Genomic DNA, 111,720 nt, shown 5'->3' on the forward strand with positions numbered 1-111,720 from the left:
GTGGTATGGGGGGCGATGTCGTTGATGTCGGCGCAGAGCCATACCCCCCTCTGTCCTGCCGGACATCTCCCCCACAAGGGGGGAGATCGACTCGTGGCGTGCTCCCCATCCAAACATTGAGGTAGGAGCGAGCGGGCGCGCCCAGCCAATCTCCCCACCTGTGGGGGAGATGCCCGGCAGGGCAGAGGGGGGTATCACACGGTAAAACGCTCGCCGGCAGGTCAGCGCGAGCGTCAGACGGCGTTCATCGAGACGGCCCGCCCCGCCAATCACAACCCCGAAGCCGGCGTCCCCTGCAGCTTGCCGCGTGCCTTTATCACAGGGATCGCCTCCGAATAGCTCACACAGGCCACATCTTGCCGATGGCAGACATCGCTCACCAGCCGGTCGAGCGCGCGCCAATAGGCGCCGCCGTTCATCTCGACGAAGTGGAAGCCGAGCTGCAGCGGGATGCGGTCGCCGGCATATTGCTTGTCGAAGGCGCTTTTGAACGCTCTGTAGGCGCGGTCTTCGAATTCCTTGCTGTCGGCCTTGTCTTCCTCGCCCTTGGAGTGGCGGACGAAGAGGTTGTAGTCCATGCCGACGATCGGGCGGTCGCGCGGGCCCTCGGGGATAAGCGGAAGACCGAAGCGGATGATGCCGCCTTCCTCGACCGGCATTGTCGGACCCTTGGTGACGAGGCTGGCGTCATAGGTGAAGCCGGCCTTCTTTTCGGCGGCGATCATGTCCGAGCCTGCGGTCGCCGACAGATAAGGGGCGCGAAAACCGTGGATGCCGTGGTCGACCAGATCCTGCCAGCCCTTCGGCTCTTCCAGATCGACGCCCTTCCAGGCGTTCTTCAGAGTCCGGTGGAAGGTGGCGTATTCGTCCGACCAGTCGGCCTCGCTCCACTGGCGACCGTCGAAATGGCCGCAGGCGTGGCTGGAGATGTCGTGGCCCTCGAGATGGGCGTGCCAGATGTTGCCGAGGCGCTCGCGGATCTCGTCGTCGCTCTGGGCGAAGCCGATGTTGGAGCGGCCGGGCTTCTGGTGCGGCGCCTGATAGGCCTTCTTCATCTCCTTGTTCATCAGGAAGGTGCAGGAGAGGAAATAGGTGAAATGCGCGCCGTTCCTGGCGGCCATCTCGCGGCTCTTCTGCCACAGCGCGTTGTCGTGCGCGCCGTCGAAGGAGATCATTACCAGCTGCTTCGGCTTGGTCGCCGGGTTGGCGTTTGCGGCGCCGTCGGCCGTCTGGGCGAGCGCCGGGGCAATTGCCAGCGCAAGCAGCGAGAGGGCAAGCGAAAGGGAAAGACAGGAACGAGAGACTAAACGAGACATCAAAGTAGACATGGACACCGCGACAATTTGTTTCGGGCTTTTCTGTTACAGAATTGAGGCGAAGCTGCGGTGCCGCTGGCATTTTCATGCTCACGACGATAAGCCTGTCTGATAGTCAAAACAGGAATTTAGCGATGCAGCTTCTCATCTTGAGCCTCATCCTCTTTATCGGCCTTCACCTGATCCGCGTCATCGTGCCGGATTTCCGCCGCTCGATGATCGACAAGCTCGGCAAGCCGGTCTGGGGCGCCGTCCACGGCATCCTCAGCATCGTGACGCTGCTGTTTCTCGCCTATGCCTTCGATCAGGCGCGCGGCATGTACGGCACGCTCTACAATCCGCCGATCTGGATGGCGCATATCACGCTGACCCTGATGCTGATCGCGATGATCTGTCTGGTGGCGGGCTTCCTGCCCGCCGGGCATATCCGCGCCAAGCTGAAGTTTCCGCTTCTGGTGGCGATCAAGATCTGGGCGCTGTCGCATCTTCTGGCCAATGGCGAGCCGGAGGCGATCGTGCTGTTCGTGGCGTTTCTTGCCTGGGCGGTGCTGCTCAGGATCTCGATGAAGCAACGGCTGCGCAATGGGGAAATCAAGCTGCCGGTGTTCGTCTCGGCCAAGTATGACCTCTATGCCGTCGTCATCGGCGCGGTGCTTTGGGCGGTCATCCTGTTCAAGCTGCACGAACTGGTGATCGGCGTTTCTCCGCTTGTGATGTAACGATTCTTTCACATCCCCCTTACAACGGATGCAAAATGGGGTAGAAGGCCCGACAATGTGCGTGCAACCCGCATGATTTTGCATATCCGCTGCCGGAGACGAGAATGGCATTCAACGACGATAGCTTCATTCGTGAGGTCAATGAGGAACTGCGTTCGGACCAGATGAAGGGTGCGTGGCAGCGTTTCGGCCGCTACCTGATCGTTCTGGCCGTCCTCATCGTTCTCGGCACGGTCGGCTACAAGGTGTTCCAGTATTGGGATAACAACCAGTCGTCCGGCACCGGCGACCAGTTCATCGCCGCCATGAAGCTTGCCGACGAGAACAAGAGCGACGAGGCGCTGACAGCACTCGAGAAGCTCGAGAAGGAAGGTCACGGCGACTATCCGATCCTGGCCCGCCTGCGCGCCGCCTCCGTGCTTGCCCAGAAGGGTGACGCCACGGGCGCCATCGCCGCCTTCGACGTGATCGGCAAGGACGCCAAGGCGCCGGCACCGATCCGCGATGCCGCCAAGATGCGCGCCGCATGGCTCCTGATCGAAAACGGCACCTACGAGCAGGTCTCGGCTCAGGTCGAGGAAATGGCCGTTCCGACCAATGCATTCCGCCACTCCGCTCGCGAAGCGCTCGGCCTTGCCGCCTACAAGGCCGGCAACATGGCTCAGGCCCGCCAGTGGTACCAGGCGATCGCCGACGATGCGCAGTCACCGCGCAATGTTGCCAATCGCGCCCAGATGATGCTTGATAACATCACCGCATCCGGCAAGGCGCCCGCCGCACAGGGCTGAGTTTAGGGTATTTCAATGAGCTTTACGGTCGCGATCGTCGGTCGCCCGAATGTCGGCAAGTCGACGCTTTTCAACCGGCTGGTCGGAAAGAAGCTGGCGCTTGTCGACGACACGCCCGGCGTCACCCGCGACCGCCGGCCAGGCGACGCGCGCCTGATGGGGCTGACCTTCACCATCATCGACACCGCCGGTCTCGAAAAGGCCGAGGCCGAGAGCCTGCAGGGCCGCATGCGCGCCCAGACGGAAGCGGCGATCGACGAGGCCGATATCTCGCTCTTTGTGGTCGACGCCAAGTTTGGCCTCACGCCTGTCGACAAGGAACTGGCCGAGATGCTGCGCCGTCGCGGCAAGCCGGTCGTTCTCGTCGCCAACAAGTCGGAAGCCAAGGGCTCCGACGGTGGGTTCTACGATGCCTATACGCTCGGCCTCGGCGAGCCGGTGCCGATTTCTGCCGAACACGGGCAGGGCATGCTGGACCTGCGCGACGCGATCGTGGAAGCGGTCGGCGAGGATCGCGCCTATCCGCCGAAGGAAGACATCGCCGAGACCAACGTCAATCTTCCCCACGAGATGGAAGAGGACGAGGACTACGAGCCCGAGTACGACGACACCAAGCCGCTGCGCGTGGCGATCATCGGCCGCCCGAATGCCGGCAAGTCGACACTGATCAACCGCTTCCTCGGCGAGGACCGCTTGCTCACCGGCCCCGAGGCCGGCATTACCCGCGACAGCATTTCCGTCGAATGGGACTGGCAGGGTCGCACCATCAAGATGTTCGACACGGCAGGCATGCGCCGCAAGGCGCGCGTCACCGAGAAGCTCGAGAAGCTGTCGGTCGCCGATTCCTTGCGCTCCATCCGTTTCGCGGAAACCGTGGTCATCGTCTTCGACGCGACCATTCCCTTCGAGAAGCAGGACCTGCAGCTGGTCGACCTCGTGGTTCGCGAGGGACGCGCCGCCGTTCTCGCTTTCAACAAGTGGGACCTGATCGACGAGCCGCAGGCGCTTCTGGCGGACCTGCGCGAAAAGACCGAGCGGCTGCTGCCGCAGGCGCGGGGCATCCGCGCCGTGCCGATCTCCGGCCAGACCGGCCGCGGCCTCGACAAGCTGATGCAGTCGATCATCGATACGGACATGACGTGGAACCGCCGCATCTCGACCGCCAAGCTAAACCGCTGGCTGGATTCGATCACGACGCAGCATCCGCCACCGGCCGTCTCCGGCCGCCGCCTGAAGCTGAAGTACATGACGCAGGTCAAGGCCCGCCCGCCGGCCTTCATGATCTCCTGCACCCGCGCCGACGCGCTGCCGGAATCCTACACGCGCTATCTGGTGAACAGCCTACGCACGGATTTCAACATGCCCGGCGTGCCGATCCGGATCATGTATCGCGAGAAGGACAATCCGTACGAATCCAAGAGCGGCGGGCGCCGCAAGCCGCAGCCTGCCAAGTAGCAGCTTGGCCTGGTAGCTGGCAAAGTGGCATGTCGGGTGCAGCCAAAGCTGCGCCCGCACTCCGCTTCTTTAGCGATGATGATGGGCTGTTTCAGCCGTCGAAGTAATAAACCGGCTCGCGGGTCAGTTCACCGTTGCCGACGTGGCCGTAGACGTCGTTTCCAAGAATCCAGAAGCTTATCGCCTGGGTCTCCATGGAAAAAATATAGTCTCCCGATATCCAGTGCTCGGCTTTACTTCCGGATAGCGAAAACAGGTGTTCGCCGGCCTGGTACATGACCGCCTTGTGCGACTTCGAATCATATAGATAACGTTCGTCAGCCATGTTGCGCCCTGATTCTACATGGAAAGAATCTCACGCCGACCTGTGTTTGTCTAATAATCCTGATTTAATATGTATGACCATTTTTGGTATAAAGGCCGCCGGGGCTGCGCGCCGGACGGGCAATTCTTGAAAATTATGTGACAGGCTGTCGGATGCGGCTGATGTCGGACGTCTTGATGGGGAGAGCACGGATCGTCTTTTATAGGGCATCCGCGCCGGATCGGTTCGCACAGGGAGGTGCACGATGATGAGCCAATCGCATCAGGGGTCCTATCGGTGGGTGATCGTGGCGGCGGGGGCGCTGATGACCTGCGTCGCGCTCGGGGCGATGTTTTCGCTGGCGATCTTCCAGGAGCCGATCGCGCTCGATACCGGCTGGTCGCATATCGGCATCGCCAGCGCGATGACGCTCAACTTCATCGTCATGGGCATCGGCGGCTTCGTCTGGGGCGCTGCGAGCGATCGCTTCGGGCCGCGCGCCGTGGTGCTTGTGGGCGCCGCTCTGCTTGGGCTGGCGCTGGTGCTTTCCAGCCAGGCGGTCACGCTCCTGCAATTCCAGCTGACCTACGGCATTCTCGTCGGTATCGCCGCCAGCACCTTCTTCGCGCCGATGATCGCGGCGACCACGGCATGGTTCGACGAGCATCGAGGGCTTGCCGTCTCGCTGGTCTCGGCCGGCATGGGCGTGGCGCCGATGACCATCTCGCCCTTCGCCCGCTTCCTGATCTCTGCCTATGACTGGCGCACCGCGATGCTGATCATCGGCATCGGCGCCTGGGTCTTGTTGCTTCCGGCAGCGCTCTTGGTGCGGCGCGCGCCAGAGAGCGCCGACGATGGGGCTGGCGCGGCATCGCCGAATGGCGCGACGGCCACTGGCTCATTGCCGACGGAGCGGGGTGGTGCGCGGCTCTCCGACGTGTTCCGCTCGCCGCAGTTCATCGTGCTCGGGCTCACATTCTTCGCCTGCTGTGCGGCGCATTCGGGGCCGATCTTCCATATGGTGAGCTACGCGACGATCTGCGGAGTGGCGCCGATGGCGGCTGTCAGCATCTACAGCGTCGAGGGGCTGGCGGGGCTGGGCGGCCGGTTGATCTACGGTTCGCTTGCCGATCGCGTCGGCGTCAAGCCCGTGATCGTCGGCGGGCTGCTGATCCAGGCGATTGCGCTGATGGGCTATCTCTTCGTCAGCCGGCTCGGCGAATTCTACGCGCTGGCGGTGATCTTCGGCAGCGCCTATGGCGGCGTCATGCCGCTCTATGCGGTGCTGGCGCGCGAATATTTCGGGCAGAAGATCATCGGCACCGTCTTCGGCGCCGCCACCATGCTCTCCAGCCTCGGCATGGCCTTCGGCCCGCTGATCGGCGGCTGGATCTTCGATCACTTCGCCAATTACTCCTGGCTGTTCATCGGCTCGGCGTTGGTGGGGCTGGGTGCTGCCGCGATCGCGCTGGCGTTTCCGCCGCTGCCGGGTGAACGGAGGGGTCAGGTCGTGGGGGCTGCGGAGTAGGGCGCCCTACACCATCGTCGCCGCATCGCCATCGCCGAGGCGCTTGTTGCGCGGCAGGGACTTGGCGGCGTATTGCCAGGCTTTCTTCCACTTCGGGGTGATCACCCCGTTGGCGGCGCGGATGTTGGTGATGAACTGCAGCGTCGCCGCTTCCCAGGAATATTGGACGGCGAGTTCGCGGGCCTTTTGCCGCGAGGCGGAGAGCGCCGCGAGGCAGGCGATACGCAGGTCGTCGTCGAGCGCGCCGACCTCGCTATCCTCGCCGATGATATCGAGCGGGCCGGTGACCGGGTAGGCGGCGACGGGGACGCCCGAGGCAAGCGCCTCGAGAATGGTGTTGCCGAAGGTATCGGTCAGCGACGGGAAGACGAAGACATCGGCCTGGGCGTAGATCGCCGCCAGTTCCGGGCCGACCTTGAGGCCAGTGAAATGCACATCCGGATAGCGCTTCTCGAGCTCGGCGCGCGCCGGGCCGTCGCCGACGACCACCTTGGAGCCGGGAAGATCAAGATCGAGAAAGGCCGGCAGGTTCTTTTCCAGCGCCACGCGACCGACCGTCATGAAGATCGGGCGGGAAAGGCCGAAGGGCTTTTCCTCGAGCTCGGCCGGGTGGAACTGGTTGGCGTCGATGCCGCGCGTCCAGGGCATCAGGTTGCGGATGCCCTTTTCGGAAAGCTCGCGCGCCAAAGAGGGCGTCGCCACCATGCAGCCGGCGCCGGAATTGTGGAACCACTTGACGAAGGCGTAGAGCCAGCTCTTCGGGATGGGGAGCCGGGCTGCCACATATTCGGGAAAACGGGTGTGGTAGCTGGTGGAGAACGGCATGCGGTTCTTCAGGCACCAGCGCCGCGCCGTCAGCCCCAGTGGGCCCTCGGTGGCGATATGGACATAGGACGGTTTGTGCTTGGCGATTTCGCGGGCGACGCTGCGGTAGCGGGCGATCGACAGGCGGATTTCGGGATAGGTCGGGCAGGGGATGTTGCGAAACCCCTGCGGCGTCACCATCGCCACCTCGACGCCGATCTTGGCGAGCTCGCGGTTGGTGTTTTCGATCGAGCGCACGACGCCGTTCACCTGCGGATGCCAGGCATCCGTGACGATGACCAGCCGCTCCGGCTTGCCCATCGGCAAGGCGGCGACGTTTTCGCCATCGCTGGCATTTTGCAGGCGTTGCAACATGATCCAACTTCCATCCGCGCCATCGGCGCACAGCTCCGGGCGGGCGCCGGATAATCGATTCCCGCGCTCTTATTCTCGCTGCTGTCGATGATGGAAATATTACAGACGGGCGGTACAGCCTGATGCAACTTGGGCCGTGATCTTGGGTTGTGTGTGGTTTGTTGTCTGCAATCGGCAATGTGCTATCCCTAGCCGAGGTTAGGGGAACAATCCATGTTGAAACGATTGCGGGTGCTGGCGTTGCTGGCGGCGTCGATGCTTGTCGCCTGCGCGAGTGTCGATGCCAAGAAGATTGCGAAATTTGGAGAGGCGACAACCGCAGTTGCGCAAATCGTTGCCGACGTCCCCGAGGTGGCTGACAAGGTCGCTGCTCAGGCTGAATTCGAAGATCAGGCGATGGCGTTTGAAAGCCGTGCACGTGCAACATCGTTCCCTCCCAATGTTCCAACGTCTGACCTCAAATTCAGGAAGGTGTGGGCGGTACGCACCGATCTACTGAATGCAATCGCGGGTTACGGCGCGGCGCTTGCAGCGGCCGCAAGCGGCAAAAACGGCGAGAGTTTGGAAACCGCGCTTGGAAGTTTGAAGAAGGCGTTGAATACCGTTCCAGCGCTAGCGGCGAATACCCGGTTTCAAGGCGCAGCCTCGATTGCGGAAGGCGCTGCGACGAAACTGTTCCTTCACGTTTCGGATGCCCGACTGCGGCAGTACATAAGTGAGGCGCACCCACTGATCGTGCAGAGCGCTGCTCTTCTATCCGATAGCTTCGCACAGACTAGCGGCTACATCGACGCTGATTATCAGAACTGGTTGAACGATAAAGAGACAATGCTGGATGATGTCAGGAGAGACGCCAAGGGCAGTAACGCCGATCGCTACGCGATATATGCACAGTTCTCCAGAGACTCGCAGGCCATGGAGGAGACTCTTGCGCTGTTTCGACCTCGAAAGGCTCCGCGTTACGAGGAGCTCCTATCCCAAATGGTTGCTGCGCATGCCGCGCTTCGACGACCGAATGCCGACCCCGCAATTGTCGAAGAATTTGTCGCGTCGGTTAAAGAAATAGCTCAGGCACTCAAACAGCTTACTGGCAAATAGGAGACAATGATGGTGATGACCCCATTGGATAACTGCCTTGAAGCGGTGCGCAAGCGAATCAAGCAGACAAAAGATCCCGATGCCAGGTCCGAACTGGTCGCGATCAGGAATGAGCTGACTGCACTGAAGAAGAATCGAATCCTTGCTGAGCTTGATAAAGACTCAGAGAAATATCGAGCGCTTATCGGGAAACTCGGTGCCATCAGAAAAGCGATTAAGGAGACCGCCGACGCGATCGAGGCGGCAAGGAAAGCGGCGGCGCTGCTGGCGCAAATTGCTGCACTGCTGGCAGGCATCTAACCCCATTCAAACCCCAAGCTTATCCTTCGCCACCAGCGCCCCATGCTCGCTCACAACGCGCGCCGCGACCTTGGCGGCGAAGCGGGCGGCTTCAGGGGCGTCCTGGGTTTCCAGGTAGTGGGCGATGAAGGCGCCGTTGAAGCTGTCGCCGGCGCTTGTCGTGTCGACGACCTGCTCGACCCGCTCGGAGGGGATGAAGGTCTCTTCGCCGTCGAAATCGAGCGTTATGCCGTCGGCGCCGTTCTTGACGACGACGTCGCGGACGCCAAGCGCGCGGTAGCGGTGGATGGTCGCCTCGATCGAGACGTCGCCGAAATGCAGGGCCTCGTCCTCGAAGCTCGGCAGCACCATCGATGCGGCGCGCGCGCCTTCGCTGATGGTCGCGTGCATCTCGTCATAGCCCGACCACAGGCGCGGTCGGATGTTGGGGTCGAAGGCGACGAGCTTGCCGGAGGCCTTGGCGCGGCGCGCTTCGGAGAGCAACGTGTCGGCGTCGTCGCGCGAGAGGATGGCGAGCGTGATGCCGGAGAAATAGACGACGTCGGCGCCTTCGATCGCCTGGCGCAGGAAGTCGGCATCGGCGGCAAGCTGGCGGGCGGCGGAGTTGTCGCGCCAGTAGCTGAAGGAGCGTTCGCCATCCTTCAGGCTGATCATGTAGAGGCCGGGCGCCTTGCCCTTGATGCGGCGGATGCTTTCCGTGCCGATGCCGGCGTCAGCGAAGAAGGCGACCATCTCGTCGGACATGGCGTCGTCGCCGAGCGCGGTGCAGTAGTCGACCGACCAGTCTTGAGGAAGGCAGGCGCGGGCATACCATGCGGTGTTCAGCGTATCTCCGGCAAAGCCCTTGCGCAGCAGCCCGGCGCCGGCCTGCGACAGCTCCACCATGCACTCACCGATCGATAGAAAACGTCCGCCCACTGCCTGCCTCCCAGATGTTGCGTGTTCGCTGATACGCGCCGCGCGCGACGCTGACAAGCGCGGATTGGCCGGATATCGCGATGTGCGGCTCGCCGGCTGGCCGGCGGGCTAACTGATGTTCCGGCAACTGCGCGCAAAAAGACGTGAGCGCGGTTGTCTTTTGCTTTCTGCGCTTTAGTCTCGGCGTGGACAGGAACATGGCGAGGATTTGCGACAGATGGTGGTTCGGACAGGCGGGAATGCGGACTGGTGGCGGGGTGCTGTTGTCTATCAGGTCTATCCGAGATCGTTTCAGGATACGAATGGCGACGGGCTCGGCGATCTCAAGGGGATCACGAGGCGTCTACCCTATATCGCCAGCCTCGGCGTCGACGCGATCTGGCTCTCGCCCTTCTTCAAGTCGCCGATGGCCGATATGGGCTATGACGTTTCCGACTACTGCGACGTCGACCCGATCTTCGGCACGATCGCCGATTTCGACGAGATGATGGTGGCTGCGCATGCGCTGGGTCTGAAGGTGATCATCGACCAGGTGATCTCACACACGGCGGATGTGCACCCCTGGTTCGTCGAAAGCCGCTCCAGCCGCACCAACGACAAGGCCGACTGGTATGTCTGGGCGGACCCGAAGCCGGATGGAACGGCGCCGAACAACTGGCTGTCGATCTTCGGCGGACCTGGTTGGGAATGGGACGGCGTGCGCCGGCAGTATTACCAGCACAATTTCCTGACCTCGCAGCCGGATCTCAACTTCCACAACGCGGATGTGCAGGACGCGCTGCTGAAGACGGTGAAATTCTGGCTCGACCGCGGGGTCGATGGCTTCCGGCTGGATACCGTCAACTATTATTTCTGCGACAAGCTTCTGCGCGACAATCCTCCGCACGAGCCTGACGTCAGCGATGGCGGGCTGGATGCGCCGGATACCAACCCCTACGGCATGCAGAACCACCTCTACGACAAGACGCAGCCCGAAAACATCGGCTTCCTGCAGCGTTTCCGCGCGTTGCTCGACCGCTATGAGGGGCGCACGACTGTCGGCGAGGTGGGCGACGGCGCGCGCTCGCTTAAGACGGTGGCGGCCTATACGACGGGCGGCGACAAGCTGCACATGTGCTACACTTTCGATCTGCTTGGCCCGGAATTCACCGCGGCCCATATCCGCAACTGCGTCGATGCCTTCCAGAAATCCGTGGCCGATGGGTGGGTCTGCTGGGCCTTCTCCAACCACGACGTCAACCGCCATCTCAGCCGTTTCGCCAAGACGGTTGAGGAGCGGCCGGTGGTTGCCAAGCTGGCGATCTCGGTGCTTGCGGCGCTGCGCGGTTCGATCTGCCTCTACCAGGGCGAGGAACTCGGCCTGCCCGAAGCCGATCTCGCCTTCGAGGACCTGCGCGACCCCTACGGCATCCGCTTCTGGCCGGCCTTCAAGGGCCGCGACGGATGCCGCACGCCGATGCCCTGGGAAGCAGCCAAGGCGCATGCCGGCTTCACCACGGCCGAAAAATCCTGGCTGCCGGTGCCCTATGAGCAGGCGGCGCTCTCGGTCGATGTGCAGGAAGGCGACGCGCATTCGGTGCTCAGCCACTACCGCGACACGCTGGCCTTCCGCAAAAAGCATCCGGCGCTGATCGACGGCGCGATGACCTTCCTCGATACCAACCAGGATTTGCTGGTGTTTACCCGGAGGAAAGACAGCGAGGCGCTGCTGTTTGTGTTCAACCTGACGCGGGAGCCGGTGTCGTTCGGCGTGCCTGCGGGCATGGTGCTTGGCGAGCGGCTGGAGATGCCGGGGGCGGGTGGAACGGTTGACGGCGGCAAGGTGGTGCTCGGGGCGCTGGATGGGTTCTGCGCGCGGGTTGGCTAGTCTAATCGCCGTCCACCGTCGTTTCCTCGACGAAGACAGGCTGTCCGTCGAAGGCCAGCGAGAACTGTCCGCGCCCGGTCGGCACCAGCTGGATGGGCGAGGTCTTGTCGGCGAGGCGGCGGCGCAGGAGGAGAAGCCGGGTCTCGAGGTTGTCCTTGAATTCGGGAAGCCTAAGCGATGTGGAGAGGCGCAGTTCGCGGTTGGTGAAACCGGTACGGCCGCTCTCCACATGGGCGCGCAGCATGTGGTTCAGCAGCCGGCCGGCAATGCCCTTGATGATGTATTCGTCGGCAATGAAGATGCTGTCGTCGAAGGCGTAGTAGCGAATTTCGATCCGGTGGGTGTTCTTGCCCGGCGGCTGCGCTGATGGCGCTGGCTTCTGGTCTTCCGGCAATGCCTGCGACAGGGCGATGATACCGGCCAGATGCTGGGCCGCAAGCGTCAGCGCTGCTTCCCGCACGGCCGTAAAGGCAAGCCTTCGGCGGCTTTCGGCGCCGAGAACGCCGATGAGGTGACCGCCTGAGATCATCGGCACGGCAATTTGGCTCATGGTCTCGGCATCCATCGGCGGGGCGATGGTGCGGGTCAGATTTTCATTCTCGGCCGATGCCTTGACCGCGGCGCTGTAGCGTCGCGCCCGGCTGAGATCGCTGATCTTGACGATATCCCGCTCACGGGCCGCACTGCCGAAGACGCCGTCGCCAAAGGCGATCTCCGAGCCGACGCCCGACCGCTCGTAGCCCAGGCTGCCCGCCGTCGCGAGCTGGCCGCTGTTTTCGTCGGCGAGAAACACGACGGTCTGGTCGCATTCAAGCGTGTCGCGCATCCATTCCAGCGTCGCGTCAAGGGCGGTGTCGATATGGGCGGGAAGGTGGGCGAGTGTCATGGCGAGGGTGGCGGTCGCCTCAAGCAGCGGTTCGCGCGCGACCGGCTCGATCGGGGCCGCCACGGGTGAGGGGTAGATCGTGATATCGACCACCCGGAAGATATCGACGCCGCGAAGCCGCATGATGCCGGCCATGCCGACCTGCGCGCTCGTCGCATCGAGTTGGGTCGAAACGCGGCTGAACAGTGGACCGTCGAAGACGGTCTTTTCATAAACCGCGCGCAACCGGCACTGGCCGCCACGGGCGCCATCGACCAGCAATATGGCTGCCTTCGGGTTTTCCGCGAGATTTGCCATTGTCGTGTTGAAAAACTGGTTGGAGAGGCCGACGCGCTCGTCGTCCACCAGCACGACATGCGAGAGGTAGGAGACATTGGGAATGCCGTCGGCCGAGGACGTGGCGATGATCGAGGGGACGATGCCCTCGAAGAAGGTCTCCATATCGCGTAGCCGCAGCGATCTCCTTCATGCGGGCGCTCCGATCAGCGCGCCGGCGCTGCTGCCGGGTGTCTTGATGGAGATGGTGCGGACATCGAGTATGGCGGTGGCGAGATCGCGGGATGTCAGCCAGACCTCGATCATCGACGAGGGAACGCCCTGCTCGGCGAGCGCTGCGGTGACGCCGGCGATATAGTGCTCGCAGAGCGCTCGGTCGTCGTCGGTGGCGGTGCGCAGGCTGGCGCTGCCCTTCAGCTGCAGCGAGCGATAATCGGACGGGCGCACGAAGGTGAAGGCGGCTTGCCCGGTTTTGATTAAGTTGGCGAGCGTATCCGGCCACTGCCAACGGGAGATCAAGACTTCGATGGTTTCGCCACTCGGCAGGACGCGGCAGCCGACGCCGCGGCCGACATCGGGCTGGTTGGCACTATCGCTGGTGCCGACGATCATCATGACAGGGCCGGCAATGAAACCGGCGATTTCCTCATCGAAACGCACCCGACCGATCCCCCAGATTTCCCCGCCGCCAGCATAAGCGAGGGGCTGGGCCGTTAGCAAACTTTTAGGGAGCGGCGGCAAATGGGCGACGGTACAAGCTTGGTGTCACACCAGATGAGGGATCAGGACATGTTTGACTTCGACCAATATGCGAGGCGGATCGGCCTCAAGGACATCGACATCACGCCGGCCGGGCTCACCGCCCTGCAGCGGGCGCAGCTTGCCGCCATTGCATTCGAAAGCATCGACCCGTTTCTCGGCCGGGTTCCGAGCCTGCAGCCCGCCGATATCTGGAACCAACTCGTCGAGAAGAAGCGCGGGGGATATTGCTTCCAGCTCAACTGGCTGTTCGGCGAGGCGCTGAGGCATCTCGGGTTCGAGGCGCGGCCGATCCTCGGGCGGGTGCGCATGGGCGCGCCGGTCGGCGGCATCAGGGCGCATCTCGCCTGGATCGTGACCATCGGCGGGGAGGAGTGGCTGGCGGATGCAGGCTTCGGCGGGCCGGGACCGCGCGATCCGGTTGCCATCCGGCCCGGCGAACAGCTGATCGGCGGCATGACCTTTCGCCTGCGGGACGACATGGCAACCGCCGAGCTGGTGCTGGAATGGCAGGGGCCGGACGGCTGGTTCCCGCTCTTCGGCTTCGATGAAAGCCCGTTTACGCAGGCCGATCTCGAAGGCGCCAACCAGCTTTGCACCGTCTGGGCGGCGCTGCCGTTCCGCGACAACCTGATGATGAGCATCCGCCTGCCGGATGCCGATGTGGCCTTGATGAACCGTGGCCTCCGGCGCTCGGGCGCGCAGGGAACGAAGAGCCTGCAGATCGGATCGGCCGACGAGTTGGCGACCTCCCTGCGTGATCTCTTCGGTCTCGATTGCGAGCCGGAAACCGTGGCGCGGATCTGGTCAAGGCTCGACACGCCGGTGCGGGCTGCCGCCTGAACCGGAATCTGGGTCTTCTTTCCGCGTGGATGTCAGATCAGCTTGAACTGATCGACATCCACCATCCCTCTGTCCGATATCTTCAGATGCGGGATTACCGGCAGCGGCAGGAAGGCGACCTGGAGGAAGGGTTCTTCTAAGGTCGTGCCGAGGGCGTAGGCGGCTTTTCTGAGGTCGTGCAGCGTGTCGCGAACGGTCTCGTAGGGTTCGAGGCTCATCAGGCCGGCGAGCGGCAGGGGGATCTCGCCGGTGACCTTGCCATCCTCGACGACGACGAAGCCGCCCTTGATTTCGCCGAGCCGGTTGGCGGCCATGGCCATGTCGTCTTCCGAGACGCCGACGACGCAGATGTTGTGGCTGTCATGGCCGACGGTGGAGGCGATCGCGCCTTTCTTCAGGCCAAAGCCCTGGACGAAGCCGTTGGCGTGGTTGCCGTTCTTGCCGTGGCGCTCGATGACGGCGACCTTGATGATGTCGTTATCCAGATCGACGGCCGTCTGGTTGCCCTTGACGGGGAGCCGGTAGCGGCGGTGCTCGGTGATGATCTTGCCCGGCATGACGCCGATGACGGGTGTTTCGCCATCGGCAACCGGCACGCCGAAGTGGGCGGCATTGACCGTTCGCGCCTTGACGCTGTCGAGGCCGACGGGGGCGATGGGCTTGCGGGTTTCGAAGAGCGCCGCGGTGACCTTGCGGCCGGCGGAGAAGACCATCTCGGCCTTGCAGTTTTCCAGGCTGTCGAGGATGGCGAGGTCGGCGCGCCAACCGGGGGCGACGAGGCCGCGGTCGCGCAGGCCGAAGGCGCGGGCGGCGGAGATCGAGGCGGCGCGGTAGATGGCGAGCGGCTCGACGCCGTTCTTGATCGCGGTGCGGATCATGTAGTCGAGATGGCCCTGCTCGGCGATATCGAGCGGGTTGCGGTCGTCGGTGCAGAGCGCCAGATGCGGCGACAGGCGCTCCGTTATGATCGGCATCAGCGCCATCAGATCCTTGGAGACGGAGCCTTCGCGGACCAGGATGTGCATGCCCTTGCGGATCTTCTCCAGCGCCTCTTCGGCGCTCGTGCATTCATGCTCGGTGCGGATGCCGGCGGCGAGGTAACCGTTCAGATCATTGCCGGAGAGAAGCGGGGCGTGGCCGTCGATATGCGCTCCTTGAAATGCCGCGAGCTTGGCCATGCAGACGGGATCCTTGTGGATCACGCCGGGGAAATTCATGAATTCGGCGAGCCCGATGACCTTTTCGTGGTCGCGGAAGGGCAGGAGCTTTTCGATCGGCAGATCGGCGCCTGAGGTTTCCAGATGCGTGGCGGGGACGCAGGAGGAGAGCTGGACTCGGATGTCCATGATGGTTTGTTCGGCAGAGTCCAGGAAATAGCGGATGCCTTCGGCGCCGAGCACGTTGGCGATCTCGTGCGGGTCGCAGATCACTGTCGTGACGCCATAAGGGAGCACGCAGCGGTCGAACTCGTGGGGGGTGACGAGCGAGCTTTCGATGTGGAGATGCGTGTCGATGAAGCCGGGCACGACGATGCGGCCGGATATGTCGATCTCGGTCTTGCCGTTGTAATCGCCGCAGGTGCCGACGATGGTGTCGCCCGAGATGGCGATGTCGGACTGAACCAGTTCGCCCGTCACCAGATCGAAGAACCGCCCGCCCTTGAGCACGATATCGGCCGGTTCGCGGCCGGTTCCCTGGTCGATGAGGCGTTCTAGTCTTTCGGTCATGGTACTCTCTGGTTCGATTTTGTGTTGGCGGCCACTCTAGAGAGGCGGGCGCTGCATGGGAAGGCGCGGATCGGTCTTGTCCTCGTCCATGCCGTCGCAGGGTCTCATCGCGTTCCGGGGTCGGTCAGGGTTGCGTCTATTCGGTCTTGCCGAGGGCGCCGATCAGCGTGTGGATCTGCTCATTCAAGGCTTCGATCTCGGTCAAGGTCATGCCGGAGCGGCTGAGCAGCGTGTCGCCCAGGCATTTGCTGCGGGCGAGCATGTCGCAGCCCGCTGATGTCAGGAAGACGTTCACCTGGCGTTCGTCCTGGGTCGAGCGGCGACGTTCGAGGAGGCCTGCCTGCTCCAGCCGCTTCACCGGCGGGGTGATGGTGCTCGATTCCAGCGACAGGCGGTCGGCGATGGCGCCGATCGTGGCGCCATCTTGCTCGCCCAGCACATTCAGCACCAGATATTGCGGATAGGTGATGCCCATCTCGTCCAGCATCGGCTTGTAGGTGCGGTTGATGGCGAGGCTTGCCGCATAGAGCGAGAAGCACAGCTGGTCGTCCAGCGGCGGAGTGGCGGTGCCGGGCGCGGGCTTATGGGAGGCGTGTATCTGGTCGGTCATGCCGAGGCTCCATCTGTCTGTGAAGGTATCACTACCATGAAAATGATATCGCGATAATCTTTTTCGTAGACAGGAAAATCTGAAGTGCTATGAGTATGTTTATCGCGATATCGATTATCGCGAAAATGACTGACGACATCCAAAATGCCTCAAGACGGCATGTTATGGTCGCAGGGCTCGGCCTCGTCGCGACGGCCGCTGCCGCCTCCTTCACCAATTCGGCTGAAGCCGCGAGCCACAAGCATTCCGCAGCCGCCAACCAGAAAAACGCTCATTCGACAGGTAAGGACAAGAACGCCATGACCAGCAGCTACATCACCACCAAGGACGGCACGCAGATCTTCTACAAGGATTGGGGCACCGGTCAGCCGATCGTGTTCCATCACGGCTGGCCGCTCAGCGCCGACGACTGGGATGCGCAGATGCTCTACTTCCTCCGCAAGGGCTACCGGGTGATCGCCCATGACCGTCGCGGCCATGGCCGCTCCAGCCAGCCGGGCCACGGTAACGACATGGACACCTATGCGGCCGATGTCGCCGAGCTTGCCGAACATCTGGATCTCAAGAATGCCATCCATGTCGGCCATTCGACCGGCGGCGGCGAAGTCACGCGTTATGTCGGCAATTATGAAAGCCGCGGCCGGATTGCCAAGGCGGTGCTGATCGGAGCGATCCCGCCTGTCATGCTGAAGTCCGACAAGAACCCGGGCGGCCTGCCGCTTGAAGTGTTCGATGGCTTCCGCACGTCAATTGCCGCCAACCGCGCGCAGTTCTATCGCGACATCCCCGAAGGCCCGTTCTACGGCTTCAACCGGCCGGGCGCCAAGGTCTCGCAGGGCGTGATCGACAATTGGTGGCGGCAGGGGATGATGGGCAGCGCCAAGGATCAGTATGATTGCGTCGCTGTGTTTTCCGAGACTGACTTCACCGACGATCTCAAGAAGATCAAGGTCCCGGTTCTGGTCATGCATGGCACGGACGACCAGATCGTGCCGATCGCCGATTCGGCGTTGCTTGCCGCCAAGCTTTTGAAGAACGGCACGCTGAAGACCTATGACGGCCTGCCGCACGGGATGGCGACCACGCATGCCGACATCATCAACGCCGACCTTCTGAAATTCTTCCAGGCCTGATCGAGGCCGGCTGCGGCGAAGGCCATTTCGAAAGATCCGCAAACGAAAACCGGGCGCCCGCGAGGGCCCCCGGTCTGTATTTGATCGCAAAGGCGAGCCGAATTACTCGGCGGAGACGATCTTGCCGTCTTCCCACTTGTAGAGGGAGAAGCTCTGCGAGGTCAGGTCGCCGGTTTCGCCGTAGGTGAGCTTGCCGATGGCGGTTGCGATCGGCTCGCCGGCCTTCAGTGCCGTTGCTACGGCTTCGGAATCTTCGGCGCTTTTCGCCTTTTCAATGCCGGCCTTGATGACTTCGACGGCGGCGTAGGCGTTCAGCGTGAAGGCTTCGGCCGGGATGCCCTTGGCCTTCAGCGCGTCGGCGGCGGCCTTGGAGTCGGGGCTCTTGGTGGCGTCGACGGCGTTGGTGAAGATGGTGCCGGCGGCAGCATCCGTGCCGATGTTCCAGAACTCGGTGTTCGACAGGCCGTCGCCGCCGATGATGACGGCATTGACCTGCAGGTCATGCAGCTGGCGGGCCAGCAGGCCGCCTTCCGGGTGATAGCCGCCGAAATAGACGACGTCGACCTTCTCGGCCTTGAGACGCGTGGTCAGCGCGCTGAAATCCTTGTCGCCGGGCGAGAGCGCGTCGTCGAGGACTTCCTTGATGCCGCCGGCGTTGATCGTCGCCTTGAAGTTGTCGGCGAGACCCTTACCGTAAGCGCCCTTGTCGTTGATGATGGCGATGCGCTTGTCCTTGAAGTTCTTCAGGACGTAGTTGGCGGCGACTTCGGCCTGCTGGTCGTCGCGGCCGCAGGTGCGCAGAACGTTGGCGAGGCCACGCTTCGTCAGGTCAGGGGCGGTCGCGGTCGGGGTGACCATCAGCACGCCGTTTTCAGCGAAGACGTCGGAGGCCGGGATGGCGACGCCCGAGGTGACCGGGCCGACGACGAAGCGGATGCCGTCGCCGACGAGCTGGTTGGCGGCCGAAACGCCCTGCTTGGGTTCGCCGGCGTCGTCGGCGGTCTTCAGCACGACCTTCTCGCCGAGGATGCCGCCGGCCTTGTTGATCTCGTCAACGGCGGTCTGGGCGCCGTTCTTCACCTGGTCGCCGTAAGCGGCAACCGGGCCGGTCAGCGGTGCGATCAGGCCGATGGTGATGTCGGCATGCGCCAGCGGCGCGAAAGAGATGGAGGCAACCAGCGCCGCCGTCAGGGTCTTCAGGGTCATTTTGTCTCTCCTTGGATGGGTCTTCGACCCGTGACTGTCCTGCCGCTGCGATCAATCCAGGCCGTACAAACATCCATTCCGGATGCGCCAAAGACGACGGACTGCGCGCGGCAAACGCGCCAATCGGCCATGTTTGGCTCGAAGGACGCATGGCAAGTTTATTAGGAATTTCGCGTCGATTTAGCAAGAAGATAGAATAGCGATGGCGAATTGTGACGGATTCGATATCCGAGAGGTCGAAAATCACGACTTTTTGGGTGAAAAGCCGTGATTTTCCGCAACGTGGCTCGGCGTCATCGCTCGGTCAGCACACTCCCGAGAAAGGCTATTATCCTGTCACCCACGTCGCGATGGATTGCTTCTCGATCGACGCCAGGCGCATCCCGGCAGACAATGCTTTCTCCGGGCGCCTCCTCCTCGATGAGCGCTGCCGCGCCCGACTTGCAAAGCTGCATGAAACTGAAATGCAAGGCGCCCGGCACGAGGGCGAATTGCGTCGTGGCTGGCGGCAGGTGCTCGGCGAGGTAGAGGGAGTCCTTGTTTGTCGCGGCGATGCTGGCTTTCTCCGCAGTCTCGGGATCGACGTTCTCGCCCGCGCCGAGGACAAGGACCGGAACCTTTACCGCAGCGAGGCTTTCCGACGTCAGGCCACGTCCGAGGCCGAGGTCCAGCGTGACGATCGCCTTGATCCTGGAGTCGCCAAGATCCGCGCCAAGGGCTGCCATGGAGGCCGCGTCGCGGCCGACGCCCAATGCGGTGAACGTCCTGCAGTAGACGGGGCCGAACAGGTGAGGGCAGTCTTTGATGACCGCCTCTGCGTCAAACCGGCCGCCGCCGAGCTCCATCACGGTCCATCCGCCAAGGGAGTGGCCGATGGCACCGATGCGGTCTGGCGATATCGAACCTGCAAGGGCAGGGTCTGCAAGAAGCGTATCGATCACCCGGCTGATGTCGCGAGGGCGCTGCCAGAGCGCCACGATGTCTGGTGATTGCATGTCGAAGGTGGTCGTGCCCGGATGATCGGGGGCCGCCACGACATAGCCCTTGCCGGCGAGCTCTCCTGCAAGCCATGCGAGGTTGCGCCAGCTGCCGCCATAGCCATGCGAGAGCACAATGAGCGGGTGCGGTGCAGACGTGGGTTGCGCATCACGGATGACGGTGAGGCCGACGAAGGCCGGTGTCTCGCCAAGGCTTATCGGCTTGGCCGTGGACGCCGTGGGATACCAAAGGCTGATGGAGAGGGGCGGGCTTTCGTCTTTCGCCGCGATGGCGGCTTGGCGGAAGCCTGATGCCGCGAAGGCCGGGTAGGTGGATAGGCTGGCGAGCAGGGTCAGCGCGATCAGTCGTGTCAACATTCAATGATCTCCGGTTGGAAGGGCAGCCCCTTCGTTCTCAGAGAATTCGGCACGCGGAGACCGATAACGCGTTTCAGGTCCTAATTTTCTTGTTCACGCCGGTCTGTGTTGAGGTTTTGCGGCCTTGAGCGGCGGCTTGCGACGCCGCAGTCGCGTGAGCGCACAAAAAAGGATCGGCAAACCAGAGGTCGCCGATCCATCAATATCAAATGGTGCTAAAAATAGTCAGTCGCTCCATTACTGAAGCGGCCGGAAACGATGTGATGTGGGATATCAGGCCGCGGACTTGGCGCGGACGGGTTCGGCGTAGATCTGCGTCAGGGTTTCGAGGATGCGAATGACCTGATCGGAGGTGCTGGAATAGTAGATCGTCTGTGCGTCGCGGCGGGTCTTGACCAGCTTCTGGGCGCGCAGCTTGGAGAGGTGCTGCGACAGTGCCGACTGGCTGAGGCCGACTTCGGTGGCCAGCGCGCCAACGGGGATCTCACCCTTGACCAGATTACAGAGGATCAGAAGTCTCTTGGGATTTGCCATTGCGGACAACAGTGCGGCGGCAACATTCGCGTGAGCGGTCAAATCAATTGTGTCCATAATCATCTTCCCATGGAAACGGAATTCAAAAAAACGTCTGCCTGAAATTGCCGACGGTGAAAACTAGCAAGAGGGGTTCAAGATTGTATATAGCTAAATTTCAGGTATTGAGTATTTCATGTTAGATATATGTGAATAAAGTTCAACGCGGCTCCTGATCGGTGTGTCAAACTCGTGCCGCAGCAGCAAATCGCCCGAAATCACATCAAAACCGGCGCAATCGACTCCACAAATAGCCCATCTGGTGCCCGTACGGGCTTTATGCGCGATCGCTGTTTTCCTTGCCAAATCCGGCTCCAGGGCTAGCAAATCTTGCACTACCTCGGCGGCGTTTTCCGCAAGCTCTTCGTTGGCTGGGGAGCGGATGATCAGCTCCTCTCCATCAAGAATATAGGCGCGGCCGAAGCCGCCATTGAGGCTGGCGCTCTCGGGAATCAGGCGGAAAAACCTGAAATCAGGGAAATCGACGTAGAGTTTGGCCTTGGAATGGCGGGCCAGAAAACGGTCACGAATGCGTGTGTGGGCCGCGCTGTCGCGCTCGACGGCTGCCGCGCGGCACTGAGTCGTCAGCCGCGCATGGGCCAGCGGATCGCCCTTGCCGGGCTCGCCGGTCAGAAGCGAGGCGCGCGGATCGGCATCGAGCGCGCGGGTGTGCGCCGAAAGACCGGAGACGAGGATGACGGGAACGCCATCGAAATCGGTGCCGAGAAGCACGCGGCTGGCGAAGGGGAAGCCGGTGTTCGGGTCGAGGACCGCAATGGCGGCGTAGCGCGCGGAGCGGAGAAGAGTGCGCGCCAGCTTGCGCGCCTCTTCGTCCGTTTCCCTGATAACAGAAGCCTGATCTTTCATGTCCACTTTTTGGCGGAAGCGGACAGTGGGATCAAGCCTGTTCTTTCTTCCTGTGCTGCGTCAGGCCGGCGACGACGTCCTGGGCGGAAATCGTGCCGATGATGGCGCCGTTTTCGACCACGCCGATGCTGCCCGGCTGGCGGGAGAGCGCGTCGAGAATATCGATCAGCGGGGTCTCGGCCTTGGCCGTGCCGCTGACGCTGGCACTGCTTGCTGCATCGCCGAGGCCCGCATGCATGACATCGCGGGCGGTCAACATGCTGATCGGGTTCATGTGCTGGACGAAATCGGCGACATACTGGTCGGCCGGGTTCTTGACGATATCCTGCGGCGTGCCGCACTGGATGATGCGCCCGCCTTCCATGATGGCGATGCGGTTGCCGATGCGGAAGGCCTCGTCGAGATCGTGGCTGACGAAGAGGATGGTCTTCTTCAGGCGGCGCTGGAACTCGAGCAGTTCATCCTGCAGGCGGGTGCGGATGAGCGGATCGAGCGCGGAGAACGGCTCGTCCATCAGCAGGATCGGCGCGCCGGTCGCAAAAGCGCGGGCAAGGCCGACGCGCTGCTGCATGCCGCCGGAGAGCTCGTTGACCTTGCGATCGGCCCATTTGGTCAGGTTGACCAGTTCGAGCTGTTCGGCGACGCGCTTCTTGCGCTCGCCCTCGGCCATGCCGGCGAGTTCGAGGCCGAAGCCGACATTGTCGGCCACCGTGCGCCACGGGAGCAGCGCGAACTGCTGGAACACCATGGAGACGGTGTGCATGCGCAGATCCCGCAGGCCCTTGGCGGAGGTCTTGTAGGGATTGACCGGGCCTGATGCGGTGTTGACGGTGACCTCGCCGCGCACGACCGGGGCAAGCCCGTTGACGGCGCGCAGCAGGGTCGACTTGCCGGAGCCGGAAAGACCCATGAGCACGAGGATCTCGCCCTCCTGGATTTCCAGCGAGGCGTCGGCGACACCGAGCACGAGGCCGGTTTCGGCGCCGATCTCGTCGCGGGTCTTGCCCTTGTCGGCAAGGGTGAGGGCGGCCTCCGGCTTGTCGCCGAAGACGATGCTGACATTATCGAAGCGAACCGCGGTCATGCGCCGTCTCCTTCACCCGCCGCGCGGAACATTCGGTCGAGAATGATCGCCAGGATGACGATGCAGAGACCTGCCTCGAAGCCCTTGGCGACGTTGACGGTGTTGAGCGCGCGCACAACGGGAACGCCGAGGCCGTCGGCGCCGACGAGTGCCGCGATGACGACCATCGACAGCGAGAGCATGATCGTCTGGGTCAGGCCGGCCATGATCTGCGGCGTGGCATAGGGAAGCTCGACCTTGCGCAGCACCTGCATCGGGGTCGCGCCGAAGGATTCGGCGGCTTCCACCAGCGAGGGCGGCGTCGAGATGATGCCGAGGCGCGTGAGGCGGATGGGGGCGGGGATGGCGAAGATCACGGTGGCGATCAGGCCGGGCACCATGCCGAGGCCGAAAAGGATAAGCGCTGGAATCAGATAGACGAATGTCGGAATGGTCTGCATGAGGTCGAGGATCGGCCGCAGCAGCGAGTTCACCCAGGGGCGGCGGGCAGCCGCGATGCCAAGGGGAATGCCGACGACCATGCTGACGAAGGTGGAGGCGAGCACCAGCGCCAGCGTCGCGGTCGTTTCCTTCCAGTAGCCCTGGTTCATGATGAACAGCAGCCCAAGACAGGTGAAGACGGCGACGACGACCGAGCGCCTCAGCCAGTAGGCGATCGCGGTGATGGCCAGCACGACGATCAGCGGGTGCGGCTTCTGCAGGACGAACAGGATCCCGTCGATGACGTGGGACAGCACGAAGGCAAGCTGGTTGAAGAACCAGTCGGCATTGGAGGTGAGCCAATCCACGAAGGCTTTCGCCCAGGGACCAATGGGAATTTTAAAGTCGGTGATCCAGTTCAAGGGCGTGCCTATCCAGAAAGAACAACGAGAGGGGCGAGGATAGCGAAAACGGGGTGGTCAGAGCCACCCCGTACTCGATATCAGAGGCCGAGGCTTTTCTTGACGGCGGCAACGCCGTCGCCGCTGCCGTCAAGCGTCTTGACGCCTGCGAGCCACGGCTCGATTGCCGTCGGATTGGCCTTCAGCCATTCCGTCGCGGCCTTTTCCGGCTCGTCGCCGTCGTTCAGGATCTTGCCCATGATCTGGTTCTCCATCGGGAGAGAGAAGACCATGTTCTTGAGCATGGTGCCGACGTTCGGGCATTCGGTCAGGTAATTGGCGCGAACGTTGGTGAACACCTTGGCGCCACCGAAGTCAGGACCGAAAACGTCGTCGCCACCCGTGAGATAGGTGAGCTTAAAGTTTTCGTTCATCGGATGCGGCGCCCAGCCGAGGAAGACGACCGGCTTGCCGGCCTTCTCGGCGCGGGCAACCTGCGCCAGCATGCCCTGCTCGGAGGATTCGACGACCTCCATGCCCTTCATGCCGAAGGTATCCTTCTCGATCATGCCCATGACCAGACGGTTGCCGTCATTGCCCGGCTCGATGCCGTAGATCTTGCCTTCGAGATCTTCCTTGTGGGCAGCGATGTCCTTGAAGTCCTTGATGCCGAGCTCGGCGCCCTTGGCGTTGGTCGCCAATGTGTATTTCGCGCCGGTCAGGTTCGGGCCGAAGGATTCGACCGACTTGTCGTCGATGAAGGGACGAACATCCTTTTCCTGCGTCGGCATCCAGTTGCCGAGGAAGATGTCGATGTCCTTGTTCTTCAGCGACTGGTAGGTGACCGGTACGGAAAGAACCTTCACGTCGGGGGTGTATCCGAGACCCTTGAGGATCACGGATGCGGTTGCTGTTGTCGCGGTGATATCGGTCCAGCCCACATCCGAAAGATGAACGGTGGAGCAGCTGGCGGGATCAGCGGAATATGCGGCGGTTGCGACAGAGAGTGCAGCAACGGCTGTGGCAGTGATCAGTTTGAATGCGCTTGTCGTTTTCATTTATAGACTCCCAGTCTTACGTTCCCAAGCCAATCACCAATAGCCGAGTTTTACAAGCGACCTCAGTGCGTTTGCGCCGCATTGCGGTATCCGATTGCGACGTGTCGTATTTAATGGATCGCTTGAATTTTGTCAGTTTTGAAGGGGTTTTCGGGCAATTTTCTGTGATTAACGATAGCCGGGGGTTTTCTTGATCGTATCCAGCTTTCAAGAAGCGGAGAGACGGAGAATGCAATGGCGAAGCTCTACTTCAACTACTCGACGATGAATGCCGGCAAATCGACGATGCTGCTGCAGGCCGCGTATAATTACGAGGAGCGCGGCATGCGCGTTCTCCTGCTGATCGCGGCGTTCGACGAGCGGGCGGGCAGGGGCATCATCGGCTCGCGGATCGGGCTTCAGGCCAATGCGGTCGCCTTCGAGCAGGATGCCGATCTCCTGGCGCTGATCGCCGAGCAGGGGGCTGCGGGCGAACCGATCGCCTGCGTCTTCGTCGACGAGGCGCATTTCATGACGCGCGAGCATATCTGGCAGCTGGCGCGCGTCGTCGACCGGCTCAATATCCCCGTCATGGTCTACGGGCTGCGCACGGATTTCCAGGGCAAGCTGTTTCCCGCCTCGCAGGAGCTGATGGCGATCTCCGACGAGATGCGCGAAGTGCGCACCATCTGCCATTGCGGCCGCAAGGCAACAATGGTCGTGCGCCTCGACGGCAACGGCGCGGTGGCCCGGGAAGGGGCGCAGATCGAGGTCGGCGGCAACGAGAAATACGTGTCGCTCTGCCGCCGCCACTGGGACGACGCCATGAACGGCGAGTGGGTCGCCGAAGCGGTCGAGTAAGCTCCTTCCATTTGAGAATGAACAGCTCTAGTTTGGCGGCATTCGATTCCCCGGGGATATCAGGTGCGCAAGCCTGTCTCGTTTGACACCACATTTGATGCTGCCAGTGCGATCGCCGACGAACTGCCGGTGAAGGTTAAGACCTGCGCCGATTTCGTCGGCGAGTTCGCGCGCCATCCTGCCGAGATCGACGACGAGCGCTTTCTTTTCGAAAACGAGCGCTTCCAGGGTTTCGCCGCTGATGCCAGGAACCTTGCGGAGCTGCTTGCCGAGCTGGTGGCGACGCTGGATGCGATGACCGTCAGGGTGTCGTCCGATCTCGACAGTTTCCGCGGGCTGACGGCGACCGAGCGGTTCATCGGGCATTTCTCGCGCCAGCGCATGTGGCGGCGCCACAGCAGCCGGGTTCGGGCGGCTCCCGTGGTCGAGCGGCTTCGCGACCTGATGGTGAAGTCCGACAGTGTCGCCGGGCTGATCACCCGTCATCGTACGGTCGTCCTCACCGCCCACAAGGAGGCCGAGCGCATGCTGGTCGATATCGTCGAGCGCCGGCGCCGACTGGTGGACGAGATCGACATCGCCCGCATCCGCATCAAGGAGCTCAATGCCAAGGCGCTGACGACGCAGGGTCGTATCGGTGTCTACGGCAGCAAGGCCGAGTGGGATCGGATGGAAGAGGAGCGCAAGGCGCTGAAGGCGCAGGCCGATGAGGTCTCCACCCGCGAGCACGAGCTGCGAGACGAGAGCCAGCGGCGCGAGCGCTTCATCGGGATATTCCAGCTTCTGGTGGATGGGCTGAACACCGAGATCGGCCAGTGCAACACGCTGATGCGCAAGCTGATGATCGATACGGAAGAGCGGTTGCTGATCTATCAGGCGCAGGTGGATACCGATATTCCGGGTTCGAAGGTGCAGATTTCGTCGGAACTGTTTCCCAGCATTGCCGATGCCATCGTTCTATTCGAGCGCGACATGCTGCTGCCGCAGGAGATCGAGCATCGCAAGCGCACCGCCGACGCGCAGTTCGGCAAGAAGTTTCCGGCCTATGCGCATCAAAACGAGGATGTTCCGGGCGCGCCTTTGATCGACACGATGAAGATCTCCTCGCGGCTGCGTTTCCGGATGCCGCGCCTTTAGGCCAATAGTCTTCAAGGCGACCAAGCCTCGGGATTGAGCCGAAGAAACAATAATATCAGCACGATGTTGCCGTTTCGGATGCGGATGCATATTTGAGAGCGGGTGAAACACGCGCTTTTGGATGCAGAGGGGAATGGGCGATGCTTGACGGAATCTCCGGTTTTTTCAGATCGATCGGCCGGGCGATTGCTCGTTGGGCGCGGCTTTTCGTGGCCTGGGCCTTCTGGCCGTTCATGGCCGCGCGCGGATGGTATGGTCGCCGCAGCTGGCTGGTCAGGCTTCCTGTCATCGGCGTGCTTTTGCTGCTCATCCTGATGTACGGCTATTTCTTCGTTCAGACGCAGATGTGGACCGGCTTCAACCCGTCCTTCGTCGACCAGTACAAGCTTGCCGAACGCAAGGTTCAGGTTGGCCAGGAAGTTCCGCCCGCCGAAGGTGCGACCACGCCTGCGGCCAAGACCTGCCAGCGCTCGGCGATTGTCGACGTCACGGCCGATCTCACGGATTTCAACGTCAACCAGAACGCATGGATATCCTCCATGCTGCTCTATCGGCTCGGTTTCTTCGGGATCGACTGGGACCACACCCCGTTTCTTGACAACAAGGCCTCGTTCCAGCGCGGCGTGAACCAGGCCCTGCGCCGTACCTCGGCGGAGCTCGTCGATACGCTGGGCCGCGTGCGCGGCACCTCCGGCATCAACAACGACCTGCAGAGCGCGCGCGGCAACCTGCAGTTCGACGAGTACAGCTGGTATTTCGGTCTCAATCCGTTTGGCCCGAAGACGCCGACGCCGAGCTATTATCGCTCGGCGATCGACAGCCTGCGCAAGTTCAATACGGATCTATCCAACTGCAACGCGGTCTTCGATACGCGCGCCGACAACCTCATCCAGTTCATCGACCGTATCGCCAACGATCTCGGCGGCACTGCCGACATGCTGGCGGAGCGCTCGGCCAACCATGCGAGCGGCTGGTTCGACACGCGCGCCGACGATCGCTTCTGGTTCGCCTATGGCCAGCTCTACGGCTACTACGCCATCCTGGCGGCTGCCCAATCGGACTTTTCGCGGGTGATCGCCGAGCGCAATCTTGGCGCGCTCTACGGCGCGACCAACGCACAGTTCCAGGCGGCGCTGCGCATCCAGCCGGCGATCATCTCAAACGGCCGCGAGGATGGCTGGATCATGCCGAGCCATCTGGCGACCATGGGCTTTTATATTCTGAGAGTGCGCTCCAACCTTGTGGAGATGCGCGCGGTGCTTGGCCGATAAGGGCGAGGCCGGTGGCGCTGCTCTGGCGGCGCTACATACGGCGTGGCGTCAGGTGATCAGCTTGTAGCGGATCGCCTTGGCGACCAGTTGGGTGCGGTTGACGCAATCGAGCTTCCTGATGGCGCTGGTCATGTAGGCGTTGACCGTGTGGTCCGATAGCGACAGGATCTGGCCGATCTCGATCGAGGTCTTGCCCTGCGATGTCCAGCGCACCACTTCGCGCTCGCGGGCAGACAAGGGCGGATGCTCGCTGCTCTTGGCGGATTTCACCAGATTGAAGGCGTCGAGCGCATGCAGCAGGATCATGGTCAGTTCGTTGACCTCGGTCTGGCCAAGCGGCGCGCGGGTTCCGGAGAACCAGAAAAGCAGGCGATTGCCATCGACAGAACAGACAGGAAAAGCAACGCCGACCTGCATGCCGAATTCGTTCTTGAGATCCTGTAGTTCGGGCGGGAAAATGTCGGACTGATCACGAAGGTTCCAGTAACGCGGGAGGACGGAACTGGACATGCCGGAGGAAAACAACGGCAGTTGCATGAAGCGCGCGCGATCGAAACGGCTGACATAGCTATCGGGCAGGTTTGTTTCGATCAGGAGGGACTTGAGGAGAAAACTCTCGGCGGTCGGGGCATCCATCAGCGTGGCATATTTGAAGCCGAAAGCTTCGGCCGTTCGAACCAGAATTTGGACGAATGCCGGCCGCGTCTTCACGCCTGTGATTTCAGCCGTGAGTAACGACTGTCTTTCCGAGGTAGTTACGTAAGACATCAACTAGTCCATTCGTGCGCACAACTCGACTAATAAGATCTACTATCTGATATATTTGCTAGTCAGAATTTGTGCGGTGCACCGTGATTAAATTAAGGTGTTATAATTTAATCACGAAATATCCGCCTGCGGTTGTTTTTAGTTTTTCTTAAATCAACTAGGTGGAGTTTTTCGTATTCTGGCGCACGAAATACGCGCAAAGGCAAACGGAAATGAAACGATTTGCCTTGCGCGATATGTCGCAGGCGGCCGGGCCGCCCGCGAATCGCTTGGCTCTAGATCTTCGAGGTGTCCTTGGCCTTTTTCATCAGCTGCTCGAGGAAACCGAGCATGACGGCGGAGACCACGAAGGCCAGATGCATGGCGGTCAGCCACATGATCTTGCTGTCGGTGAACTGGTTCGAATTCAGGAAGACCTGCAGCAGGTGGATCGACGAGATGGCGACGATCGACGAGGCGACCTTGATCTTCAGGCTGCCGGAATCGAGCTTGCCGATGAAGGAGACATCGGTTTCGTTGTCGTCGAAGCGGCTGACGAAATTCTCGTAGCCGGAGATCATCACCATGACGATCAGGCTGGCAACCAGCGCCGCGTCGATGAGGCCGAGCATGGCTAGGATCATCTCGCCTTCGTCATAGGTGAAGACGTTCATCGCCACCTTGGAGAACTTGTAGGCGAAGGAGATCGCGTAGACGGCCAGCGACAGCGCCAGGCCGAGATAGAAGGCGACAAGGATCCACCGGCTGGACAGAATGATGCGCTCGACGATGAGCTCGAGTGATTTCATGGTTTACCCCCGTAAATGCTGAATCAATGCGTTGGTGATAGAGGCTGTGGGCTGCTGTGCGCAACCGCCGACGCCTTCAAACTTTCGGTATATTTCACCATGCCATTGGCATAAACGTGACCTCTACGAGACGAAATAGATCTGAGGGCGGCATGGCTGAGTATAAAACCGACATCGAGATCGCGCGCGCCGCGGTGAAAAAGCCGATCTACGATATCGGCGACAGGCTCGGGATTCCGGCGGCTCAGCTCTCGCCCTATGGCCACGACAAGGCGAAGATCAGCGCCGAATTCACGGCCGCGCAGGCGGGCAAGCCTGACGGAAAGCTCATTCTCGTCACCGCCATCAACCCGACGCCGGCGGGCGAGGGCAAGACGACCACGACGGTGGGGCTCGGCGACGGGCTGAACCGGATCGGCAAGAAGGCCGTGATCTGCGTGCGCGAGCCATCGCTCGGCCCCTGCTTCGGGGTGAAGGGCGGGGCGGCCGGCGGCGGCTATGCGCAGGTCGTGCCGATGGAGGATATCAACCTCCACTTCACCGGCGATTTCCACGCGATCACGGCGGCGCACAATCTTTTGTCGGCGATGATCGACAATCACATCTACTGGGGCAACGCGCTCGATATCGACGTGCGCCGCGTTACCTGGCGGCGGGTGATGGACATGAACGACCGGGCGCTGCGCGAGATCGTCGCCTCGCTGGGCGGCGTCTCCAACGGGTTTCCGCGCGAGAGCGGCTTCGACATCACGGTCGCCTCTGAGGTGATGGCGATCCTGTGCCTGGCGTCGGATCTTACGGATCTCGAAGAGCGCCTCGGCAACATCATCATCGGCTATCGCTTCGACAAGACGCCGGTTTTCGCGCGCGATCTCAAGGCCGATGGCGCCATGGCCGTGCTTCTCAAGGATGCGATGCAGCCGAACCTGGTGCAGACGCTGGAAAACAATCCGGCGCTGGTGCATGGCGGCCCATTCGCCAATATCGCGCACGGCTGCAACTCCGTCATCGCCACCAAGACGGCGCTGAAGCTTGCCGACTACGTCGTGACCGAGGCGGGCTTTGGGGCGGATCTCGGCGCGGAGAAATTCTTCGACATCAAATGCCGCAAGGCCGGGCTGAACCCGGATGCGGCGGTGATCGTGGCAACCGTGCGGGCGCTGAAGATGAACGGCGGCGTCGGCAAGGGCGATCTCGGGCGCGAGGACGTCGGCGCTGTGACGCGCGGCTGCTCCAACCTTGGCCGTCACGTGGCCAATGTCCGCAAGTTCGGCGTGCCCGTCGTGGTCGCCATCAACCACTTCGTTTCCGACACGGATGCCGAGGTGCAGGCGGTGAAGGCCTATGTTGCGCATCTCGGCGCGGAAGCCATCGTCTGCCGGCACTGGGCGGAAGGCTCGGCCGGGATCGAGGAGTTGGCCTGGAAGGTCGTCGAGATGGCCGAATCCGGCGCTGCCAAGTTCGCGCCGATCTATCCCGACGCCATGCCGCTCATCGAGAAGATCGAGGAAGTGGCCGCCCAGATTTATCATGCCGGCGAAGTCAGCGTGCCGAAGACGGTGCGCGACCAGCTGAAGATCTGGGAAGAGCAGGGCTATGGCGATCTGCCCGTCTGCATCGCCAAGACCCAATATTCCTTCTCGACCGATCCCAACCTGCGCGGCGCGCCGGAGGGGCATGTGGTTTCGGTGCGCGAAGTGCGACTATCGGCCGGCGCCGGCTTCGTCGTCGTCATCACCGGCGAGATCATGACCATGCCCGGCCTGCCGAAATCGCCCGCCGCCGAGCGCATCCATCTCAATGAAGAAGGCGCGATCGAGGGGTTGTTTTAGAGGGGTTTGGGGTAGACTAGCGGCATCGTGGAGGGACTTCGGCGTCCCTCTGCTTGGTTGAAACGAAAAGATCGCCGCGTTCCCTGGAGCGCGGCGATCTTTTTCATGTACTGATCCGTGGAGTGGATCAGAATTTCTTGGTGAGCGCAACGCGGAACGCGCGGCCGGTTTCGCTGTAGAAGTCGGCGGCGGCCATCGAAGTGCCGTTCGGGACGTTGAGCGCGTTAAAGTACTTCTTGTCGAAGACGTTGAAGACGCCAGCCTGAACCCTCAGGCCTTCGACCTGCTCGGGCTCCCACCAGATGGTCGCATCAACAAAGCCGTAACCGGGGGCCTTGAAGCCGGTGCCGCTGACCTTGTTACGGGCGGCGGCCATGGTGAGCGAAACGTCCGAACCCCAGGTCTCGGTCGAATAGCCGAGGCCGGCGATGGCGCGCAATGGCGCGACAGAGTTCAGATATTCATCCGTTTCGGTGTTCTTGCCGTGCGAGTAGGCGAGCGAACCCCATGTGCGCCAATTGTCTGTGAAGCGCCACTCGCCAGCGATCTCGATGCCGTAGATGCGGACGCGATCAACATTGTCGTAGCCGGTGATGCCGCCAATCGGATATTCGCCGCCCGGAGGAGCGAGTGTGACGGTGTCGATGAAGTTCTTATAGTAATTGTTGAAGACTGTCGCCGACACCGTGTAGTCGTCGGAGTGGTACTTGGTGCCGATCTCGAAGCCGTTGCTGGTCTCGGTCTTCAGATCGGGGTTGCCGACGCTAGCGTAGGAACCCGGAGCGCCGTAATTCTGATACAGTTCCGTGGCGCTTGGCGCGCGGAAGCCCTGCGCCCATTGCGCATAGAATTCCAACTCGTTGGTCGCCTGCCAGGCGGCGCGCAGCTTCGGCGAGAAGCGGGAATCGCTGGTTGATTCCAGGTAGGCCGGATCGAAGTTCGGGCTGCCGGCATAGGCATCCGTGTTCTTGGGAGAGTGGTCGTACCAATCGAAGCGCAGGCCGGGCGTCAGCGTCAGACGGTTGTCCATCAGCTTGATGTCGTCCTCGACATACATGCCGAACATCACGCTGTTGACGTCGGGCATGTCGGAAGAGTTGCTGTGCAGCATGCGGCAAGCCTGCGGACCGATGCTGGTACCGCCTGGAACGGTGTACTGTGGTACGGTCGACCAATCGACATCAGGGCAATTGTCCTGACCCCAAGAGTACTGGTGGGTCTTCTGCGCGTAGAGTTCGCCGCCGAACCGGAAGTTGTTCTCAACGCCGCCGATCTTGACCTCCTTTGAAGCATTTCCGCTTACGCCGTAGGTCGTCTGCTCCAGCATGTTGTCGCGCTTATAGACGCCGGTTGGGAGGCCGTAGTACAGCGCCTCGCCGCTTGCCGTGCCGGGATAGCCGATGAACGGAATGGCGGGAATGGCGGGAGCGTTGGCGCGGGCATCGCGAAGGCGGAAGCCATCCGTCGTGTTGTTCAGCTGCTGTTTCTGCCAGTAGGTGACGATATGTGCTTCATCGATCCAGTCTGTATTGTCGGGGGAGATGAAGTCGTAGGAGCCGGAAATGCGCTTGCGATCGACTTCCTCGCCGGAGAGCAGCGAGCCCTGCTGATAGCTGCTGGTCGTGCCGCGCATGTTCTGCGAGTCTTCGTCGCGGTTGAAGAGTTCGCCGGTCAGGCCGAAGCGGTGGCCGCCATCAACGTCCTGATAAATCTTGACGAGGCCGTTCTTCTGATCGAAATCGGCTGGGTTGGCTTCCGTGCGCGTCGTGCCGTAACCGCCGACCGTGCCTTCATTCTGCGTTTCGTGGCCCTTCTTGTAGCCGCCCTGGAAAAGCAGCCACGTATCGTTGAAGTGACCGGCAATCGCGGCGTTGCCGCTGATGCTCTTGTCGCCGCTCTGATAGGTGGTCTTTGCCAGGGCGCCGAAATTCTTGCCTTCATCGATGATGTCTTCGGGGTTCAGCGTACGGAGTTCGACGACGCCGCCCAGTGCGCCCGATCCGTAGCGGCTGGAATCTGCTCCCTTGGTGACGTCGACAGAGGACAATCCGTCGAAGTCGAACGAGTTCAGGCCGCCTTGCGCGGAACCGCGTGGATCGACCAGCCACGGCACGCGAATGCCATCGAGCGTTGTCAGCACGCGGTCGGCCTGAAGGCCGCGGATGTTGATGCTGTTGTTCTGGTCGTTGAAGTTAACGCCCGCATCGATACGGCGGGAGAAATCCTTGAAGTCGGTGACCATCTTCTCCTGGATTTCGGTACGATCAACCGTTTCGGTTAGCGGAGAGGTCGCGACGCGCGCGCCCTTGCCCTTGACGGTGATCGGCTTCAGAGCCGTAGCGTTATCCTCCGTTTGTGCTTGCTGCCCCGTTGACGTCGCCTGCTGCGCCACCGCGGGAAGCGCCACGGCGATCGCCAGCGCTGCTGCCGTGCCGGTCAGGAGGTGCCGATTCAATCGCGAATTCCAATGCATAATTAAACCCCTCTAAAAATACGCACAGAAAGCCCTCACGCGTCGCGGCTGCGGCGCGCTGGAAATTTCCGACCTTTGTAGATTCCACTTTGGTAGAAGCCCTGTGGCGACAGTTAGAAATATAGAGAATTGGAGTCAAGTTTAAAAATGAGTGTGTTAGTCATGTTTTATCGAGTGTTGCAAAGCTGTCGAAAAAACAGGTGGCTAGCTGCCTGAAAGGCCGCTTTTCGAACCGCCGGCTGATGCCGTCAGCGGCAATATCGGTAGCCGTTCTTCCGCTTCAGTACGTCCAGATGAAGATGGGTCTCATGGGCCGCGTCGCTGCCCGGCGACAACACCGTGCTGAAATAGAGGCAGGCAGATGCTGTTGCGGCGCGCTGAAAGGCGCCTTCCATCGTCGAATCCTCCTCTCGCGGCTGCATCGGGATGGACTGGCCGTCATCGAGCTTGAAATCGGCGATGTCGATGGCGTTTCCGCGGGCGTGTTCCGAAATCTTGCCTGTCGAGGCGTTGTTGCGAAGGCGGCAGACATAGGTCGAGGCGTGATTGACGGCGACGATCTTGCGCCCCGGCATGGCAACGGCAAGCGCCGGCTGCACCATGTTCTTGACCCATCGCGTCAGAGCGAGCGCCGTCTCGCAACGCATCGTCGCGCCTTCCGAAACCGTCACGCCATCGGCAATCGATCGCACTGCGATCGGGTGTTCCATGCCGCACCCTTGGTCTTCAGCAATCGGCGGGCTGTCTTCGAACTTGGCGCCCAACGCGGTAAGATCGGCGAGGCAAGCCTTCAGCGCTTCCGGATCCTCTTTCTCGATCGGCGGTGGCGGCGGCGAAGCGTCCGCTGTCGGGGCAGGGGGCTGCGCGGCGCCATCTTCGGCGGGCGGCGTGGTGTTTGGCTTCGGCTCGGGTGTCGGAGCTTCACTTGGGACCGGAGCTTCGCTTGGGACCGGAGCTTGGGTGGAGCCGGGAACAGGTGCCGGCGGTCCCTGGTGCTCGGGCGCGGCTTTCTCGCTCTCGGCCGGCTTTTCCGCGGGCCTCTCGACTGGCGTAGGCTCGGGTTTTGCGGTCGGACGAGGACCGCTTTCGGGCAGTGTAGGGCTGATCAGGAGAGCGGCGCCAATGAGGGTGGCCATCCAGTTTCGTTGCATATTCTTTTGCTCCGTCACGCTGCGTGCCAATGTGGAACGCGCGGGAAGGCGGTTCGGACGCATCGAGCCGAAGAAATTCGCTTGCGCGGAAAAAGGCTTCACGCTAACAATTCCGCCCATGAACATGTCCTTGAACATCGCAATCTGGTGGTGGGCTCGCTAAGGCGGCCTCGACCAATCGTGTCCAAAGACGACGATGAGCCGCCCGGAAAACACCAGGCGGCTTTTTTTGTTTTTAAGGCCGCCTGTCATCCGGGCCGATAACGGAGTGAAGCAATGGTAACGATCATCAGGGATGACGGAGCGGAGATTTACGAGACCAAGGGTGGCATCACGGTCACGCGGCAGCGCCGGGCGATCCCTTATGCCGACGCGGTCTCCTCCTATATCGACAAGCTCGACGAGCGCCGCGGGGCGGTATTCTCGTCGAACTACGAATATCCGGGCCGCTATACGCGCTGGGATACGGCCGTGGTCGATCCGCCGCTCGGCATCTCCTGCAACGGCCGCAAGGTCTGGATCGACGCCTATAACGAGCGCGGCGAGGTCATCCTCGGCTTCGTCACCGAGCGGCTGAAGACCATCTCCGAGCTGGAGCTCGTCGCCTCGACCAAGCGGCGGCTCGACCTCACCGTCAAGGCGCCGGACCGGGCGTTTACGGAAGAAGAGCGCTCGAAGATCCCGACCGTCTTCACCGTGCTGCGCGCCGTTACCGATCTCTTCTATTCGCAGGCCGATGCCAGCCTCGGGCTCTATGGTGCCTTCGGCTACGATCTCGCTTTCCAGTTCGACGCCATCAATCTGAAGCTGACGCGCCCCTCCGACCAGCGCGACATGGTGCTCTATCTCCCTGATGAAATCCTCGTCGTCGACAATTATTCGGCCAAGGCCTGGATCGACCGTTACGATTTCGAAAAGGGCGGGCTGACCACCGAGGGGAAGGCCGGCGATATCCCGGCCGAGCCGTTCCAGCGCACCAACACGATCCCGCCGAAGAGCGATCACCGCCCCGGCGAATATTCCGAGCTGGTGGTCAAGGCGAAAGAAAGCTTCCGCAAGGGCGACCTGTTCGAGGTCGTGCCCGGGCAGAAGTTCATGGAGCGCTGCGACAGCAAGCCTTCGGATATTTCCAAGCGCCTGAAGGCGATCAATCCGTCGCCCTATTCCTTCTTCATCAATCTCGGAAACCAGGAATATCTGGTCGGCGCATCGCCGGAGATGTTCGTGCGCGTCTCCGGCCGCCGCATCGAGACCTGCCCGATCTCGGGCACGATCAAGCGTGGCGACGATCCGATCGCCGACAGCGAGCAGATCCTGAAGCTCTTGAACTCCAAGAAGGATGAGTCCGAGCTCACCATGTGCTCCGACGTCGACCGCAACGACAAGAGCCGCGTCTGCGAGCCGGGTTCGGTCAAGGTCATCGGCCGCCGGCAGATCGAGATGTATTCGCGCCTCATCCACACGGTCGATCATATCGAAGGTCGCCTGCGCGACGACATGGATGCGTTCGACGGCTTCCTCAGCCACGCCTGGGCGGTTACCGTCACCGGCGCGCCGAAGCTCTGGGCCATGCGCTTCATCGAGAGCCATGAGAAGAGCCCGCGCGCCTGGTATGGCGGCGCGATCGGCATGGTCGGCTTCAATGGCGACATGAACACGGGGTTGACGCTGCGCACCGTGCGCATCAAGGACGGGATCGCCGAAGTCCGGGCAGGGGCGACGCTTCTGAACGACTCTATTCCCGAGGAAGAAGAAGCCGAAACCGAACTGAAGGCGTCCGCCATGCTCTCCGCCATCCGCGATGCCAAGGCCGGCAATACGGCCAAGGCCAGCCGCGACGTCGCCACTGTGGGCAAGGGTGTCAAGATCCTGCTCGTCGACCACGAAGACAGCTTCGTGCATACGCTGGCCAATTACTTCCGCCAGACCGGCGCCGAGGTTTCGACCGTGCGCTCGCCGGTGCCGGAAGAGATCTTCGATCGGCTCGATCCCGATCTCGTCGTGCTCTCGCCCGGTCCTGGCAACCCCAAGGATTTCGACTGCAAGGCAACGATCAAGAAGGCGCGTGCCCGCAACCTGCCGATCTTCGGCGTCTGCCTCGGCCTGCAGGCGATCGCCGAGGCTTATGGCGGCGAGCTGCGGCATCTGGCATTGCCGATGCACGGCAAGCCGTCGCGCATCCGCGTGCTGGAGCCGGGCTTGGTATTCTCCGGTCTCGGCAAGGAAGTCACCGTCGGTCGCTACCACTCGATCTTCGCCGACCCCTCGACCCTGCCGCGCGATTTCATCATCACGGCGGAGAGCGAGGATGGCACGATCATGGGCATCGAGCACGCCAAGGAACCGATCGCGGCCGTGCAGTTCCATCCGGAATCGATCATGACGCTCGGCGGCGATGCCGGCATGCGGATGATCGAGAACGTGGTGGCGCATCTGTCGCGGAAGGCGAAGACGAAGGCGGCTTGAGGGCTCAAGCTCTCGAGGTTTTCCGACATGGCGGGCGGGTTGAAAACAGATATCAACCCGTCGCCCGATGGCAAAATCATGCTCGGCTGCGCTGCCGCTCCACCTCTTTCAGCACATCGATGAAGGCGCGCAGCGGGGATGGAACGTGGCGATAGCCGGGGTAATAAAGCACGTTGCCCGCTATGGCCGGGCACCAGTCTTCGAGAAGCGTCACCAGGGCGCCGCGCTCCAGTTCCTCATGGGCGAAGAGGTCCGGCACATAGGCTATGCCCAGACCGCCGGCCGCGCTCTTGACCATCAGGGCGTTGTCATCAAGCGTGAGATGGCCCGGAACATCGATCGACAAATCCTCGCCGTTGCGGCTGAATTCCCAGCGATAGCGCCTGCCACCCGGCAGACGCTGGCGGATGCATATATGCTTCGTTAGGTCGTCTGGCACCGACGGTTGCCCATGCGCCTGCACATAGCCGGGGGAGGCGACGGCGATGAAGCGAATGCTGCCGCCGAAGGGCACCGCGATCATGTCCTGGGGCACGGATTCGGCCAGGCGGACACCGGCATCGAAACCCTGCTCGACGATATCGACAAGGCGCCCCTCCGAAACGAGGTCGAGTTCGACAGTGGGATAGCGCGCGAGGAATGTCGGCACCACGTTGCCCAGAAGCCATTGGCCGGCGCCCCTGTTGGTGTTGATCCGCAGGATACCCGCCGGCTCGCCGCGTTCGTCGGCGATGCCGTCGATCGCCTCTTCGAGATCGCGCAGGACCGGATCCAGCCTTTCCAGCAGCCGCCGGCCAGCATCGGTGGTGGCGACACTGCGCGTTGTCCGGTTGAGAAGCCGAATACCCATGTTTTTCTCGAGATTGATCAGCGTGTGGCTCAGCGACGAGCGCGACACACCCAACGCATCCGCCGCCTTGCGGAAGCTGCGGTGACTGGCGACGGCGCGGAAGGCTTCGAGTTCACTCAGTGTCGGTCTGGTCATTGGTGAAAATATCACACGATCTCATGCGGGATTGGGTGGCTTATATCACCAAAGGAAAAAGACGATATGGGGTCTGCTTGAAAAAGGAGATAGCCATGAGCAAGACCTGGTTCATTACCGGCACATCGTCCGGCCTCGGTCGCGAAATGACCGAGCAGTTGCTGTCACGTGGTGACAGCGTCGTGGCGACCGTGCGGCGCGCCGATCAATTGGACGCGCTGCAGGCGCAGTATGGCGAGCGGCTTGTCGTACTGACGCTCGACATCCTGGATACAGCCGGCATCCGCTCCGCTGTTGCGGATGCATTCCAGCGCATGGGGCGCATCGATGTCGTCGTCAGCAATGCCGGATATGGTCTCTTCGGCGCGGCCGAAGAACTCGACGATGCGCAGATCGACCAGCAGATCGCCACCAACCTGACGGGGTCGATACAGCTCATCCGCGCGGTCTTGCCACATCTGCGCCAGCAGGGCGGGGGAAGGATCATGCAGGTCTCGTCGGAGGGCGGGCAGATTACCTACCCCAACTTCAGCCTCTATCATGCAACGAAGTGGGGCATCGAAGGCTTCGTCGAGGCCGCGGCCAAGGAGGTCGCTCCCTTCGGCATCGACTTCATCATCGCGGAACCGGGGCCGACCGTGACGAGCTTTGGAGCAGGTCTGGTGCACGGCAAGCCGATGGATGTCTATGAGGCGACACCGGCGGGCGATGTCCGCCGCGCCGTCGCAAGCGGCAGCTTCGACATCAAGGGTGATGCCGCACGCACCGTGGCTGCGATGATCGCCGCTGCCGACATGGAGCGGCCGGCGCTCCGTTTGGCGCTCGGAAGCATCGCCTACCGCTCGATCTCCACTGCGCTCGCGGAACGGCTTGCGGCGATCGAGGCGCAGCGTGACGTTGCCTTCTCGGCGGATCGCGACGGCTAAGAGGTCATGGGAGGGGCGTGACCGGTCTCGCGCTCCTCACCCCCGCCGCTGCACGATCTTCACATTCATCCGGCTGCGCAGCCTGAAACCCAGCTGTTCGTAGAGCGCGATGGCCGAGGTGTTGCTGGCATAGGCGTGCAGAAATACCTCTTCACCGCGCGCCGTGATCTCGCCGGCGACGAAGCGGAAGAGGAGGGTGCCGAGGCCGCGTTTCTGGAAATCGGGGTGGGTGCAAAGGCCGCTCAACTCGGAAAGGCCGGGATGGCGCATGCGCTGGCCGGCCATGGCCGCCAGGCGGCCGTCGATCCTGACGCCCCAGAAGGTGCCGAGGCGCTGGGCGCCGAGCGTGAAGGGGCCGGGCTTCGTCAGTAGCGCCAGCGCCAACATCTCTTCGGCATCGTCGGGTGTCAGCGGCTCGATACTCATGTCGTCGATGCGCTCGTAGGGACGGTCGCCGATCATCTGCACGAGCGTGCTTTCGATGAGTACGTCGTGGCCATCAGGGACGGTGATCGGGCCGGCCTCGACCAGCGCCATGATCTCACCGGGCGCGGAAAGGGCGGCCAGCGCTCTCAAGCTCTCGGGCGTATCGTCGCGCGGGGCGGCGAAGGGGACGATCGATGTCGGGTAACGCTTGGCGAGCGGCCCGCCTTCGGCGAGATCGGCTTGCACGGTCAGAAGCGCGTTCCAGGCGGGACGGTCGAGGCTGTCGGTCACGGCTGTTTCTCCGATTTTTTTGTTGCTCGTTTGGCCAGGGGCGCAATCGCCAGGCCATCTTCGATGCCGGCCAACTGATCGAGCAGCGTTCCTTGAAGATCGCCGCACAGGTCGCGCACGGCGCGTTCGATGCTTGGCCAGATTTCTCTTTTCGATCGATCGACCAGCGCGCGGCCGGTATCTGTCAGCGATACCAGCTTGCGGCGCTGGTCGCCGTCTGAGGCCCGTGCCTCGACAAGGCCGAGATCGGCCAGCTGCGCCAAGGTCCGGGTGGCGCCGGGCTGGGTGATGCCAACCGCTTCGGCCAGCTCTCCAATCGTCAGCGGTCCGGAGCGGTCGATCGCCGCCAGGAAAGGATATTGGCCCGCCTGGATTTCGGCTCCAAAACTCTGGATGATCTGCTGCGTATCGGCCTGCAGACGCTCGCCGATCCGACGGAAGCGGCTGCCAAGGCACAGATAGCCGAAGTCCCTTACGATGTCGTCCGCCAAGCTACACCCTCCACCCATGAATTACATGTTATATAATGTGTAATGTAATTTCGGTCAATGATGCTGCTCGCGTCGCGCCACGCGGATGGTGAGCTTTCGGGGGAGATATGGCGCGGGCAGTTGACATCCGCCCCCAAATCAGAACGTTTCAGGAACGATCAATCGGGAATCCTGCGCGTGTCCACTGGTGAAAAGTTTATCGTGATCCCCTACCGCAGCAATCGCGGCAAGCTGGTGCCGGGCGAGATGCGGCAGGCGTCGAACCCGATCAGCGCGGAAAAGATCGCATCCGCCATGTCGGAGCGCTTTGCGGGTGTGGCGGCCTATGCGATCACCGTTGATGAGGAGACCGGCGACATGCTCTCGCCACGGCTCTTGGCGCAGTTCGGCGAGATCGCCGATCTCAATCCGTAAGCGTGACGATGGAGACCTCGCTCTATCTGCCGGTGAAGGCCTTTCTGGAGGCGGCGGGGTATGTCGTGAAGGGAGAGGTCGCAACCTGCGATGTCGTGGGCTTGAGCGAAAGCGAGCCGCCGGTCGTGGTCGTCTGCGAACTGAAGATGTCGTTCAATCTCGAGCTTATCCTGCAGGCGGTCGACCGGGCGGCGATGGCCGATGAAGTCTGGATCGCGGCGAGGGTCTCGGCCAAGGGACGAGGGCGGGAGGCGGACAGGCGCTATCGCGATCTCTGCCGGAGGATGGGGATCGGCATGCTCGGGATATCCGATACCGGCGAGGTGAGCATCATCGTCAGTTCCGTATCGCCGATGCCGAGGACGAACCCGAAGCGGCGGACGCGGCTCGTGAAAGAACACCGGAAGAGACAGGGCGATCCGGCGCTCGGCGGCGCCACGCGCTCGCCGATCATGACCGCCTACCGGCAGCAGGCGCTGATCTGCGCCTCGGCATTGCAGCAGGGGTTAGTACGGCCGCGCGACATGAAGACCTGGGCGCCGCAGGCGGGACGGATAATGCTCGACAACGTCTATGGCTGGTTCGACCGGCAGGGGAAGGGGGTCTATGCGCTGAACGAGGCGGGCGAGGCGGCTTTGCTGCGCTGGCCGCAGACGGTGGTGTTTGGTGGTGATGCGGGTGAGGGCGGGGAGTAGTGCGGCCGACGGTTTACGGGCTTTTCAGAATTGAATCTCGATCTGCTCGGGTGGCTCCTGGTTGAAATCGGAGTATCGAATCCATCTTGGCGTCGCTTTGAAGATCACGGCCCCTCTCTCGATGAACTCCCTGGCGGCCGGAAGGCTGTCGAGATAAGCCTCCTGGTATTCTTCGATATCGGCGGCAGCAACCCTTGTTGCCTCACCCTCATATTGAACGGTGATGTTGTCGTCCCATCCGACGACGAAGGCGACGCAAGGGCGCTCCGCGAGATTGCCGAACTTTCGCGTCTCCTTGAAAGCGCTGAACACGACCTCAAGATTGTCGCGCACCGAGAAGTCGATCGTGGCAGCCTCCGGTTTCCCATCGCTATGGCAGGTCGCGATCACCGCCAGCCTGTGCTTTCTCAGGAATTCAAGAAGCATGCGTTTCCCATGAAAATCATCCATCGACGCATCCCTTCCGATCTCGTGCCTTCCAGCACAGCACGATTAGCACATCGCTCGCCCTCGTTCGAGGATGGTCACCGCGCCGGGTGAGGGTAGGGAGTAGCGGTTACGGCCACTTTCGGCCCTTTGCGGACGTTCAGCAAGGATTTGTCTCAGCCTGAAAACGGGCATCATGGTAGGATGTTTGCGGTCATCGTCGCTGTTACTCCGGACCACACTTTATCGGACCGGCCGATGACAGCTCGACGAGGTCGAGCGAGGTGTGATTTAACGTAGCCATGAAAGATGTTCTCAAAGTCGCCAAACTGACATTCAAGGCAGGCCCTGCGCCCGGTCAACCTCCTTTGACCATCGATTGTCCGAACGTCACCGTCCTTGTGGGCCCCAATAATGCCGGCAAAAGTCGTACGCTGCGGGAGATACATGCGAAATGTGCGAATAAGGAGATTGATAAGTACCAATTAATAGACAGCGTTGATCTTTCCCTGCCGGACCGGGAGGGTATCGCAGCGATGATGAAGATGTTTGAGATCGCTACGCCGCCAGGAAATACGACAGTCGCCGATCATGCTTACTTCCAGAAACCAAGCGTCAAACTGAATGAGCAGCAGCTACTTATTCACGTCCATACGGGCAAGTGGTTCGAGGGCTGGGCCGCCGATGATTTTCACAAATCCGTAAGAAATAACTTTGTGAAATTTTTTACCATCCTACTGGATGGTCGCACACGATTCGAACTCACAGACCCGAAGGCAACGGGCTCACTTGAGGAGAAGCCGCAAAATCATCTCTGGGCGCTTTTCCTTGATAAAGACGCCCGGCAGAAAGTCAGAAAGTTCACTCAGGATGCGTTCGCGAAGTTCTTTGTTGTCGATCCTACGGGTATGACGCAATTCCGTATCCGTCTCAGCAAACGTGCACCGAAGACTGAGGCGGAGGAACAAGCGCTGGATACCGAAGCGCGCGCATTTCATGCAGATGCCGATCTACTCAGCGATCTCGGAGATGGTGTCAAAACATCCGTCGGCCTCGTTTCCGCGGTGATGAGTTTGCCAGATCGCATCCTACTCATCGATGAGCCTGAGGCATTCTTGCATCCGACCTTATCACGCCGCGTCGGCAACGTCTTGGCGCAAACCGCACGTGATCGAGACGCAACGTTAGTGGTCGCTACTCACAGCTCTGATTTCCTTCTAGGGTGTATGCAGACTGCCCCGGAACTAAGGATCGTTCGGCTAACCCATGACTTCGGTAGAGCAACCAGCCGTTCTATCGCGCCGGCACATATCCGAGAACTCATGAGCAATCCGCTTCTGCGATCCGCGCATGCAATGCGGGGGCTATTTCACCGAGGTGTGCTTGTCTGCGAAGCCGACGCGGACCGAGCGTTCTATGATGAGGTCAACGCACGCCTTGTGAGTGTGCATCGCGGAATTGAAGATGCCTTGTTTTTGAACGCACAGAACTGGCAAACCATTCCGCGCATAGCCTTGCCTTTGAGAAGTCTGGGGGTGCCCGCGGCAAGCATTATGGATTTCGATGTTCTCATGGACAATGATTTCGCGCATCTCTGGCCATTAATCAGCACCGAGGCTGGGGTTCTTCAGCCTTTGCAGGTTCGGCGTGACGAGTTGGCAAAAGTCATGGCTAATGCGGGCAGGAAACAGTGCAAAAAACTTGGGATTGACGCGCTGCCCGAAGCTAACCGCGAGGAAGCAAGGGCTCTTATTGAAGAGTTCGCACGCTATGGCGTGTTTTTTGTGACTTCTGGTGAGTTGGAGTGTTGGCTTAATGGAGTCAAAGGGATCACCAAGATCGCCAACAAAACGCAGTGGCTGCTCAATGCGTTTACTGCTATGGGCGCTGATCCAAGTGACGCCGACTATCTCACGCCGGCTGATGACGACGTGTGGAGCTTCATTGACAAGATGAAGCGGTGGATCGACGATCCACTGCGCCTCGGTATCCCAAGCTGAGGAGGTTCTTGATCCAAGGTGCGTTGCCAGGTATGCGCCGCTGGCAACTCTTTCGACTATCCGTGAATCTCCGTGACTGGCCTTGAACCCTTTCCAAGGCGGGTACTGTCAAACTGTGCGACGCAACTGGTACGGAACTGGATAGCGGTTTCGGGTAGGGGCCGGAGGCCGGAGAACGACCACAAGCGGTCGAGTGCCGCCGCCGCCTATCTGCAGCCGAATGGCGGCCAACTTGCCTTGTCATCGACAAGCGGACGCGGAGCTTTCAGCCTCATCGCGGCCTCTCTAAATTTCCAACCTGATGACCGCAATTGGCGCAATTCGGCCGACTGTCGATGTCGGGCTGCGGCCCCAAGCGGACTACGGTTACCTTCTTTCCTGAGACGGCGCATTGATCCCCGACGCGAACCTCAGTGCACGATTACATATCTGCGTTGCACAATAAACAGTACGCGTTTGCCTAAAACGGGAGCATAAAGCGCGTAGTGCCGCACGTAAGGATATTTGTCATGGATTGGTTTCCCATAGTCTTCGTGATTTTCAAGGTTCTCGCGTTGGGCACGGGAATGTACTTCGCCATCAAGTGGCATTACGATCAGGTGGACAAGATCGAGCGAGGCTCGGTCCTGCTCGCGGGCGGCAAGATCGCGGGAGCCTTCGTGCTGGCGCTGTTGGGTGTCGGGGTCGTCGCCTTAGTCATGAGCCGCATGCTTGGGTTGGACCTCGGTCTCTGACGGCGACTTTGCGCAAACCTAGCTAGGATTTTCCCGACATCAGAGACAGCGCGGCACCGGGGATCCTCTGGTGCGCCAGCCATTGCACCGGCGTAACGCCGACTTCGGTGCGGAATGCCGTGCGTAGTGCATGGGCATCAGGGAAACCGCTGCGCAAGGCGACGTCGTCCAGCCCGCGTACGCCGGCCACCAACAGCTCCTTCGCTCGTGCCACGCGAACGCGCCTGATCCATTCGCCAAGGCTACCTCCGGTACGGGCCCGGATATGGCGCGTCAGGCTCCGGCGGCTCATGTTCGAGCGCTTGGCCAGTTCATCCAGCGAAGGCGGCGCGATGGGATCGGCGCGCAGGACTTCGAGAAGTTCGGTCACTCGCCGATCGGCAGTCGATCCGATGGCCGGTCGCTCGATCAGTTGCGGTTGTCCGCCCGCGCGCTGAGGGGCGACGACGAGATGGCGCGCGATCCGGTTTGCTTCCCCAATCCCGCAAATCTGGCCGAGCAGATGCAGGCAGCAATCCAGGCCCGAAGCGACACCGGCGGACGTCAGGAGACGGCCTTCGTCCACGAACAGCGCGGCCGCATCGACCGTTACATGCGGATAGCGGGCCGCGAAGGTCTTCGCGTGCGCCCAATGGGTCGTTGCGCGCCGCCGATCCAGCAATCCGGCCTCGGCAAGGCCGAAGGCCCCCAGGCACAAGCCCACGACGATGGATCCTCGAGCATCGGCCGCCTTCAGCTTAGCAACGATATCGGGCGATACGGGCTCGTCCACGCTGCGCCAACCCGGTAAAATGACGATATCGGCGTCATCGACAGCATCCAGCCGATGGGCGGCCTCGATGATCATGCCGCCGCTCGTGTTCAGCCGGAACTGATCCGAGCACACCTGAACCTGATGCCCACCCGCAAGGAGCGCCTCGCCAAACACGGCCAGCGGCGTGGATAGCATGAACGGGCTGATATGGTCGTAAGCGATGATGGCGATGCGCATTGGCCCGATTTACACGATAAAAGGCAATCAGGCCACTCAACGGCGACGAAATCGGATGTCATCACTGTGGGCCAAACATCAAATGGAGCTTCCGGATGAGCCGCACCCTTCTCGTTATCGACGTTCAGAACGACTATTTCCCCGGCGGCGCGCTGCCGCTCTGGGAGGCCGAAGAAACAGAGAAGCGGGTCGTCGAAGCGATCCGGCAAGCACGCGCAAGGGGTGACGGGATTGTTCTCGTTCAGCACGTTTCGACGGCTCCGACGGGCCTGTTTGCCGCCGGCGGTCATGGTGTTGCAATCCGCCCGGCTGTTCTGGCTGCGGCTGGCGATGCTCCGGTGGTGACGAAGCAATACGCAGACGCATTTCAGGAGACGAACCTCGCAGATCATTTGAAGGGAACGACGGAATTGCTGATCTGCGGGATGATGACGCAGAACTGCGTGGTGTTTACGGCATTGTCACGCGCTGCGCAGGACTTCCAGATCAAGGTGATCGACGATCTTTGCACTGCTCCTCTGGAGGTCGTCCATCTGATCGCCTTGAGTGCTTTGCGGTCCAAGACGCAGGTGATCCATTCCTCTGAGGTTTGAGGCGCGGCCAATCAGCCCGTCGACCTCCTGTCGCCATTTCCACTTTGACAAATCGCCATTTCTGGCCCATATCCCCCGCAACAGCCGCCTGCGCGATTTTCGCGCGGGCGGTTTTGCGTTTGAATGGCGTTGTTTCTGCAATTCGTTCGCATCCGCACAGGCATTTGGACATCAAGAAGGCAGAGGGACAGAGATGAGCGAACAGGGAAACCTTACGGTTCGGAAGCTGGCATTCTGGGGCATTCCGATGTCGCTTGGGGTCATGGGCCTGAAGATGGTGGCATGGTGGGTCACAGGGTCGGTGGCGCTTTTGTCGGACGGGCTGGAATCGACGGTCAACGTCGTTGCCGCCTTCATCGCCTTCTTCGTCATCCGCTATGCGCAGAAGCCGGCGGATCATGACCATCCCTTCGGGCACCACAAGGCGGAGTATCTCTCGGCGGTCACCGAGGGCGTGCTGATCGTTGTCGCCGCACTTCTGATCGTCAACGAGGCGGTGGGGCATCTGGCCGATCCCCGCATGCTCGAGGCGCCGGTGCTGGGTCTTGCCATCAACTTCGCGGCCGGCGTGATCAACGCGGTCTGGGCGCGGCTTTTGATCACCACAGGGCGCAAGTATCGCTCGGCGGCGCTGACGGCCGATGGCCAGCATATCATGTCTGACGTCGTCACCTCTGTCGGCGTGCTGATCGGCCTGCTTCTGGCGATTGCCACCGGCTATGCGATCTTCGACCCCATCCTCGCCATTCTGGTCGCGATCAACATTCTCTATCAGGGCTGGAAGGTGATTTCGCATTCGATCGGCGGGCTGATGGATCAGGCGGTCGAGCCGCAGGAGGAAGAGGCGATCAAGGCTGCCATCGCCACGCATGCGACGGGGTCGCTTGGGGTGCATGATCTGAAGACGCGGCGCGCCGGCGCCGTCACTTTCATCGATTTCCATCTTGTCGTGCCGGCCGCAATGTCTGTAAGGCAGGCGCACGATATCTGCGATCGCCTTGAGGATGCCATTCGTGCCGTGCATCCGGGCTCCAGCATCGCCATTCACGTCGAGCCGGAGGGCGAAAAGGCCCACGGCATCCGCGTCAAAGTCATCAAGGAGGCTTGAATGCCCAATACAGACGTCTCCAGCCTGTCCATGCTGGGAAAACAGACCGAAGCGCCGACCTCGCCCGAAACGGCGGTGCTGGAAAAAGTGCCCGCCAGCAATGCCGGCACCGATTATGTCGTGCGCTTCACCGCGCCCGAATTCACCTCGCTCTGCCCGATGACCGGGCAGCCGGATTTCGCCCATATCGTCATCGATTACATCCCGAACGAATGGCTGGTGGAATCCAAGGCGCTAAAGCTCTTCCTGCACTCCTTCCGCAACCACGGCGCCTTCCACGAGGATTGCTCGATCTATATCGCCAAGCGTCTGGTCGAGCTGCTCGATCCGAAGTGGCTCAGGATCGGCGCCTACTGGTATCCGCGCGGCGGCATCCCGATCGACGTGTTCTGGCAGACCGGCAAGCCGCCCGAGGGCGTTTGGCTGCCCGACCAGGGTGTCGCGACCTATCGTGGTCGTGGTTGATCGGCCGCGGCTGAGTTTAGTCGGATGATTTGGCGGGATCGGGCGGGAAGCTTGCCCGGTCCATGCGCAGCGGGCGCTTCTCGCCACCAAGCCAGCCACGGATGAGGTTGCGGGCCTTTACGGCTTCCAGCTTCAGCCTGAGCAGGTTCTTGCGCAGCTTGCTGGGTGTGAAGGCGCGGTCGATCGATTTGCGGATGAAGGCCGCCTTGTCGGCGCTGCCGTCGAGAAACTGCATCTGGATGACCGGGGCGGGCTCGATCTGGTAGGCCTTCAGCCAGGCGCGGTGCCACATATAGGCGTCGAGCAGGCCATAGGTCTCGGTGTCCTTCAACATGCGCGCGGCGGCACCGGGGCCGATGACATAACCGGCGGTGCCGACGCGGTTCTGGAACACGCGCCGGGCGCTATAGACACCGTCGGTCCAGAGCGGATGTTTTGCGACGATATGATCGCGTGGCGCGAATTCGAGATCGTAGGCGATATCGTCGCCATCAGGGCGCGCTTCGATGCTGGCAAGGGCTTGCGCGAAACTCTCCGACAGCACGGCGTCGTCTTCCAGGATCAGCATCCGCTGATTGCTGTCGATGATCCTGCGCCAGGCGATGCGGTGCGAGGTGAAGCAGGCGACGTCTTCTCGCAGCGTCGGGCTCGGCCAGCTGTCGGCGGCCTTCTGGCACTCCTCCGGTGTGAGGTCGCGGGCCTCGAAGGCATCCAGAAACTCGAAATCGAGGCCCAGCGCCTGCATCTGCCGCGTCTGAAAGCGACGCCTTGTTTCCTCGGCCTTGCGGCTGATGATGAGGGTTTTCAATGCTCTGTCGTCCGATGTCGGTTTTTTGGTGCGATGATTGCGGCGGACCTTATCGATGCGGCGGGGGCTTATCAATCGGTCGCGGGCCGCATGCACCGAAAGCTTGCATACGGCTGCGTTGCGACAACGACGCCACGGTCAAGTTAGGATTGTATAGATCGCCTCGTTCATTTGTATGAGCCTCATCCAATCAGGGTAATTGCAGTCCTGAGTTTCATATCTACTGTGCTCAAAGACAATTTGAGCGGGTAGGCAATTGCGAGCGGCGGGGCCTACTGACAGCCTTGATGCTTTCCAGAATTGGACGATCGGATGTTTCGAAATCTCGTTTTCGGATGCGCCGCATTGCTTGCGGTGTTCATCTCCGGTGGCATGAGTGCGCGGCACGAAATGTTTCCCTGGCCCCAGTTTTCAGCGCTGAAACATCAATTCGTCGCCCCCGAACCGCCGCCTCCGAGCCGCTATACGTTCGACGACAAGGAGCGTCTGATTGGAGACGAGACGAAGACGGCGGTCGCATGCCCCGCCCAGACCGATCGAACCGCTGTTCTCCTGGTTCTCGGGCAGTCGAACGCCGCCAATGACGGCGGCCAGCGGCACCGGTCGATGTATGGCGAGCGCGTGATCAATGAATTCGACGGCCATTGCTTTACCGCCGCATCGCCGCTTCTCGGCTCGACGGATACCAAGGGCGAATATTGGACGGAGGTCGGCAATTCGCTGATCGCATCCGGACGCTATGACAATGTCATCATCGCGCCGGTTGCCTATTCCGGCTCCGAGGTGGCGCGCTGGGCCGAAGGCGGGGATATCAACCCTGTGCTGGCCGACAGCACGAAGAAGCTTCACGACGCCGGCTATCGCGTGACCAACGTGCTTTGGGTGCAGGGCGAGGCCGATTTCGTCAAGGGCACCAGCACGGAGGTATACGAACAGCGCTTTCTGTCGATGGTGGGGACGCTGCGCGGGCTTGGGGTCGCGGCGCCTGTCTATATCTCGGTGGCGACCAGATGCCTCGAACCCGCCAATGGCGGTTTCAAACAGCATACGGACGACAATCCCATCCTGCGGGCGCAGCTTGCCTTGCCGAAGAGCGGAAACGGCATCGTCCAGGGCGTGAACTCGGACGCGTTGCTCACCGGTGACGATCGCTACGATGATTGCCACATCGGCGGCTCGGGCGCCGAGAAGGTTGCGGCTGCATGGCGCGATCTGCTGCTTGCCGGCCCGCAGTTGCAGGCTTCGTCGCAATAAGGGTGCGTAAGGCGCTGTTTGGCGGGGGCCGCTTCAGCGCGGCCCCTGACGCGTTCGGGGCGATCGTCAGACGTTGAAGCTGTCGTCGCTGCCGAAGTCGGACTGATCGTCGAAATTGTCGTCGTCGTTATCATAATCGGCCTGCTGCAGGCCGCTGTCGTCATTGTTGCTGTCGCTGTTATCGGCGACCTGGCGCGTGTTGTCGGCATCGTTGGAGGCCTGCTGGCTGCCGCCGTCATTGTTGTAGTAGTTGTTGATGACGGTTTCTTCCGTCGGTGCGCTGGCTGGTGTCGCGCCAGAGCCGAGGCCGAGCGACGACATATGGTTGCCGCTGAAGATGCCGCTCAGCGAATTGGCAAGCAGCATGCCGCCGGCAACACCGGCCGCGGTGCCGAGCGCGCCCTGCAGGAAGCTGCCGCCGGCGGACGGCGCCTGGGCTTGCGGGCTCCAGGGGCCTGAGGGTTGCTGCTGCATGCGCGGGGCGGTGTCGAAGCCCTGGTTCTCACGGATCTGCTGGCGCGGGGCGCTGCCCCATGGGCCGCTTGATGCCGCTTCCGAAGGTGCCGGCTGCTGCCGCTGCTGCGGCGGCTGGCTGCTGCCGAAGATGGAGGAAAGAAACCCACCGCCTTGCTCGGCCTTGTGGCTGTCGCTCTGATCCGCCTCCAGCTGGCGGACGCGCTCTTCCAGCTCCTTGATGTGAGTGGCGGCGGCCTCGAGGCCCTTCTCCTGCACGATCACGGCCTGCGCCAGATAATAGGCCGCATAGGGCTGCTCGCGGGTGCTTTGCTCGACCAGCTGTTCGGCGTCGCGGTCGCGCGGCGTAGCGGCCGCGGTGCGGACGCGCTCGAAAAGGGCGGTCAGGAGTTGGCGTTCTTCGGGTGACATCGGCTGTCTCCTTTGGCTCTGGGCCCGCATGTGGTCTCAAGTTGGTCACTTGAGAAGGACGTAGGAACGGATTGAGACTTTTCAAAGCCTCCACAAGTTACATTTCAGTAAGCCAATGACCCCTAACCATATCTTCACCCGTTCCGTGGCTTGTCTTTTTCACGCATTGTTTTACGCATTGAGTCGCACTATGTGCGGGGAACCCGAATTTACGTGAGAGAGGTTCGAATGAACGACGAAGACCAGGACGACAAGACGAAGGAACTGCCGCTCGGCAAGGAAACGGAGGCGAACCTTTTCAAGTCGCGTTCCATCTTCATCTATGGACCGATCAACCAGGAACTGGCGCAGAAGGTCTGCTCGCAGCTCGTGGCGCTTGCCGCGGCCAGCGACGAAGACATCCGCATCTACGTCAATTCGCCCGGCGGCCACGTCGAATCCGGCGATTCGATCCACGACATGATCAAGTTCATCAAGCCGAAGGTCTGGATGATCGGAACCGGCTGGGTCGCCTCTGCTGGCGCGCTGATCTATGTCGCCGCGCCCAAGGAGCAGCGCCTTTGCCTGCCCAACACCCGCTTCCTGCTGCACCAACCCTCGGGCGGCACGCGCGGCATGGCGTCCGACATCGAAATCCAGGCACGCGAGATCATCAAGATGAACGAGCGCCTGAACAAGATCATGGCCGACGCCACGGGCCAGTCCTACGAAAAGATCGCCGCCGACACCGACCGCGACTACTGGCTGTCGGCCGAGGAAGCCAAGGCCTACGGCCTGGTCTCGCGCATCGTGACGTCGCAGAGCGACATCTGATCGGATTGAGATGAGAGCGCCCTCGCTTGCCGGATGATGGCGGGCGAGGGCGCTTTTTTGCGCATCTCTTTTCATCCCGGCCTTGTGCCCGGAAGAGTCTTTCGCCGCGCGGACGCGCGTCGGCTGGATTCCCGCCACAAGGGCGAGAATGAGGGTGGTGGGTGTATCTGGTCTTGCGCCCCCGTTTGCGATACGGCTGCATGACGCCATTCTTCGCTCCGAGTCCCCCGCATGCTTAAAGACTTCTCCGTGCAGGCCCTGTTCATGGGCGTTCTCACCGCTTTTGTCGGTTTCGCCAGTTCGTTCGCCGTCGTGCTGCACGGGTTGCAGGCTGTTGGCGCCACGGAGGCGCAGGCGGCTTCGGGGTTGATGGCGCTGTCGGTCTCGCTCGGGCTTTGCGCGATCGTGCTCAGCGCCACATCGAGGTTGCCGATCAGCATGGCCTGGTCGACGCCGGGCGGCGCGCTTTTGGCCGCGACCGGGGTGGTCGAGGGCGGGTTCAATGCGGCTGTCGGGGCCTTTATCATCTGCGCGTTGCTGATCGTCATTGCCGGGCTGTTCAAGCCGCTGGGGCGGGCGGTGGCGGCGATACCGGCGCCGCTCGCCAATGCGATGCTTGCGGGCGTGCTGATCGGGCTTTGCTTCGCGCCGGTCAAGGCTGTCGGGTTCAATCCGTTGCTCGGGCTGCCGATCGTGCTTGCCTGGATCGTCGTCGGTGCCTTCAAGCGGCTCTGGGCCGTGCCGGCGGCGCTGGCGGCTTTCGTGCTGGTCGTGGTCTTCGGGGTTGATGTGCCCGTGGGCGCGCTCGATACGGTCAAGCGCTCGCTGGTGCCGACAATAGAATTCGTCATGCCGGTGTTCAACGTGCCGGCTTTCGTGTCGATCGCGCTGCCGCTCTTCATCGTGACCATGGCCTCGCAGAATATTCCAGGCATCGCGGTGATGAAGGTCAATGGTTATGAGACCAAGCCCGGGTCGCTTTTTGCTTCCACCGGCTTCTTCTCGCTGCTGTCGGCCCCCTTTGGCGGCCACGCCGTCAATCTTGCGGCGATCACGGCTGCCATGTGCGCCGGGCCGGACGCGCATCCCGATCCGAAGCGGCGCTACTGGGCGGTCATCGTCTGCGGGGTCTGCTATCTCATCCTCGGGCCGCTTGCGGGTGCGGTCACCGCATCGGTGGCGCTGGCACCGCCGATCCTGATCCAGGCGGTGGCCGGTCTTGCGCTGGTCGGTGCCTTCTCCGGCTCAGCCATGGCCGCCTTTCAGGCACCCGATACGCGGGAAGCGGCGGCGATCACATTCCTGGTGACGGCATCAGGCGTGTCCTTCGGCGGCATTTCCGGCGCCTTCTGGGGGCTCCTGGCCGGCGGGCTGATGATGGCGTTGCAGCGATTTGTGCAAATGCGGAAAAAATAATCGGGCACTTGCCAGTTTTTCGCGCGGCGGCTATACAGGCCGGCATGAAGAGCACGGGCATCATGATTTCTGAGCAGATTGCACGCGGGCGTATCGCCCTGCGCGACAATACGCGCGCCCTGACCTCGCTTCTTCTCCTCGGCCTTACGCGCGGTTGCCGGGTCCGTTGAGGAGCGCCCGGCGGCCCAAAGCCCGCCGGCCATAGCTCCTCTTCACATATCCCAAAAATCGATCAACCGGACGCTTTGCGCCGGATTCGTCATCGCCAACAGGCAGGCCATGCGCTATGACGCGGCCAGATGACGGGAATAGGAAGAGAAGACATGGACACGAAGACCCGCTCCCACGGCATGCCTGACGCGGCGATGAAGTATCGCCCTTATCCGCAGGTCAATATCCCCGATCGCACATGGCCGACCAAGACGCTGACCAAGGCGCCGATCTGGTGTTCGGTGGACCTGCGCGACGGCAACCAGGCTCTGGTCGACCCGATGGGCCACGACCGCAAGGCACGGATGTTCCAGCTGCTGCTCGACATGGGTTTTAAGGAAATCGAGATCGGCTTCCCGTCGGCCTCGCAGACCGATTTCGACTTCGCGCGCTGGTGTGTCGAGCAGGGCAATGTGCCTGAGGACGTGTCGCTGCAGGTGCTGGTACAGTGCCGCCCCGAGCTGATCACGCGCACCTTTGAAGCCCTGGAAGGCGCCAACAAGCCGATCGTGCATTTCTACAACTCGACCAGCGAGCTGCAGCGTCGCGTGGTGTTCGCCAAGGACGTCAACGGCATCAAGCAGATCGCGGTCGATGCAGCGAAGATGATTTCCGACATGGCGGCGAAGGCCGGCGGCGGCTATCGCTTCGAATATTCGCCGGAGAGCTTTACCGGCACCGAGCTGGAAGTTGCGCTGGACATCTGCAACTCGGTCATCGAGGTGATGAAGCCGACGCCCGACAACAAGCTGATCATCAACCTGCCGTCGACCGTCGAAATGGCGACGCCGAACGTCTATGCCGACCAGATCGAATGGATGTGCCGCAATCTCGACAACCGCGAGAACCTGATCATCTCGCTGCACCCGCATAACGACCGCGGCACCGGCATCGCCGCCGCCGAGCTGGCCTTGCTGGCGGGCGCCGACCGTGTCGAGGGCACGCTGTTCGGCAATGGCGAGCGCACCGGCAATGTCGACGTCGTGACGATGGCGCTCAACATGTTCACGCAGGGTGTGGATCCGGAGATCGACTGCTCGGATATCGTGCGCATGAAGGACGTGTTCGAATATTCCAACCAGATGCCGATCGGCGAGCGCCATCCTTATGTCGGCGAACTGGTCTATACGGCCTTCTCCGGCTCGCACCAGGATGCGATCAACAAGGGCATGAAGGCGATCAAGGTCGCCAACCACCCGGTCTGGGAAGTGCCGTATCTGCCGATCGATCCGCAGGACGTCGGCCGTTCCTATGAGGCGATCATCCGCATCAACTCGCAGTCCGGCAAGGGCGGCATTGCCTATATCCTGCAGCAGGATTACGGCCTCAACCTGCCGCGCAACCTGCAGGTGGAGTATCGCGAGGAGATCCAGCGGATCACCGACGAAGAGGGTAAGGAGCTGCCTTCGAAGCGGATCTACGACCACTTCATCGAGCGCTACGTGACGCAGCCGAAGGGCCGCATCAAGTTCGTCGATCACCAGACCTTCGCCGATCCCGAGCGCAAGGGCGTCCGTGTCGTTTCCGCCGAGATCACCGATAACGGTGTGACGAAGACGATCGAAGGGCGCGGAAACGGCCCGATCGATGGCTTCATCAATGCGCTCTCGGAGTATCTCGGGGTCGAGATGGCGGTGCAGGATTATTCCGAGCACTCGCTGCAACACGGCTCGAACGCCTCGGCGATCTCCTATGTCGAGACTTCCTATCCGGGCGGCAAGCTCTTCGGCGCCGGCATCAGCACCAACATCGTCGGCGCGTCGCTGGAAGCGATCGTCTCGGCGGCAAACCGGGTGCTTGATGTGAGGGCCGGCAAGGCTTGATTGTAGACCACGGAATCATGAAGCGGGCGTCGCATGCGGCGCCCGCTTTTTTATGCGCGCTTTAAATCTGGCGGTTCAAATCGCCGTGGCGATCTGCATGGCGAGTTGGCTGAGCGATGCCTCGGAGGAGGGGCCGATCAGCATGTAGGAGGTGCCGGCATTGTGCCAGGTGACCAGGCCGATCTCGTCGCGGATCGTTTCCTTGAAATCTTCGGTGTCTTCAGGCTGGTTGTCCTTGCGGAAGGCGATGGTGGCGAGGTCGCCGTCGGAGCTGGTGTAGACCAGCTGGCCGACCGGGCGGCCGCCGGCGAGCGTCACGCGAGCACCCTGGAAGGTCCATCCCTCGGCGACGAGATCGGGGACGCGGAAGGCGACGCCGACGGAGGTGGTGAGCCAGGTGGAGATTTCTTCCGGCTGCGTGGCCGGGACTTCGAAGATGTGGCGCGGCTGGCGCGCGAGCAGCCGCTGGTTGGCGAGCATGTCGCCCAGCCATTCCGTCGCTTCGCTGGTCTGCGCGGCATCGATGGCCTGCGCAGTTTGTGCCGCTGTGTGGCCGGCGCCGACGATATAGCCGATGCCGCAGCCTGCGATCAAAAGCACGATCGCGGCCACCAGCGCCTGCGGGCCCGACGGCGCGAACTTGAAGGGCTGGCGCGACTGACGCGGCGCGACCGGAGCCTTGGGCGGCTGCACGCTCTTGATCGAGCGCACCAGCGCCAGCGGAACCGGTTCCTTCAGGATGTCGTCGAGCCGGCGCTTGCCGAAATCGGCACCGTTGCGCAGCTTGTCGTAGAGCCGCCGCGCGCCGTCGTCGGTTGCCAGGCGCTGTTCCAGCTCGTGCTTCTGCTCAGGCGTCGTCTCGCCATCGAGAAGGGCGGTCAGCTGGGCATCGAGCGGCAGTTTCTTGAAGTCGAGCAAATCAGAACCTGTGGGAATGATCGTCGGCGAGGCTGGCGAAGTGCAGTTTCGCCTGCGCCAGCTGCGACATGATGAGGGTGGGGGCGACGCCCATGATGTCGCCGGCCTGCTGGTAGCCATGGCCTTCGATCGAAACCAGCAGGAAGGCGCTGGCGATGCCCTCGGGCATCTCCGCGATCATCCGGTGGATCGCATCCGAATCGATGATGGCGGCGCGGTCGCGCGTGGCCGTGCGGATATCGGTGACGTTGGTCTTGTTGACCGCATGCGGCTTGCGCTTGCGGTGGTCTTCGCTCCATTGCTGGCGCATCAGCGTGTAGACCCAGCTGTCGAGCCGGCCTTCGCCCTGCCATTGATTGCTCTTGGCAATCGCCCGCTGACAGCCGGCCTGGACGAGTTCGTCGGCGCCCGCCGCATCACCCGCGAGCGTCATCGCGAACCGCCGCAACCGGGGCAGAAGACCCACTAGATCGCGTCTGATGTCGATGGTCGTCACAGGTTGACGCATGGTTTTCCCAAGGTGAATGCCTGGTATCGGGAGCCGTTATGGAGCCGTGACCGGGCGCATGTGCGAATTATATCGTCTCTGTGTCCTTTATGAAACAAATCGCCGCTGCTTCGCAAGCAAAAGGCCACTTATCTCACGGGTTCCCAAAGCTTTTTTCGGGTGATCCCTCGGGCTCAATAGGTCCTGTAGCCGTGGAGCGACTGAAGGAGCGAGCGGTAGGCCCAGGTGTTCTCGCCGCCGCGGTCGCGGATCTCGACCAGCTGCACGCGCGCGCCCTGCTCGTCACCCTGTTCCATCAAAGCTTGGCCCATATATGACCGTGCGAGAATATAATTCCCGTCGGCCTGCAGCGCCTTGCGATAATAGGACATGCCAAGCTCCATACGGCCGGCCTTTCGGTTGGCGTAGCCCAGATAGTTCAGGATGCGCGGGTCGTTCTGGTTGCGGGCGAGGTTGAGCACGGTGATGGCGTTGTCGTACTGCCCGGCATAGGCGAATTCGCGGGCGGCCTTGTAGAGATCGTCGTCGTTGAAGGTCTGCTTGTTCGGCGTGACGCATTCCTTCTTCTTCTTGTCCCAGACCTTGCCGTCGGCGCATTTGGTGGTGGTTTCGGTCTTTGGCGGCGGCTTGGTTTCGTCGGTCTCTTCGCCTGCGGCGAAGGCGGGGGCAGAGAAGGTGAGGGCGAGGCAGCCGGCGAGCGCCAGGCCGCGGAGCGTACGGGTGGTGGATGGCATGCGACGTCTCCGAATATAAGATCGCTAATATAAGGAGTGTACGCCTAGATCGGGAAATACCAAGAGGCGATCGGCCCCGATCTATCGTTTTTCGCCTGAGTTCGCGCAGTGATTCAACTTGCCGCGAAACTGATTCCGGAAATGGCGCTAAAGCCTGAAGATATCGACGCTTTCCGGGTTGATGTCGTCGCCCGACGGGCTGAGGCTGAAGCGTTCGCCCTTGAGGCTCCAGGCGCCGGGGGAGCCATCGATGCTGAAGAGATTGTAGGCGGCGGGTGGCTTCGAACCACCGGGGCCTTGCGAGCCCGAGGCGATGCCGACGACAGGAACCGGTCCGGTCTGGCCGCGCAGCCAGTGCACCGTGTTCAGATGCGTGTGGCCATGCAGCACGAGCTCGGCGCCGCCGGTGGAGATGACGGCGGCGAAACGGCGGATGCCGATCATGCGCTTGTGGAAGGATGTGGCGCCACGGATCGGCGGATGGTGGATCATGACGACGCGAAACAGGCCTGCTTCGCCGGCTGCGCGCAGCATGTTCACCGTCTCGCGGGCCTGTCTTTCACCGAAGAAGCCGCTGGCGGCGAAGGGTGGCGTTGCCACCGCCGTCGAGCAGCCGACGATCGCGACTTTTCCGCGAATGCGCAGATAGGGGAAGATGTGCTTGTTTTCCTGCCATTCGGCAGGGGCGAGATCGCCGCGCACGTTATCGTACCAGGCGCGCATCGACTTTTCGTAGGCGCCGGGCACATAGGCGTCGTGATTGCCGGGAACGACGGAGTAATCCCTGGGATCGCCGAGTTCGCGCAGCCAGCCGGCCGCGGCACGGATTTCAAGTCCGCTTGCGAGATTGACGAGGTCGCCCGTGATCGCCATGTGATCCGGCTGCTTTTCTCTTATATCGTCGAGCAGCAGATCCAGCGTGCCGCCGAAAAGGTGCTTGCGCCGATTGCGATGCCAGTTCACAAAGCCGGTGATACGCTTGGAAAAGAGTTCACGGAAAGAGATGTGGGGCAGCGGCCCGAGATGGACGTCTGAAATGTGCGCGAGCTTGAACATGGGTGCACACATAGCTCACGGCAGCCGTATTTCAAACACATCTCCTCGCACATCTGCTTGAACGGATTGATGGAATTGGAAGACGCGTGAAAGAAATCCGCCACTGGCAATCGCGCCTGATGATGCGCGTGGTGCATATCTACTTCGCCTTCGCGCGCGGCATGACCATGGGCGTGCGCGCCGCCTGCTTCGATGACAGGGGCCACGTCTTTCTCGTGCGGCACAGCTACGTGCCCGGCTGGCACATGCCGGGCGGCGGGATCGAGCGCAACGAGACGGCCGAGGATGCGCTCGTCAAGGAGTTGCGCGAGGAGGGCAATCTCGTGATTGTCGGACGGCCGGAGCTCGTTCAGGTCTATCTCAATACCTCGGCCACGCGGCGCGACCATGTCGTGTTCTACCGCGCCAAGGTCGAGCAGACGGCGCCAAGGGCGCCGGATCGCGAGATAGTCGAATGCGGTTTCTTCGCGCTCGACGCGCTGCCGGAGGGGACGACGGCGTCGACACACCGTCGTCTTGCCGAGATCGCCGGGGAGCGGCAGCCCGACCAGGTCTGGTAGGTCGGGCGGTTTAGCTTGCGTTCAGGCGGCGGCGCGTTCGCCGCGGCCGTGTGGGCGGTCGAGGTCCAATTCCGGGCCGACGGGGACGATACCGGTCGGGTTGATCGTCTTGTGGCTGCGGTAATAGTGGTCCTTGATGTGGCGGAAGTCGACCGTCTCCTTGATCCCTGATGTCTGGTAGAGATCGCGCAGATAGGCCGAGAGGTTCGGGTAATCGGCGATGCGGCGGATGTTGCACTTGAAGTGGCCGACATAGACGGGGTCGAAGCGCACCAGCGTGGTGAAGAGCCGCCAGTCGGCCTCCGTCAGCCGGTCGCCAAACAGATAGCGGCCCTTGCCGAGGCGCTCTTCCAGCATGTCGAGCGTTTCGAAGAGTTTGAGCACGCTTTCCGAATAGGCGTCCTGCGCGGTGGCGAAGCCTGCCTTGTAGACGCCATTGTTGACGGTGTCGTAGACGAGCGCGTTCAGATCGTCGATCTCGCCGCGTAGGTCCTGCGGGTAGAAATCGGTGGTCGAGCCGGTCAGCGCGTCGAAGGCGCTGTTGAACATGCGGATGATCTCGGCGGATTCGTTGCTGACGATGGTGTTGGTCTTCTTGTCCCACAGGACGGGCACGGTGACGCGGCCGGAATAGTGCGGGTCGGCCTTCACGTAGATGTCGGAGAGCGCCTTTGCGCCGAAGAGCGGATCGCCGGTGGCGCCGTCGCCGACCTTGAATTCCCAGCCCTTTTCCAGCATCAGCGGATCCACGACGGAGACCGAGATCAGGTCTTCCAGCCGCTTCAGCTTGCGGAAGATCAGCGTGCGGTGCGCCCAGGGACAGGCGAGCGAGACGTAAAGATGATAGCGCCCGGCCTCGGCCTTGAAGCCTTCCTTGCCCGACGGACCGGCGCTGCCATCCGGCGTGATCCAGTTGCGGAACTGCGAGGCGGCGCGCTTGAAGTGACCCTTGGTCTCCTTCGTATCGTACCAGACGTCCTGCCAGACGCCGTCGACCAGCATACCCATGGTGTCTACTCCTTCGATCTTTCGTTGCCCGTTAGATATCGCGCTCGGGCGGATTTTGCAGTGGGGCAATGATTGAACACTGCGTCACGCGCCGATTGCGCCCGGCGGTGCGATTGCTACTTGACGCTCAAGGCGGCGATCAGCGCGCGCAGCGCCGGCGGCGATTGGCGGCGGCTCGGGTGGTAGAGGTGGAAGCCGGGGAAGGGCGGGCACCAGTCGTCGAGCACCTGCACCAGCGCGCCGGAGGCGATCTCGTCGGCCACGTCGTGCTCCATCATATAGCCGAGCCCGACGCCGGCGCGCACGGCGGCTGCCGGAAGCTCGCCATCATTGACGATAAGCGGGCCGCTGGTGCGGATCTTGATCTCCTTGCCGTCTTTCTCGAACTCCCAGGGGAGCAGCCCGCCCGAGGTCGTCAAGCGGTAGCCGATGCAGGCGTGGCGCTCGAGATCGTAGGGCGTTTCCGGCGGCGGAATGCGGGCGAAATAGGAGGGCGTGCCGACCACGACGGTGCGCAGTTCAGGCCCGACGCGCACCGCGATCATGTCCTTCGCCACCGTCTCGCCGAGGCGGATGCCGGCGTCGAAGCCTGCGGCGACGATATCCGTCAGCCCGTCCTGGATGATGACCTCGACGTTGATGTCGGGATGAGCGAGCAGGAAGGCGGGCAGCTTCGGCACCAGCACCATCCTGGCGGCGTAGGCGAAGGTGGTGATGCGGACGGTGCCGGAGGGGTTGTCGCGCCATTCGGCCAGCGCCTCGAGGCCACCTTCTATACCTGATAGCGCCGGGTTGAGCGATTGCAGAAGCCGCTCGCCGGCCTCCGTCGGCGCCACGCTGCGGGTGGTGCGGGCAAGCAGACGGACGCCCAGCCGCTCCTCCAGACCGCGCATCGCGTGGCTGAGCGCCGAGGGCGACATGCCGAGGATGGCGGCAGCGCGGGTAAAGCTGCGCTCGCGGGCGACGGCGGCGAAGGCGAGGAGATCGTTGAGCGTTCCGCGTTCCATTGCTGCATTCTGCTCACAAGTTCATGCGACGGGCAACCGCTAATCCCGTGGCTTGTGCCGGCCTAAATGGACGGGTGTGAACAAGGAGCACGGATATGGACCTTACCAGCTATCGCACCCTCGGCCGCTCGGGACTGATCGTCAGCCCGCTGGCGCTTGGCACCATGACCTTCGGCGCCGGGCGATGGGGCGCCAACGAGCAGACCTCGCGGGCGCTGTTTGACGCCTATGTCGATGCCGGCGGCAATTTCATCGATATGGCCGACATCTATTCGGCGGGGAAGAGCGAGGAGATGCTCGGCGCGTTTCTCTCCGACAGCGGGCAGCGCGACCGGCTGGTGGTGGCGACCAAATCGGGATTTCCGCGCGGCGCGGGCACGCCGCTCTGGGGCGGCAACGGGGCGAAGAACATCCGCCTCGGCATCGAGGGATCGCTCAAGCGGCTGCGCACCGACTATATCGACATGTACTGGATGCATGTGTGGGACCAGACGACGCCCGCCGATGAAGTGTTGCAGACGCTTTCCGATGCCGTGCGCGCCGGCAAGATCCTGCATTATGGCTTTTCCAACACGCCCGCCTGGTATGTGGCGCGGATCGCGACGCTTGCCGAAGCGCATGGGCTGCCGAAGCCGATCGGCCTGCAATATGCCTATTCGCTGATCGATCGCGGCGTCGAGCTCGACCTCATGCCTGCCGGCGCCGAGTTCGGGCTTGGCATGGTGCCCTGGAGCCCGCTTGCGGCGGGTCTTTTGACCGGCAAATACGGTCGCGAGATGCTGGCCGAGGCCGGGCGCGCCACCGCCTTGCCGGACAAGACCTCGGAGACATCGGAGAGCGGCAGCAATGGCCGGCTGAACGGCGACAATCCTTTCGGTGGCATGCTGTTTACCGAGCGCAATTTCGATGTGGTCGATGTCGTGACATCGGTGGCGGCCGAGATCGGCCGGTCGGCGGCCGAAGTGGCGCTTGCCTGGGTGGCGAGGCGCGCCGGCGTCTCTTCGGTGCTGATCGGCGCCAGCCGGGTGGAGCAGTTGCAGCAGAACATTGCTTCGCTCGATGTTGATTTCGACGAGGCGATGCTTGAGAGGCTGGAGCAGGCAAGCGCGCTGCCGCTGCTCAACCCTTATTTCATCTTCCAGATGCCGACCAGCCGACTGTTCGGCGGCCAGACGGTCGAGCGCTGGCCGAGGGGATGATATCAGCTGCCACCGCCGTTTCGACGGCGGTGGCTTCGCCTGTGACGTTTTCCCGTAGACGACCGTTTTTTTTCCTGCTATCGGCCTTTTCACGATTTCAGGAACCCGATTTGATGTCCGCATACAGAACCCTGCGACGACGCTGATGCTCCCGAACGCCCAAGGGCGTGTTCGAGAACCCATCATTTTGTCTATCCGGTTTCTGTCTCTTAATGCACAAGCACGATCTGGTCTACCTCACTGAGGACGCGTCGCACGACGCCGCTATCGAACACATCAACGAAGAAGCATTCGGCCCAGGCCGGCACACACGCGCCGCCGCCCGCATCCGCGAGCAGGGGCCGCATGACCTGTCGCTGTCCTTCATCTGCGCCGATGACGGCGAGACGATCGCGTCTGTCCGGATGACGCCCGTCATGGCCGGCGATGTGCCCGGCCATCTGCTCGGCCCGCTCGCCGTTCGCCCCTCGCACAAGAACCGCGGCATCGGCCGGGAACTGGTGCGGATCGCGGTGGAGGCTGCCAAGCGCAACGGCTCCGAGGCCGTCATCCTCGTCGGCGATCCGCCCTATTACGGGCCGCTCGGTTTCGAGAAGGTCGCCTATAACGCGCTGACCTTTCCAGGGCCCGTCGATCCAGGCCGGGTGCTTGTCGTGCCGCTCGGCGAGGACGTGCATGGCCGGCTGAAGGGCACGATCGGCTGGCGCAAATAGGCCATCTGTTCTATTGAGCTATGACGGAGGCCGCGCTTCGCGTGGTCTTTCATAGGCTTGAGGGGGACGGGCATGAGTCGCATTTCAATCGACGAGGCGCTTGATCGCGCGGGGACCGGACCGTTTCAACGGCGGCTTCTCGGCATTTTTGGTCTCGTCTGGACGGCGGATGCGATGCAGGTGCTGGCGGTCGGCTTCACCGCCGCCTCGATCGCCGGGAGTTTCGGGCTGACGGTGCCGCAGGCGCTGCAGACGGGAACGCTGTTCTTCCTTGGGATGCTCATCGGCGCCTATGCCTTCGGCCGGCTGGCCGACAAGGTCGGGCGGCGCAATGTGCTGTTGCTCACTGTCGCCTGCGACGCGGTGTTCGGGGCGCTGTCGGTTTTCGCGCCGAGTTTCACCATCCTGCTTGTCCTGCGCTTTCTCACCGGTGTGGCCGTCGGCGGCACGCTGCCGGTCGATTATGCGATGATGGCGGAGTTCCTGCCGTCGAAAAGCCGTGGCCGCTGGCTGGTGGCGCTTGAGGGTTTCTGGGCGATCGGGACGCTGATCGTGGCGCTTGCGGCCTGGGCTGCCAGCGTTGCCGGCGTTCAGGACGCCTGGCGCTATATCTTCGCGGTAACGGCGGTGCCTGCCATCCTCGGGCTCGGCCTGCGCTTGTTCGTGCCGGAATCGCCGCTCTATCTGTTGCGCGGCGGTTGCGGCGAGGAGGCGAAAAAGACGATCAACCGGGTGCTGGTGGCGAACGGCAAGCCTGTTCTTGGCGCCGACGACGAGCTGGTCTCGCCGGCGCATGCGGCCTCCGAAGGCGTGTTTTCGGGCGCGCTTCGCCGCCGCACTGTGATGATCCTGGCGATCTGGTTCCTGGTGTCGGTCTCCTATTACGGTGTCTTCACCTGGATGCCGGCGAAGCTTGCTGGCGATGGCTTCGGCTTCGTCCGGGGCTATGGCTTCTTGGTTTTCGTGGCGCTGGCGCAGATCCCCGGCTATGCGCTCGCCGCCTATGGCGTCGAGGCCTGGGGCCGCAAGCCGACGCTGATCGGCTTCTGCCTGCTGTCGGCGGCGGGGTGCCTGCTGTTCGTCGTCTCCAGTGTCGATATCATGGTCGGAGCATCGCTTCTGATCATGAGCTTCGCGCTGCTCGGGACGTGGGGCGCGCTCTACGCCTATACGCCGGAGCTCTACCCGACCGCGGTGCGGGCGACCGGCATGGGTACGGCGGGTGCGGTCGCGCGGCTTGGCGGACTTCTCGCACCGTCGCTGATGGCGCTGGTCGTCTCAGAAGGGCTTGGCGTTGCGATCGGTCTCTTCGCCGGCTTCCTCGTCGTCTCGGCGCTGGCGGCGGTGGCGATCGATTCGGAGACGCGGCAGGCGTCAATCGCCTAAGGGGCGCTTTCTTGTTCTTTGCATGCCGCAATGCCATATTGAATAAGTCAGAAGGATCGACGCGCGTGAGCGATAGCGAGACGGCAAAAATGCTGGCAATCATGGAAGCCATGTTCAATGGTCAGAAACGGACCTTGGGCATGGTCGAAGCCGCTATCGACAAGTTCAGCACGGTCGAGACCGAGATTTCCAAGCTCAATCGCAAGATGAACAGCCTGCATGAGCTTGTGCTCCGGCATCACAGCGAGACCTCAGGGCGGTTGGAGGCGATCTCGGCGCACAAATCTCGGCTGATCGATCGGCTCGCTTAGTCGGCGAGCTTAGGGCCGCGGCGTCAGCGCCTTGCGCAGAAACGTCCGCGTGCGGCCTTTCGGGAATTCCGGCAGCTCGCCGAAGATCTCGTATCCCTGTTTCAGATAGGCCTTCAGTGCGTGCGGGCTGAAGGTGTCGATCCAGGCGCCGTGGCAGCCGCGATTGGCGGCTTCGTGTTCGGCCATGGAGAGCAGGCGGCCGGCGAGGCCGGTGCCGCGTTGGTTTTCGGGGATGAAGAGCAGCTGGGTGAAGAGCCAGCCCCAGGCGGTGTAGCCGGAGAGGCCGCCGACAACCGTTCCCTCGCCGTCGCGGATCAGCACCGCCAGCGTCCGGCGATCGGCCGGGCCGACGTCGACGTGGTTGAAGGCGGTGAGGGTTTCACCGATGACCGCGAGGTCATCGGGGGAGGGTGTGGCCGTCAGTTCGAGTTGCGGCATCGCGTCAGCGGCCCTCGCGCCACCACATGGCGCCGAAGGCGAGCAGCAGGATGCCGACGCCGGCGAAGCCTGCAAAGAGCGGCAGCGTGTTGATGCCCTTGAGCACGGTCTCGTTGGTCAGGCGGATCTGCATGCGATCGTCGTCGGCGACGCGGATCTGGCCGCGCACAGGCAGGATCGGCGGGATCTCGACGTTGCCGTCGGTATCCGAGACGCGGGCGACGAGGCCCCTGGTCTTGTCCGATATCGGTTTCAGCACGTCGGGCGTCGAGATCATCGCCTTGAACTCCGGCGCATCGACGGCGCCGACATGCACGAGCGTGCTCATCTCGCCGTTGCGGATCTCGAAGAGGCCGATTTCGTCCATGCGCTTTTCGGCCTTGAAGAGGCCGGGCTCGGATTGGACCAGCGGTAGCGTCTCGGTCTTGCCGGAGGGATAGCGCACGATGGCGTTGCCGGGATTGTCGCCGATGGTCTGGCGGGTGATCTCGAGCGTGCGGCCGGAGGCGCGGGCGGTCAGCGCTTCTTCTTCCAGCGCCGGTTCCTTCATCAGCCAGTGGGCAACGCGGCGATAGAGCGAGACGTGCGGGCCACCGCCTTCGAAGCCACGGGCCCAGAGCCAGCCCTGGTCGGACAGGAGCATGGCGACGCGGCCCTGGCCGGCGCGGTTCAGCACCAGAAGCGGATTGTTGTCTGCGCCGACCATGACGGTCTCGCCCTGCGGCGGCTCGACGCCGACCGAGCGGAACCAGCGGCCCCAATGCGGCGGTTCATCGTTGGAGCCATCGAGGCCACGGGTGACGGGGTGCTTCTTGCCCTCGTCGGAGAGGCGCGGATAGAAGGCCTTTTCGACCATCTGGCCGGTCGGGGCGGCGGGGAGAACCGAGGACAGCGGCGTCAGCGCGATCGAATCCGGGCCGGCATGCTCGGGACCTGCGGCGATCAGAAGCGCGCCGCCGTTTTCGACATATTGCGCGATGTAATCGTAATAGAGGATCGGCAGCACGCCGCGATGCTGGTAGCGGTCGAAGATGATCAGGTCGAAATCCTTGATCTTGTCGACGAAGAGCTCGCGGGTCGGAAAGGCGATCAGCGACAGCTCGTTGATCGGTGTGCCGTCCTGCTTTTCCGGTGGGCGCAGGATGGTGAAGTGCACGAGATCGACGGAGGCGTCGGATTTCAACAGGTTGCGCCAGGCGCGCTCGCCGGCATGCGGCTCGCCGGAGACCAGTAGCACACGCAGGTTCTCGCGGATGCCGTCGATGACGTGGACGGCGCGGTTGTTGGCTTGTGTCACTTCGCCGGGCAGGGCGGCGACCGAGAATTCCAGCACGTTGCTGCCGCCGCGCTCGACCTTGAAGGAAAAGGGCGTGTCGCGGCCGGGCGTTGCCTGCAGCGTGGCGATCTCGTTGCCGTTGAGCTTGACCGTCACGTCGGCGGTGCCGCCGGGGCTCGGGCCGTCGTCGAAGACGCGCAGCACCAGTTGCTGCTCCTCGTTGACGATGCCGAAGCGCGGCGCCTTGATGACCTCGATGCGGCGGTCGAATTCGTTGGCCTTGCCGGTGATCAGCCCGTGGATCGGGGCGTCGAAGCCGAGCGCCTGGTTGACGCCGGGCACGTCGTGGATCTGGCCGTCGGTAAGCATGATCGCGCCGCCGATACGGGCGGGCGGCACGTCGGCGACGGCGGCGGAGAGCGCGTTGAAGAGGCGCGTCGAGGGGGCGTCGGAATCTTCTGGCTCCGTGGCGTCGACATAGCGCGGTTCGACATTCGGGAAGCGGGCGAGGCGGTCCTTCAGCGCGGCCAGCGCGTCGTCGGTCATCTTTATGCGCTCGGGCGTCTGCTGGCTCTGGCTGCGGTCGACGATAACGGGGACGACCGTCGAAAGCTGCTCTCGGTCTTCCTGCATCAGCAGCGGATTGGCGAGCGCTGCCAGAAGCGCCAGCGCCGCGACGGTGCGGATCCAGGCGCCGCGTACGCCCCTGACGATGGCGAGCGCTGCGATGGCGACGACGATGACGGTCAGGCCGGCAAGAAGCGGCCAGGGAATGAAGGGCGCGAAATCAACCGTCATGTCACTGCCCCAGCCGTTCGAGGAGGGCGGGGATGTGGACCTGGTCGGTCTTGTAGTTGCCTGTGAGCATATACATCATGATGTTGACGCCGCTGCGGTAGGCGTATTCGCGCTGCGCCTCGTCAGGGGGCACCGTCGGCAGCAGCGGGACGCCATTGTCGTCCACGGCCCATGCGCCGGCGAAGTCATTGCCCGTGATCAGGATCGGCGAGACGCCGTCGGCGGTTGCCGCGGATTTGGCGTTGTTGGAGCGGTTGTCCTGGCGCGCCTCGATCCAGAGCGGGCTGCCGGCATAGCGGCCGGGGAAGCTCGACAGAAGATAGAAGGACTTGGTCAGCACGTGGTCGGAGGGGACCGGCTCCAGCGGCGGGATGTCGAGATTGGCGAGAATCTGCTGCAGTCGTTCGCCATTGGCACTGCTGCCGCCGCTGTTGTCGAGCGCGCTGAACTGGTCGCGGGTGTCGAAGAGCACGGTGCCGCCGGCGCGCATATAGGCGTCGATGCGGTTGATCGAGGCGGCAGACGGCATGGGCGCGGTGGCCGAGATCGGCCAGTAGATGATCGGATAGAAGGAGAGCTCGTCCTTCGTCAGGTCGAGGCCGACGGGGGCTGCGGGTTCGAGCGTGGTGCGGAACGTCAGATATTCCGTGAGGCCCTCGAGGCCGCGCTCGGAGATGCGGTCGACCTCGGCCTCGCCGGTAACGACATAGGCGAGGTGGGTGTTGTCGAGCCGCTGGAAGATCTGCTCGTCGCCGGGCTTGCTGTCATCGGCGTGGGACTGGCCGGGCTGCACCAGGAAGGCGGCGCTGACGGCGACCGCGATCATCGCCGCCGTGCGGGCGGCCGGGCGCAGGCGCGAGAAGGCGCCGCTCATGAACATGACGATCAGGCTGTCGGCAAGCAGGAGCAGGAAGGCGATGAGGAAGAGCGAGGGCTTGGCCGACCATGTCTCGCCGCCGATCAGGCCTTCGCGCACCAGCGTCACGCCTGAGGCATCGAGGGGTTTGAGTTCGGCGTTTGCGGGCAGGACGTTCAAGGCGGTGAACCCTTCCTCGGAGCCATAAAGGCCCGGCGGATTTTCGAAGCTGGCCAGAGGGGCGGCCTTGGCGTTGGGGATCAGCGGACGCGCAGCGCCGGTCTCGGTGGTGAGCGCGCCCTTGGCGGTCAGCAGTCGGAAGGGCGGCAGCGCTTCGGCGGTGGTGGCGCCGCCGGATTGCGAGGTGACGCCGCCGGAGCGCGACAATTGCACGAGACGACGCAGCATCTCGACGAAATTGCCCGAGATCGGCAGGTCGGACCATGTGGCCTCGGCGCTGACGTGGAAGAGCACGATGCGGCCTGATGTCATCGGCTTCATCGTCACCAGCGGCGTGCCGTCGGCAAGACTAGCCCAGGTGCGTTCGGCGAGATCCGGTGTCGGCTCCGCCAGCACCTGGCGCTTGACGGTGACGTCGGTCGGGCGCGCCATGCCGGCGAAGGGGCCGAAATTGGGGAACTCTGCCAGCTGCTGCGGCTCGGCCCAGGAGAGCGCGCCGCCGAGCGCGCGTTCGCCCTGGCGCAGCGTCACCGGCACCAGCGGATCATCGGCGGGGGCAGCGGCGAGGCGCGGGCCGGCGAAGCGGATCAGTGTGCCGCCATTGTTGATCCAGCGCTGCAGCGGATCATAGGTTTCCTGCGGCAGCCGGCCGATATCGGCCATGACGATGACCGAGGGGTTCTGCGCCAGGAGATCGGGAATGGAGGTGGCGAGATCGGGCGCGTTCGGCTCGATCAGGTCGGCATAGGGCTGAAGGGCGCGCTGGATGTAATAGAGCGGCGAGAGCAGCGGCTGGAAGCTGTCGCTGGCCTCGCCGGATAGCAACACGACGCGGCGGCGCTTGAAGCCGTCGTCGAGAAGATGGACGGCGCCTGCTGTTGCGTGGTTGTCGATGCTGAGCCGCGCGAAGTCGTTGCGCATCTCGAATGGGGCGGTGATCGAGCCTGAGGCCACGGACTGGCCGGGCTGGAACGAGACGGAGCCCGAGGCGATCGCGCGACCCTGCGCATCCTGGGCGGTCAGCGGCAGGGTGGCGGCCGAGGCGCCGTCGAGGCGGGTCGCGGTGACGGTCATGGCGTCGGCGGCGTTGTTGGCGCCTGTTATTGCCACCGTCTGCGCGGCGTCGCCGGCGATCAGGCGCAGTTGGCCGGGCTGCAGGTCGGAAAGCTGGCGCACCGTGGCGTCGTTGTCGTTGGCGGCGGCACCATCGGTCAGGAAGGCGAGCGTGCCGGGATGCACGCCGTTCAGCGCCGCACGCAGCGCCTCGAAGGCGCGCTGGCGGTCGGGGACGAGCGGCTGCGGCTCGGCGGCGCGCAGTTTTTCGCGGGCGACGGCGGCGGTGCCGGCGACAGCATCGTTGCTCGGATCGGCGGTGAAGGTGATGGAGACGGGCAGGCCGGCACTATCGGCGTCGTCGATCAGCGCTTCGGCGGTCTGCACGCGGCGTTCCCAGTCGGGCGCGGTCGCCCAGCCATTATCGACGAAGAGCACAAGCGGGCCGCCGGAGGCGATCGAGCTGGTGCGCGGGTTGAAGACCGGATCGGCGATGGCGAGGATGACGGCTGCGGCGAGCAACATGCGCAACAGCGTCAGCCACCAGGGGCTCTGCGCCGGCGTTTCCTCGCGCTTCAGCACCGTCGCGAGGATGCGCAGCGGCGGGAAGACTTCCGTCTTCGGGCGCGGCGGGGTCAGGCGCAGCAGCCACCAGATGACGGGAAGCGCCACGAGGGCGCCGAGAATGGCCGGATAGGCAAAGGCGAAGGGAAGCGCGTTCACAGCTGGCCTCCATGCGTTGCCTTTCCGGGCAATCCGGAAAGATGCATGTGGACGGCGACCAGCGCCTCGGAGGCGAGGTGATCGGTGCGATGGCTGATGAAGGTCCAGCCGAGGTGGCGCAGGCTCTGGCCCAAGCCATCGCGGCGGCCGAGATAGGCGCGCGTATAGGCGTCGCGGATATTCTCGGCGCGGCCGGAGGTGAGCTTCGAGCCGGTCTCGGGATCGGTGAACTCGGTGCGGCCGGTATAGGGAAACAGCTCCTCGGCGGGATCGGCCACTTCGATGACATGGCCGCGCAGGCCGCGGCGGGCGAGCGGGCCGATGCGGGCCATCACGGCCTCGGCATCATCGAGGAAATCGCCGATCAGCACGAGATCGCTGGAGCCGCGGATCATGGCGGTATCCGGCAGGCCGCCGGTCAAGGGCGCGTGCATCAAGGCGACGGCCAGGCGTTCGGCGGCGTTGCGGGCGGAGATAGGCTCCATCACGCCGGGGCAGCCGACACGTTCGCCGGAGCGGGCGAGAATTTCGGCGAGCGCCAGCATGATGACGAATGCGCGGCTTTCCTTGGAGACGCTACCGAAGGTCGACTTGTACATCATCGACGGCGACATGTCGGCCCAGAGCCAGATGGTGTGGGCGGCTTCCCATTCGCGGTCGCGGATATAGGTATGGTCGTCGCGGGCCGAGCGGCGCCAGTCGATGCGCGCCAAGCTCTCGCCTTCGCTATAGGGCCGAAACTGCCAAAAATTCTCGCCGATGCCACGCTTGCGGCGGCCATGCCAGCCGGCGATCACGGTGTTGGCGATCCGCTTGGCCTCGACGAGGCAATCCGGCAACAGACTGGCGCGCTGCCTTGCACGTGCAAGGGCATCGCTGCCTGGGGTCGGAGTGACGGTCTGTCCGATCGATGCCACGCGTGAGGCTTCCTTCCTGAGCTTAGCCCTTGGCCTGCTTCACCAGCCCGGCGATCACATCGCGCACCGACATGCCCTCGGCGCGGGCGGCGAAGGTCAGCGCCATGCGGTGCTGCAGCACGGGTTCGGCCAGCGCGTGGACATCGTCGAGCGACGGGGCAAGGCGGCCTTCATAGAGCGCGCGAGCGCGGGCGCAGAGCATCATCGCCTGCCCGGCGCGCGGGCCGGGGCCCCAGGCGACGTTCTTGTCGGTGGCGGCGTTGCCCTGGCCGGGGCGGGCGGAGCGGACGAGCGCCAGGATGCCATCGACCACCTTGTCGCTGACCGGCATCTGACGGATCAGCGTCTGGATCTCGATCAGGCGCTCGGCGCTTAGCACCGCCTGCGGCTTGGTTTCGGCAAGGCCCGTGGTGTCGAGCAGGATCTGCCGTTCGGCGGCGAGTTCGGGATAGTTGACGTCGACCTGCATGAGGAAGCGGTCAAGCTGTGCCTCGGGAAGCGGATAGGTGCCTTCCTGCTCCAGCGGGTTTTGGGTGGCGAGAACGTGGAAGGGCGTCGGCAGGTCGTAGCGTTGGCCGGCGACGGTGATGTGATACTCCTGCATCGCCTGCAGCAGCGCCGACTGGGTGCGCGGCGAGGCGCGGTTGATTTCGTCGGCCATCAGGAGCTGGGCGAAGACGGGACCCTTGACGAAGCGGAAGGAGCGGCGGCCGGTCTCGTCCTGGTCCATCACTTCGGAGCCGAGGATATCGGATGGCATCAGGTCGGGCGTGAACTGGATGCGGTTGGCGCCGAGGCCGAGCACTTCGCCGAGCGTAGTGACCAGCTTGGTCTTGGCGAGGCCGGGGACGCCGACCAGCAGGGCGTGGCCGCCCGAGAGCACAGCAAGCAACGTGTTTTCGACGACGCTTTCCTGGCCGAAGATCACCTTGGAGACCTCGCTCCTCACTGTGGCGATATCGGCAAGCGCTTTTTCTGCTGCGGCGACGATCGCCTTTTCATCGAGGGGGGCTTCGGTCTTCATCATACCCATCAGGCATCTCTCCAGCGGCTGATCTCATTCGTCGCGAATCGTCGGACTTTTACACGTGTGCCTCATACCCGATAGAGTTATGAAGATGTTGCGGGCTGACAAGTTCGTTTCGAATGACTATCTCGTGACATTCCTGCGTTAAGTGCAAACAGAGACGGAACAATGGCAACCGAAGAGATCAAGGCAGCAACCGATGCCGCGGATCTGGCCGCGCTGATTTCGCGCGCCGCGGGCGATGGTGGCGATGCGAAACGCGGTCTTCCGCCCGTCGAGAAATGGAATCCGCCGTTCTGTGGCGATATCGACATGGAGATCCGCGCCGACGGGACGTGGTTCTACATGGGGACGCCGATCGGCCGGGCGCCGCTGGTGCGGCTGTTTTCCACGGTTCTGCGCAAGGATGAGGATGGCAAGACATACCTCGTAACTCCTGTGGAAAAAGTCGGTATCCGGATCGTCGATGCGCCGTTCCTCGCTGTCGAGATGAACGCCTCCGTCAGGGACGGGCAGGCGGTGCTGACCTTTCGCACCAATGTCGGCGATGTCGTCGAGGCTGGCAAGGCGCATCCGATCAGGTTTGTCATCCACGGCGATAACAATGAGTTGAAGCCATACCTGCATGTACGGGGGCGATTGGAAGCGCTGGTGTCGCGGGCTGTCATGTATCAACTGGTTGAGCTGGGCGAGATTGTTGATGTCGATGGCGTCGCTATGTTCTGCCTGCGCTCGGACGGCGAGACCTTTCCCGTCATGCCGGCGGCTGAACTGGATGCGCTGTCGCGATGATAGAGGTTCAGACCAGAGACGGCGCGCTTTATTCCGCAGCCGAATTCAGACGCCGGGCAATGCACCAAATGGGCGGGCCGGTCGACCTGTCGTGGCGCGAGCATGGCGATCATATCCTGAACCCCGAGATCGTCGCCAAGGTGGAGACCTTCAAGCTCCGCGATGCCGCTGTCCTGGTGCCTGTCATCGATGATGGCGACGAGGCGCGGGTGATCTTCACCAAGCGTACCTCGACGCTGCGCGAGCACTCCGGCCAGATCGCCTTTCCCGGCGGCAAGATCGATGGCGCGGACGAGACGCCGGAGCAGGCCGCCGTGCGCGAGGCCGACGAAGAGATCGGGCTGAAGGGGTCGTTCGTCGAGACGGTGGCGCGGCTGCCGGTCTATCTGGCCTCTACGGGGTTTCGCATCACGCCCGTGCTGGCGGTGGTGCAGCCCGGCTTTGATCTCAAGCTTAATCCCGACGAGGTCGACGACGTCTTCGAGGTGCCGCTCTCCTTCCTGATGGCGCCTGGAAACCACATTCGCGACAAGCGTATGATCGACGGGCTCGACCGACATTTCTATCGCATGCCCTATGAAACCAGAATGATCTGGGGCATCACCGCGGGCATTGTCCGCACGCTTTACGAAAGGCTCTACGCATGACCAACCTTGCTCACGAAGCATGGTTCAACGACCCAGCGCTGAAGCGCGTTTTCTCGCTGCTGAATGCCGATGGCGGTGAGGGGCGCGTGGTGGGTGGCGCCGTGCGCAACAGCCTGATGGGGCTCGCGGTCAGCGATATCGACGTGGCGACGACGCTGACGCCCGACGTGGTGATCGAGCGCGCCAACCAGGCCGGCATCAAGGCGGTGCCAACGGGTGTCGAGCATGGGACGGTAACGCTCGTCATCGACCGCAAGCCGTTCGAGGTGACGACGCTGCGCGCCGATGTCGAGACCGACGGGCGGCGGGCGACGGTGGCGTTCAGCACGGACTGGCAGACGGATGCCGAGCGACGCGACCTCACGATCAACGCGCTTTACGTGGGCGAGGACGGCGAGGTGGTCGATCTCGTCGGCGGGCTTGCCGATATCGAGAAGCGCAACATCCGCTTCATCGGCGATGCGGCGACCAGGATCAAGGAAGACTATCTGCGCATCCTGCGCTTCTTCCGCTTCTTTGCCCATTACGGCTCGGGGCGGCCGGATGCGGATGGGTTGCGGGCGGCGGCTGCTGCCCGCTCCAAGCTTTCGACGCTGTCTGCCGAGCGGGTGTGGTCGGAGATGCGCAAGCTGTTGTCGGCGGAAGATCCGGGTCGCGCACTGTTGTGGATGCGTACGGTGGGCGCGCTGACGGAAATTCTGCCGGAGACGGAAAAGTGGGGCATCGACGCCATCCCGGCGCTGATCGCGACCGAGAAGGCGCTCGGCTGGACGCCGGATCCGCTGCTGAGGTTAGCTTCTATCGTGCCGCCCGACGCCAAGCGGCTGGAGGCGATGGCGGCGCGGTTGAAACTTGCCAATGCTGAAGCGGCGGTCTTCAAGGCGTGGGCGAATGCGGCACCTGTTAACGACGAGATGTCGATGGCGGCCTTCGATCGGCTGCTTTATCGCAACGGCGCCGAGGGTATCATCACACGGCTGAAGCTGGCGCTCGCGGTGGCGCGGGGGAAGGCCGAGGGCGACATGGCCGAGATGGCCCGATCTGCGCGGCTGAACAAGCTGCTCGACCACGCCAATGCATGGGTCAAGCCGAGCTTTCCTGTGAATGGCGGGGATGTGATGGCGGCAGGCATTCCATCGGGCCGGCAGGTCGGGGAGACGCTGGCCGCGCTGGAACATCAGTGGGTGGAGGAAAACTTCGCCTCCGACCGGGCGACGTTGCTCGCCCGGCTTTCTGATCGCGTAAAATAAGGCGATCGCGTCAGATGATCAGGCCGCGTTCGCTTCGTTGCGGATACGGGCCTTGATGTTGTCGACCATGTTTTCGCGGATGATGGTTTCGCCATGCGCGGATTTCATGTGGTCGACGGCGCGGCGCACGACTTCTGCGTCGTCGCTTGCGCGTGTGTGCCAGCTGCATCCGGGGACCAGCGTTCCACATTCGAAAAGTCTCATCGTCTCCTCCTGACTTGAGTTCTCAATGACGCTTATGCGTTTTGTGGGAATGCTCCAGGGACGGGAAGGTTCCGGCCGGTTGTCGCACCGGCCGTAGGGATCGCGTGTTTCACGCGATCGTGGATGTGTCCGTTCCCCGGACTGTAGACCCGATTACTCGGGCATCGCCCATGCGCGGTAGCAATCCGTGTGGGCGCTGTTGTTCTGGCCCTTGGTGCGGCGCGACAACTCCTCGGCGGACAGGCCGCCGGCGAGTTGAAGCTTGACCTGTTCCACAAAGCAGGAAAGGGGCAGATCGGAACCGCTCTTGGCTTTCAGCGCTTCGGCCAGCCGGTTGAGCAGCTCAGGCGTGTCGATTGGGCGGGGTGGCTGTTGAGCACCTGCCGTCGCCGGTGTTCCACTCTGTATCGTCATGACAATCCTCCTCCGATTGTTGAACGCGTACATGCATGAAATGGGTATCCGGTCCGCTTATTAAAAGCCTCTCACACGCAGTTTACCGATCTTTCCTCCCAGTTACGGCCAGCGAACGGCGGGGGGTAGCGATGAGAGAATGGACTCGACATTCCCACCCGTTTTCAAGCCGAAGATCGTTCCCCGGTCATATAGCAGATTGAACTCGACATATCGCCCACGGCGAATCAATTGTTCTTCACGATCTTGTTCTGTCCACTGTTTATTGAAGTTGGAGCGAACAATCCGTGGATAAACCATCGCGAAGGCGCGGCCGACATCGCGGGTGAAGGCGAAATCGGCGCTCCAGCCGCCCGCTTCCTCGCTCGAATGCAGCCAGTCGTAGAATATGCCGCCGACACCGCGCGACTCGTTGCGATGCTTGAGGAAGAAGTATTCGTCGCACCACGTCTTGTAGGCGTCGTAATCGGCGACGCCGGCGTGGCTGCGGCAGGCGATCTCCATCGCCTTGTGGAACAGACGCGTGTCGTCGTCTTCCTGGGTGCGACGGCGGTCGAGCACCGGCGTCAGGTCGGCGCCGCCGCCGAACCAGCGGCTCGATGTCACCACCATGCGGGTGTTCATGTGCACGGCGGGGACGTTGGGGTTCACGGGGTGGGCGATCAGCGAGATGCCGGAAGCCCAGAAACGCGGATCGTCCTTGGCGCCGGGCATCTGGGCGCGCAGGTCGGCGCTGAATTCGCCGTAGACGGTGGAGGTGTGGACGCCGACCTTCTCGAAGACGCGGCCTTCCATCATCGACATACGTCCGCCACCGCCGGCGCCGTTCTCTCGCTTCCAATCCTTGGCGACGAAGCGGCCGGGCTGACGATCGGAAAGCGGTCCTGCGAGCTCATCCTCGATCGCTTCGAAAGAGGCGCAGATCTGGTCGCGCAGGCCCTCGAACCAGGTGCGGGCCATCTCCTTCTTGTCCTCGATATCCGCGGGCAGGCCGATCGGAAGTTCGGGTCGTTCCATAGTCGTCGTCTCCGGTACGCGCGCGGGCAAAATTCGAGTCACACCCGCTTCAATCGCCCCTGATAGCAGGTCGTTTGGCATAGCGCCAACAGCCCAACGGTGTTGGTGAGCAGGCTTCAGATTCGACTCGCAATATTCAGGCGTCGATACTACCTTTCCATTAGAGGTAGGTTGTATGACGAAGATCCCAGGACCGCCGTCATTTGACGGCTTGAAACGAAGGATTGCCAAGCACCGGGCCGAGGGTACGCCGCGCAAGAACGACCGGTTCGTGCGGCAGACCTATTGTCTGGCGCTGCTCGATGCGCGCGCCAAGGCCCGCGAGTGGTTCGACGAATATCCCAAGGCCGCCTACTGGACCGAGGTCGAGAGTTGGCGACAGCTCGACGGCGACCAGATCGAGTTCACCATGCGGCGTCTGCCATCGGCTGATTAAGGTCTATTCGGCGGCGTCGCGCAGGCGGCTTTCGATCAGGAGGCCGCTTTCATCCAGGATCGGATGCGCGACCGACACGATGTGGGCATTGATGCGCTTCAGGTCGCGCAGCATGTCGAGATGCAGCGAACTTGTCTGCAGGCTGTCGGCACGACCGTCGCGCAGGCGCTCCAGATGGCGCTCGGAGGATTGCTTCTCCATGCGGCGCACTTCCACCTTCACTTCCATCAGTTGCCGGGCAAGATTGAAATCGCGCGTGACGAAGATCGTCTGGGCGATGCGGAGGTTCTCCAGCGTCAGGTGGAAGAGCTTGCTCAGCTCCTCATAGCCGTCCTCGGAAAATTTCAGGCCAAGCGAGACCTTCTTGGCGACCTGCGGCAGCAGGCCCTTTTCGATGATGTCGCCGATATGCTCGAGATTGATGGCGTAGTCGATGATGACGATGGAGCGGCGTCCGTCCTCTTCGCTGAGGCCGCCGCGGCCGAGCTTGGAGAGGTAGATCTTCACTTCCTGCTGCAGGCTGTCGACGCGCTTTTCGAGGCTCGCGATCTCCGTGAGTTTCGACATGTTGTTGCGTTCGAAGGCGTCGGCCGCGCGTTGCAGCATGCGTTCGATCAGGTCGCCGACGCCAAGCACTTCGCGGGTGGCGCTGGCGAGCGCAACCACTGGTGTCGAGAGTTCCTGCGGATCGAGATAGCGCGGCGCGTTGTCGGCCTGCTCGTCCTCGGGGACGAGCTTCAACATCAGGCGCGACAACAGCCGCGAGAAGGGCCAGGCGAGGGCTGCGAGCAATAGGTTGAAGCCGAGATGGGCGTCGACCGGCAGCTTGGCAGGCGACAGCGGCAGGGTTTCCAGCAGATCGGCGCCGAAGCCGGCGAGCGGCAGCGCGATCAGGCAGCCGATGGCGCGCACGATCAGGTTACCCAGCGTGACGCGTTTGACCGAGGCCGGGCCGGAAAGCGAGGCGATGACGGGCGGGATGGCGCCGCCGAGATTGGCGCCTAGCACTAGCACGATCACAAGGCCAGCAGACAGGATGCCGGTCGAGGCCAGCGACAGGATGAGGACGACGGCGGCGAGGCTGGAAGACGAGATGAAGGCGATGCAGGCCGAAAAGGCGAGCGCAACCGGCCAGGCATTGTCGAGCAGGCCGATGAAGGCCGAGAGTGCCGGCGACTGGCGCATCGGCTCGGTGGCGCTGCTCAAGAGGTGCAGCGACAGCAGCATGAGGCCGATGCCGATCAGCGCCTGACCGCCGCTCTGGCGCGAGGTCGAGCCGCCGCGATAGAGCACGATGCCCGCGAGGATGACCAGCGGCGACAGCCACTCGATGCCCGTCGCGACGATCCAGGCGGTGACGGCGGTGCCGACATTGGCGCCCAGAAGCACGATCTGCGCCATGCGCGGCTTGACCAGCTCACGCTCGACGAAGGAGGCGACCATTAGGGCGGTCGCGGTGGAGCTCTGTAGCGCGATGGTGGCAACGAAGCCGGAGACGAAGGAGCGCAGGCCGCTCTTGGTGCCGGAGGCAAGCCCGGTCCGCAGCCGCGCGCCGAAAGCGCGCGATACGCCATCCTTCACCTGCGACAGGCCGAACAGCAGCAGGGCTACGGCGCCGAACAGGTTGATCATGACGATTGTGGATTCCATGCGGGCTTGTCTTCTTCTATCTCTTGGCGCCATCAATGGCGCGTTTTGCGACTCTCTGGTTGCGGCAAATCATTGAAATATCGGCATATCGTCCGATTTTTTGTTTGCCCGGCTAAAAATTATACGCCTGATCGGCGATTTCACAACGCCGTTCGCGACATTATGCGCCGCTGAACCGGCATTTCCGTGGCAGGGTCAGGACCAGACGGTCTGGCGCATCGCTTCGCCCGTGATCATCGCCGCCGATACCGCGACATTGATCGAGCGCTGGCCCTCGACCATGGGCACCAGGATGCGGGCATCGGCGGTGTCGTGCACATGATCGGGCACGCCGGCGCTTTCGCGGCCGAAGAGCAGGATATCGTCAGAGCGGAAGCGGAAATCGGTGTAGCGGCCGGATGCCTTGGTGGAGGCCAGTACGAGGCGGCGACCGGTCGTTTTGCGCCAGTCCTCGAACTGCTCGAAATTGACATGACGGGTGAGGGCGGCGGCGGCGATGTAATCCATGCCGGCGCGCTTGAGATTGCGGTCGGAGATGTCGAAACCGGCGGGTTCTATGATATCGACGGCAAAGCCGAGGCAGGCGGCGAGCCGCAGGATGGTGCCGGTGTTGCCAGGAATATCGGGCTGGTAGAGTGCTATTCTGAGGTCCGCCATGATCGCCCCGTTTGATCGCTTCTGTCCGGCCTGACCTAGTGCAAGTGCGGTTTTGGTGCAACAGCCTGCTTTTTGGGCGCGAATCTTCGGCTTTCGGCAAGTTTGGGCTGGAAAATCCATCAATTTCGCGTTATCGGTGCACATCTTCAATCGCCAACAAGGGAGCGTCAAGATGAATGCATTGCCGTATGTCAGCCTCCCGTCCGCCAATTCGCGGATCATGGCGACCCGACGCTCCTAAAGCGTCCTTTTCTTTCTGATCTCCCTTTCGTAATCCATTGCGCGGCCATGTTGGCCTCGTCCCTTGAACGTCCACTGCCCATATAAGCCGTTGCGCGTCTGTGCCGGCGAGGGCAGGAACGCTGAAGTTCGGAGCATTTTCATGTTTGGCTGGTTTGAACAGCGTCTCAATCCTTTCCCCTCCGAGGAGCCCGGCGTTCCTCCCAAGGGGCTGTTTGCCTTCTGCTGGCACTATACGAAGCCCGCGGCCCCATGGCTCGCGGCCATGGCCGTGCTGACGATGCTGATCGCGGTCGGCGAAGTCGCGCTGTTCCAGTTCCTCGGCAACATCGTCGACTGGCTGACGCATGCCGATCCGAAGACTTTCCTCGAGACGGAGGGCTACAAGCTCTACTGGATGGGTGCGCTGATCCTGATCGGCCTGCCTCTGGCGGCGGTGGCGGATTCCGTCATCATGCACCAGGTGCTGATCGGCAACTATCCGATGATCGCCCGCTGGCAGATGCACCGTTTCCTGATGCGTCACAGCATGACCTTCTTCGCCAACGAGTTCGCCGGACGCGTGGCCACCAAGGTGATGCAGACCTCGCTTGCCGTGCGCGAGACGGTGATGAAGATCCTCGACGTCTTCGTCTATGTCGTCAGCTACTTCATCTCGATGATCGTGGTCATCGCGGCGGCCGACTGGCGGCTGATGATCCCGATCCTGGCGTGGCTCGGCGTCTATATCGCCATCGTGGCCTACTTCGTACCGCGTCTGCGGAAGATCGCGGCGATGCAGGCGGACGCGCGTTCGCTGATGACCGGCCGCGTCGTCGACAGCTACACCAACATCGCGACGGTGAAGCTGTTCTCGCATGCCGGTCGCGAGGAGACCTATGCCAAGGAGGGCATGGACGGCTTCCTGCAGACCGTGCATCAGCAGATGCGCAAGGTCACGATGTTCCACGCCTCTGTTTACATCAACAACTGCGTGGCGCTGTTCGTGATCTCGGGCCTGTCGATCTGGTTCTGGCTGAACGGCGGCATCTCGGTCGGCGCGATTGCGATTGCCATCGGTCTTGCCATGCGCGTTAACGGCATGTCGCAGTGGATCATGTGGGAAGTCTCGGCGCTGTTCGAGAATATCGGCACGGTCTATGACGGCATGGAGATGATGACGAAAGAGCACGACATCACCGACAAGCCTGGCGCTTCGTCTCTGACGGCCAAGAAGGGCGCGATCCATTACGACCGGATCGGCTTCCACTACGGGAAGGGCAAGGGCATCATCGAGAACCTGTCGCTCGACATCAAGGCGGGTGAGAAGGTGGGTCTGGTCGGTCGCTCCGGCGCAGGCAAGACGACGCTGATGAACCTGTTGTTGCGTTTCTACGACCTCGAAGGCGGCCGCATCACCATCGACGGTCAGGACATCTCGCATGTCTCGCAGGAAAGCCTACGCGAGCTGATCGGCGTCGTTACGCAGGACACGTCGCTGCTGCACCGCTCGATCCGCGACAACATCGCCTATGGCCGTCCGGATGCGACGGATGCGGAGATTATCGAGGCGGCCAAGCGCGCCAATGCCTGGGACTTCGTCGAGGGTCTGGTCGACATGCAGGGGCGCAAGGCGCTTGATGCGCAGGTCGGCGAGCGCGGCGTGAAGCTCTCGGGCGGCCAGCGTCAGCGTATCGCGATCGCCCGCGTGTTCCTCAAGGATGCGCCAATCTTGGTTCTCGACGAGGCGACCTCGGCGCTCGATTCCGAAGTCGAGGCCGCGATCCAGGAGAACCTGTTCGCGCTGATGGAGGGCAAGACGGTCATCGCCATTGCCCACCGTCTGTCGACGCTGACGGAGATGGACCGGCTGGTCGTGCTCGACAAGGGCAAGATCATCGAGGCCGGCTCGCATGTCGAACTGGTGGGTGAGGGCGGCGTCTATGCCGATCTCTGGAACCGCCAGTCGGGCGGCTTCCTTGCCGATCACTCGGACGAGGATGGCGTCCAGAAAGAAGCTGCGGCGGAATGACGCAGACTTTCCCCGCTCCGGCACGCGCTTGGAGCGGGGGAATTTGACTTACATCAAGAATGGCGCGGCGTTTTCGCGGGGTCTCGTTGCGGCGCCGATAAAAGCACGCATTGGTGGTAAGTTTTTGTTTAGCGGAGACTGGCACAAGGGTTTCATAGATTTAAGCGTTCTTTGAAACTTTTCAGGTGCCAGCCATGAGCTCTCTCAAGATCAAGTTTTTCCTGCCGGCTCTCTTTGCCTTCATCGTCATCATCCTCATCGTCCAGGGTGCCGCCGGCATGCGGTCGGTGTGGCAGCTCAACAGCCAGGCCGAAAGCATCAGCCTGCGGATGGACAAGTCGCTGATGATCGCTGAGATGGAGCGACGCATGTCCGACGTCCGCCGCCTCTATCTGGCGGTGTTCGCCGCCGTCAGCGATGAAGAGCAGAAGGCTCTTATTGATCAGATCAAGACGGCCACCGCAGCTCGTGAGGATGCCGTTGCCACGTTCGAAGCCGCGCAATCGGCCGGCCCGCGGCCGCGGTTCGAGCAGCTCAAGGGCATGATGGCGGATTACGACAAGCTCGGCGAGCAGTTCGCCAGCCTGCTTGCCAGCGCGCGCAACAGCGATGCCAAGGCCGTGATCGAGAAGATGACGCCAATGGGCAACCAGGCCGGTGATATCCTGCAGGGCATGATCTCGGACAACCGTGCCGCTGCCGGCAGCGACAAGGCGGCTGCGGCCGAGACGACCGAGGTCGTGACGATCGCAACGATCGCCGGCGTGCTGATTGCCGTGCTGCTTGCGGTCGGTGCCGCGGTGCTCAGCCTCGTTCGTGTCACGCGGCCGATCGGCGCGATCACCCAGTCGATGAACTCGCTGGCCGCGGGCGATAACCATGCCGTCATTCCCTATGCCGGCCGTCGTGACGAAATCGGCGAAATGGCCGCTGCCGTTGCCGTCTTCCGCGAGAATGCGCTGGAGCGCGAACGCCTCGAGCGCGAGACGGAAGCCAACCGCTCGATGAGCGAAAGCGAGCGGATCGCGCGCGAGGAGCAGAAGGCTCGCGAGGCGGCCGAGGTGTCGTTCGCGGTCGATAATCTGGCGCGCGGGCTGAAGAGCCTTTCCGACGGCGACCTGACCTTCCGTATCGAGCAGAGCTTCGCCGGCCAGCTGGACCAGCTGCGCATCAACTTCAACGAATCCGTTCACGGGCTGGAGCGCGTGCTGCGCGTGGTCGGCGAAAACGCCCGCAAGATCGATTCCGGCGCCAACGAGATCCGCGCGGCGGCCGACGATCTGTCGAAGCGCACCGAGCAGCAGGCTGCCTCCGTCGAGGAGACGGCGTCGTCGCTGGAGCAGGTGACGACCGCTGTCCGGGATTCGGCCGCGCGTGCCGGACAGGCGGGCGAGCTGGTCGAGACGACCCGCAGCGGCGCCGAGCGCTCCGGCGCGATCGTTGAGCAGGCGGTGGCGGCGATGGAGGCGATCGAAACCTCGTCGGACGAAATCTCCAACATCATCGGCGTCATCGACGACATTGCCTTCCAGACCAATCTTCTGGCGCTGAATGCCGGTGTCGAGGCAGCACGCGCCGGTGAAGCCGGAAAGGGCTTCGCGGTCGTGGCGCAGGAAGTGCGCGAACTGGCGCAACGCTCTGCCAATGCCGCCAAGGAGATCAAGGCGCTCATCACCAAATCGGGCGATCAGGTACGAGAGGGTGTGGAACTGGTCGGCGAGACCGGCCGGCAGCTGTCCGTCATCGTGTCCGCGGTCCAGGAGATCAACGGCAACGTGTCGGCCATCGTCAGCACCTCGCGCGAACAGTCGACCGGACTCAGCGAAATCAACGTCGCGGTCAACCAGATGGACCAGGGCATCCAGAAGAATGCGGCGATGGTCGAGCAGACGACGGCGGCGACTCACAGCCTGGCGCGGGAAGCCGCGGCGCTGATCGAGCTTCTCGCGCAGTTCAGGTTGAGTGAAAACCAGGTTGCCGCGGTGCGCATCGCTTCGGAGGCGAGCCACCAGGCCGTCCATTCGCCGGCCCGCGCGCTCGGTGCCCGCGTTGCCCGCGCCTATGGCGGCTCACAGGCCGCGGCAGCGGCGAACTGGTCGGAATTCTGAGCGGATACAGATCCGCAAGGCCCACAATTGAAAACGCCCTCCCTGGGATATCGGGAGGGCGTTTTTATTTTGTAATCAGTCGCTTGGATGTGTCTGCTCAGTGCCTGTCGGCACTCAGGCTGTCCGCCCAGTCGATGACGCGATGGCCCTCGACCGCCATGCTGCTGGCAAAGGCAAGCGTGCGCAACGTCATGAGCCGACGCTGCTCTTCATTATCGATCCAAGCGGCAACGGCTTCCGCCACGACCTGGTCGTGCGCTACGCCGAGCTGCTCAATAACCGCATCGAGTCTTTCCGCCAAAGGCAACGGTATGCTCGACACGAGTGTCCTTTTTTGCATTGTGGCCGTCTCCCGTGAAATCTCATGCTATTCCCACATTGTGGCGGGACATGTCTCATTCAACGACGATGCCGTCGATGTTACCAATCATTACCAAAATATAAGGTTGGTCCGGCGAACGGATTGCTTTCCCCATCCGGCGGATAAGCCTATATCGCAAATATGCTCCTAAATCGACTCTTTCGTGCCTTTGAAACCTGGATTGATCCTTTCCAACCGCGCGACAACATTCAGCCGCCGCGGTCGACGACGGGCTTTATCTGGTTCTACATCGGCCAGGCCAAGCTGCCCTTCATCGCCATGCTGGTTCTCGGCGGCATGTCGGCCGCCATCGAGGCGGCGCTGTTCTGGTTCGTCGGCCGCGTCGTCGATATTCTCGCCAGCATCAAGCCTGATGTCGGCTGGCACGGCCTGCTCGCCGCGCACGGCTTCGAGCTTTTCGGCATGCTCTTCCTCATCGGCCTCGTGCGCTTCATCGTGCAGCTGGTGATCGCGCTGGTCGATCAGCAGGTGATCACGCCCGGATTCTACAATCTCGCCCGCTGGCAATCCTATCTGCATGTGTCGCGGCAATCGCTGTCGTTCTTCCAGAGCGATTTCTCCGGGCGGATCGTCACCAAGGTGTGGTCGGCGGGGCAGGCGACCGGCGATCTGGTGACGTCGCTGATGGAAAGCGTCTGGTTCGTCGGCATCTATGCGGCGACGACGCTGGTGCTCGTAGCGCGGCTCGACCTGTCGCTGGCGGTGGTCGTGCTGTGCTGGCTGGTCGCCTTCGGGGTTCTGGCGCGCTACTTCGTGCCGCGCATCCGCCGCCACTCGCGCGATACGGCCGAATCCGCCTCGATGCTCAACGGCCGCATGGTGGATGCCTATAGCAACATCCAGACGCTGAAGCTGTTTGCGCGCGACGAGGAGACCGATCGCTACATGCGGCAGGGCTTCGACACGTTCCAGGCGACCGTGCTGCTCTTCACCCGCTTCATCACCGGCGTGCGCGCCTCCATGGCGCTGCTGTCGGGCATCATGATCGTGACCATGGCAGGGCTCAGCGTGCATTTGTGGCTGCAGGGGCTGATCAGCTCGGGCGCCGTCGCGTTTTCGCTGGCGCTCGTGCTCAGGCTGAACTTTCTGCTGGGACGGCTCATGACGCAGTTCAACGGCATCATGCGCAATCTCGGCACCATCCAGAACTCGGCGGAGCTGATCTCCAAGCCGCTCGGCCTCGTCGACAAACCGGATGCGCCGGATCTCGTCATCGCCGAGCCCGGCATCCGTTTCGACGACCTGTCCTTCCACTATGGTAAGGGCAGCGGCGTGATCGACCATTTCTCGCTGACGATCGCGCCCGGCGAGAAGGTAGGCATTGTCGGGCGCTCAGGCGCCGGCAAGTCGACGCTCGTGAACCTTCTGCTCCGGCTCTACGATCTCGAAGGCGGGCGTATCCTGATCGACGGGCAGGATATCGCCGGCGTCAGGCAGGAATCGCTCAGGATGCAGATCGGCGTCGTCAGCCAGGACACGTCGCTGCTGCACCGCTCGGTGCGCGATAATATCCTCTTCGGTCGCCCGGATGCCGGCGAGGCGGGATTGGTCGAAGCGGCGCGTCGGGCAGAGGCGATGGGCTTCATCCAGCGGCTGGAAGACCAGCAGGGGCGCAAGGGGTTCGACGCGCATGTCGGCGAACGCGGCGTCAAGCTTTCGGGCGGTCAGCGGCAGCGGATCGCGATTGCCCGGGTGATGCTCAAGGACGCGCCGATCCTGGTTCTAGACGAGGCGACGTCGGCGCTTGATTCCGAGGTGGAAGAGGCGATCCAGACGAACCTCAACCGGATCATGGACGGCAAGACGGTTCTGGCGATCGCCCACCGGCTGTCGACGATCGCAGCGCTCGACAGGCTGATCGTCGTCGACAAGGGGCGCATCATCCAGGAGGGCACGCACGAGGCGCTGCTGCGCGATGGAGGGCTGTACGCGGAGCTCTGGGCGCGGCAATCGGGCGGCTTCCTGGCGGCCGATCTGGAGGAGGTCTAGGCGTTCCGGCGGGTGTTATTGGCGATCGATGGCGATCTCGGCCATCAGCCCGTAGTGGTTGGAGCCGGCATTGTCCTCGATCTGCTTGACAGATATCAGCCGCAGTGGCGGGCGGGCGAGCACGTGGTCGATGGCGATGCCGAGCTTGCCGGCTCGGGTCGGCCATGTCGCGGGCTCCGGAAAGACAGTGCTCAGGCGGGCGGTGCGGACGAAATCCTGGATATGCGGATCGATGATGGCCGAGTTGAAATCTCCGGCCACGATCAGCGGCCCATCCACCGACTTGACGACCTTGCGGAGATCCCAGAGTTCGTCGACCTGGAAATCGTCGAAATAGGGCTTTGCGAGGTGGACGGAGGCGAGGTGGACGGGCGTTCCGTCGACATCGATCGTCACCTGGACGAGACGGTTGGGCCAGAGATCGCCGAGGGTTCTCACGCCTTGTTCAAGGAACGGGCGCTTGGAGAGCACCAGCGTATCGCATCCCGGCGTGCCGACGCCGCAGCCGATGCGATACGGGTAGGTGGCCGAGATCCGAGGGAGCTCAGGCAGCAGCGGTATGGCCTCGAGGATGTTGACGACATCGGCGCCGGAGGCGATCACGGCGTCAGCGATGCGGCGGCTGTTTTCGAAATTGTCGTTCTCGATGTTGAAGGACATCAGGCGCAGCAGCGGACGCGACGCAGTCGCCGGTGGAGCGGCCTCGAATTCCTTCAGCATCAGCACGCCATGGCCGGCAAGCAGCACCGACACGGTGACCAGCAGATAGGCGTACCAATGGCGCCGGATCAGCATCAGGACGAGGCTTGCGGCGAGTGCTGCGAGCGCGAAATGGACCTGAAAGCTGTAGACGAAGGCAAGCAACCAAGTGTGCGTGAGATAACGCAAAGAAATGGCCGCAAGCAGCAGCGACACGAGAACACTGCCCACGCAGAATAAAGTGTGTCTCATAGGATGGCACCGGGCGTGAGCGAGTAATATTTCGGCCACGTAACACGCGGCCGGATATGTTGCAACGCAACACTGTTGCAGCCGCGCGATTGTCCTAAAGAATCAACTCTCAAGGGCCGCGACATTGTGCCCACTTGCCCTGCCGAGGCTGGACATAATTGATGATCGATAATAGAACGCGCCTTAGTGGGTGGGGAATCTAAGTTCGAATATCTGTATGACAGATTCGTCGCCTTGGAGGGATGGCGCGGAAAATTCCGCGAAATTTGGGCAGAGGATGTTAAGCCGTGAGCGAACACGAAACGACAGGCGGGGTCTCTAGCGAGCCCACACGCCGTGATTTCCTTTATTTAACCACGGGTATGGCAGGCGCCGTCGGCGCCGTCTCTGTCGCATGGCCGTTTATCGACCAGATGCGTCCCGACGCGTCGACGCTCGCGCTCGCTTCCATCGAAGTCGACGTCTCGAGCCTCGAGCCTGGCATGTCGCTGACCGCCAAGTGGCGCGGCAAGCCGATCTTCATCCGCAACCGTACACCTGAGGAAGTGAAGGCTGCAGATGACGTTCCGCTGGCGGAGCTCAAGGATCCGATTGCGCGCAACGCCAACCTTGCCGCCGATGCGCAGGCGACGGGCGTCGACCGTTCGGCCGGCAAGGACAAGGAAAACTGGATCGTCATGATCGGGTCCTGCACCCATCTTGGCTGCGTTCCGCTCGGCCAGGCCGGCGAATACAACGGGTGGTTCTGTCCCTGTCATGGCTCGGTCTACGATACGGCCGGCCGCATACGGAAAGGCCCGGCACCGCAGAATCTCGCGATTCCGACCTATTCGTTCGTTTCCGACAAAGTTATCAAAATCGGTTGAGGGGGACTGATTTATGAGTGGCCATTCCAGCTACGAGCCATCAACCGGCCTTGAGAAGTGGATCGATGCACGCCTGCCGCTGCCTCGTCTCGTCTATGACAGCTTCGTCGCCTATCCGGTTCCGCGTAACCTGAACTACGCCTACACCTTCGGCGCCATGCTGTCGGTGATGCTGATCGTGCAGATGCTAACAGGCATCGTGCTCGCCATGCATTATGCGGCGGAAACATCCGTTGCCTTCAATTCCGTCGAAAAGATCATGCGTGACGTCAACCACGGTTGGCTGCTGCGCTACATGCACGCCAACGGCGCATCGTTCTTCTTCGTCGCGGTCTATCTGCATATCGCCCGCGGCCTCTATTACGGCTCGTACAAGGCGCCGCGCGAAATCCTCTGGATTCTCGGCGTTCTCATCTATCTCTTGATGATGGCGACGGGCTTCATGGGCTACGTTCTGCCCTGGGGTCAGATGTCCTTCTGGGGTGCCACGGTTATCACCGGCTTCTTCTCGGCATTCCCGCTGGTTGGCGAATGGGTGCAGCAGTTCCTGCTCGGCGGCTTTGCGGTCGATAATCCGACGCTGAACCGCTTCTTCTCGCTGCACTATCTGCTGCCCTTCGTCATTGCCGGCGTCGTCATCCTGCACATCTGGGCGCTGCACGTCACCGGCCAGACCAACCCGACCGGCGTTGAGGTCAAGACCAAGACGGACACGGTGCGGTTCACGCCTTACGCGACGCTCAAGGATGCGCTCGGCGTTTCGGTCTTCCTGCTGGTTTACGCCTACTTCGTCTTCTACCTGCCGAACTTCCTCGGCCACGCCGACAACTACATCCCGGCTGACCCGTTGAAGACGCCGGCGCATATCGTTCCGGAATGGTACTTCCTGCCGTTCTACGCGATGCTGCGCTCGATCACCTTCAACATCGGACCGATCGATTCCAAGCTGGCTGGCGTTCTCGTCATGTTCGGCGCCATCATCGTCCTGTTCTTCCTGCCGTGGCTCGATACGTCCAAGGTTCGCTCCGCGGTCTATCGCCCGTGGTACAAGATGGCCTACTGGCTGTTCGTGATCAACGCGATCATCCTCGGCTGGCTCGGTTCGCAGCCGGCGGAAGGCCTCTACACCACGATCTCGCAGATTTGCACGCTGCTCTACTTCGCCTTCTTCCTGATCGTCATGCCGGTCCTGGGTCTCGTCGAGACGCCACGCCGGGTGCCGAACTCGATCACCGAGGCGGTGCTGGAGAAGCGCAACAAGTCAGTCGCTGCCGAAGCGGCCAAGGCATGAGCGGGCGGCGAGAGGGAACACACATCATGAAAAAGCTTGTTGCAAGCATCCTGTCACTCGCAGTTGTCGGCTGTCTCGGGAGCGCGGCTGTCGCGCAGGAGGCAAAGCCCGCCGAACATCACGAGGCGGCGACCCCGCACTATCCGCTGAAGGAGCCAAGGGAGGTCGACTGGACCTTCGCCGGTCCCTTCGGCCACTACGACAAAGGCCAGCTGCAGCGCGGCCTGAAGGTCTACACCGAAGTCTGCGCCGCCTGCCACTCCATGCACCTCGTGCCATTCCGCATGCTGGGCGATCTCGGCTACTCGGAAGCGCAGGTCAAGGCGTTCGCCGCCAACTACGAAGTGCAGGACGGCCCGAATGCCGCCGGCGACATGTACAGCCGCAAGGCCGTGCCGTCGGACTACTTCCCGTCGCCGTTTGCCAACGCCGAAGCGGCGGCTGCGTCCAACAACGGTGCGGCGCCGCCGGACTTCTCGCTGATCGCGAAAGCCCGCGAAGTTGAGCGTGGCTTCCCGCGCTTCATCTTCGATATCTTCACGCAATACCAGGAAGGCGGGCCGGATTACATCTACTCGCTGCTGACCGGCTACGAGAACCCGCCTGAAGGCACGACGGTGTCGCAGGGCCAGCACTACAACCCGTACTTCCACGCCGCTTCCGTTCTCGCCATGCCTCCGCCGCTGTCGGATGGCCAGGTGACCTATGACGACGGCACCGCCGGTACGGTCGACCAGTACGCCAAGGACGTCGCCTCGTTCCTGATGTGGGCCGCAGAGCCGCATCTGGTCGAGCGCAAGCACACCGGCTTCATGGTGATGATCTTCCTTTTGATCTTCACCGTGCTGATCTACCTCACCAAGCGGTCGGTCTACGCCCGCAAGGACCACTAAGCCCGAGGGCTTTCGCAGGCAGGGAAGCGTTTTCCTGCCTGCTCTTCTTTTTTCCTTTCCCGTTCATTTCAATAGGGCTTCTTCAGGCGCGCTTGCGATGCGGCTTGCGCGAGCGCTTGTTCGGGCCTATCGATATATTCGTTGAGATACATCGATAGGTTCAGCAATGCCGCTATTGTCGGGATACCACGCCTCGCATGCTCCGCTCGCCAAGTTGCCAGCGACCGCGCAGCGGTCTGCGCCATCATCATTTAGCGCGACGGCGAAGCGCAGCGGGCGTGCGAAGACCTGGGAGATCAGCTCGCATTTCCATTGCTCGATCATCGGAACCTGCCTGACGGCCGGCGAGCTTCGCCAGGTGTTGATCAAGGTGGGTGAGGGCGATGCGCGCAGCGCCGGCGATCATGCGCTGCATTCACGCGGCGTATGGCTCGCCGGACAGAAAGGCGTACCGGGCAAGCTCCTCAACAAGGCGCTCGATCGTCGCCACGAAAGCATGATCCGGCGGGCGGCGTCGATCGACAGCGCCGAGGAACTCCAGCGGTTCTGGCGGGATGCGTTTGATCGCGGCGATATCTCGGGAGCCTATTGGACGGTGATGACCCACCCGGCCGCGAACGAAAAGCTGGTGCGCGACGTTTTCGGCGAGGTGCACATGCTGTCGCATCTGGTCGGCAGCGCCAGCCGGCTCGACATCGCCCGGCTGACGGAGCTGCAGCGCCAGGCCGAGGAAAAAGACGACAAGATCGCCAAGCAGGAGCGCCGCCTGGCTGCGGCCGCGGCCGAGCGCGTTGAGATGCTGCGCGAGATCGAGCAATTGCGGGAGGCGCTGCGGCGGGCGCAGGCGGCCAGTGACACGGTCGGGTCTGCTGTCGAGGCACGAGCGGATGAGGCGCGCGGCGGGGTGTCTTCGGCCAATGCCGCTCACTCGGAGCTGTTGGCCGAACGGTTAGCCACGGCGCGACAGGAAACACAGCGAGAACAGCAACGCGCGGAGCTTGCTGAAGCCGAACTTTCCAGGTTGCGGTTGGAGAACGACCAGATCGAGGCGCTGCTTCTTGGCGACGGGTCGAGCGTCGGCGATGACGTGACGACGCTCGCATCCGTTACGACTCCATCCGGGACGTCGGCCGGCGAGGGGGCCGTGCTCTATGTTGGCGGTCGCCGTAGCCTCTATGACAGGCTGCGGTCGCTTGCGTCCGACCACGGCGTGACGCTGCTGCTGCACGATGGCGGCCTCGAGGATAGTACGACGCTTCTGCCGGCCGCACTTGCACAGGCAACGACCGTCGTCTTCCCGGTCGATCACATCAGCCACACGGCGGCCGGCATCATCAAGCGGTCCTGCCGGGAGAGCGGCAAGGCCTACATGCCCTTGCGTTCGGCGGGGCTGGCGAGCTTCCTGGCGGCGATCCGCGATGCCGCGAATGCCGGCCAGGGGCGAACGCTGCGCGCCGGCGAATAGGCGACGCTGATTATCGAACTTGAGTGCTCGTGCCGCATGCCGGCGCGGCTTGGGGAGGCTGTTTTTTGTTGGAAGCGCGGCGGGCAATTGATAGTGTGCGCCCGGCTTCCAACATGCCTCTCGATAATACGGAATTTTCAATGGACACTATCGCTTCCGAGCTTGCCGCCAGCATTCGCTCGATCCGGGACTATCCCAAGCCCGGCATCATCTTTCGTGACATCACCACGCTGCTTGGTGATCCCCGGGCCTTTCGCCGCGCCGTCGATGCGCTGGTGCAGCCCTATGCGGGTACGAAGATCGACAAGATCGCCGGCATGGAAGCAAGAGGGTTCATTCTCGGTGGCGCCGTGGCGCACCAGCTTTCGGCTGGCTTCGTGCCGATCCGCAAGAAGGGCAAGCTGCCGCACGAGACCGTGCGCATCGCCTACAGCCTGGAATACGGTATCGACGAGATGGAAATGCACATCGACGCTGTGAAGCCGGGCGAGAAGGTAATCCTCGTGGACGACCTGATCGCGACGGGCGGGACGGCTGTCGGCGCGACCCAGCTGCTGCGCCAGATGGGTGCCGAGGTGGTGTCGGCCTGCTTCGTCATCGACCTGCCGGATCTCGGCGGACGCGCGAAGCTGGAAGCGCTTGGCGTCGATGTGCGCACGCTGGTCGAATTTTCGGGCCACTGAGGCCGGCTGTTACTCGAATTCGAGCACGCTGCTTTCGAACCTGACAACCGGGTCGCCCGCGACATAGCCTTCGCAGAGGATGGTGTTGAGGATGCGGCCCGGGCGTGAGGCCATCGGGCGGCTGGACAACAGGGTAACGGCGTAATCGACGGTTTCGCCGGCGAAAACCGGGCGGATCCACTGCAGGTCCTTGAAGCCGGCTGCTGGGCCGAGCTTGGGCGGCGTGTGGCCCTCACGGGCGATTTTTTTGCTCTCGGCGATCCAGTAGGCGACGAATGTCGTCATCCAGCCGGCGCAGGTATGCCAGCCGGAGGCGCAGAGGTCACCGAACAGGCTTTCGCGCGCGGCTTGCCTGTCCACATGGAAGCGCTGCGGATCATAGCGCTTCGCGAAGCGGATGATGTTTTCCTCGGTGAAGGCGTAGCTTCCCGTCTCGGTCTTTTCGCCGAGCGTATAGCGATCGAGCATCCTCATGCGCTTGCTCCCGTTTGCGCCTCGGTCGCGGTTGCCATGCGGAACATGATCGGGTTTTCCGACACGCAGACCGTTTCGCCGCGCTGGTTTTCGAGCTCGTGGCGGAACTTGACGATGCCGATACCCGGGCGGGAGCGCAGGGCGCGCGCCTCAAGCACGGTCGAGTGGCCGGAGAGCGTGTCGCCAGCGATGACGGGCCGGCGCCATTCCATGATGTCGATGCCGGGTGCGCCCTCTGAGAGCGAATTCAGCAAATAGCTGTCGATCATCATCCGCATCAGCATCGCCGATGTGTGCCAGCCCGATGCGGCGAGGCCGCCGAGAATGCTCGCGCGTCCGGCCGCTTCGTCGGTGTGCATCGGCTGCGGGTCGAACTCGCTGGCGAATTCGATGATTTCCGCAGCGGAGACCGTGACCGGTCCAAGCGCGAAGCGGCGGCCGGGATGAAAATCCTCATAGGCCAGGATCTGATCGGACAAATTCATCTCCGCGTCATAGGCGTTTGTTCACGATTACAATAGCATCCATTGTAACTCAATGATTCATGAGAGATTTCCGATATGCCCGAGTTGAAGTTGATCCTTGATGAGGCCGAGCGGGAGGGCATTCTTCCCGACCGCGTTGCCGATCGGCTTCTGCCGTTTCTGATCGAGCGCGGCGTCAGGGTCGATGCGGTAGTGGCGGAGACGACAGGGCAGGCCGTGGCGTTTTCCGACACGGAGACGCCGAGCTTCGTGCGCGGGTTCCACGACGTGCTGATCACCATCGGTATCGTCGTGGCGCTTGCCGGCCTCTGGGGCCTCGGCTCCATCTATGCTGTGCTGCCCGCGATCATCGTGCTTGCCGAAATCCTCGTGCGCCGCCAGCGGCTGGCGCTGCCGGCTGTGGCGCTGACCTTCGCTTTGGCGATCTGGACCTGCGTCGCGTTGGCGATGTGGACGGGAGCCGTGTCGGCAATGTTGGGAGCATCCGACATCTTCGGGCTTGGTATCCACAATGACGGGCTGCAATATACGCTGGCCTTTCCCGTCGTGCTCGGCCTCTTCTATCTGCTCTATAGGATACCGCTTGCCTTGGCGCTGGCGATCATGGGGGCGGCGGTCGTGGTGCCGAAACTCATTCTGCGCCTGTTCGACTGGCTGAGCGCCACTCCGCTCGACATGGCCACCCATGAGGGCGTGCAGTCGATGCTGCTGGTTGCCTGCGCGATCGGCCTGTTTGCGATGGCCATGCGCTTCGATCTCAAGGACCCGTTGCGCCGGACCGTCAATTCCGACATTGCCTTCTGGCTGCATCTCGGCGCCGCCCCCGTGCTGCTTTACAGCATTCTGTGGCTGTCGGGCGGTGGGAGAGGGGCGCTCGTCGGGCTCGACACGGTGTCGATGCGCACACCTGTCGTGGTGATCACCGTCATGGCGCTGATGTTGGTGGGGTTGATCATCGACCGACGCGCTTTCGTCACGTCGGGATTGGTATCGCTGGGGGCCGCGCTCTACGGGATCTTCCGCCAGGGCAATGCGCAGGTGGATACCTACGTCTTCATCACGCTGTTGGCGGTGGGCGTGATTGTTCTTGTCATCGGCACCGGCTGGATGCCGCTTCGGCGCGCCGTTGTGCGCCGTCTGCCTGATGGCATGCAGAAGCGACTGCCGCCCGCTTAAAGCGTGTCGCGATCCTTCGGATTCGCTCGCCACGCTTTAAGTTTTTGTTCTGTCGCATGTCGGTTCCGCAAAACCGCCGCGCACTTTTGCGCGACATGCTTAGGCGGCAGTCCTGTCGTTTCAAATCAGGTGTTGAAGCGGAAGTGGATGACGTCGCCGTCCTGGACGACGTATTCCTTGCCTTCGTCGCGGCCCTTGCCTGCTTCCTTGGCGCCGACTTCACCCTTGAAGTTGATGTAGTCGTCGTAGCCGATGGTGAAGGCGCGGATGAAGCCGCGTTCGAAATCGGTGTGGATGACGCCGGCCGCCGCCGGGGCCTTGGTGCCGCGACGGATGGTCCAGGCGCGGGTTTCCTTGGGGCCGACGGTGAAATAGGTGATCAGGTCGAGCAGGTGGTAGCCGGCGCGGATCAGACGGTCGAGACCGGCTTCCGTAAGGCCGAGCGCCGAGAGGAACTCGGTGGCCTCTTCTTCCGGCAGCTGCGCAACTTCGGCTTCGATCGCAGCCGAGATGATGACGCATTCCGCGCCCTGCTTCTCCGCCATCTCGGCCACGGCCTTGGTGTGCTCGTTGCCATCCACGGCGTCACCCTCGGCGACGTTGCAGACGTAGAGGACCGGATGAGAGGTGAGGAGGTTGAGGCCCTTGAGGATCTCGATTTCCTCAGGCGCCAGCGTCTTCAGGAGAAGACGAGCAGGCTTGCCTTCGTTGAGGAGCTTGATGACCGCCTCCATGACCGGCAGCTGGGCCAGCGATTCCTTGTCCTTGGATGCGGCGCGCTTGCGGGTCTGCTCGACGCGGCGCTCCAGGCTTTCGAGGTCGGCGAGCATCAGCTCGGTCTCGATCGTGTCGGCGTCGCCGACGGGATTGATGCGACCCTCGACGTGGGTGATATCGTCATCCTCGAAGCAGCGCAGCACGTGGACCACGGCATCGACTTCGCGGATGTTGGCGAGGAACTTGTTGCCGAGGCCTTCACCCTTGGACGCGCCGCGCACGAGGCCGGCGATGTCGACGAAGGAGATGCGCGTCGGAATGATTTCCTTGGAGCCGGCGATACCCGCCAGCTTCTGCATGCGCGGATCGGGAACGGCGACTTCGCCGGTGTTCGGCTCGATCGTGCAGAAGGGATAGTTCGCCGCCTGCGCTGCCGCCGTCTTGGTGAGCGCGTTGAAGAGGGTCGACTTGCCGACATTCGGCAGACCGACGATACCGCATTTGAAGCCCATGGCTGAAACCTGCTGTTCTTGAATTCCTTGGCCGTGCGTATGGGGTAAAAGCCGCCTCCGGGTCAAGCTTTTCGAGCACATCTTGCGTGATCAAAGCGGCTTTGGCTTGAAAGCGGTGCTTGCAGTGCAATATAATATGCGGGCTGAGCATGGCTCGCCCTCTTTCCTGTCATCAACGGATGGACTGCCCGATGAGTGACAACGATGTCGCCCTGAAGCCGAAAGTGAAGTCGAAGCCGAAGCTCGATCGGCCGAAGCTCTACAAGGTGATCCTCGTCAACGACGATTTCACGCCGCGCGAATTCGTGACGGCGGTGCTGAAGATCGTCTTCAGGATGAGCGAGGAGGCCGGATACCGGGTGATGATGACCGCGCACAAGCTCGGCACCGCCGTGGTGGTCGTCTGTGCCAAGGATATCGCCGAGACCAAGGCCAAGGAGGCCATGGATTTCGGCAAGGAAGCGGGTTTCCCGCTGATGTTTACGACAGAGCCCGAGGAATAGGTTCAGACGCTTCGTCTGATCTGGAAGCCCGTCTTGTTCTGCACGAAGCCGCAGCTTTCGTAGAAGCGATGGATGCCGGGATCGGTGCGGCCGGTGAGCAGCATCACCTTGTAGCAACCGGCCTGCCAAGCGAGTTCGATCGCATGCCCGATCAGGGCGCTGGCATAGCCGCGCCGGCGATGCGGCGTTGAGGTTGCGACGTTTTCGATCAGCGCATAGGGCGCGCCGCCGCGGGTGAGGTTGGGCATGATGATCAGCGTCACCGACGCGGCCAGCGCATCGTCGGCCAAGCCCACCAGCACGCGCATGCCGGGATAGGCCAGCATGGAGGCGAAGCGCTCTTGTGCCACCGCCGGATCGATGGCGGGGTCGCCGGGGTTCATGTCCCTATAGAGCGCGAGAAGCGCTGCGAGGTCTCCCGCTTCGGCCGTGCGGATCGCGAGAGGCGAGGGGGACATGGTCAGTCTTCCTTGTTGCCGAACATCTTCTTCAGCATCTCGGCCATCGGTCCCGTCGTCGGCAGCTTCTTCGGCTGGGCGTTGTTGCGGGCCTGGTGGATGTGCGATTTGCCGGCAGGCTTCTGAGCCGCTGCGTTCGCATTGGCAGGCTTGGCGGGCTTTGGCTTGTCCTCGTCTTCCTTGCCGCCGACGGCGAGGGCCAGCTTGTTCATCAGCTGCGAATCCTCGCGCTTGACCAGCATCTCGAGATTGTCGGCGAGCGCGTCCAGCATGGGTTCCAGCCACTGCTGGTCGACCTTGGCGAAATCGCCGAGCACGTAGTTGTGCACCAGATCCTTATTGCCGGGATGGCCGATGCCGAGGCGGAGGCGCCGGTAGTCCCTGCCGCAATGGGCGTCGAGCGACTTCACGCCGTTATGGCCGCCGTGGCCGCCGCCGACCTTGATGCGGGCCTTGGCGGGCGCGAGGTCGAGCTCGTCGTAGATGGCGACGATGTCGGATGGCTGCAGCTTGTAGAAGCGCATCGCCTCGCCGACGGATTCGCCGGACAGGTTCATGTAGGTCTGCGGCTTGATCAGCAGCACCTTCTCGCCCGCGATCTCGCCTTCGGAGATCTCGGCCTTGAACTTCTTGGACCAGGGCGAAAACGAGTGGCGGCGGTGGATGGCGTCCACGGCCATGAAGCCGATATTGTGGCGGTTGCCGGCATATTGTCTGCCGGGATTGCCGAGGCCGGCGATAACAAGCATGGCGCGTTCATTCCTGGGCGTTTCAAATTCTGAACGTGTTCACCACCGCGAAACGACGCTGAAGTCAAGCGCAAGCGTGTCGATGGCGGCCAGAATCGATGAAGCGGGGTCGGAGACGCGCTATCAGTGACGCGCGTGCAGGCCGTATTTGGCGAAGATCGCGCGCTGCGTTCCCTCCGTGATCAATGCGTCGAGCGCCTGCTGCATTCTGGTCCTTATGTCTTCGGGGAAGCTCTTCTCGCAAGCTATCCCGAGCGATTGGAAAGAGAGCGTGGCGACGCGCACGAGCGGCTGATCCAGCTTGAGCTTCTCGAAGTAGATCTCCGAGATCGGCATGAGGTCGATGCGGCCGTTCATGAGCTTGCGCAGCGTCGAGGGGAAGTCGCTGGCGACGTCGATCCTGGGGAAGTCCTTTTCCTTCAGCAATTTCTCGGTGTAGTCGCCGCGATGCGTGCCGATGACGTAGCGCCGGGTGTCGTCAAGATCGGTTTCGCGAATGCCTGAGGAAGCGGTGGCCACGAGAATATTGTCGTCCACCAGAAGCGGCTCGACCCATTTGAAGAGCTTGTCGCGCTCGGGGCTGTGCGCCGTCGTGAAGAGGCAGGTCATCGGCGTGGCCTGGGCCGCCGCATAGGCGCGGGTCCAGGGCAGAAGCTCGATGCGCATATCGATATCGGCCTTCTGCATCAGCAGCTGCACCTGCTCCACCGATGTGCCTTTCAGGGTATCGCCTTCGTGATAGCTGAAAGGGGGATACTCCTCGGTGACGAAATTGACGGTGGCCGCGCGCGTCGGACCGGCGAGGGGCAAGCTCAGGAGAGCAAGAAGAAGCAGCAGTGGTTTGATCATCGGCTTCTCTCTCTTGCGTTTACGAGGCGCGGGCAAGCGTGTTGGCGTCCGCCAACCGGGTCATCAGCTGCTCGACGGTTTGCGGACGGTGGAAGAGGTAGCCCTGGCCGTAGTCGAGACCCATCTCGCACAGCGTATGGCATTCCTGCTCGGTCTCGATGCCCTCGGCGATCACGTTGCAGCCCATCTTGTGCGAGAGGGTGGTGATGCTTTCGACGAGCGTGCGGCTCTTCTGGCGGATATCCTCGTTGGCATCGTTGATCGAGCGCGTAAACGACTGGTCGATCTTGATGATGTCGACGGGGAAGCGGTTGAGATAGCTGAGCGAGGAGTAGCCGGTGCCGAAGTCATCGAGCGCGATGCGGCAGCCGAACTGGCGGATATCGCTGACGATCTTGCGGATCTCGGGATTGTTGTGCATCAACACCGCCTCGGTGATCTCGACGACGATCCGCTCGGGGCGAATGTTATACCGCATGAGCAGCGAGGCCAGCCGTGCAGGCAGCGACGGCTCGAACTGCAGCGGCGAGAAGTTGATGGCGAGGTAGCTGTTCTCAAGACCCGGGAGCGCCGAGAGCGTCGCCAGGTGCTCGATCGCCTTTTCCATGATGACGTTGCCGACGCGGATGATCTTTCCGGTCTCCTCGGCGACGTTGATCACCTCGGCAGGCGCCATCAGGCCCTTCACCGGGTGGTTGAGGCGCATCAGGGCCTCGAAGCCGGCGACGCCGCGACCGTTGAGATTGACGATCGGCTGCAGGTAGGCCGCGAACCAGTCCTCGATCAGGCCGATCTCGATGCAGCTTTCGATCTCGGCGCGGGCGCGGGCGTGATCCACCATGCCGCTGTCGAAGTGCTGGGCGCCGTTCTTGCCGTCGCGCTTCTTGGCATACATCGCCATGTCGGATTTCTGCAGCAGTTCGGCGGCATTGTCGGCGTGGCGCGGATAGATGGCGATGCCGACGCTTGCGCTCAGATGCATGTCGGTGCCGAAGGGCTCGTTGAAGATGGAGGCGAGCATCTCGGCCATGAGGTCGGCGCGCTCGGCGGCGTTGCCTGCGGGCAGCAGGATGGCGAATTCGTCACCGCCGAGGCGGGCTGCCACATCCGTGGGCGCGAGCTTGCTCTTCAGGCGGCCGACGAATTCCCGCAGCGCCTTGTCGCCCTCGGCGTGGCCGAGGTTGTCGTTGATCCACTTGAAACGGTCGAGATCGACGAAGAGGCAGGCGAGCTCCTGGTTGGCGGCGTCGGCCTCGCGGATCTTGCCGTCGAGCACGGTCTCGAAGCCCTGGCGATTGAGAAGGCCAGTCAGATGGTCGGTGATCGCCTGCTTGTGGTTGCGGGCTTCAGAGGCCTTCAGCGCCGTAACATCGGTCATGACGGACAGCGACAGACCGCCCTGGCCGCCGGTGGCAGTCTTCGATTCCAGGATGAGCACGTCCATGACGCGGCCGTCGGCGCAGAGGAACTTCACGGTGACATCGACAGTCGCGCCGCCATTCAGCTCACCCTTGCGACCGAGGAAGGCGCCGCGGGCGTCCGGGGTGACGAGATCGGTGAAGCGGTTGCCGATGATATCATCGCGCTCGTAGCCGGTGGCGGCGAGCCAGTAGTCGCTGACGGCGGTGATGTGGTCGTTTTCGTCGAGCGAGAACAGCATGGCGGGCGTCAGATTGTAGATGTCGATGGCGCGGCGGTGCGCGAGCTTCAGCTCCTGCTCCTCGCTTTCCAGCTTGGACTGCATGGTGTTGAAGCTCTTGGCAAGGCGGCCCATCTCGTCGTTGGAGCGCCAATCGACATGGTGGCGCGAGCCGAGCTGGCCGGTGGCTTCGATGGCGGCGATCAGACGCGTCAGCGGACGAACGAGGACGATGCGGTTGCCGATGAGGGCGGCGCAGAAGACGATCAAGACGGCGAAGACGAAGATCGACAGGAAGATGATCTCTTCATTCTTCAGGCCGGAGAACAGGTCCGGCGCGGGATAGAAGACCGAGATCGTACCCAGCTTCTTCGGACCGTCGAGCGTGGTGTAGGTGATGGCGTGCGAGACTTCGATCAGCTGGCCGTTATAGGAAGCGGGGATCGTCGACTGGGTGACGTCAAGCTGGCCGGATTCGTCGCGGACCTGAACCTTGACGATGTTACCCTGCGAGACGACGGCGGCGCTGATCTGCGCGACGCTGTCTTCGTCCAGATCCCAAAGCGGCTTTGCCAGTGCTTGCGAGTTGGCGACGAGAAGAACGGAGATGTGGTCGCGGATTTCCTTTTCGGCGCGTCCGGAGGACAGGAAGAGGAACAGAACAAAAAGCGGGGCTACGAGCAGAAGCAGTGCAGCGAACACAATTCCTAGAAATCTGTTCTGAACGGAATTATGCATTTTCCTGCGTCTGCCCCTTGCCGCACAATTTTTTCGTTCAGAACGGAACTTGCTCTGGAACGATGGGGCATGCTTCCACGAAATGTCTTAATCGAAGTTGAAGCGGCTCTGTCCGAACAAATGAAAAGACCCGCTTTCCGGAGAAAGCGGGTCTTATACTTTACAAAGCGTTCAAGCGTTCAAGCGATCAAATGATCAAGCTTCAGCTTCGCCAGCTTCTTCTTCTTCCGATACGCCAGCTGCCGGAGCAACGATCGTAGCGATGGTGAAGTCGCGGTCGATAACCGTGGTCACGCCCTTCGGCAGGGTGACTTCGGAGATGTGGATGCTGTCGCCGATCTTCTTGCCGCTGAGGTCAACGTTGAAGAATTCCGGGATCGCATCAGCCGGGCAATGAACTTCGACGTCGTGACGAACGATGTTCAGAACGCCGCCGACCTTGAGGCCCTGGGACTTCTCTTCATTGATGAAGTGAACCGGGATCGCAACGGTAACGGCGGTGTTGCCGGATACGCGCAGGAAGTCGACGTGCATGGTGAAGTCGCGGACCGGATCGAGCTGGTAGTCCTTCGGCAGAACCTTGTACTTCTTGCCGTCGACGTCGATCGTAGCGATGGTGGTCATGAAACCGCCAGCGTGGATGCGCTTCGTTACCTCATTGGTGCTGAGGGAGATCGAAATTGGGGCCTGCTTGTCACCATAGATGACAGCCGGGATGAGACCATTGCGGCGAAGTTCACGGGCGGACCCCTTACCAACCCGTTCGCGCGCCTCGGCCTTGAGCTCGTAGCTTTCGTGGCTCATGACTTTTCCTTCCGAGGTTATTTGGAGAGCTCGGCGCAGGCATCGCCTGTCGCTGAACTGGAGGCGGGTTTCCCCATCCTCATCCGCATTGCCTCCAAGGGTGTCTGTGCGGACGCGTGCGCTATAGTCTAGTTGCGGCGGAATGGCAAGGGCGCGGCGCTTGAGAGACGTGGCGGTGCGAACGCGACCATGCTGTAATTCTTTAGCATGAGCTGATGCAACTTAGACATCCGCCGTCATCGCCAGTCAAAACTCAGGATCGACCGCCGTTGACGGAGCATTAATGACAGTTGCGATTAGCAATCGTCAAGACTTCGCCGGCTGCCGGAAATTACCGGTTTCTTAAGCGCCCGCATATGAAAGCGAAACGGCAAATTGGTCCGGATATATGATGCTTACCGTTTTTAACTGCATTGCCTACATGCATGATCTCAGGCTGGTCGTTTTGGCCGGATGCCTGTGCTTCCTGTCGAGCCTTGCCGCGCTGACACTGCTGCAGCGGGCGCGCAGCACCGTCAAGGTCGCGCGCCTGATCTGGCTCTTGATGGGTGGTGCTGCCGGCGGTTTCGGCATTTGGGCGACGCATTTCGTGGCGATGCTTGCCTATGATAGCGGCGTGGTCGTCGGTTACGACACTTCGGAAACATTGACGTCGCTGGTACTGGTGGTGGTCGCGACGCTTGCCGCCGTGGCGTTCGCTGCCGGCGCGGAGAGCAGGGTGCGGCGGGCGTTCGCCGGCATGCTGTTCGGCGTCGGCGTCACGTCGATGCACTTTCTCGGCATGACGGCTGTGCAGTTTCCCGGCAGCATGGATTGGGACCAGTCGCTTGTGCTTGCCTCGATGTCTTGCGCGGTGGTCATCTCGGCCATCGGCTTTTATATGCTCCCCGATATCAAGACCGATGCGCGCAAGCTGCTTATGCCTGCCGCGACGGTCTGCGCCGCGATCGTGGCGATGCATTTTACGGCCATGGCGGCGCTGACGATCGTGCCCGGCCCGGGACCAGTGATCGATCCGAGCGAGACCATGTCCACCGGCTTCATGGTCGTCACGCTTCTCTCGGTCTCGCTGTCCATGATTACGTCCGGCTTTGCAGCGGCGTTGTTTGCGATGCGTGCGGAAAGCTCGACGAAGGAGAGCGAGGCGCGTTTCGAGATGCTGGTGCAGGGCGTGACCGATTACGCGATCTACATGCTCGACAAGGATGGCCGGGTCGCCAACTGGAATGCCGGCGCCGAACGCGCCAAGGGATACACCGCCGACGAAATCATCGGCGAGGATTTTGGGCGCTTCTACTCCGAGGAAGAGCGCGCGGCCGGCCTGCCGCAGCGGGCACTTTTGAAGGCGCGCACCGAGGGGAAATTCGAGGCCGAGGGCAAGCGGTTCCGCAAAGACGGAACGTCCTTCTGGGCGCATGTCGTGATCGATCCCATCTGGAACGCCGACGGCGAGATCGCCGGCTATGCCAAGATCACCAAGGATGTGACCGAGCAGAAGGCCGACCGCGACCGCATCAAGGAAGTCTCGCGCAACCTCGATCTCGCACTTGAAAACGTCTCGCAGGGCATCTGCCTGTTCGACGCCGAGGAACGGCTCGTGCTGGCAAACCGCCGCTATAGCGAGATCTTTGAATTCGAGCAGGGAACGATCCGTCCCGGCATGAGCTACAAGGAGATCATCGCGATCGGGTACGAGATCCACTTCTCGGATCCCGAGGCCGTGGCAAAGCGCGCATCCGAGCATTACGACAAGCTGATGCGGGCGCTTAGATCCGGTGAACGCTCGATCGTGCACAAAGGCGCGCATGGCCGGTCGATCCAGCTGAACCTCAACGAGCTTCCCGATGGCGGCTGGGTCGCGACTTACGAAGACATTACGGAACGGCTGATTTCGGAAGAAAAGATCGCCTTCATGGCGCGCCACGACGCGTTGACGGGCTTGCCCAACCGCTCCGAGTTTTCCGAGCGCCTGTCGCAGGATCTGGCTGTCGCCAAGCGCGCCGGCACGAAGGTCGCGGTCATCGGCATCGATCTCGACAAGTTCAAGGAGATCAACGATCAGCGCGGCCATAGCGCCGGCGATCAGGTGCTGGTCACGCTCTCGGAGCGCATGAGCCAGCTTCTCGGCGAAGACGAATTCGTTGCCCGCTTCGGCGGTGACGAGTTCGCGGCGATCAAGCAGTTTTCCGATATCGCGGATCTGCATGATTTCGTGGCGCGGCTGGAGGCGAGCCTGACCGGCGACTTCCAGATCGATGATTTCGACATCAATCCCGACGCCAGCATCGGCGTTGCTATCTATCCGCAGGACGGAGCGACCGGCGAGATATTGCTCGCCAATGCCGATCTTGCCATGTACCGCGCCAAGGCGACGCTTTCCGAGCGCATCTGCTTCTATGAAGTGGCGATGGACGAGGCGGCACGCGACCGTCGCAAGATGGCAAGCGATCTCTGGTCGGCGATCGAAAAGAACGAGTTGCATCTGCACTTCCAGGTGCAGAAGTCGGTCTCAACAGGTGACATCACCGGCTACGAGGTACTGCTGCGCTGGGATCATGCGACGCGGGGCAACGTGCCGCCGGGCGAGTTTATCTCGGTTGCCGAGGAATGCGGCGCGATCGTTCCGATCGGGGAATGGGTGCTTCGCGAGGCCTGCAAGGAGGCTGCCGGCTGGGCGAATAAGCACAAGATCGCCGTCAACCTGTCGCCCGTCCAGATCGGTCACCAGGATATCGCCCATCTCGTGCATTCGGTCCTGTTCGAGACCGGGCTCGAGCCATGGCGCCTGGAGCTTGAGATCACCGAGTCGTCGATCATCGTCGACAAGGACCGGGCGCTGCTGACGCTGCGTCAGGTCAAGAATCTCGGCGTATCGATCGCCATTGACGATTTCGGCACGGGCTATTCGTCGCTGGAAACGCTGCGCGCCTTCCCGTTCGACAAGATCAAGCTCGATCGTAGCTTCATGAACGAGGTGGAGACCAGCGAGCAGGCGAAGGCGATCATCCGCGCGATCCTGGCGCTTGGGCAAAGCCTCAATATTCCGGTGCTCGCGGAGGGCGTCGAGACGGATGTGCAGCTTGGTATTCTGCTCGACGAAGGCTGCGATGAAGCGCAGGGCTATCTGCTCGGCCGGCCGATGCCGATGCGTTCACGCAAGATCGCCGCCTGAGGCCGCGCATGCAACTGCCGGGTTGACAGGGTGGGGGGCTAGCCTTCACATGCGACCTCAAATGGCACGGGAGAAATTCAGCATGCAACTCAAGACCCTAACGGCGACCGCTGTCGTTCTTCTTGGTCTGGTTTCGACGTCTTACGCGGTCGAGATCAACCAGAAGGGCGCCAAGGAAATCGAGGCGAACCTGTCGAAGCTCCTGCCGAAGGATGCAGCCAAGGGCTTCGTGACCGTCAACCCGGCGGGAACGCGCTACGAGATCGTCTATGACTTCGCGGCGCTGTTGAAGAAGGCAGACCCGAAGAATTTCTCCATCAAGGGCCTGAATCCGTGGTCCATCTTCGCAACGCCTGAAGAGAGCGGCCTGTGGACGATCGAGGGCAACAATTCGCTCGACGTCACCGGCTCGTTCAAGGCGCCCGGCCAGCCGAACACCGAATTCACCTATGTCATCGATTCCCTGATTTCGAACGGCATCTTCGATCCGGCGATCAGCTATCTGAAGTCCGGCGACTTCTCCAGCAAGGCGCTCCGCTTCACGTCGAAGACGGAGAAGGAAGAGGTTAGCGTCGAGACCGGCTCGTCGACCTACAAGATGACCTCGTCGGACGGCGAGCTGAAGGGTCGCACCAATTTCGCCGGCAGCGGCACGATGAACGGCTTTGTCGAGACGATCAGCGGCAAGGAAGTCCCGCCGGTCGAGATCCGCGCCGACTCGGTGGATTTCGCGGCTGCCGTGAACGGCGTTTCCGTCAACGATTTCCGCGCGATCCTCGCCTTCATCATCGAACATGCCGATGAGAAGAAGCTCAAGCGCGCCGAGAGCGAAGAGATCAAGGAGCTGGTGCGCAAGTCGTTCCCGCTGATGTCGAGCCTGAACGAGACGGTGACCATGAACAAGGTCAGCGTGTCGAGCGTTGCCGGCAGCGGCGGCGCCGACAGCGTCGACTACACGATCGGCATGAGCGGTCCGAGCGATGCGATGCGGTTCGATGTCGGCATGGCTGCCAAGCAGATCAGCTTCAACAGCGCTCTGCTGCCCGAGATGTATGCGCCCTTCGTTCCCGAAGAGGTGGACCTGCAGTTCGCCTTTCCGGAACTCAACATCGCGGCTGTCGGCGACGAGCTGATGAAGGTCGATTTTGCCGACGACAAGAAGAGCAAGGCGGAAAGCGACAAGGCTTTCGAGAAGCTTTTGACCAATGGCGAGTTCGTCGTTGCGTTCCCGAAGATTTCGGCGCGCTCCAGCGTCTACGATGCCGAGATCTCGGGTGAAGTCCGCGGCATTCCGGAGTCCACTACGGCGTATTCGTTGAACGCATCGATCGTCGCGCGCGACTTCGACAAGACGATCACCGCCATCCAGGAACTGGCCAAGAGCAATCCCGACCTCAATCAGGTTTCCTTCGGCCTGATGATGGTCAAGGGCTTCGGCAAGACCGATCCTGATGGTCGTCAGCGCTGGGACGTCAACGTCGCACGCGATGGTTCGATCACGGTCAATGGCCAGGTAATCAAGGGCGCGAACTGAGCCCAAGTCGTTTCCGGCCCCGTTCGTGGGGCCGGAAACCTGCTGCTCGTCAGAGAGCCAGCATAATCAGCGGCGGCATTCGCCCTGACCGACGATGCGGAAGCCCGCATTGCCTGCCTCGCATGAATTCGAAAATGTCCTGATCTCTCTGCCGCGCTCGCCGCAAACGGGGCGGTATTCGCGCGTGCAGATGCCACCTGGCCGCTGCGGCGGCATCGGCTCTTCATGGGGAGGGCGCGGACGGGGCGGGCGAGGGCCGGGTCCCGGCGTCATCGGTGGCCCGGCGCGGCATTCGCCACGACCGACGATCCTAAAGCCGTTGCTGTTGGCCTGGCAGGCATTGCCGAAGGTCTGCGTGCGTCCGCCACGTTCTCCACAGACGGGCGCGTATTCCATGGTGCACATTTGCGGCTGCGGCGGGCGAGGGCGCGGCGGTGGCGCGGGACGAACCGGGCCTGGTCCGGGTCCGTAACCAGGGCCTGGTCCATAGCCCGGACCCATGTCCGCGGTGCAGGCGGAGAGGGCTGGAAGGATGACCAGCATCGCCAGTCTTATCTGAGATTTCAGTATTGTCGCCATGCCTCTTCCTCCCGTCGGCTGGATATCATTGATAATCCTAGCCGAATTGGCGCGGGGGAGGAAGGGCGGAGAGAAAGTCCTGCCAGCCTCAGTCGAAGAGGCTGGAGACGGATTCTTCCTGGCTGGTGCGGTTGATGGCTTCGCCGATCAGCGTTGCGGTGGTCAGCACGCGGATATTGTGCGCCGACTGGACAGCCGTCGTCGGCTGGATGGAGTCGGTGATGACCAGTTCGCGCAGCTTCGAATTGGTGATGCGGGTGACCGCGCCGCCCGACAGAACGCCATGGGTGATGTAGGCGGTAACGCTTGCAGCGCCCTTGGCGAGCAGCGCGTCGGCCGCGTTGCAGAGCGTGCCGCCGGAATCGACGATATCGTCGATCAGCAGGCAGTCCTTGCCAGTGACGTCGCCGATGATGTTCATGACTTCGGATTCACCCGGGCGATCGCGGCGCTTGTCCACGATCGACAGCAGACAGTCGAGGCGCTTGGCGAGCGCGCGGGCGCGCACGACGCCGCCGACGTCTGGCGAAACAACCATGACGTTGGAGATGTCATAGTTGGCCTTGATGTCGCGCGTCAGGATCGGCACGGCATACAGGTTGTCGGTCGGGATATCGAAGAAGCCCTGGATCTGGCCGGCGTGGAGATCGAGCGTCAGGACGCGATCGGCACCGGCTTCGGTGATCAGGTTGGCGACGAGCTTGGCCGAGATCGGCGTACGGCCCGAAGCGCGGCGGTCCTGGCGTGCATAGCCGAAGTAGGGGAGGACCGCGGTGATGCGGCGGGCCGACGAGCGGCGCATCGCATCAATCATGATGAGCAATTCCATCAGGTGGTCGTTCGTCGGGAAGGACGTCGACTGGACGAGGAAGACATCCTCGCCGCGTACGTTTTCCTGGACTTCCACGAAGATTTCCTGGTCGGCAAATCTTCGGACCGTTGCTCTGCCCAAGGGCACTTTAAGATAGTTGCAGATCTCTTCGGCGAGGTGCCGGTTCGAATTGCCTGCGAAAACCTTCATCTTGGTCCGCCTGTTGCCTGCTGATAGCCGCGCTTTTTAGCCAGCTTGTTTCCGAATGCAAGGGTAAACGCGACTTGCGCCTTGATATTTCCAAAAAGCTTGTGGCTTAACCGCCACGGGCGTCCCGCCACGAGGAAAACTCGGTGATCGTCTTGGACGCAATCTGCTGCATGACGGAGGCCGGTACCACGGCCCAGGGATCCTGCGCTTGCGAGGGAACGCTCTCCTGTCCCTGAATGCGGTGCAGTCGGGCGCCGCTGTTGTCGAGCACATCCCAGACATAGACCACCGTGACCTTGCCGCTGTCGGAAAAGGCCGAGAGGTAACCCTTGAGGATGAAGGCGGTGCTGTTGTCGTTCGAGCTCTTGATCGAGAGGCCGTGCGAGCGGGCTTCGGCGCCGAGCTGCCGCGACAGGGGCGTCACGGCCTGCACCGGAGCGCCGATGATCGGCAGGAAGCGGACGGTCGATGCGCCGGATGGCGTCAGCATCGCCGTGCGCTTCGGCTCGGCTGCCTTTTCCTTGGCTTCTGCGTCGGCGATGTCCTGCTCTTCGGCCTGGGCATTGGATACAGGTTCCGAAACGGTGTCGGAGACCTGCTCGGAAAGAGGCTGGCTGCGGATCGCGGCAGACGCTCTTGGCGATTGTTCGGTCTGGCCATCGAGCGCGTAGGCCTGGGCCTGCATCGTGGTCGGCGGAGCGCCGCGACCGGATATGGGGCCTGATGTGGTGTCCTGCTCGACATAGGCGGGGTGGTAGCCGCCCTCGCGCGGCGAAGACGCAAACGTCTGGCTGCGGCGCGGTGTGCCGGCCATGCGCTCGACCTCGCCCTGGGTGACCGGCGTCGAGCGGATGCTGCCCGAGGTGTCGCCGATGTCGACGAGGGGTGTCAGGGCATCCGTGGTATTGCAAGCTGAAAGCAGGGCAAGGCAGGCGATGAGCGTGAGCGCTGTCGCAAGTCGCGTCATCCCTCGTGTCATCCTTCTTTTCGTGCGCGTGTTGCCACGCGGCATATGCCCCGGCCAACTTTATGACGGTCGGGGCACTGCAATGTCAATTGTCGATTCTAAAGGGTACCCACTCAGAGGTTGATGAAGTCGAGCGGGTGACGCGACAGCGCCTTCGGCTCGTCGGCGGTCGTGAGATAGGTTTGGCCCAGCGTCATGGCCGTGCCGCTGTCGGAATCCATGATGATCATGTGGACGAAGAGCGACATGCCCGGTTCGATCGGCTGCGGATTGCCGACATGGAACATCTGGTGTTCCATCCACGAGGGCGAGAAGCGGGCGCCGAGCGAATAGCCGCAGGCGTTCAGGCGATGACGCGAGAGGCCGCGCTCCTCCATGATCTTCGAGTGGACGTCGAAGACATCGCCGAATGTGTGTCCCGGCTTCAGTACGGTTTCGATGGCCTGGATGTTTTCGAGGCAGGCATTGTAGAGCTCACGATGGCGATAGCTCGGTTCGCCGATGACGATCGTGCGCATCATCGCGGCGTGGTAATGCGCGTAGGCGCCGGCCCATTCCAGCGTCAACTGGTCGTTGGCGTCGAGCCTGCGGCGGCCGGCCTTGTAGCGGCAGAGCAGGGCGTCGACGCCGGAGCCGATGATGAATTCGTTGGCGGGATAATCGCCGCCGCCGGCAAAGACGGCACCCTGCATGGCAGCGAGGATCGCGGCTTCATCGGCGCCTGCCTTCGTCAACGAGAGGGCCGCGTCCAGCGCGTCGTCGGCAAGGGCTGCGGCGCGCTCGACATAGGCGATCTCCGTCGGGCTCTTGATCAGGCGCAGGCGGCTGACGAGGTAGGAGGCATCGGAGATCTGGCCGAAGGCCATCAGCTGCGTGTCGAGAAGCCTTGCGATACGGCCGGTCATGCCATGGGTGTCGTATTCGACACCGATGCGCGCGCCGAGCAGGTCCATCTCGACCAGGAGGTTCTTGAGATCGACGGTCGGGTCGGCGTTGACGCGATCGACCCAGATATGAATGTTTTCGATGACCGACGTCTGCCGCGCCTGGCGCAGATCGGCGGAGCGCGTGAGGAGCGCCATGGTGCCGTCGGCCTTGACGACCAGCGTCTGGAAGAAGCAGTAGCCGAAGGTATCGTAACCCGTCAGCCAGTACATGCTTTCCTGGGCGAAGAGGAGGAGGGCATCGAGCTTCTCCTCCTGCATCTGTTGCGTCAGCCGCGCGAGGCGATCGGCGAATTCGGAGGTTTCGAAGTGTAGGCCCATACCGGTCACATCTCCCTTATGGCAATTGCCGAAATCTGTCGGCCGTAGTCCGGTTCCTGGCTGTGTGTCGTTCTTCGGTAGGAAAAGAAGCGTTCGCTGTCGGGGTAGGTGCAGACGCCGAGGCTTTCGGCCCTGACGCCGGCGGCGCGCAGCCGGTCGATGGTGAAGGACGGGAGGTCGAACATCGAATGGCCGGGCTTTTCCGACGGGGTGAAGTAGCGCTGGTAGTCGCCGTTTTCGCTGACGAAGCGCTCGACGAATTCGGGGCCGACCTCATAGCTCGCCTTGCTGATCGATGGTCCCAGGCAGGCGACGATCGCCTCGCGCTTGGCACCGAGCTTGATCATGGCATCGATGGTGTTTTCCAGCACGCCGGTGAAAGCACCCTTCCAGCCGGCATGGGCGGCGCCCACCACCTTGTTTTCCGGATCGGCGAACAGGATCGGTCCGCAGTCGGCGGCGAGCACGCCAAGCGCGATGCCGGGCGTTGCGGTCACCAGCGCATCGGCCGGCTGGCGGGTGCCGTCATAGGAGGCGTCGACCACGACGACGTCGGGCGAATGCACCTGATGCACGGTTGCCAACCGCTCGACCGGAAGGTCGAACCAGCCGGCGACGCGTCTGCGGTTCTCCTCGACCTTGGCGCGCTCATCGTTGGAACCGAGGCCGACATTGAGGCCGCGATAGATGCCGTCGGAGACGCCGCCCTGCCGGGTGAAATAGCCGTGTTGGATGGCGCTGCCCGTCGCTTCGTTCAGCAGCGCGCTTTGGATCGGTTCCGGGGAGGGCGCATGTGTCATCGGTCGTTCCAAGATCTGTTTTGGCCCAAGATTTGTTTCGGCCCGAGATTTGTTTTAGCGACGCCCAGACGGTGTGACGGACGAAGCGCTGTCGATTGCGGCGATGTTGACCCCGCTGCGCGTGCGCTGTCAATCCACGGAACGGAACGGCATCAGATCGATGGCGGGATGGGAAACGGCCATCACCTTGAAGAGTTCCCCCATCTTCCCTTCGCCTTCGCCGGCCAGGCGGTCGACGGCGGCCTGGATGATCTGCTGGGTGCGGGGTTCGCGATCGCGGCCGAGGGCGGCGGCGCGTTCCAGGATACCGAGGCCCACCAGGAAGTCGCCCTGGTGCAGCTGTCCGTTGACGTGGAGCCCGGCTGCCACGGCGGTCTCGCCGAGCGCCTGGAAATCGACGTGGCTGGTCAGATCGGCTTCGCCGGGGTGGGCGAGCGGCGGGTCGAATTCGTGCATGCGCACGGCCTGCAGCGTATCGCCGAAGCCGGTGATCAGGTGGCCGTAGTCGAGCGCCAACGCCGTGCCGCCAAAGGCCTTCAGCCGATCGGCGATGGCGACCATGACGGATTCGCGGGCAGGGGCGATTTCGAAGAGGGTGCCGAGCGGCACGGTCGCTGCCTGCTCCGGCAGCAGCTGCGGGTCGATGCCGGCGACGCCGGTTCCGAAGGACAGTTCGTCATCGACGTCGAGACCGACCATGCGTTCGCGAAAGCCGGTCGCGGTCTTCACGAACTGGCGGATGGGGATGGCGTCGAAGAGTTCGTTGGCGGCGATCAGCGTGACGCCCGGCGGGATTTCATCGAAGCCGTTGTGCCAGCTGATCCTGCCCTGATGGGCGGCGAGCGTCTCCGCCTGTACTTCGCGCAGGCGCGGGCTGGTCTCGACGAGGTGGACGCTCATCGTTTCGAAGAGTGGCGGCGCGAGGCGCTCGATGACGCGCAGCATGTCCGACATCATCGTGCCGCGTCCGGGGCCGATCTCGACCAGCTTCACATCCGACGGCGTGCCGTGGCGCTGCCATGCGTGGACGATAAAGACGCCGATCATCTCGCCGAAGAGCTGGCTGACCTCGGGCGCGGTGACGAAGTCGCCGGAACTGCCGAAGGGTTCCTTTGTCTTGTAATATCCGTATTCGGGGTCGGCGAGGCACAGCGAAAAGTAATCGGTGACGCTGATCGGACCGTTCGCCTGAATGATAGCCTTGATCTTCTCACCGAGTGCGGTGGTCATGTTCTCCTCCTCCGGTGCCGCGATCAGGACTGCAGGGCAGCCTGACGACGGGCGCGGATCATGGCCCAGAGGCCCAGCAGGATCATCGGCGACGACAGAACCATGCCCATCGTCAGCCAGTTGGTGCCGAGAAGGTAGCCGAGTTGTGCGTCAGGTTCACGGAAGAACTCGACGAAGATGCGCGACAGCGCATAGCCGCAGACGAAGACGCCGGCGACGAAGCCGGGGGTTTTCAGCGCCTTCATGCCGTAGATGAGGGCGGCGAGCACGAGAACCAGCACGAT

Annotated in this window: 105 protein-coding genes and 1 pseudogene (1 of these 106 only partly in view); 47 read left to right on the top strand and 59 right to left on the bottom strand. The window is 62.5% G+C overall.

Annotation, left to right across the window (positions count from 1 at the left end):
- Positions 1-269 precede the first annotated feature (269 nt).
- Positions 270-1,316, bottom strand: coding sequence for a polysaccharide deacetylase (locus ACCD05_RS07230; RefSeq protein WP_413391931.1), 1,047 nt, complete (start codon positions 1,314-1,316; stop codon positions 270-272).
- A gap of 134 nt (positions 1,317-1,450) precedes the next feature.
- On the opposite strand from ACCD05_RS07230, the gene ACCD05_RS07235 reads away from it, so the two are divergent.
- From ACCD05_RS07235 to der, 3 genes are all read left to right on the top strand, one after another.
- Positions 1,451-2,035, top strand: coding sequence for an NnrU family protein (locus tag ACCD05_RS07235; protein ID WP_018897295.1), 585 nt, complete (start codon positions 1,451-1,453; stop codon positions 2,033-2,035).
- Between the two features lie 104 nt (positions 2,036-2,139).
- Positions 2,140-2,823, top strand: a complete 684-nt coding sequence (locus ACCD05_RS07240; protein WP_018897296.1) for a tetratricopeptide repeat protein — start codon at positions 2,140-2,142, stop codon at positions 2,821-2,823.
- 15 nt (positions 2,824-2,838) lie between these two features.
- A complete protein-coding gene (der, locus tag ACCD05_RS07245; protein WP_413391932.1) occupies positions 2,839-4,278 on the top strand; it encodes a ribosome biogenesis GTPase Der in 1,440 nt (479 codons plus the stop codon).
- A gap of 91 nt (positions 4,279-4,369) precedes the next feature.
- Here the strand turns inward: der and ACCD05_RS07250 are convergent, their stop codons facing one another.
- On the bottom strand, positions 4,370-4,603 hold the full coding sequence (locus tag ACCD05_RS07250; protein WP_209191243.1) for a hypothetical protein: 234 nt from the start codon (positions 4,601-4,603) through the stop codon (positions 4,370-4,372).
- 244 nt (positions 4,604-4,847) lie between these two features.
- Here ACCD05_RS07250 and ACCD05_RS07255 point away from each other — a divergent pair, with 244 nt between their 5' ends.
- On the top strand, positions 4,848-6,110 hold the full coding sequence (locus ACCD05_RS07255) for an MFS transporter (protein WP_413391933.1): 1,263 nt from the start codon (positions 4,848-4,850) through the stop codon (positions 6,108-6,110).
- A gap of 6 nt (positions 6,111-6,116) precedes the next feature.
- Here the strand turns inward: ACCD05_RS07255 and ACCD05_RS07260 are convergent, their stop codons facing one another.
- Positions 6,117-7,289, bottom strand: a complete 1,173-nt coding sequence (locus tag ACCD05_RS07260) for a glycosyltransferase family 4 protein (RefSeq protein ID WP_413391934.1) — start codon at positions 7,287-7,289, stop codon at positions 6,117-6,119.
- Positions 7,290-7,502: 213 nt separating this feature from the next.
- Between ACCD05_RS07260 and ACCD05_RS07265 the strand changes: the two genes are divergently transcribed.
- Positions 7,503-8,387, top strand: coding sequence for a hypothetical protein (locus ACCD05_RS07265; RefSeq protein ID WP_413391935.1), 885 nt, complete (start codon positions 7,503-7,505; stop codon positions 8,385-8,387).
- 9 nt (positions 8,388-8,396) lie between these two features.
- Entirely contained in the window at positions 8,397-8,687 is a 291-nt protein-coding gene (locus ACCD05_RS07270) for a hypothetical protein (RefSeq protein WP_413391937.1), read from the top strand.
- A 6-nt stretch (positions 8,688-8,693) separates the two neighbouring features.
- Here the strand turns inward: ACCD05_RS07270 and ACCD05_RS07275 are convergent, their stop codons facing one another.
- Positions 8,694-9,605 carry a sugar kinase gene (locus ACCD05_RS07275; protein WP_413391938.1) on the bottom strand — a complete coding sequence of 304 codons (912 nt, stop codon included), beginning with the start codon at positions 9,603-9,605 and terminating at the stop codon, positions 8,694-8,696.
- A 217-nt stretch (positions 9,606-9,822) separates the two neighbouring features.
- Here ACCD05_RS07275 and ACCD05_RS07280 point away from each other — a divergent pair, with 217 nt between their 5' ends.
- Complete coding sequence (locus tag ACCD05_RS07280) at positions 9,823-11,472, top strand: alpha-glucosidase (protein ID WP_413391939.1); 1,650 nt, start codon at positions 9,823-9,825, stop codon at positions 11,470-11,472.
- Between the two features lies 1 nt (position 11,473).
- Here the strand turns inward: ACCD05_RS07280 and ACCD05_RS07285 are convergent, their stop codons facing one another.
- A complete protein-coding gene (locus ACCD05_RS07285) occupies positions 11,474-12,799 on the bottom strand; it encodes a GAF domain-containing protein (protein ID WP_413391940.1) in 1,326 nt (441 codons plus the stop codon).
- A 24-nt stretch (positions 12,800-12,823) separates the two neighbouring features.
- Positions 12,824-13,294 (bottom strand): pyridoxamine 5'-phosphate oxidase family protein, encoded by a 471-nt coding sequence (locus ACCD05_RS07290; RefSeq protein WP_413391941.1) that lies wholly within the window; start codon positions 13,292-13,294, stop codon positions 12,824-12,826.
- A 129-nt stretch (positions 13,295-13,423) separates the two neighbouring features.
- On the opposite strand from ACCD05_RS07290, the gene ACCD05_RS07295 reads away from it, so the two are divergent.
- Positions 13,424-14,236, top strand: a complete 813-nt coding sequence (locus ACCD05_RS07295) for an arylamine N-acetyltransferase family protein (RefSeq protein ID WP_413391942.1) — start codon at positions 13,424-13,426, stop codon at positions 14,234-14,236.
- A 32-nt stretch (positions 14,237-14,268) separates the two neighbouring features.
- Here ACCD05_RS07295 and ade read toward each other — a convergent pair whose 3' ends face one another.
- Complete coding sequence (ade, locus tag ACCD05_RS07300; protein ID WP_413391943.1) at positions 14,269-15,963, bottom strand: adenine deaminase; 1,695 nt, start codon at positions 15,961-15,963, stop codon at positions 14,269-14,271.
- 136 nt (positions 15,964-16,099) lie between these two features.
- On the bottom strand, positions 16,100-16,573 hold the full coding sequence (locus ACCD05_RS07305) for a MarR family winged helix-turn-helix transcriptional regulator (RefSeq protein ID WP_413391944.1): 474 nt from the start codon (positions 16,571-16,573) through the stop codon (positions 16,100-16,102).
- 299 nt (positions 16,574-16,872) lie between these two features.
- Between ACCD05_RS07305 and ACCD05_RS07310 the strand changes: the two genes are divergently transcribed.
- Positions 16,873-17,706 (top strand): alpha/beta fold hydrolase, encoded by an 834-nt coding sequence (locus tag ACCD05_RS07310; protein WP_413392073.1) that lies wholly within the window; start codon positions 16,873-16,875, stop codon positions 17,704-17,706.
- Positions 17,707-17,808: 102 nt separating this feature from the next.
- On the opposite strand, the gene ACCD05_RS07315 is transcribed toward ACCD05_RS07310, so the two are convergent.
- The 7 genes from ACCD05_RS07315 to ACCD05_RS07345 all read right to left on the bottom strand — a co-directional run bounded on the left by ACCD05_RS07315 (position 17,809) and on the right by ACCD05_RS07345 (position 24,670).
- Positions 17,809-18,912: a branched-chain amino acid ABC transporter substrate-binding protein gene (locus ACCD05_RS07315; protein ID WP_018897309.1), complete on the bottom strand. Its 1,104-nt coding sequence runs from the start codon at positions 18,910-18,912 to the stop codon at positions 17,809-17,811.
- Between the two features lie 293 nt (positions 18,913-19,205).
- Positions 19,206-20,267, bottom strand: coding sequence for an alpha/beta hydrolase family protein (locus ACCD05_RS07320; protein WP_413391945.1), 1,062 nt, complete (start codon positions 20,265-20,267; stop codon positions 19,206-19,208).
- 273 nt (positions 20,268-20,540) lie between these two features.
- Complete coding sequence (locus tag ACCD05_RS07325) at positions 20,541-20,858, bottom strand: ArsR/SmtB family transcription factor (RefSeq protein WP_018897310.1); 318 nt, start codon at positions 20,856-20,858, stop codon at positions 20,541-20,543.
- A gap of 93 nt (positions 20,859-20,951) precedes the next feature.
- On the bottom strand, positions 20,952-21,707 hold the full coding sequence (locus ACCD05_RS07330) for a HugZ family protein (protein WP_413391946.1): 756 nt from the start codon (positions 21,705-21,707) through the stop codon (positions 20,952-20,954).
- A 31-nt stretch (positions 21,708-21,738) separates the two neighbouring features.
- Positions 21,739-22,791 carry a choline ABC transporter ATP-binding protein gene (choV, locus tag ACCD05_RS07335; protein WP_047506220.1) on the bottom strand — a complete coding sequence of 351 codons (1,053 nt, stop codon included), beginning with the start codon at positions 22,789-22,791 and terminating at the stop codon, positions 21,739-21,741.
- Positions 22,788-23,633, bottom strand: a complete 846-nt coding sequence (choW, locus tag ACCD05_RS07340) for a choline ABC transporter permease subunit (protein ID WP_112980194.1) — start codon at positions 23,631-23,633, stop codon at positions 22,788-22,790. Before choW ends, choV begins: the two co-directional genes overlap by 4 nt.
- A gap of 80 nt (positions 23,634-23,713) precedes the next feature.
- A complete protein-coding gene (locus ACCD05_RS07345; protein WP_047506214.1) occupies positions 23,714-24,670 on the bottom strand; it encodes a choline ABC transporter substrate-binding protein in 957 nt (318 codons plus the stop codon).
- Positions 24,671-24,904: 234 nt separating this feature from the next.
- Between ACCD05_RS07345 and ACCD05_RS07350 the strand changes: the two genes are divergently transcribed.
- The 3 genes from ACCD05_RS07350 (at position 24,905) to ACCD05_RS07360 (ending at position 27,918) form a co-directional block, all read left to right on the top strand.
- Positions 24,905-25,510 carry a thymidine kinase gene (locus tag ACCD05_RS07350; protein ID WP_112942960.1) on the top strand — a complete coding sequence of 202 codons (606 nt, stop codon included), beginning with the start codon at positions 24,905-24,907 and terminating at the stop codon, positions 25,508-25,510.
- 63 nt (positions 25,511-25,573) lie between these two features.
- A complete protein-coding gene (locus ACCD05_RS07355) occupies positions 25,574-26,647 on the top strand; it encodes a hypothetical protein (RefSeq protein WP_413391947.1) in 1,074 nt (357 codons plus the stop codon).
- A 140-nt stretch (positions 26,648-26,787) separates the two neighbouring features.
- A complete protein-coding gene (locus tag ACCD05_RS07360; RefSeq protein ID WP_413391948.1) occupies positions 26,788-27,918 on the top strand; it encodes a DUF2333 family protein in 1,131 nt (376 codons plus the stop codon).
- 48 nt (positions 27,919-27,966) lie between these two features.
- Here the strand turns inward: ACCD05_RS07360 and ACCD05_RS07365 are convergent, their stop codons facing one another.
- Both ACCD05_RS07365 and ACCD05_RS07370 read right to left on the bottom strand, forming a co-directional pair.
- Positions 27,967-28,686 (bottom strand): helix-turn-helix transcriptional regulator, encoded by a 720-nt coding sequence (locus tag ACCD05_RS07365; RefSeq protein ID WP_112980190.1) that lies wholly within the window; start codon positions 28,684-28,686, stop codon positions 27,967-27,969.
- 275 nt (positions 28,687-28,961) lie between these two features.
- Complete coding sequence (locus ACCD05_RS07370; protein WP_209235023.1) at positions 28,962-29,474, bottom strand: TIGR00645 family protein; 513 nt, start codon at positions 29,472-29,474, stop codon at positions 28,962-28,964.
- Positions 29,475-29,626: 152 nt separating this feature from the next.
- Between ACCD05_RS07370 and ACCD05_RS07375 the strand changes: the two genes are divergently transcribed.
- Positions 29,627-31,306, top strand: a complete 1,680-nt coding sequence (locus ACCD05_RS07375; protein ID WP_413391949.1) for a formate--tetrahydrofolate ligase — start codon at positions 29,627-29,629, stop codon at positions 31,304-31,306.
- A 127-nt stretch (positions 31,307-31,433) separates the two neighbouring features.
- Here the strand turns inward: ACCD05_RS07375 and ACCD05_RS07380 are convergent, their stop codons facing one another.
- Positions 31,434-33,761, bottom strand: a complete 2,328-nt coding sequence (locus ACCD05_RS07380; protein WP_413391950.1) for a TonB-dependent hemoglobin/transferrin/lactoferrin family receptor — start codon at positions 33,759-33,761, stop codon at positions 31,434-31,436.
- 266 nt (positions 33,762-34,027) lie between these two features.
- Positions 34,028-34,915, bottom strand: a complete 888-nt coding sequence (locus tag ACCD05_RS07385; protein ID WP_413391951.1) for an extensin family protein — start codon at positions 34,913-34,915, stop codon at positions 34,028-34,030.
- Positions 34,916-35,206: 291 nt separating this feature from the next.
- Here ACCD05_RS07385 and ACCD05_RS07390 point away from each other — a divergent pair, with 291 nt between their 5' ends.
- A complete protein-coding gene (locus ACCD05_RS07390; protein WP_413391952.1) occupies positions 35,207-37,396 on the top strand; it encodes an anthranilate synthase in 2,190 nt (729 codons plus the stop codon).
- A 76-nt stretch (positions 37,397-37,472) separates the two neighbouring features.
- Here the strand turns inward: ACCD05_RS07390 and ACCD05_RS07395 are convergent, their stop codons facing one another.
- Complete coding sequence (locus ACCD05_RS07395) at positions 37,473-38,381, bottom strand: LysR family transcriptional regulator (RefSeq protein WP_413391953.1); 909 nt, start codon at positions 38,379-38,381, stop codon at positions 37,473-37,475.
- Positions 38,382-38,476: 95 nt separating this feature from the next.
- Between ACCD05_RS07395 and ACCD05_RS07400 the strand changes: the two genes are divergently transcribed.
- Complete coding sequence (locus ACCD05_RS07400) at positions 38,477-39,307, top strand: SDR family oxidoreductase (protein WP_413391954.1); 831 nt, start codon at positions 38,477-38,479, stop codon at positions 39,305-39,307.
- Between the two features lie 36 nt (positions 39,308-39,343).
- Here the strand turns inward: ACCD05_RS07400 and ACCD05_RS07405 are convergent, their stop codons facing one another.
- Together ACCD05_RS07405 and ACCD05_RS07410 are read right to left on the bottom strand one after the other, a co-directional pair.
- Positions 39,344-40,024, bottom strand: a complete 681-nt coding sequence (locus tag ACCD05_RS07405) for a GNAT family N-acetyltransferase (protein WP_413391955.1) — start codon at positions 40,022-40,024, stop codon at positions 39,344-39,346.
- Positions 40,021-40,515, bottom strand: a complete 495-nt coding sequence (locus tag ACCD05_RS07410) for a MarR family winged helix-turn-helix transcriptional regulator (protein ID WP_413391956.1) — start codon at positions 40,513-40,515, stop codon at positions 40,021-40,023. The genes ACCD05_RS07405 and ACCD05_RS07410 overlap by 4 nt, the downstream gene beginning before the upstream one ends.
- A gap of 177 nt (positions 40,516-40,692) precedes the next feature.
- Between ACCD05_RS07410 and ACCD05_RS07415 the strand changes: the two genes are divergently transcribed.
- Both ACCD05_RS07415 and ACCD05_RS07420 read left to right on the top strand, forming a co-directional pair.
- A complete protein-coding gene (locus ACCD05_RS07415) occupies positions 40,693-40,929 on the top strand; it encodes a hypothetical protein (RefSeq protein ID WP_018897325.1) in 237 nt (78 codons plus the stop codon).
- Positions 40,930-40,937: 8 nt separating this feature from the next.
- Positions 40,938-41,624 carry a DUF2161 domain-containing phosphodiesterase gene (locus ACCD05_RS07420; RefSeq protein WP_413391957.1) on the top strand — a complete coding sequence of 229 codons (687 nt, stop codon included), beginning with the start codon at positions 40,938-40,940 and terminating at the stop codon, positions 41,622-41,624.
- A gap of 24 nt (positions 41,625-41,648) precedes the next feature.
- On the opposite strand, the gene ACCD05_RS07425 is transcribed toward ACCD05_RS07420, so the two are convergent.
- A complete protein-coding gene (locus tag ACCD05_RS07425; RefSeq protein WP_413391958.1) occupies positions 41,649-42,050 on the bottom strand; it encodes a pyridoxamine 5'-phosphate oxidase family protein in 402 nt (133 codons plus the stop codon).
- A gap of 302 nt (positions 42,051-42,352) precedes the next feature.
- On the opposite strand from ACCD05_RS07425, the gene ACCD05_RS07430 reads away from it, so the two are divergent.
- Positions 42,353-44,050 carry an ATP-dependent nuclease gene (locus ACCD05_RS07430; protein WP_413391959.1) on the top strand — a complete coding sequence of 566 codons (1,698 nt, stop codon included), beginning with the start codon at positions 42,353-42,355 and terminating at the stop codon, positions 44,048-44,050.
- A 509-nt stretch (positions 44,051-44,559) separates the two neighbouring features.
- Positions 44,560-44,784, top strand: a complete 225-nt coding sequence (locus tag ACCD05_RS07435; protein WP_413391960.1) for a hypothetical protein — start codon at positions 44,560-44,562, stop codon at positions 44,782-44,784.
- 22 nt (positions 44,785-44,806) lie between these two features.
- Here ACCD05_RS07435 and ACCD05_RS07440 read toward each other — a convergent pair whose 3' ends face one another.
- Positions 44,807-45,775, bottom strand: coding sequence for a GlxA family transcriptional regulator (locus ACCD05_RS07440; RefSeq protein WP_413391961.1), 969 nt, complete (start codon positions 45,773-45,775; stop codon positions 44,807-44,809).
- 95 nt (positions 45,776-45,870) lie between these two features.
- Here ACCD05_RS07440 and ACCD05_RS07445 point away from each other — a divergent pair, with 95 nt between their 5' ends.
- The 3 genes from ACCD05_RS07445 (at position 45,871) to queF (ending at position 47,941) form a co-directional block, all read left to right on the top strand.
- Positions 45,871-46,368 (top strand): cysteine hydrolase family protein, encoded by a 498-nt coding sequence (locus ACCD05_RS07445; RefSeq protein ID WP_413391962.1) that lies wholly within the window; start codon positions 45,871-45,873, stop codon positions 46,366-46,368.
- 193 nt (positions 46,369-46,561) lie between these two features.
- On the top strand, positions 46,562-47,476 hold the full coding sequence (emfA, locus tag ACCD05_RS07450; protein WP_047506180.1) for a CDF family cation efflux transporter EmfA: 915 nt from the start codon (positions 46,562-46,564) through the stop codon (positions 47,474-47,476).
- Complete coding sequence (gene queF, locus ACCD05_RS07455) at positions 47,477-47,941, top strand: preQ(1) synthase (RefSeq protein WP_047506178.1); 465 nt, start codon at positions 47,477-47,479, stop codon at positions 47,939-47,941.
- A 16-nt stretch (positions 47,942-47,957) separates the two neighbouring features.
- Here the strand turns inward: queF and ACCD05_RS07460 are convergent, their stop codons facing one another.
- A complete protein-coding gene (locus tag ACCD05_RS07460; protein ID WP_413391963.1) occupies positions 47,958-48,749 on the bottom strand; it encodes a glycosyltransferase family 25 protein in 792 nt (263 codons plus the stop codon).
- Between the two features lie 312 nt (positions 48,750-49,061).
- On the opposite strand from ACCD05_RS07460, the gene ACCD05_RS07465 reads away from it, so the two are divergent.
- On the top strand, positions 49,062-50,003 hold the full coding sequence (locus ACCD05_RS07465; RefSeq protein WP_413391964.1) for a sialate O-acetylesterase: 942 nt from the start codon (positions 49,062-49,064) through the stop codon (positions 50,001-50,003).
- A 66-nt stretch (positions 50,004-50,069) separates the two neighbouring features.
- On the opposite strand, the gene ACCD05_RS07470 is transcribed toward ACCD05_RS07465, so the two are convergent.
- Entirely contained in the window at positions 50,070-50,888 is an 819-nt protein-coding gene (locus ACCD05_RS07470) for a DUF2076 domain-containing protein (protein WP_413391965.1), read from the bottom strand.
- A gap of 228 nt (positions 50,889-51,116) precedes the next feature.
- Here ACCD05_RS07470 and ACCD05_RS07475 point away from each other — a divergent pair, with 228 nt between their 5' ends.
- The 3 genes from ACCD05_RS07475 (at position 51,117) to leuA (ending at position 55,150) form a co-directional block, all read left to right on the top strand.
- Positions 51,117-51,701, top strand: coding sequence for an ATP-dependent Clp protease proteolytic subunit (locus tag ACCD05_RS07475; RefSeq protein WP_018897336.1), 585 nt, complete (start codon positions 51,117-51,119; stop codon positions 51,699-51,701).
- A 231-nt stretch (positions 51,702-51,932) separates the two neighbouring features.
- Entirely contained in the window at positions 51,933-53,117 is a 1,185-nt protein-coding gene (locus ACCD05_RS07480) for a benzoate/H(+) symporter BenE family transporter (protein WP_413391966.1), read from the top strand.
- Between the two features lie 323 nt (positions 53,118-53,440).
- Entirely contained in the window at positions 53,441-55,150 is a 1,710-nt protein-coding gene (gene leuA, locus ACCD05_RS07485) for a 2-isopropylmalate synthase (protein WP_413391967.1), read from the top strand.
- 75 nt (positions 55,151-55,225) lie between these two features.
- Here the strand turns inward: leuA and ACCD05_RS07490 are convergent, their stop codons facing one another.
- From ACCD05_RS07490 to ACCD05_RS07505, 4 genes are all read right to left on the bottom strand, one after another.
- On the bottom strand, positions 55,226-56,068 hold the full coding sequence (locus tag ACCD05_RS07490; protein ID WP_413391968.1) for an anti-sigma factor family protein: 843 nt from the start codon (positions 56,066-56,068) through the stop codon (positions 55,226-55,228).
- Between the two features lies 1 nt (position 56,069).
- Positions 56,070-56,576 carry an RNA polymerase sigma factor gene (locus tag ACCD05_RS07495; protein WP_018897343.1) on the bottom strand — a complete coding sequence of 169 codons (507 nt, stop codon included), beginning with the start codon at positions 56,574-56,576 and terminating at the stop codon, positions 56,070-56,072.
- Positions 56,577-56,749: 173 nt separating this feature from the next.
- Positions 56,750-57,310 carry a tetratricopeptide repeat protein gene (locus tag ACCD05_RS07500; RefSeq protein WP_209235004.1) on the bottom strand — a complete coding sequence of 187 codons (561 nt, stop codon included), beginning with the start codon at positions 57,308-57,310 and terminating at the stop codon, positions 56,750-56,752.
- A 147-nt stretch (positions 57,311-57,457) separates the two neighbouring features.
- On the bottom strand, positions 57,458-58,366 hold the full coding sequence (locus ACCD05_RS07505; RefSeq protein ID WP_112941095.1) for a metallophosphoesterase family protein: 909 nt from the start codon (positions 58,364-58,366) through the stop codon (positions 57,458-57,460).
- Between the two features lie 122 nt (positions 58,367-58,488).
- Here ACCD05_RS07505 and ACCD05_RS07510 point away from each other — a divergent pair, with 122 nt between their 5' ends.
- Positions 58,489-58,926 carry an NUDIX domain-containing protein gene (locus ACCD05_RS07510; RefSeq protein ID WP_413392074.1) on the top strand — a complete coding sequence of 146 codons (438 nt, stop codon included), beginning with the start codon at positions 58,489-58,491 and terminating at the stop codon, positions 58,924-58,926.
- A 21-nt stretch (positions 58,927-58,947) separates the two neighbouring features.
- Here ACCD05_RS07510 and ACCD05_RS07515 read toward each other — a convergent pair whose 3' ends face one another.
- Positions 58,948-59,934 carry a glutathione S-transferase family protein gene (locus ACCD05_RS07515; RefSeq protein ID WP_413391969.1) on the bottom strand — a complete coding sequence of 329 codons (987 nt, stop codon included), beginning with the start codon at positions 59,932-59,934 and terminating at the stop codon, positions 58,948-58,950.
- A 116-nt stretch (positions 59,935-60,050) separates the two neighbouring features.
- Positions 60,051-60,941 (bottom strand): LysR family transcriptional regulator, encoded by an 891-nt coding sequence (locus tag ACCD05_RS07520; protein ID WP_413391970.1) that lies wholly within the window; start codon positions 60,939-60,941, stop codon positions 60,051-60,053.
- A gap of 95 nt (positions 60,942-61,036) precedes the next feature.
- Between ACCD05_RS07520 and ACCD05_RS07525 the strand changes: the two genes are divergently transcribed.
- The 4 genes from ACCD05_RS07525 to ACCD05_RS07540 all read left to right on the top strand — a co-directional run bounded on the left by ACCD05_RS07525 (position 61,037) and on the right by ACCD05_RS07540 (position 64,550).
- Positions 61,037-62,140 (top strand): aldo/keto reductase, encoded by a 1,104-nt coding sequence (locus ACCD05_RS07525; protein WP_413391971.1) that lies wholly within the window; start codon positions 61,037-61,039, stop codon positions 62,138-62,140.
- A 212-nt stretch (positions 62,141-62,352) separates the two neighbouring features.
- The gene (locus ACCD05_RS07530; RefSeq protein WP_111562890.1) at positions 62,353-62,853 is read left to right on the top strand and encodes a GNAT family N-acetyltransferase; all 501 of its coding nucleotides are present in this window, start codon (positions 62,353-62,355) and stop codon (positions 62,851-62,853) included.
- 72 nt (positions 62,854-62,925) lie between these two features.
- Positions 62,926-64,239 (top strand): MFS transporter, encoded by a 1,314-nt coding sequence (locus ACCD05_RS07535; protein ID WP_413391972.1) that lies wholly within the window; start codon positions 62,926-62,928, stop codon positions 64,237-64,239.
- Positions 64,240-64,304: 65 nt separating this feature from the next.
- Positions 64,305-64,550 carry a hypothetical protein gene (locus ACCD05_RS07540; protein WP_413391973.1) on the top strand — a complete coding sequence of 82 codons (246 nt, stop codon included), beginning with the start codon at positions 64,305-64,307 and terminating at the stop codon, positions 64,548-64,550.
- 9 nt (positions 64,551-64,559) lie between these two features.
- Here the strand turns inward: ACCD05_RS07540 and ACCD05_RS07545 are convergent, their stop codons facing one another.
- From ACCD05_RS07545 to ACCD05_RS07565, 5 genes are read right to left on the bottom strand one after another with little or no spacing between them, the layout of a single operon-like run.
- Entirely contained in the window at positions 64,560-64,988 is a 429-nt protein-coding gene (locus tag ACCD05_RS07545) for a GNAT family N-acetyltransferase (protein WP_413391974.1), read from the bottom strand.
- Between the two features lie 4 nt (positions 64,989-64,992).
- The gene (locus ACCD05_RS07550) at positions 64,993-67,062 is read right to left on the bottom strand and encodes a hypothetical protein (protein ID WP_413391975.1); all 2,070 of its coding nucleotides are present in this window, start codon (positions 67,060-67,062) and stop codon (positions 64,993-64,995) included.
- Position 67,063: 1 nt separating this feature from the next.
- Positions 67,064-69,874: a DUF4159 domain-containing protein gene (locus tag ACCD05_RS07555; RefSeq protein ID WP_413391977.1), complete on the bottom strand. Its 2,811-nt coding sequence runs from the start codon at positions 69,872-69,874 to the stop codon at positions 67,064-67,066.
- Entirely contained in the window at positions 69,871-70,791 is a 921-nt protein-coding gene (locus ACCD05_RS07560) for a DUF58 domain-containing protein (RefSeq protein ID WP_113237315.1), read from the bottom strand. Before ACCD05_RS07560 ends, ACCD05_RS07555 begins: the two co-directional genes overlap by 4 nt.
- A 22-nt stretch (positions 70,792-70,813) precedes the next feature.
- On the bottom strand, positions 70,814-71,824 hold the full coding sequence (locus tag ACCD05_RS07565; protein ID WP_413391978.1) for an AAA family ATPase: 1,011 nt from the start codon (positions 71,822-71,824) through the stop codon (positions 70,814-70,816).
- 162 nt (positions 71,825-71,986) lie between these two features.
- On the opposite strand from ACCD05_RS07565, the gene ACCD05_RS07570 reads away from it, so the two are divergent.
- From ACCD05_RS07570 to ACCD05_RS07580, 3 genes are read left to right on the top strand one after another with little or no spacing between them, the layout of a single operon-like run.
- Positions 71,987-72,610, top strand: a complete 624-nt coding sequence (locus ACCD05_RS07570; RefSeq protein ID WP_413391980.1) for a DUF1285 domain-containing protein — start codon at positions 71,987-71,989, stop codon at positions 72,608-72,610.
- Complete coding sequence (locus ACCD05_RS07575; RefSeq protein ID WP_112436410.1) at positions 72,607-73,257, top strand: CoA pyrophosphatase; 651 nt, start codon at positions 72,607-72,609, stop codon at positions 73,255-73,257. Before ACCD05_RS07570 ends, ACCD05_RS07575 begins: the two co-directional genes overlap by 4 nt.
- On the top strand, positions 73,254-74,507 hold the full coding sequence (locus ACCD05_RS07580; RefSeq protein ID WP_413391981.1) for a CCA tRNA nucleotidyltransferase: 1,254 nt from the start codon (positions 73,254-73,256) through the stop codon (positions 74,505-74,507). Before ACCD05_RS07575 ends, ACCD05_RS07580 begins: the two co-directional genes overlap by 4 nt.
- Before the next feature lie 18 nt (positions 74,508-74,525).
- Here ACCD05_RS07580 and ACCD05_RS07585 read toward each other — a convergent pair whose 3' ends face one another.
- The 3 genes from ACCD05_RS07585 to hemF form a co-directional block, all read right to left on the bottom strand.
- Entirely contained in the window at positions 74,526-74,711 is a 186-nt protein-coding gene (locus ACCD05_RS07585; RefSeq protein WP_018897362.1) for a DUF1059 domain-containing protein, read from the bottom strand.
- A 153-nt stretch (positions 74,712-74,864) separates the two neighbouring features.
- Entirely contained in the window at positions 74,865-75,125 is a 261-nt protein-coding gene (locus tag ACCD05_RS07590; protein WP_047506127.1) for a hypothetical protein, read from the bottom strand.
- Between the two features lie 102 nt (positions 75,126-75,227).
- Positions 75,228-76,142 (bottom strand): oxygen-dependent coproporphyrinogen oxidase, encoded by a 915-nt coding sequence (gene hemF / locus ACCD05_RS07595; RefSeq protein ID WP_413391983.1) that lies wholly within the window; start codon positions 76,140-76,142, stop codon positions 75,228-75,230.
- Positions 76,143-76,317: 175 nt separating this feature from the next.
- Here hemF and ACCD05_RS07600 point away from each other — a divergent pair, with 175 nt between their 5' ends.
- Positions 76,318-76,578, top strand: a complete 261-nt coding sequence (locus tag ACCD05_RS07600; protein WP_018897365.1) for a hypothetical protein — start codon at positions 76,318-76,320, stop codon at positions 76,576-76,578.
- Positions 76,579-76,581: 3 nt separating this feature from the next.
- Here the strand turns inward: ACCD05_RS07600 and ACCD05_RS07605 are convergent, their stop codons facing one another.
- Both ACCD05_RS07605 and ACCD05_RS07610 read right to left on the bottom strand, forming a co-directional pair.
- Positions 76,582-78,228: a Na/Pi cotransporter family protein gene (locus tag ACCD05_RS07605; RefSeq protein ID WP_413391984.1), complete on the bottom strand. Its 1,647-nt coding sequence runs from the start codon at positions 78,226-78,228 to the stop codon at positions 76,582-76,584.
- Positions 78,229-78,423: 195 nt separating this feature from the next.
- Positions 78,424-78,885 carry a tRNA (cytidine(34)-2'-O)-methyltransferase gene (locus tag ACCD05_RS07610; protein ID WP_112941077.1) on the bottom strand — a complete coding sequence of 154 codons (462 nt, stop codon included), beginning with the start codon at positions 78,883-78,885 and terminating at the stop codon, positions 78,424-78,426.
- Positions 78,886-79,267: 382 nt separating this feature from the next.
- Here ACCD05_RS07610 and ACCD05_RS07615 point away from each other — a divergent pair, with 382 nt between their 5' ends.
- Both ACCD05_RS07615 and ACCD05_RS07620 read left to right on the top strand, forming a co-directional pair.
- Positions 79,268-81,136, top strand: a complete 1,869-nt coding sequence (locus ACCD05_RS07615) for an ABC transporter ATP-binding protein (RefSeq protein WP_018897368.1) — start codon at positions 79,268-79,270, stop codon at positions 81,134-81,136.
- Positions 81,137-81,330: 194 nt separating this feature from the next.
- On the top strand, positions 81,331-83,244 hold the full coding sequence (locus ACCD05_RS07620; protein WP_413391986.1) for a methyl-accepting chemotaxis protein: 1,914 nt from the start codon (positions 81,331-81,333) through the stop codon (positions 83,242-83,244).
- A gap of 97 nt (positions 83,245-83,341) precedes the next feature.
- Here the strand turns inward: ACCD05_RS07620 and ACCD05_RS07625 are convergent, their stop codons facing one another.
- Complete coding sequence (locus ACCD05_RS07625; RefSeq protein ID WP_047506115.1) at positions 83,342-83,584, bottom strand: hypothetical protein; 243 nt, start codon at positions 83,582-83,584, stop codon at positions 83,342-83,344.
- Positions 83,585-83,746: 162 nt separating this feature from the next.
- Here ACCD05_RS07625 and ACCD05_RS07630 point away from each other — a divergent pair, with 162 nt between their 5' ends.
- Positions 83,747-85,615, top strand: a complete 1,869-nt coding sequence (locus ACCD05_RS07630; RefSeq protein WP_413391987.1) for an ABC transporter ATP-binding protein — start codon at positions 83,747-83,749, stop codon at positions 85,613-85,615.
- A 15-nt stretch (positions 85,616-85,630) separates the two neighbouring features.
- Here ACCD05_RS07630 and ACCD05_RS07635 read toward each other — a convergent pair whose 3' ends face one another.
- Complete coding sequence (locus tag ACCD05_RS07635) at positions 85,631-86,566, bottom strand: endonuclease/exonuclease/phosphatase family protein (RefSeq protein WP_413391989.1); 936 nt, start codon at positions 86,564-86,566, stop codon at positions 85,631-85,633.
- Positions 86,567-86,853: 287 nt separating this feature from the next.
- On the opposite strand from ACCD05_RS07635, the gene petA reads away from it, so the two are divergent.
- From petA to ACCD05_RS07660, 5 genes are all read left to right on the top strand, one after another.
- Positions 86,854-87,432: a ubiquinol-cytochrome c reductase iron-sulfur subunit gene (gene petA, locus ACCD05_RS07640; RefSeq protein ID WP_112941073.1), complete on the top strand. Its 579-nt coding sequence runs from the start codon at positions 86,854-86,856 to the stop codon at positions 87,430-87,432.
- 13 nt (positions 87,433-87,445) lie between these two features.
- Entirely contained in the window at positions 87,446-88,723 is a 1,278-nt protein-coding gene (locus tag ACCD05_RS07645; protein WP_113237325.1) for a cytochrome b N-terminal domain-containing protein, read from the top strand.
- Between the two features lie 26 nt (positions 88,724-88,749).
- A complete protein-coding gene (locus tag ACCD05_RS07650) occupies positions 88,750-89,616 on the top strand; it encodes a cytochrome c1 (protein WP_413391991.1) in 867 nt (288 codons plus the stop codon).
- Positions 89,617-89,782: 166 nt separating this feature from the next.
- Positions 89,783-91,081: a DUF2325 domain-containing protein gene (locus tag ACCD05_RS07655; RefSeq protein WP_413391992.1), complete on the top strand. Its 1,299-nt coding sequence runs from the start codon at positions 89,783-89,785 to the stop codon at positions 91,079-91,081.
- A gap of 140 nt (positions 91,082-91,221) precedes the next feature.
- Positions 91,222-91,764, top strand: a complete 543-nt coding sequence (locus ACCD05_RS07660; RefSeq protein ID WP_111562871.1) for an adenine phosphoribosyltransferase — start codon at positions 91,222-91,224, stop codon at positions 91,762-91,764.
- A gap of 9 nt (positions 91,765-91,773) precedes the next feature.
- On the opposite strand, the gene ACCD05_RS07665 is transcribed toward ACCD05_RS07660, so the two are convergent.
- A complete protein-coding gene (locus ACCD05_RS07665; RefSeq protein ID WP_413391993.1) occupies positions 91,774-92,238 on the bottom strand; it encodes a MaoC/PaaZ C-terminal domain-containing protein in 465 nt (154 codons plus the stop codon).
- Complete coding sequence (locus tag ACCD05_RS07670; RefSeq protein ID WP_413391995.1) at positions 92,235-92,723, bottom strand: MaoC family dehydratase; 489 nt, start codon at positions 92,721-92,723, stop codon at positions 92,235-92,237. The genes ACCD05_RS07665 and ACCD05_RS07670 overlap by 4 nt, the downstream gene beginning before the upstream one ends.
- Before the next feature lie 75 nt (positions 92,724-92,798).
- On the opposite strand from ACCD05_RS07670, the gene ACCD05_RS07675 reads away from it, so the two are divergent.
- Positions 92,799-93,899 (top strand): hypothetical protein, encoded by a 1,101-nt coding sequence (locus tag ACCD05_RS07675; RefSeq protein WP_209234981.1) that lies wholly within the window; start codon positions 92,799-92,801, stop codon positions 93,897-93,899.
- 125 nt (positions 93,900-94,024) lie between these two features.
- Here the strand turns inward: ACCD05_RS07675 and ychF are convergent, their stop codons facing one another.
- Positions 94,025-95,128, bottom strand: a complete 1,104-nt coding sequence (gene ychF / locus ACCD05_RS07680) for a redox-regulated ATPase YchF (protein ID WP_018897382.1) — start codon at positions 95,126-95,128, stop codon at positions 94,025-94,027.
- Positions 95,129-95,319: 191 nt separating this feature from the next.
- Between ychF and clpS the strand changes: the two genes are divergently transcribed.
- Positions 95,320-95,631 (top strand): ATP-dependent Clp protease adapter ClpS, encoded by a 312-nt coding sequence (clpS, locus tag ACCD05_RS07685; protein WP_018897383.1) that lies wholly within the window; start codon positions 95,320-95,322, stop codon positions 95,629-95,631.
- Positions 95,632-95,633: 2 nt separating this feature from the next.
- On the opposite strand, the gene ACCD05_RS07690 is transcribed toward clpS, so the two are convergent.
- The 5 genes from ACCD05_RS07690 to ACCD05_RS07710 all read right to left on the bottom strand — a co-directional run bounded on the left by ACCD05_RS07690 (position 95,634) and on the right by ACCD05_RS07710 (position 100,868).
- Positions 95,634-96,089 carry a GNAT family N-acetyltransferase gene (locus ACCD05_RS07690; protein WP_413391996.1) on the bottom strand — a complete coding sequence of 152 codons (456 nt, stop codon included), beginning with the start codon at positions 96,087-96,089 and terminating at the stop codon, positions 95,634-95,636.
- A 2-nt stretch (positions 96,090-96,091) separates the two neighbouring features.
- Positions 96,092-96,838: an aminoacyl-tRNA hydrolase gene (pth, locus tag ACCD05_RS07695; RefSeq protein WP_413391997.1), complete on the bottom strand. Its 747-nt coding sequence runs from the start codon at positions 96,836-96,838 to the stop codon at positions 96,092-96,094.
- Positions 96,839-96,961: 123 nt separating this feature from the next.
- A complete protein-coding gene (locus tag ACCD05_RS07700; RefSeq protein WP_413391998.1) occupies positions 96,962-97,687 on the bottom strand; it encodes a substrate-binding periplasmic protein in 726 nt (241 codons plus the stop codon).
- A gap of 19 nt (positions 97,688-97,706) precedes the next feature.
- Positions 97,707-100,064, bottom strand: a complete 2,358-nt coding sequence (locus tag ACCD05_RS07705; protein ID WP_413391999.1) for an EAL domain-containing protein — start codon at positions 100,062-100,064, stop codon at positions 97,707-97,709.
- Between the two features lie 195 nt (positions 100,065-100,259).
- Complete coding sequence (locus tag ACCD05_RS07710) at positions 100,260-100,868, bottom strand: 50S ribosomal protein L25/general stress protein Ctc (RefSeq protein ID WP_018897388.1); 609 nt, start codon at positions 100,866-100,868, stop codon at positions 100,260-100,262.
- Positions 100,869-101,259: 391 nt separating this feature from the next.
- Between ACCD05_RS07710 and ACCD05_RS07715 the strand changes: the two genes are divergently transcribed.
- The gene (locus tag ACCD05_RS07715; RefSeq protein ID WP_413392000.1) at positions 101,260-104,040 is read left to right on the top strand and encodes an EAL domain-containing protein; all 2,781 of its coding nucleotides are present in this window, start codon (positions 101,260-101,262) and stop codon (positions 104,038-104,040) included.
- 82 nt (positions 104,041-104,122) lie between these two features.
- Positions 104,123-105,574, top strand: coding sequence for a hypothetical protein (locus ACCD05_RS07720; RefSeq protein WP_413392001.1), 1,452 nt, complete (start codon positions 104,123-104,125; stop codon positions 105,572-105,574).
- A 69-nt stretch (positions 105,575-105,643) separates the two neighbouring features.
- Here the strand turns inward: ACCD05_RS07720 and ACCD05_RS07725 are convergent.
- The 7 genes and pseudogenes from ACCD05_RS07725 to lgt all read right to left on the bottom strand — a co-directional run.
- Positions 105,644-106,075: pseudogene (locus ACCD05_RS07725) on the bottom strand (Kazal-type serine protease inhibitor domain-containing protein); the annotation flags it as partial.
- Positions 106,076-106,241: 166 nt separating this feature from the next.
- Positions 106,242-107,174 carry a ribose-phosphate pyrophosphokinase gene (locus ACCD05_RS07730; RefSeq protein WP_018897392.1) on the bottom strand — a complete coding sequence of 311 codons (933 nt, stop codon included), beginning with the start codon at positions 107,172-107,174 and terminating at the stop codon, positions 106,242-106,244.
- 106 nt (positions 107,175-107,280) lie between these two features.
- Positions 107,281-108,141 carry a hypothetical protein gene (locus tag ACCD05_RS07735; RefSeq protein ID WP_413392002.1) on the bottom strand — a complete coding sequence of 287 codons (861 nt, stop codon included), beginning with the start codon at positions 108,139-108,141 and terminating at the stop codon, positions 107,281-107,283.
- A gap of 113 nt (positions 108,142-108,254) precedes the next feature.
- Entirely contained in the window at positions 108,255-109,406 is a 1,152-nt protein-coding gene (locus ACCD05_RS07740; RefSeq protein WP_413392003.1) for a M24 family metallopeptidase, read from the bottom strand.
- 5 nt (positions 109,407-109,411) lie between these two features.
- Positions 109,412-110,206, bottom strand: coding sequence for a peptidoglycan editing factor PgeF (gene pgeF, locus ACCD05_RS07745; protein ID WP_413392004.1), 795 nt, complete (start codon positions 110,204-110,206; stop codon positions 109,412-109,414).
- Positions 110,207-110,335: 129 nt separating this feature from the next.
- Positions 110,336-111,436, bottom strand: a complete 1,101-nt coding sequence (locus tag ACCD05_RS07750; RefSeq protein ID WP_413392005.1) for a class I SAM-dependent methyltransferase — start codon at positions 111,434-111,436, stop codon at positions 110,336-110,338.
- Between the two features lie 23 nt (positions 111,437-111,459).
- On the bottom strand, positions 111,460-111,720 hold the final stretch of the coding sequence (gene lgt, locus ACCD05_RS07755; RefSeq protein WP_181459272.1) for a prolipoprotein diacylglyceryl transferase. Its footprint extends 588 nt past the window's final position; 261 of the gene's 849 nt are visible here — the last part of the coding sequence; its start codon lies off the right edge, out of view; the stop codon is at positions 111,460-111,462.

Origin of the sequence: Rhizobium sp. Rhizsp42, assembly GCF_047304155.1 — a bacterium.
Taxonomy (GTDB): domain Bacteria; phylum Pseudomonadota; class Alphaproteobacteria; order Rhizobiales; family Rhizobiaceae; genus Rhizobium.

What these genes read in the sequence shown, in the direction of transcription:
- ACCD05_RS07230 (WP_413391931.1), bottom strand. Translation starts at nt 1,316, where the DNA reads ATGTCTCGTTTAGTCTCTCGTTCCTGTCTTTCCCTTTCGCTTGCCCTC.
- ACCD05_RS07235 (WP_018897295.1), top strand. Translation starts at nt 1,451, where the DNA reads ATGCAGCTTCTCATCTTGAGCCTCATCCTCTTTATCGGCCTTCACCTG.
- ACCD05_RS07240 (WP_018897296.1), top strand. Translation starts at nt 2,140, where the DNA reads ATGGCATTCAACGACGATAGCTTCATTCGTGAGGTCAATGAGGAACTG.
- der (WP_413391932.1), top strand. Translation starts at nt 2,839, where the DNA reads ATGAGCTTTACGGTCGCGATCGTCGGTCGCCCGAATGTCGGCAAGTCG.
- ACCD05_RS07250 (WP_209191243.1), bottom strand. Translation starts at nt 4,603, where the DNA reads ATGGCTGACGAACGTTATCTATATGATTCGAAGTCGCACAAGGCGGTC.
- ACCD05_RS07255 (WP_413391933.1), top strand. Translation starts at nt 4,848, where the DNA reads ATGATGAGCCAATCGCATCAGGGGTCCTATCGGTGGGTGATCGTGGCG.
- ACCD05_RS07260 (WP_413391934.1), bottom strand. Translation starts at nt 7,289, where the DNA reads ATGTTGCAACGCCTGCAAAATGCCAGCGATGGCGAAAACGTCGCCGCC.
- ACCD05_RS07265 (WP_413391935.1), top strand. Translation starts at nt 7,503, where the DNA reads ATGTTGAAACGATTGCGGGTGCTGGCGTTGCTGGCGGCGTCGATGCTT.
- ACCD05_RS07270 (WP_413391937.1), top strand. Translation starts at nt 8,397, where the DNA reads ATGGTGATGACCCCATTGGATAACTGCCTTGAAGCGGTGCGCAAGCGA.
- ACCD05_RS07280 (WP_413391939.1), top strand. Translation starts at nt 9,823, where the DNA reads ATGGTGGTTCGGACAGGCGGGAATGCGGACTGGTGGCGGGGTGCTGTT.
- ACCD05_RS07285 (WP_413391940.1), bottom strand. Translation starts at nt 12,799, where the DNA reads ATGGAGACCTTCTTCGAGGGCATCGTCCCCTCGATCATCGCCACGTCC.
- ACCD05_RS07295 (WP_413391942.1), top strand. Translation starts at nt 13,424, where the DNA reads ATGTTTGACTTCGACCAATATGCGAGGCGGATCGGCCTCAAGGACATC.
- ade (WP_413391943.1), bottom strand. Translation starts at nt 15,963, where the DNA reads ATGACCGAAAGACTAGAACGCCTCATCGACCAGGGAACCGGCCGCGAA.
- ACCD05_RS07305 (WP_413391944.1), bottom strand. Translation starts at nt 16,573, where the DNA reads ATGACCGACCAGATACACGCCTCCCATAAGCCCGCGCCCGGCACCGCC.
- ACCD05_RS07310 (WP_413392073.1), top strand. Translation starts at nt 16,873, where the DNA reads ATGACCAGCAGCTACATCACCACCAAGGACGGCACGCAGATCTTCTAC.
- ACCD05_RS07315 (WP_018897309.1), bottom strand. Translation starts at nt 18,912, where the DNA reads ATGACCCTGAAGACCCTGACGGCGGCGCTGGTTGCCTCCATCTCTTTC.
- ACCD05_RS07320 (WP_413391945.1), bottom strand. Translation starts at nt 20,267, where the DNA reads ATGTTGACACGACTGATCGCGCTGACCCTGCTCGCCAGCCTATCCACC.
- ACCD05_RS07325 (WP_018897310.1), bottom strand. Translation starts at nt 20,858, where the DNA reads ATGGACACAATTGATTTGACCGCTCACGCGAATGTTGCCGCCGCACTG.
- ACCD05_RS07330 (WP_413391946.1), bottom strand. Translation starts at nt 21,707, where the DNA reads ATGAAAGATCAGGCTTCTGTTATCAGGGAAACGGACGAAGAGGCGCGC.
- choV (WP_047506220.1), bottom strand. Translation starts at nt 22,791, where the DNA reads ATGACCGCGGTTCGCTTCGATAATGTCAGCATCGTCTTCGGCGACAAG.
- ACCD05_RS07345 (WP_047506214.1), bottom strand. Translation starts at nt 24,670, where the DNA reads ATGAAAACGACAAGCGCATTCAAACTGATCACTGCCACAGCCGTTGCT.
- ACCD05_RS07350 (WP_112942960.1), top strand. Translation starts at nt 24,905, where the DNA reads ATGGCGAAGCTCTACTTCAACTACTCGACGATGAATGCCGGCAAATCG.
- ACCD05_RS07360 (WP_413391948.1), top strand. Translation starts at nt 26,788, where the DNA reads ATGCTTGACGGAATCTCCGGTTTTTTCAGATCGATCGGCCGGGCGATT.
- ACCD05_RS07365 (WP_112980190.1), bottom strand. Translation starts at nt 28,686, where the DNA reads ATGTCTTACGTAACTACCTCGGAAAGACAGTCGTTACTCACGGCTGAA.
- ACCD05_RS07370 (WP_209235023.1), bottom strand. Translation starts at nt 29,474, where the DNA reads ATGAAATCACTCGAGCTCATCGTCGAGCGCATCATTCTGTCCAGCCGG.
- ACCD05_RS07375 (WP_413391949.1), top strand. Translation starts at nt 29,627, where the DNA reads ATGGCTGAGTATAAAACCGACATCGAGATCGCGCGCGCCGCGGTGAAA.
- ACCD05_RS07385 (WP_413391951.1), bottom strand. Translation starts at nt 34,915, where the DNA reads ATGGCCACCCTCATTGGCGCCGCTCTCCTGATCAGCCCTACACTGCCC.
- ACCD05_RS07390 (WP_413391952.1), top strand. Translation starts at nt 35,207, where the DNA reads ATGGTAACGATCATCAGGGATGACGGAGCGGAGATTTACGAGACCAAG.
- ACCD05_RS07395 (WP_413391953.1), bottom strand. Translation starts at nt 38,381, where the DNA reads ATGACCAGACCGACACTGAGTGAACTCGAAGCCTTCCGCGCCGTCGCC.
- ACCD05_RS07400 (WP_413391954.1), top strand. Translation starts at nt 38,477, where the DNA reads ATGAGCAAGACCTGGTTCATTACCGGCACATCGTCCGGCCTCGGTCGC.
- ACCD05_RS07420 (WP_413391957.1), top strand. Translation starts at nt 40,938, where the DNA reads ATGGAGACCTCGCTCTATCTGCCGGTGAAGGCCTTTCTGGAGGCGGCG.
- ACCD05_RS07425 (WP_413391958.1), bottom strand. Translation starts at nt 42,050, where the DNA reads ATGCTTCTTGAATTCCTGAGAAAGCACAGGCTGGCGGTGATCGCGACC.
- ACCD05_RS07430 (WP_413391959.1), top strand. Translation starts at nt 42,353, where the DNA reads ATGAAAGATGTTCTCAAAGTCGCCAAACTGACATTCAAGGCAGGCCCT.
- ACCD05_RS07435 (WP_413391960.1), top strand. Translation starts at nt 44,560, where the DNA reads ATGGATTGGTTTCCCATAGTCTTCGTGATTTTCAAGGTTCTCGCGTTG.
- ACCD05_RS07440 (WP_413391961.1), bottom strand. Translation starts at nt 45,775, where the DNA reads ATGCGCATCGCCATCATCGCTTACGACCATATCAGCCCGTTCATGCTA.
- ACCD05_RS07445 (WP_413391962.1), top strand. Translation starts at nt 45,871, where the DNA reads ATGAGCCGCACCCTTCTCGTTATCGACGTTCAGAACGACTATTTCCCC.
- emfA (WP_047506180.1), top strand. Translation starts at nt 46,562, where the DNA reads ATGAGCGAACAGGGAAACCTTACGGTTCGGAAGCTGGCATTCTGGGGC.
- queF (WP_047506178.1), top strand. Translation starts at nt 47,477, where the DNA reads ATGCCCAATACAGACGTCTCCAGCCTGTCCATGCTGGGAAAACAGACC.
- ACCD05_RS07465 (WP_413391964.1), top strand. Translation starts at nt 49,062, where the DNA reads ATGTTTCGAAATCTCGTTTTCGGATGCGCCGCATTGCTTGCGGTGTTC.
- ACCD05_RS07470 (WP_413391965.1), bottom strand. Translation starts at nt 50,888, where the DNA reads ATGTCACCCGAAGAACGCCAACTCCTGACCGCCCTTTTCGAGCGCGTC.
- ACCD05_RS07475 (WP_018897336.1), top strand. Translation starts at nt 51,117, where the DNA reads ATGAACGACGAAGACCAGGACGACAAGACGAAGGAACTGCCGCTCGGC.
- ACCD05_RS07480 (WP_413391966.1), top strand. Translation starts at nt 51,933, where the DNA reads ATGCTTAAAGACTTCTCCGTGCAGGCCCTGTTCATGGGCGTTCTCACC.
- leuA (WP_413391967.1), top strand. Translation starts at nt 53,441, where the DNA reads ATGGACACGAAGACCCGCTCCCACGGCATGCCTGACGCGGCGATGAAG.
- ACCD05_RS07495 (WP_018897343.1), bottom strand. Translation starts at nt 56,576, where the DNA reads ATGCGTCAACCTGTGACGACCATCGACATCAGACGCGATCTAGTGGGT.
- ACCD05_RS07500 (WP_209235004.1), bottom strand. Translation starts at nt 57,310, where the DNA reads ATGCCATCCACCACCCGTACGCTCCGCGGCCTGGCGCTCGCCGGCTGC.
- ACCD05_RS07505 (WP_112941095.1), bottom strand. Translation starts at nt 58,366, where the DNA reads ATGTTCAAGCTCGCGCACATTTCAGACGTCCATCTCGGGCCGCTGCCC.
- ACCD05_RS07510 (WP_413392074.1), top strand. Translation starts at nt 58,489, where the DNA reads ATGCGCGTGGTGCATATCTACTTCGCCTTCGCGCGCGGCATGACCATG.
- ACCD05_RS07515 (WP_413391969.1), bottom strand. Translation starts at nt 59,934, where the DNA reads ATGGGTATGCTGGTCGACGGCGTCTGGCAGGACGTCTGGTACGATACG.
- ACCD05_RS07520 (WP_413391970.1), bottom strand. Translation starts at nt 60,941, where the DNA reads ATGGAACGCGGAACGCTCAACGATCTCCTCGCCTTCGCCGCCGTCGCC.
- ACCD05_RS07525 (WP_413391971.1), top strand. Translation starts at nt 61,037, where the DNA reads ATGGACCTTACCAGCTATCGCACCCTCGGCCGCTCGGGACTGATCGTC.
- ACCD05_RS07530 (WP_111562890.1), top strand. Translation starts at nt 62,353, where the DNA reads ATGCACAAGCACGATCTGGTCTACCTCACTGAGGACGCGTCGCACGAC.
- ACCD05_RS07535 (WP_413391972.1), top strand. Translation starts at nt 62,926, where the DNA reads ATGAGTCGCATTTCAATCGACGAGGCGCTTGATCGCGCGGGGACCGGA.
- ACCD05_RS07545 (WP_413391974.1), bottom strand. Translation starts at nt 64,988, where the DNA reads ATGCCGCAACTCGAACTGACGGCCACACCCTCCCCCGATGACCTCGCG.
- ACCD05_RS07550 (WP_413391975.1), bottom strand. Translation starts at nt 67,062, where the DNA reads ATGACGGTTGATTTCGCGCCCTTCATTCCCTGGCCGCTTCTTGCCGGC.
- ACCD05_RS07565 (WP_413391978.1), bottom strand. Translation starts at nt 71,824, where the DNA reads ATGGGTATGATGAAGACCGAAGCCCCCCTCGATGAAAAGGCGATCGTC.
- ACCD05_RS07570 (WP_413391980.1), top strand. Translation starts at nt 71,987, where the DNA reads ATGGCAACCGAAGAGATCAAGGCAGCAACCGATGCCGCGGATCTGGCC.
- ACCD05_RS07575 (WP_112436410.1), top strand. Translation starts at nt 72,607, where the DNA reads ATGATAGAGGTTCAGACCAGAGACGGCGCGCTTTATTCCGCAGCCGAA.
- ACCD05_RS07580 (WP_413391981.1), top strand. Translation starts at nt 73,254, where the DNA reads ATGACCAACCTTGCTCACGAAGCATGGTTCAACGACCCAGCGCTGAAG.
- ACCD05_RS07585 (WP_018897362.1), bottom strand. Translation starts at nt 74,711, where the DNA reads ATGAGACTTTTCGAATGTGGAACGCTGGTCCCCGGATGCAGCTGGCAC.
- ACCD05_RS07590 (WP_047506127.1), bottom strand. Translation starts at nt 75,125, where the DNA reads ATGACGATACAGAGTGGAACACCGGCGACGGCAGGTGCTCAACAGCCA.
- hemF (WP_413391983.1), bottom strand. Translation starts at nt 76,142, where the DNA reads ATGGAACGACCCGAACTTCCGATCGGCCTGCCCGCGGATATCGAGGAC.
- ACCD05_RS07600 (WP_018897365.1), top strand. Translation starts at nt 76,318, where the DNA reads ATGACGAAGATCCCAGGACCGCCGTCATTTGACGGCTTGAAACGAAGG.
- ACCD05_RS07605 (WP_413391984.1), bottom strand. Translation starts at nt 78,228, where the DNA reads ATGGAATCCACAATCGTCATGATCAACCTGTTCGGCGCCGTAGCCCTG.
- ACCD05_RS07610 (WP_112941077.1), bottom strand. Translation starts at nt 78,885, where the DNA reads ATGGCGGACCTCAGAATAGCACTCTACCAGCCCGATATTCCTGGCAAC.
- ACCD05_RS07615 (WP_018897368.1), top strand. Translation starts at nt 79,268, where the DNA reads ATGTTTGGCTGGTTTGAACAGCGTCTCAATCCTTTCCCCTCCGAGGAG.
- ACCD05_RS07620 (WP_413391986.1), top strand. Translation starts at nt 81,331, where the DNA reads ATGAGCTCTCTCAAGATCAAGTTTTTCCTGCCGGCTCTCTTTGCCTTC.
- ACCD05_RS07625 (WP_047506115.1), bottom strand. Translation starts at nt 83,584, where the DNA reads ATGCAAAAAAGGACACTCGTGTCGAGCATACCGTTGCCTTTGGCGGAA.
- ACCD05_RS07630 (WP_413391987.1), top strand. Translation starts at nt 83,747, where the DNA reads ATGCTCCTAAATCGACTCTTTCGTGCCTTTGAAACCTGGATTGATCCT.
- ACCD05_RS07635 (WP_413391989.1), bottom strand. Translation starts at nt 86,566, where the DNA reads ATGAGACACACTTTATTCTGCGTGGGCAGTGTTCTCGTGTCGCTGCTG.
- ACCD05_RS07645 (WP_113237325.1), top strand. Translation starts at nt 87,446, where the DNA reads ATGAGTGGCCATTCCAGCTACGAGCCATCAACCGGCCTTGAGAAGTGG.
- ACCD05_RS07650 (WP_413391991.1), top strand. Translation starts at nt 88,750, where the DNA reads ATGAAAAAGCTTGTTGCAAGCATCCTGTCACTCGCAGTTGTCGGCTGT.
- ACCD05_RS07655 (WP_413391992.1), top strand. Translation starts at nt 89,783, where the DNA reads ATGCCGCTATTGTCGGGATACCACGCCTCGCATGCTCCGCTCGCCAAG.
- ACCD05_RS07660 (WP_111562871.1), top strand. Translation starts at nt 91,222, where the DNA reads ATGGACACTATCGCTTCCGAGCTTGCCGCCAGCATTCGCTCGATCCGG.
- ACCD05_RS07665 (WP_413391993.1), bottom strand. Translation starts at nt 92,238, where the DNA reads ATGAGGATGCTCGATCGCTATACGCTCGGCGAAAAGACCGAGACGGGA.
- ACCD05_RS07670 (WP_413391995.1), bottom strand. Translation starts at nt 92,723, where the DNA reads ATGAATTTGTCCGATCAGATCCTGGCCTATGAGGATTTTCATCCCGGC.
- ACCD05_RS07675 (WP_209234981.1), top strand. Translation starts at nt 92,799, where the DNA reads ATGCCCGAGTTGAAGTTGATCCTTGATGAGGCCGAGCGGGAGGGCATT.
- ychF (WP_018897382.1), bottom strand. Translation starts at nt 95,128, where the DNA reads ATGGGCTTCAAATGCGGTATCGTCGGTCTGCCGAATGTCGGCAAGTCG.
- clpS (WP_018897383.1), top strand. Translation starts at nt 95,320, where the DNA reads ATGAGTGACAACGATGTCGCCCTGAAGCCGAAAGTGAAGTCGAAGCCG.
- ACCD05_RS07690 (WP_413391996.1), bottom strand. Translation starts at nt 96,089, where the DNA reads ATGTCCCCCTCGCCTCTCGCGATCCGCACGGCCGAAGCGGGAGACCTC.
- pth (WP_413391997.1), bottom strand. Translation starts at nt 96,838, where the DNA reads ATGCTTGTTATCGCCGGCCTCGGCAATCCCGGCAGACAATATGCCGGC.
- ACCD05_RS07700 (WP_413391998.1), bottom strand. Translation starts at nt 97,687, where the DNA reads ATGATCAAACCACTGCTGCTTCTTCTTGCTCTCCTGAGCTTGCCCCTC.
- ACCD05_RS07705 (WP_413391999.1), bottom strand. Translation starts at nt 100,064, where the DNA reads ATGCATAATTCCGTTCAGAACAGATTTCTAGGAATTGTGTTCGCTGCA.
- ACCD05_RS07710 (WP_018897388.1), bottom strand. Translation starts at nt 100,868, where the DNA reads ATGAGCCACGAAAGCTACGAGCTCAAGGCCGAGGCGCGCGAACGGGTT.
- ACCD05_RS07715 (WP_413392000.1), top strand. Translation starts at nt 101,260, where the DNA reads ATGCTTACCGTTTTTAACTGCATTGCCTACATGCATGATCTCAGGCTG.
- ACCD05_RS07720 (WP_413392001.1), top strand. Translation starts at nt 104,123, where the DNA reads ATGCAACTCAAGACCCTAACGGCGACCGCTGTCGTTCTTCTTGGTCTG.
- ACCD05_RS07730 (WP_018897392.1), bottom strand. Translation starts at nt 107,174, where the DNA reads ATGAAGGTTTTCGCAGGCAATTCGAACCGGCACCTCGCCGAAGAGATC.
- ACCD05_RS07735 (WP_413392002.1), bottom strand. Translation starts at nt 108,141, where the DNA reads ATGACGCGACTTGCGACAGCGCTCACGCTCATCGCCTGCCTTGCCCTG.
- ACCD05_RS07740 (WP_413392003.1), bottom strand. Translation starts at nt 109,406, where the DNA reads ATGGGCCTACACTTCGAAACCTCCGAATTCGCCGATCGCCTCGCGCGG.
- pgeF (WP_413392004.1), bottom strand. Translation starts at nt 110,206, where the DNA reads ATGACACATGCGCCCTCCCCGGAACCGATCCAAAGCGCGCTGCTGAAC.
- ACCD05_RS07750 (WP_413392005.1), bottom strand. Translation starts at nt 111,436, where the DNA reads ATGACCACCGCACTCGGTGAGAAGATCAAGGCTATCATTCAGGCGAAC.